Raw genomic sequence first — 110,266 nt, 5'->3', positions numbered from 1 at the left:
ACGAGAGCGTTTCCTTTTGTGTTCCAGACCCCGGCCCTCGCGGGATCGACCTCGAGCGCCCGCGTGTAGCATGTGACGGCCTCGCCGTACCGCCCGAGGATGAAGAGTGCAAGACCTTTGTTGTACCAGGCATCCGCATTCCTTGGGTGGATCAGGATTTCCCGATCGTAACAGACAAGCGCCCTGTCATAGTACGAAAGAACGGAGAGGACGCTTGCTTTGTTCTTCCAGACCCGGGTGTTCTCCGGGTCGATCTCAAGCGCCCGTTCGTAGCAGACGAGTGCCTCCTCGTAGCGCTCGAGTTGATAGAGTGCGTTGCCGTAGTTGTTCCAGGCGACGGCGTTTTCGGGCGCCGCCCGGACAACGGCCTGGTAGCAGGGGACCGCCGCCCCGTAGTTCGCGAGTGCATAGTAACTCTCGCCCCGGTAGTAACATGCATCCGTATGGTCGGGCCGGAGCCTGAGTGCCTGGTCAAAGCACTCGATAGCCCCCGCGTAGCGTTTCAGGGTGAAGAGGAGGAGCCCCTTCTGGTGCCAGGTCTCCGTATCGGCGGTGTTCTCCCTGAGGGCCCGGTCGAAGCAGGCAAGTGCCTGGTCGTAACGCTTCAGCCTCTTATGCACCGTGCCCTTGTGGAACCATATCCCGGTCTGCTCCGGCCTGATCCGGTACGCCCGGTCGAAGCAGGCGAGCGCCTCCTCGTAGCGCTCCAGGCTCTGCAGTGCCCGGCCCCGGTTGTACCAGGCACCGTCGTCGTCGGGACGGAGGACGAGAGCCCGGTCGAAGCACCCGATAGCCTCTTCGTAGCGCTGAAGCGCCGCGAACGTGCATCCCCGGGTGTACCAGGCGCCGGCGTGGTCCGGGTCGATGGCCAGGGCCCGGTCATAGGAGGCGAGCGCGTCGCCGTACCGGGAGAGCAGGATCTGGATCGTCCCCCGGGCATACCAGGCGTCGGCGTTCCGGGGGTCGAGCGCGATGACCCGGTCGTAACTGTCGAGCGCCGCGTCGTACCGGCGCTCGGCGGCAAGCACCGTTCCGCGGGCGAACCACGCCTCGACCCGGCCCGGGTCGATGGCGATGGCCCGGTCGTAGCAGTCGATCGCCTCAGAGGCTCGCCCCATGCTCTTGAAAGCATGTCCCCGGGTGAGCCAGGCGTCCGCGCAGTCCGGTGCGAGTTCCACCGCCCGGCCGCAGTACTCAGCGGCCTCCCGGTACTGTTTCAGGCCGTAAAACGCCCGTCCCCCGGCGTACCAGAATCGGGCAGAGGTCGGGTCGAGCCTGATGGCCTGGTCGAAACACCCGATCGCCGGCTGGTAGCGCCCGGAGGAGGTCAGGGCACGCCCCTTGTGATACCAGATGTCTGCGCCGGCGTCGAGATCGATGGCCCGGTCGTAACACTCGATGGCCCGGTCGTACTGCCCCTGTTCACAGAATGCCTGTCCTTTTCCGCACCAGGCGTCGGCGCTCTTCCAGGGGAGTTCCACTTCGTGAGAGATAGCGGTCCCCAAACAAAAGCGTTTCGGTAGAGCGCCCGGGAGGGCGACTCTCCCGGGTAATGTCTCCTCCAGGTGTTCGGGATCGATTGAAAACGTATACATGCTCCTGGATCAAAATCGAGGATAGGGTACCCCGATCAGGACGGATGGGCATGAAAAAGATGCGTGATATCCCGAACCGCGATCGTCCGCGTGAGAAACTGGCGACACGTGGGCCGGAGGCGCTCACCGATACTGAACTGATAGCCCTCCTCCTCGGCCGGGGCACGAAAGGGCGGGATGTCTCGCAGGTTGCGGGCGAGGTCAAAGCCTACCTGGATAAGGTCAAGGAGGATAAAGACAGCCCGTCATACGACGCGCTCCTTGAGATCGGTGGAGTCGGTTCGGCAAAAGCCTGCGAGATCATGGCGTGCTTCGAGATCGGGCGGCGATATCTCGGGGATAACGACGTCTCGGGATGCCGGATCACCTGTCCCGGGGACGTGCTCCCGCTTGTTGCGAAATGGCGGGACAAGAAACAGGAGTATTTTTTCTGTATCACCCTCAACGGCGCCGGTGAGGTGATCGAGCGCCGGACCGTCACCGTCGGGATCCTGAACCAGAGCCTTGTCCACCCCCGGGAGGTCTTTGCCGAGGCGATCACCGACCGCGCCGCTTCGGTCATCCTGGTCCACAACCACCCCTCGGGCACCCTGGAACCCTCCACCCAGGATATCGGCATCACCCGGCAACTCGTCGAGGCCGGATCGATCCTCGGCATTCGGGTCCTCGACCACGTCATCGTCACGAAGAAGGGGTACGTGAGCTTAAAAGAGATCGGGCACCTCTAACGGGAGCCCGGCACCCCCCGTTTTCCAGCTGTCAATTCGGAGATCTTCGAGTTTTTGAAGATATGCGAACGTATCAGATAAGCCTCCCAACAAACTTTATCTCTTCTCATAGGTCAGAAGTACACAGGTACACACATGGAAACAGGACTTCTCCGGGTATTGCTCAACCCCGGACGCTTCTTTGAAGGGCGTATGCAGGGCGAGCCGAGCCTGAAGATACCGGCTCTGATCGCGCTCGTCATCGGGCTCATCGGTGCGGTCTCGGCCGTACTGATAGTGAATATAACCATTGCCATGCTCCCTGCAGATATGCAGGCCTTCGGGATGATCGGGGCGGTGTTTGCTGCGGCCTTCGGCGTCATCGGGGGGTTCCTGAACTGGTTCGTCTTCGGCATCGTCTTCTATCTTATCTCAATGGTCTTCAAGGGCCAGGGATCGCTCACACGGACGCTGGAGTTTGTGGGCTACGGGTTCCTGCCCCAGGTCTTCGGGGGTATCATCGGGGCCGTCTTCTCCTACCAGCTCCTCTCGAACCTGACCATCCCCGCCGCAACAACTCCCGAGCAGATTGTGGAGTTCTCCGAGAGCCTCGCGAGCACTCTGGCGACCGATCCCCTCGCGCAGATTGCCGGAATCGTGACCATTCTCTTCATGGTCTGGAGCGCGAACATATGGATCTTCGGCATGAAGTACGCGCGGAACCTCTCCACGCGGGACGCGGCCCTCACCGTCGGGATACCCGTGGGCCTCTATATCCTCTACCTCCTCATCACACTCACCGGGTGGCTGTAATATGAAACCGCTTTATCTTGTTATCCTATCACTCCTCTGCGCTGTTATGGCGCTCGCCGGCCCGGCCAGCGCCGGTCCGGCGGACATCACCGTGACCGCTTTCTCGCTTGACCCCCCGGTCCTTATGAAGGGCGATACCGGGACGCTCACGGTGTCGGTCGCGAACCACGGTGCCGTGCCTGTCGCCGTCAGGAGCGCCCGGCTCTACAGCAGCGGGGTCGTGGCCCTGAATGACCCCTACCTCTCGGTCGGAGATATCGGTGCCGGCACCAACCGGACGTTCACCTTCACCGTCCGTGCGGACGGAGGGGAGGGAACCTTCTTCCCCCCGTTCGTCCTTGACTTCCGTGACGGCGCCGGCAGCCTCCGCTACCCGATCCCGATCCGGGTCGAAGATACCCCGCTCAGCGCGTCGGTGATCAGTAAGCCGGATGCCTTCTCCGAAGGACGGACGGCCGATATCACCGTCCGGGTCGGCAACCCCCGCCCGAACGCTGCCTCCGGCGTCCAGGTCGTCCCGCAGGGGACCGGTTTTACCGCCACCCCGACCGGCGGGTTTATCGGCGCTCTCGCCCCCGACGCCTCCGGGACCGTCACCTTCAACCTGACCCCCGCCGCGGAGACGGACGTCACGTTCCAGGTGGTCTGGCATAACGGGATCAACACCCGCACCACCGATCTCGTTCTGCCGATCGCCTTCGGCGAGGACAAACGGCAGGCAGACCCCGTCATCACCAACGTCGAAGTCATGCCCGAGGCCGGGCGGTACCGGATCGTGGGCGACGTCATGAACGTGGGCCTCGAGTCCGCGCGGTCGGTGCTGGTCACCCCCGGTGCACCTGCAACGCCCACCGATCCCTTCCGGGTCTACGTCATCGGGACCCTCGATCCCGACGACGTCTCCTCGTTTGAGGTGACGTTTAAGGCCGATGCAGGCGTGACGGAGGTCCCGATCATCGTCGAGTACCGGGACGACAACGGCAACCGCTACACAGCGACGAGGATGGTCGAGGTCGGCGGTGCGGCGATGCCCCTCGAAGAGCAGGAAGGCGGCATACCGGTCGTCGGCGTGATCGTCGCCGTGCTTCTTGCGCTCGGGATAGCCGGGACCATCTACTACTCCTGGAGACGGACGTAACAACGATGCCGGTCATCAGTTTTGATGCGGTCACGAAAGTCTACCCCCTCCCGGCCGGCGACGTCGTAGCGCTCGCCGGGGTCGATATTGCCATCGAGAAAGGCGAGTTCGTCCTGATCATGGGACCGTCGGGGTCGGGGAAGTCGACGCTCTTGAACATCATGGGCTCGCTCGACGTCCCGACCTCAGGAGAGGTCACCATCGCCGGCAAGAGGATCAGCGGGATGGACGACGACGATCTGACCCTCATGCGGCGCGACCACATCGGGTTCGTCTTCCAGCAATTCAACCTCATCCCGCTCCTCTCGATCGTCGAGAACGTTGAGTATCCCCTGATCCTGAAAGGCCGGCAGAAGGGGTCCCGGGAACGGGCAGAAGACGTCCTCCGGGCGGTCGGGATCGCCGACACGCACCTCACCCACAAGCCCGGCGAGCTCTCCGGCGGGCAGCAGCAGCGCGTGGCGATCGCCCGGGCGCTCGTGAACGACCCCGACTTCCTCCTCTGCGACGAGCCGACCGGGAACCTGGACTCGAAGACCGGGACCGCGATCATGGATCTCCTCGACCGGATGAACCGCGAGGAGGGCAAGACCGTCGTCATGGTCACCCATGACCCCCGGATGACCGACTACGCCGACCGGACGATCCGGCTTGTCGACGGGAGGGTAGTAAATGACCTTCTTTGACCTTGCCCGCCGGAATGTCAGCCGCCACTGGCTCCGGTCGTCCCTCGCAGTCATCGGGATCGTCATCGGCGTGATCGCGATCGCGTCTCTGGGCATCATGGGCAACAGCATCAGCCTCATGTTCGGCGACATGGTCACCGATGTCGGCGACACCATCATCGTCTCCCCGGCGACGGGCGTCGGCGGCGGGAAACTCACCGAGCGGCAGATGAACGATATCACCCGCGCCGTCGGCTCAAATGTGGCGATACCCTTCTCGACCAACGCCGATAAGATAACTGTGGGCGATAAGGAGAGCGGCGCGATGATCTACGCGATCCCGGCAGGGGATATAGTCTCTCTGCTCGAGGTGGAGTCCGGCGCCTACCCGAAGGGCACCGGCACCGGATGCCTGATCGGGAGCCAGCTTGCCGCGAACAGCAGGGAAAACGGCCTGAAACTCGGCGCCCGGGTCAGGATCGGCGACGAGACCCTCCGGGTGGTGGGCGTGCTCAAGGAGCGCGGGATGGGGTTCGATATCAATCCCGACTACGCTATCGTCGTCCCCTATGCCTGGTACTCGAACCACTACGACGAGGACGAGTATGACCAGGTGATCGTGAAGGTCCGGGACGTCAACGACATCGACGCGGTCAAGGAGTCGATCGAGCAGAAGATGAACCGGCGAGAGGATACCGTCAACGTCATGGACACCCGCGGGATCCTGGAGAGCATCTTTGCGGCCGCAGATTCGATCACGGTCTTCCTCTCCGGCATCGGGGCGATATCCCTCATCGTCGCCGGGGTCTCGATCCTGAACGTGATGCTGATGTCGGTGACCGAGCGGATCAAGGAGATCGGCGTCCTGCGGTCCATCGGCACGCGCCGGAGCGAGGTGATGCGGATGTTCATCTACGAGGCGCTGATCCTCGGCCTTGCGGGCGCCGCCATCGGCGGAGTGCTCAGTTTCGTCGCCGGGTACGCGGTGACGGCGGTCTTCGTCGGGAACCCCGACTACCTCTTCAACCCGACGAGCCTCCTCTACATCGTCTTCGGGATGGCCTTCGGTGTCCTGACGAGCGTGGCCTCCGGCCTCTACCCGGCCTGGAAGGCGGCGCAGTTAAACCCGATCCAGGCGTTGCGCCACGAGTGACGGGCCTACCCCGTACACTTCTTTTTTTCCCGCTCGATATCGGCGCGGAGCTTCTCGATCGTCTCCCCGGTTTTCAGCGGCGCACCCGGGAGGAGGGTGAGGAACTCGCCCTCTCCTTCGGTGACGAGGAGCGCAACCGGTGTCAGGCTGACCGTGGCGGTTCCCCCTCCGTACACCGCAAACGCCCTGATGATGGGGATGATGCATCGGCCGCCGATCCTGCGGCCGCCGCCGACGACGAGGTCGGGCTCGCCGCTCCCCTTCTCCTCAGGCACCCGGAGCACCTCTTCCCGATACCTGCCGGAGCCGCTGCCGGACAGGTTTCTGCCAGAGAGCCCTTGCGACCGCGACCAGGATCAGGAGCGGCCGGCGGATCTGCATCTTGAGCGTGAAGGTGCCCGCAAAGACTCTCTCGTTAAAGACCGGGGTCATCACGAAGTCGGTCGCCTCCACCGGCCAGAGGGCGTAGCGGGCCGCCGTGCAGTAGCCGTAGACGACGCCGGTGTCGGCGGGGCTATCGAGGCCGAGGGTGACGCTGCCCCGGAGCGTCTCAAGGTAGAGGGACCGGTAGACAGCCTCCAGGATCCTCTTGATATGGGGCCAGAGGTCGCCGGCGGCATCAATGTAGTCCCCCACCGGAAGAGCCGGCCCCGGTTCTTCGGCCTTCTTCTCCTTCGCCGGTTCTGCTGCCGCCACCTCCCGGAGGTCCCGGGTCACGACCGGCCGGCCGGCGAGGAGGACCTCGAGCACCCCCACACCGTCTCCGACGCGGACCCGCCCCCCCACGATGCCCCAGGCTACGGTTGCCACCGCCCGGGCACTCTCCCGCCTGCAGTCGGCTACCGTCGAGACGGTCACCGGGACCAGGTAGAGGGCAAGCAGGAGAGCGAGGATGATGACGACGACGGCGAGCAGGATCAAGAAAAGAACGGTCGCAGCCATGGGATGGAGGGTAAGAGAACCTTACGCCTCTTCTTCACCGCCGATTGGGATCTCCTTTCCTTCCTCCGAGGCCCAGGGCATCTTATTCTTGCGCTGCTGCATCATCTCAGAGCCCTTCTCGAGTACCTTCTCGACATGCGGGCCGACCGTCTCCCCGAGCGTCGAGATCACCTCGGCCATCTGACTCTTCTTCTTCAGCGAGATCACCTGGATACCCTCAGGGCCGGGGACGCCTCTGGTGATGATGATCAGGGCGACGGCCGATATTCCGCCTCCACCACCGGTCCCGACCCCACCGTGCTGCATGCCTTCCTTACGCCCTCCCGTGCCTTCGCCGCCGCCGAATGCGAACCCGAACTCAGCGACCGGTATGATTACCCTCTCACCGGCCTCGATCGGGGCACCGAGGACCGCACTCGCGCAGAGAGTTCGTGCAAGCTGATCCACGGTTAGCTGGAGCATTGATTCACCAGTCATACTGTTCACCACAGATATTCCACTCTTCGGCCACGTATATAATGGTTGGGGTTTTTCAATGGTCGCAGGTCGCTTTCCGGGAATCGTATGGGTAACTACTTACCCCGGGAGGGCGACCGACAGGCGGATGAAGGATCAACTCGTCCCGGACTGGAACAAGATATGGAAGCGAAGGCTCACCCTGAACCGGTCGACCCCGGAGTTCCGGGAAGGAGCCGATCTCTGGGGCGGACGGGAACAGGCCCGGCGGTACGCCACCCGGTCGGAGCCCGGCCGAAACGCCCGGGTCGCCGAGGCCCTGCAGGACCTCAACGTCGCTCCCGGCGATCGGGTGCTGGATATCGGGTCGGGACCCGGGACCCTCGCCCTGCCGCTTGCCCGGGCCGGTGCCGCGGTGACGGCGGTCGATCCGGCTGAGGGGATGCTCGCCGAACTCCGGGCGGCGGCGGAGCAAGAGGGGATCACCGGCATCACCACCGTGCAGGGCCTCTGGGAGGAGATCGACCCGGCCCGTGATCTCGCGCCGCCTTACGATCGGGTGGTCGCCTCGTTCTCACTCTCGATGCCGGAGATCCGGTCGGCCCTCGCCGTGATGGATGCGGTCGCCTCCGGTTCGGTCTACCTCTACTGGTTCGCCGACGAACCACTCTGGGAGCAGCTTTATCTCACACTCTGGGATGACCTGCACGGGGCGCCGTATTATCCGAGGCCGAAGGCCGACTGTCTCTTCAACATCCTCTACGGCATGGGGATCTACGCAAACGTCCTGATGCGTCCGCTCGAGGGCACGACGCTCTTTGCGACCGTGGAGGATGCGGTCGAGCATTTCGCACCGCGGATGAGCGTAACGACCCCGCGGCAGCGGGCGGTTCTCCGGGACTACTTCCGTGAGCATCTCGTCCGACAGGCCGACGGGCTTGCCCTCGCCGGGTCCTCGACCTACGCCTCGATCTGGTGGCAAAAGCCGGGGTGAGACCCTCAGAGCAGACACAACCCACCCACGGCCAGCGCGACGACGACAGTGAGGCCGATGGCGGCGAAGAAGATCTGGAGGGTGGAGAACTCCTCGAGCCGGGTGAGGAGCGTTCTGAGTTCCTGCCGGTAAAGGACAACAAACAGCCCGACGATCAGGAAGAAGAGGAGCCACTCGCTCGGTTGGGCGAGTTCTCGCAGGATGGCGTCCCAGAAGAAGCCTCCCGGATAGTCGTAGCGCGGGAGTGGCCCGAGGAGGGGCCAGAACCACTCGATGGGGTGCCGCCACATGCCGTCGAGGAACTGGTGGCTCGCCATGCCGGCGGCGATGGCGAGGAGGCCGATCCGCCGGCGGTAGTGGTAGAGGAGGAGGCCGGCGATGAGGATGAGGAAGAAGACGGTGAGGCCGTGAAAGTAAATTCTTCCGTAGTTGACCGTCCCGGCGAGGATGATGTGCCCGAGGGGTTTGTCGATCAGGTCGGGGAGCACGGCGCCGAGCGCGCCGAGCGCGACAACCCGTCGGTCGCCGGCGATCGCCGCAAGCACCATACCGATGAGGATGCCGGCCATGGCATGGGCGAGGAGATACATCGCTATCCAGTGGTGGGGCAATCATATACCCTTTTTCCCGGAGACACGCTCCTGACCCGTCACCCGCCGGGGCTTCGTCTCTGCCGCCCCAAGGTGGTCAACATAGTTCAAATTTGTAGCGTAATGTATATATTTGTACAGTGAGTACCATACTGTATGCAGACGAAGATCCTCCTTGACGAGGGGGAGATGCCGAAGCGGTGGTATAACATCCAGGCGGATCTCCCGAGACCCATGGACCCGCCTCTTCATCCGGCTACCGCAAAACCGGCGGTCCCCGACGACCTCCGCCACATCTTCCCGATGGAACTGATCCGGCAGGAGATGAGCACGGAGCGTTACATCGATATCCCGGGCGAGGTCCGCGATATCCTCACCCTCTGGAGGCCGAGCCCTCTCTACCGGGCGCGGCGGCTCGAGGCGGCCTTAAAGACCCCGGCGAAGATCTACTACAAGTGGGAGGGTGTGAGCCCGCCGGGCTCGCATAAGCCCAACTCTGCCGTCCCCCAGGCCTACTACAACCGTGAGGCGGGGATCGAGCGGCTGGCGACCGAGACCGGGGCGGGGCAGTGGGGTTCGTCACTTGCGTTTGCAACGGGTCTCTTCGATATGGAATGCACCGTCTACATGGTCCGGAGTTCCTACGAGCAGAAACCCTACCGGAAAAGCATGATGCAGGTCTACGGCGCCGAGTGCATCCCGAGCCCGTCGCCAAAAACCCGTTCGGGCCGGGCGGTGCTCGCCCGCGACCCGGAGACGTCGGGCTCCCTCGGCATCGCCATATCGGAGGCGGTTGAGGACGCGGCGAGTCACGATAACACCAACTACGCGCTCGGCTCCGTCCTCAACCACGTCTGCCTCCACCAGACGATCATCGGCCAGGAGGCGCGGGAGCAGTTCGCGGTTGCGGAGGCCTACCCGGATGTGGTGATCGGGTGCGTCGGCGGGGGTACCAACTTTGCCGGGCTTTCCTTCCCGTTTGCGGGCGATAAGATGACCGGGAAGCACCCCGAGACGGATATCGTTGCGGTGGAGCCGTTCGCCTGCCCGACCCTGACCAAGGGGCTCTATGCCTACGACTTCGGGGACGTTGCGGGGCTGACCCCGATGCTGCGGATGTTCACCCTCGGTCACGACTTCGTCCCGCCGGCGATCCACGCCGGAGGGCTCCGCTACCATGGCATGTCGCCGCTTGTCTCCCGCCTCGCCCACGAGGGGGTGATCCGGCCGGTCGCCTACCACCAGAACGAGGTCTTTGCGGCCGCCGTGATGTTCGCCCGGACGGAGGGAATCGTCGTCGCGCCCGAGGCCGCCCACGCGGTGAAGGCCGCGATCGACGAGGCGCTCCGGTGCCGGGAGACCGGCGAAGAGAAGGTGATCCTCTTTAACAACTCCGGCCACGGCAACTTCGACTTCTCTTCCTATGAAGCCTACTTTGCGGGATCGCTCGTCGACTACGAGTACCCGGCGGAGTTGATCAAGGAGTCGCTCGCCCGGCTGCCGGTGACGGGGTGATGCCGGTGGACTGGACTGCGCTCCAAGAGAGCTGAACACAACCCCGGGATACGAGGAGGCCGTTGCCGCGGCGGACGCGGCCGGTCGGCCTCTCATCGTCCCGGTATTTACGGAGCTTCCGCTCCCCGCGTCTTCACCGGCCGACCTCTACGCCTCTCTCCGCGAAGGGTCCGGGTTCCTGCTGGAGTCGCTCGAGGGGAGCGAGAAGACCGCCTGTTACTCGTTCATCTGCACCGCCCCGGCCGCGACCGTTGCCGTTGCCCCTGACGGCACGCTGACGGTCTCCGGCAACGCCCGTATCCGCGAGGTTGCCGCCGGCATCGAGGCGGCCGATCCCCTCGACGCCGTCCGTTCGTTCATGAGCCGGTTCAGGGTCGCTCCCTCGCGGCTCGAGAGGTTTTCCGGCGGGCTTGCCGGCTACTTTTCCTATGATCTCGTCTCTTCTCTCTACCCGATGCCACGGGTGGAGACGGCGGAGGACCGCGAGGAACCCGTCGCCCGGTTCATGCTGGCGCGAGACTGCCTCGCCCTCGACCACAAAAGAGAGCGGCTCGCGGTCATCGCAAACATGCTTGTTGCCGACGGGACCGATGCAGAGGAGGAATACTCCCGGGCCCGGGCGGCGATCGCCGAACAGATAGGCCGGATTCGTGTTTTCTTCGCATCGTCTCCGGGCGAGCCGTGCAGGGCCGGCGCCCCGGCGTCGTCCTGCACCCCGGACGAGTTTTCGGACGCGGTTCTCCGGATAAAAGAGCATATCGCGGCGGGAGATATCTTCCAGGCCGTCCTCTCCCGGAGGCTCGCCTGCCGTATCGAGGGCGACCCGTTTGCCGTCTACCGGCGGCTCCGGGCAACAAACCCGAGCCCCTACATGTACTACCTGGACTTCGACGACCTGGCGGTCGCCGGGAGCAGCCCCGAGATGCTCGTCCGGGTGGAGGACGGCCGGGTGACGACCGTCCCGATCGCCGGCACCCGGCCGCGGGGGCGAACCCCGGCGGAGGATGACCAGCTCGCGGCCGAACTCCTCAGCGACGAAAAAGAGCGGGCCGAGCACGTCATGCTCGTCGACCTTGCAAGAAACGACGTCGGGGCGGTCTCGGCCTACGGGAGCGTCTCGGTGACGGACTTCATGACCGTCGAGCGGTTCTCGCACGTCCAGCACATCGTCTCGACGGTCTCGGGGAGGCTCCGGGAGGGGTGCGACCGGTTCGACGCCCTCCGCTCCTGTTTCCCCGCGGGAACCGTCTCGGGCGCCCCGAAGGTCCGTGCGATGCAGATCATCGGCGAGGCGGAGGGGCTCCGGCGCGGGATCTACGCCGGGGCCGTCGGCTACATCGGTTTTTCCAGCACGATGGATCTCGCGATCGCCATCCGGACGGTCATCGTGCAGGACGGCGTCGCTTCCGTCCAGGTGGGGGCCGGGATCGTGGCCGACTCCGACCCCGGCCGGGAGTGGATCGAGACCGAGAACAAAGGGCGGGCGATGCTTGCGGCGCTCGGTGCGGAGGTGGAGTGATGCGGGTGCTCGTCATCGACAGTTACGACAGTTTCACCTTCAACCTCTGCCAGCAGATCGGGGTGCTCGGGGCGGAACCGGTCGTGGTGAAGAGCGATACGCCGTTTGAGCGGATCCGATCCGAATCGTTCGATCGCGTCGTTCTCTCGCCCGGGCCGGGGCATCCCCGGGACTCCGCTCTTTACCGGGAGGTTCTCGACTCGATCAGCCGGACCGTCCCGACGCTCGGGGTCTGCCTCGGCCACCAGGCGATCGGCCTTGCTTTCGGCGCTAGAATTGCCCGGGCGGATCGGCTGATGCACGGGAAACGGTCGCTCGTCCGGCACGACGGCGCGGGGATCTACGCGAGGGTGCCCGATCCCCTCGTCGCGACCCGCTACCACTCGCTCGTCATCGACCCGGCATCCGTCCCGGACTGCCTCGCGGTGACGGCCGAGAGCGACGACGGGGCGATCATGGGTGTCCGGCACCGGGAGTTCCCGATCGAGGGGGTGCAGTTCCACCCGGAGAGCATCCTCACCCCCGAGGGAACCCGATTGGTGGCGAACTTCCTCTTCGGCCCGGGAGGTGCGGCATGATTCGCGAGGCGATCGTCCGGGTCTCCTCAGGCACGAACCTCACCTCGGCCGAGGCGGGAGGGGTGATGGAGGAGATCATGCGGGGCGCGGCGACACCCGCCCAGATCGGCGGATTTCTGACGGCACTCCGGATGAAGGGGGAGACAGTTGCAGAGATCGCGGCGTTCGCCCGGGCGATGCGGGCCGCCGCCGTCCCGGTCTCTCTTCCCGCTCAGGAGGCGCGGGTGGATACCTGCGGGACCGGAGGCGACGGTGCGGAGACGTTCAACATCAGCACCGCTGCGGCCCTCGTCACGGCCGGAGCGGGCGTCCCGGTCGTGAAGCACGGGAACCGCGGGGTTTCGAGCAGGTGCGGTTCGGCCGACGTCCTCGAGGCGCTCGGGGTCACTGTCGCGATCCCGCCCGAACGGGTGGCGGGCGTCCTCGCGGCCGCCGGGATTGCGTTCCTCTTCGCCCCGGCCTACCACCCGGCGATGCAGTACGCCCGGCTCGCCCGGCAGGAGATCGGGATACGGACGGTCTTCAACCTCCTCGGCCCCCTGACGAACCCGGCAGGCGCGGGATCCCACCTGCTCGGCGTCTACGACCCCCGCCTGACCCTTCCGGTCGCCCGGGTGCTCGGCGACCTCGGGGCGGAGCGGGCGATGGTCGTCCACGGCGCAGGCCTCGACGAGATCGCGACGGCCGGGCCGACGACGGTCGCGGAGCTCCGAAACGGCGAGGTAACGACGTATACACTCGACTGCACGGAGTTCGGGATCGCGTGCTCGCCCGTCGCCGCTCTCCGGGGAGGCGGGCCCGAGGAGAACGCCGCGACCCTCCTTGCTGTCCTATCGGGCGACAACGGTCCCGCCCGGGACATCGTCCTCCTCAATGCGGGGGCGGCGATCTACCTCGGCGGGAAGGCCGACGGCATCGCCGGGGGCATCGCCCGTGCCGAAGTGTCGATAGACTCGGGGGCGGCGCTCGACCGGCTCCGCCGCCTTATTGAGGCGACCGGAGGCGCAACATGATCCTCGACGAGATCGTCCGATCGACCCGCGAGCGCCTCCGGCACCTCGATCAACCGGTCGGCGATCCCGATCCCCTGCCCCGCCGGAGCCTCGGAGCGTCCATCCGTACCTGCGGGGAGAGACATGCAATCATCGCTGAAGTGAAGTTCGCCTCCCCGTCGCACGGGAGGATCCACGACAGCTGCACCCCCGAGGCGATTGCCCGGGAGTTCGTCGTCGCCGGGGCCGCCGGGCTCTCGGTGCTGACCGAGCCCACCTACTTTGGGGGGAGCCCCGAGTTCCTCGTCCGGGTGCGGCGTGCGGTCTGTGTCCCCATCCTCAGGAAGGACTTCATCGTCGACGTCCGCCAGCTCGGCGAGACCCGGGCGCTCGGTGCCGATGCTGTCCTCCTGATCGCCAGGGTGCTCGGTGATCATCTCTCCACGTTCGTCGACGGGGCGCTCGCGCTCGGGCTCGAGCCGCTCGTCGAGGTCCACGACCGAAGCGAGATGGAGCGTGCTCTCGCGACGAATGCGACCCTCATCGGGATCAACAACCGCAACCTCGAGACGATGATGATCGATCTCTCGACAACTGTCCGCCTCGCGGGGGCGGCACGCGACGCGGGGAGGATCGTGGTCTCGGAGAGCGGCATCACGTGGCCCTACGACGTTCGGAGCCTCTCCCGGCACTGCGACGCGTTCCTGATCGGGTCCGCCCTGATGTCGGCGCGAGACCGGCGCAAACGACTGGAGGGGTTCGTATTCGCGTGAAGATCTGCGGGATGACCAGCGTTCGCGACGCACTCCTGGCCGTGGCGGCCGGAGCCGACGCGATCGGCGTGGTGCTCGCGAGCCCCTCGCCGCGTTCGGTGACCCCTGAAGTGGCCCGTGAGATATTCGCGGCGGTCCCGCCGTTCGTGACCACGGTCGCGGTCACCTCGACCACCCGGCCCGAAGATCTGCCGGGAATCCTCGCCCTGCGCCCGGACGCGGTGCAGGTGGCAGGCGGTCTCGCCGTGCCGCGCGACGCGGGGGTGCGGGTCATCCGGATGCTTGCGCCTGGCGAACCCCTGCGGGACGACTGCGACGCGGTGATCGTCGATAACAGCCACGGGACCGGGCGGGCGTTCGACCCGGAGTATGCCCGGGAGTGCGTGGCCTCCTCACCGGTGCCGGTCATCCTCGCGGGAGGGCTCGCCCCCGGCAACGTCGCCGCGGCAATCCGGGCAGTCCGGCCGTATGCCGTCGACGTCTGTTCAGGCGTCGAGGCGGCGCCGGGAGTCAAGGACCAGCGCCTCATGAGGGCGTTCGTGAAGATATGCAGGATGATGAACGATCTATGAAACCAGGACGATACGGTATATACGGCGGGCAGTACGTGCCCGAGACCCTGATGAGCGCGCTGATCGAGGTTGAGGGGACCTACGCCCGGGTTCGTGAGGATCCGGAGTTCTCCCGCCGGCTCTCCTGGTACCTCCACGAATACGCCGGTCGGGAGACCCCGCTCACCTACTGCGGGAACCTCTCCCGCGACCTCGGCTGCCGGGTTTACCTGAAGCGAGAGGACCTCCTCCACGGCGGTGCGCACAAACTGAACAACACCCTCGGCCAGGCGCTGATGGCGAAGTTCATGGGCAAGCGCCGGCTCATTGCCGAGACCGGAGCCGGGCAGCACGGCGTCGCGACGGCGATCGCGGGCGCGGCCCTCGGTCTCCCGGTCGAGGTCTACATGGGCGAGGTGGATACCCGGCGCCAGGCGCTCAACGTCTTCCGGATGGAACTCCTCGGCGCCCGGGTCGTCCCGGTCGTCTCCGGGACGCGGACCCTCAAAGACGCCATCAACGCGGCGATGCGCGATTGGGTGGCGAACCTCCGGGAGACCCACTACCTGCTCGGCTCCTGCGTCGGCCCGCACCCCTTCCCCCGGATCGTCCGGGACTTCCAGTCGGTCATCGGCGAAGAGGCGCGGCGGCAGATCCTCGAGCGGGAGGGGAGACTCCCCGACACCGTCGTCGCCTGCGTCGGCGGGGGTTCGAACGCGATCGGGATCTTCTCCCCGTTCTCAAACGACGACGTGCGGCTCGTCGGCGTCGAGGCCGGGGGCGAGGGGCTTGAGTCCGGCCATCACGGGGCTTCGCTCTCGGCCGGTTCGGTCGGGGTCTTCCAGGGTGCTCTCTCCTATCTTCTCCAGGACGCCGACGGCCAGGCGTGCGAGACGCACTCGATCGCTGCCGGCCTCGATCACCCCTCGGTCGGGCCCGAGCATGCCATGCTGAAGGACTCCGGGAGGGTCCGCTACGAGGCGGTCACGGACGCCGAAGCACTCCGGGCTTTCCGCTATCTCTCCCGGACCGAGGGGATCATCCCGGCGCTTGAGTCCGCCCACGCGGTCGCCTACGCTCTCCGGGCGGCGGGGGACCTTGACCGTGACGGTATTATCGTCATCAACCTCTCCGGGAGAGGCGACAAAGACGTCGCCGACGTTGCAATGATCCACGGGGGTGCGGCATGAGCCGGATTGAGGCGCTCTTTGCCCGGAAGAATCCGGTCTTTATCGGGTTTACCGTCGCCGGGGACCCGGATGGAGAAAGATCGTTCGGGGTAGCCGCAACGATGGTCGATGCGGGCGTCGACCTCCTCGAGATCGCCGTTCCCTATTCCGACCCGGTGGCGGACGGCCCCGTGATCGAGCGGGCGCATGTCCGCGCTCTCCGGGCGGGCACGACCCTGGACGACGTCTTCGCACTCGTCCGGCGGGTCAGGAAGCACGCACCGGATCTTCCCATCGTCCTCTTCACTTACTACAACGTCGTCCACCGCCGGGGACCCGAACGGTTCTTTTCGGAGGCCGCCGCCGATGCGGACGGGGTCCTCATCGTCGACCTCCCCGTCGAGGAGTCGGACGAGGTTGCGCCGCATGCCGTCCGATACGGCATCGACCGGATTGCCCTCATCGCCCCGACGACCTCGCCGGAGCGGCAGCACGCGATCCTCCGGGAGGCCTCCGGGTTTGTCTACCTGATCTCGCTCGAGGGGGTTACCGGCGAACGCGACCGGCTCCCGCCCGGTATCGCCTGCCTCGTCGGCGCGGTGCGGGAGAAGACGAACCTCCCACTCGCCGTCGGATTCGGGGTCTCGTGCCCGGAACACGTTCGGATCGTCGTCGAAGCCGGTGCAAACGGTGTCATCGTGGGGAGCGCCCTTGTCCGGATCATCGAGGAGCACTCAAGCGACGAGGCCGCGATGGACGAAGCGCTCGCGACGGCGATCAGGTCGCTACGCGGCGGTCTCGTCCCCGACCCCGAACCTGATATACCCCGGCACAAAAGAGTAGAGGGATGAAAAAGACCATCGGTCTCCTGGTCAACCCCCTCGCCGGGCTGGGCGGCGCCGTTGGGCTGAAGGGGACGGACGGGCAGGCGGAGGAAGCCCTCCGCCGGGGCGCGGTTCCGCGTGCCGGCGATCGTGCGATGCAGGCCCTCTCTCTCCTCCGCGACGATGATATCACATGGTACGCCGCTGCAGCGCCGATGGGGGAGGACGTTCTCGTGACGGCGGGGATCGAACGCTTCACCGTTCTCTACCAGCCCGGCACGCCGACCGGCGCCGCCGACACAAAGGCCGCGTGCCGGGCGTTCCTTGATGCCGGGGTCGATCTGATCGTCTTCTGCGGCGGGGACGGGACGGCCCGGGATGTCTTTGACGCCGTAGGCCGGTCGGTCCCCATTCTCGGTATTCCCGCCGGGGTGAAGATGTACTCGGCGGTCTTTGCGGTCAATCCCTCGGCGGCGGCCGACCTCATCCGGCAGGCCGGGCGGATCGCCTGCCGGGACTCCGAGGTGATGGACGTCGACGAGGAGGCTTACCGCTCCGGACGCCTTGCGGCCCGGCTCTACGGCTACGCGTGCGTCCCCTACATTCCGGAGCGGACGCAAGGAGGGAAGCAGGTCTTCGAGCAGCAGGACGAGGAGCGGGCGAAGGATGATATTGCCGCGTTTATCACCGAAATCATGCTCCCGGAGACCCTCTTTATCGTCGGCGCCGGGAGCACGACGGCCCGGGTCATGGAGCGGCTCGGGCTTGCCCCGACCCTCCTCGGGGTCGATGCCGTCAGGAACGGAGAGACCCTCGCCCGCGACGCCGACGAACGGACGCTGCTCGCTCTCCTTGAGCGATACCCGCGGGCGAAGATCGTCGTGAGCCCTATCGGCGCCCAGGGGTTCATCCTCGGGAGGGGGAACCAGCAGGTAAGCCCCGCAGTGCTCCGGAAAGCGGGGCTATCGAACCTGATCGTGGTCGCCACGCCGGGGAAGCTCGCCGGGACCCCCCTGCTGTACGTCGATTCCGGGGATGCGGCGCTCGACCGGGAAGTCGGGGACTCTCTTCTGGTCGTCTCCGGCTACCGGATGGCGCAGAGGAAGCGGGTCATCCACCCGGAGTGACGTTGCCTCGACCGCCTTCTCGCGCGAATACTGCTCGGCGAGTTTGCGAAGGTCCCGCACCTTGGCGTTCGCTGCTTCGATGATGGAGAGGACCTCGAGGTAGCGGCTGTTCCCGAAGTCGCCCTCCTTCTTGAGACTGACGAGCTGTTCGCGGTAATGCTCGTTGATGACACGCTGGAGTTCGATGTCCCGGGCGCGGAGTTCCGCGACGGTCGTATCCCGGATCCGGGGGAAGAGGAGCCCGAGCCCGACGATGTTCCCATCAAGGATCCGGTAGACACTCTCGGTCTTTTTCACCCGGCCGGCAGAGACACCGTTCCCGTCTCGCGACACTCTGCGGAAAAACTCTCCGAGATCCGCCCCAAGGTAACCGAGCCGCCCGATCTCGTTTGACATCCGGACAAGGAAGACTACCTCGGTCGCTTCCGCGTCGGAGAGTTGCCGTGCCGAGATCTGCCGGAGGGCCTGTTCGATCCTCCGGTCCAGGTAGTTGTTCAGGCTCTTGAGTTTCTCAAGCATCTGGTAGTCCGATTCCTTTGAGGTGGCGAGGTAGGTCATCGCCGCCCGGAAGAGGTCGAGCGTGACCTCGTGGGCGTGCTTGAGCTCCTGCTGGATCAGGTCGAATCCCTGGTGCGTATCGTCGGGGAGGCCGCCCTCGAGGTGACGTGTCCGCATCAGGATCTCGGGCTCGCTCCCGGGCACCACCCGTTCGACGATCCGTCCGAACTGCCTGATGAGGAGGAGGAAGACGCCTGCCGTGATCAGGTTGAAGAGGAGGTGGGCGTTCGCCACCATCTGCGCCTCGGTCCCGCCGATCGTCGTCACGATATCGGTGAACGGCACGAGGAACGGGAAGATCAGGAGCACACCGCCGAGGTTGAAGGTGAAGTGAGCGACCGCCGCCCGCCGGGAGTGGAGGCCCATCCGGGCCGAGGCGATCAGGGTCGTCGTGGTCGATCCGATATTCGCGCCAAGCAGGAGCGGTATCGCCTGCGGGAGGGTAAGCAGGCCCTGCTGGGCGAGGACGACGGCAAGCCCGGTCGTGACGGCGCTCGACTGTATCATGGTCGTCACGAGAAACCCGATCAGGATGGCGAGCGGGAGTGCCGAGTAATCCGTGATAAGTCCGATGAGTTCGGGATCGTTCTGGAACGGCGCGAGCGCCGTGGAGATGAGGTTTAAGCTGAAGAAGACCAGGCCGAAGTAGAAGAGGGGTTTCCCCAGGAACCGGTAGCGCCGCCCGAAGATCCCGACGAGGAACCCGACCGGGATCAGCACCTGCCCGAAGGCCGTCATCTTGAAGGCGACGAGCTGGGCGGTGACGGTCGTCCCGATGTTTGAGCCGATGATGATCCCGAGGCTCTGGAGGAATGAGAGCGTCCCGGTGTTAACGAGGTTGACGGTGATGATCGTCGTCGCCGCGCTCGACTGGACGAGAGCGGTGACGACGGCGCCGAGGAGCGCAGCGAGGATGGGCCGCGCCGTCACCCTGCCGAGGACAGCGGCGAAGCTGCCCTTCGCGACCGCGAGAATCTCCCGGGAGAAGTTCTCTATCCCGTAGAAGAAGAGGATCAGGCCAGGAACGACGGCGAATACGAGCTCCCACGGGACCATTGCTGTTCGAGGAGTATGGAGCCTCTGCTCTGAAATACCTCTCTAAATGTATCTCCGTGCCGGAGAGTGCGGAACCGTAGGTATATTTTCGTTCCCGATCCAACCTCTCTTCGTGGCCTCCTTCGACCCCTCGGTCCTCGGCGTCTTCGTTTTCGGCCTCGTCGCCGGGATCTGCCCCTGCAACAGCGTCCTCTGTCTCGGGCTAATAGGCTACCTGACGAGCGGCAAGACGAACCTCACGCTCGCCGGGATCCTCAAATTGACTGTGGCGTTCTCGCTCGGCACGGTCCTCGTCCTTCTGCCGCTCGGGGGGGTCGCGGGATACGTCGGCGAGTACCTGCTTTTCTTGAGTGACACCGTCGCGTGGGGGATCGGCGGGGTGCTGATGATCCTGATGGGGCTGCAGCTCCTCCATGTCTACAAACCGCCGATACGGAGCATCTTCAACCTCTTTCGGGCGCCCGTATCTTACTCCGTTACGGGAGCGTTCCTCCTCGGGCTCTCGTTCGGGGCGATCACCGTGGGGCGCGGAGCGCCGATGCTCCTCGTCGTCCTGACCTACATCGCGCTCTACCAGACGGCTATCGAGGGGCTCTTCACGATCTTTGTGTACGCCGTGGGGCTCGCGATCCCCCTCATCGTGATCAGCTCGCTCGGCGGCGCGGTCGGGAAGAGGATCAAGGAGAAGGCGAGGGTGAGCGGGGAGGCCTTCGACCGGATCGTTGGCGTCGCGATCGTCGTGATCGGGGTTTATTTCCTATATCTGGCGTTTTGGTAAGGGATACAGAGCCCCCTCCTCTCACGAGCGGTCACCGGATATCCATCCGCATGAACCTCGTGTACGCGACGGCGAAGAAAGCGACGGGGTAGATGGTCAGGGCCGCAACACTCGACCATATCCCGCCGAGCGTATCTTCAAGGGTTGCCCCTGATGTCGGGGCGTTGGCGATCCCCTGGATGAGGGCATTGGTTGCCATCTGCGGTGATGCGAGGTTTCCGATGCTCTGGATAAGGTCAAACTGACCGTAATACGCCGTGATTGCTGCCTGGTAACCTTCCGACGAGATATCCCCACCATATGCCGCCGGATCGGGCTCCTCCATCATGAGCGCCATCCCGATATGCGTGGTGGCGTAGGGGAACAGGAAGACGAGGAGGATGAAGACGACCACGGAGAGGAGCAGGGCGCTGCCGCTCTCCCGGCAGAGGGTGGAGATGGCTAGCGCGATGGAGAAGAACGTCACGAGGAAGAGGAGGATGACGCCGGCGTAGGTCAGGATCATCCACAGATCGCCGGAAGAGGGCACGATCGAGAAGACGAGGAGGAGCGCGGTGGATATTGCGAGCACACTCCCGACGACGAGGGCGAGCAGCGCAACGCCCCCGAGCGCCTTGCCGTTGATGATCTCGTCGCGATAGACCGGGTGGGAGAGGAGGCTTTTGAGCGACCGGGACTCCTTCTCCCCGGAGACCAGGCTGAACCCGACGGCGATGGCAAGGAGCCCCCCGTAGGAGACCAGCGTCCGGAACATCGAGGAGTAGATGCCCTCGACCGGGGGTTTTGCGGGCATCATCCCGGCCGGTCCGTCGAACCGGTCTTCCATCGCCGCCAGTTGCTGGGCATACCTATCCAGTTCTCTCTCGTAGCTCCCGACCCCGCTGTAGGTTCCCACCAGGGCGATGACGAGGAACAGGGCGAGGATCACCAGGAACCGCCAGCCCGTGATCTGGTCGGTGAACTCTTTTTGGGCCACGGTGAAGACCCGTTCCGCCGTCATGTGTTATCACCGGTCAGTGTACATATATCTATCTTCATGCTCGTTCTCCGTCCGTGGTCGCAAGAGTGCCGCAGGCCCGCGACAATACGCGGCATCGCCCCTTAAGTGACAATCGAGGTTTTTCCGCCGCCCGGAACGGGCAAGGATTACTCAGATGCACTTCCACGGGTGTTGCCGTCTTGAGACTGGATCGTTACTCCATATACCTTTTCTCTCACATTCCTCTACACGTCGGGGCGTGAGAGGAGTGGATCCGACCAGTGGCCGCGGTACACCGACGATACTCTGCACCGGTCACATTTCGGAAACTTCAAGCCCGGCCGGTCCCATACTGACTTTAACCACGCCGGTTCCATCGGCCCGGAACTACCATGAGACGACCGATCCTTGCCGTCACCGTCGGAGTAATAACTGTCTACGCCTGCATGCACTTCTTCATCTTACCGGAGGCTCCGGACGTCACCCGTATCGAGAATATCACCCATCTTGAGTCCCCGGCGTACAACCCGGCCATCCTGGACCTCTGGGAGATCGCCGTCGATAGCACCGGCGTCGAGAACGAGTCGGCGAGACTGCTGCGACTGGAGACCAACATCGCCGGGGACGGCGCGATTCGGGTGATATGGCTCTACTTCTACGGCGATAAGAACGGCGAACAGCACGGCTACGAGGCGTATGTGGGGCCGGGCGGAACAGTATCGGCCAAATCGCAGAAGTTCAATTTTTCCGTGCAGGGGGTGCACCCCCTTGAACTCTTGCGGGAGGTCGACGCTATCGCCCTGGAGGATATTCCCTCCCGGGACCGGGGTATGAGGCTTCTTGTGAGCGTGAACGCGTACGGGGACCACTACAACGAGACCCGGGGAAGGCTCTACGAGGTCTTGGATGGAATATTCCGCCCGGTGAAAGAAGTGATGTTCGGCCCGGACGCGCGCTGGTACACCATCACGATCACTCCCCACCGGAGCCCGGGATCTCCACCATCTCCAGAAGAGGTTCTTATTGCGTTCACCCGGCAGGATCTCGCGGCAGCCGAGTCCGTAGTCTACGGGTAGGTGAGCGTCGAGAACCGGGACTCATTCATCGCCTCCAGCCCAACTGCCCCCAGGTGACCTAACCGGTTGCGTCTGCGCCCCTATTCGCCCGGAATACGATACCCCGCCGGGGGAAATAGCGCACCAGCCTTCCGTCCTTCTCGCTCCGTACGGCACCGTCCCGGATGAGCAGCGACATATGCCAGGTCACCGATGCACCGGAGATCCCGAGCGCGGATGCGACATCTTTTCGCGCTATCCCTGGATTCCGCGTGATGAGATCGAGGATCTCTCTCCGCGTCCCACTGAGAGAATAACTCTCTCCCTCATGCCCCCTCTTGCCGTTCGCATAATACCGCACCTGCCCGTGGTCGTGCTCCGCGAGAATCTTTCCCGTCTCGCGGAGGATTGCAAGGTGGTACCGGAGGGTTCCTGCGTTAACGCCCAGCCTGCAGGAGAGGAAGGCGTAGTTGATCCCGGGGTTCTCCCGGATGCAGAGGTACGCCGCACGGCGGGTGTCGTGTTCGAGAACGTTCTTTCTGGAGATCCTCCTCTGGCCGAGAATGAGCCATACGGTTACCGATATGAGGAATTGGACCGGGAGGAAGAGCAGGGGGGCGGTCATGAAGACGAAGTCGAGCAGGATCAGTTTGAGCGGCACGTTCCAGATGTACTCAGGGACCGGATCGCCCGGTATCGTTTCCGGATACTCCCATTCGCTCGGCTCTGTGCCGGCAGCGCTCCCCGGGGTGATGAGCAGCATGAGGACGATGAGGAGCAGCGCAGTCCTCGCGAGGGGGAGTTGATGCGACATTAAAGAGATCAGGTTGCCGTGAGTATAAAAACGGTGCTATTTTGTTATTCCCCCATCGCACGCCTCTACGTGTCTTCCGGTAGCCGGTCACCTCCGCAGTCCGGGTTCGGTATCGACCGGCGCAGCGAACGTCCCTGATGGACTGCGGCGAATTCTCCGGAACAAAACCAACGGATCCGGCTCGACGTGTAGAGGATCGTGACAGAAATCGTTTATAGGGGAACGTTGACTTCTCATGCATCGATCCGGAAGGCGGCCCCACCCGGCCGGGCGATGGTGAGGAGATGGACGAAAAATATACCAATACCAAAAAAACTCTGCTGAACCTGCTGATAGCGGTTACCATCCTCGCTGCGGTGGTCCTCCTGCTCTTTCTTGCTGTCGGGTTCGTCGAGACGACCATGCCGAACGATTCCTACGAGATCAGGATCACCGGTCTCTCCGATCTTGCCGTAAACGGCACCGCCACGGTCATGATCCCGGTTCCGGCGAACGCGAAGGGCGAGCTGGTGATCTTCGAGTCGTCCAGCGTTCTCCAGCCCGCCGGGTGGCGGACGGCGATCCGGGAGACGCAGTACGGGAAGATGATCGCGTTCACGACGACGGAAGACTACGCGCAGGATATCTTCAGACCGACCGGCGAGTTCGAGACGAAAGAAGAGCCGCGGCTGCTCGTGCCGGTCCTCGGGACCCCTGAGAACGCGAGCGTCGCCGAGTTCACCCGGGGATCGGGGGGCACCTACACCACGGTCGTCTTCCTCGACGGCTTCGTCCCGCCGTCGGAGGATGCAGCGGTGGTCTCGTTCGACCTCAGTTACCGGGGCGGCGGGGGCATGAAACACCTGATAAAGGAGGATACCTGGACGACAACGGTGCATGCGACCGTCCCCGGAACAACGTCCGGATTTGTCCTGGTTCCGGCCGAATACCATGTTATTGCCGGGGGTATCGCGTTTTGATGGGCAGCTCTGGAAGAGAACATCTCGATCGAAACGTATGTATATTGATAGTTAAACTCAGAAAGCCCGTAACAGGGCGATCTCTCTTGCTCTTTTCTCTCTCATCATCCTCACTGCCGTGTTGGGATGCCTCTCAAGCGACACTGTCGCCGACTGCCATAATCTCACCGTCACCCGAACCGATGCTGCCGGTATCGAGGTCCGGCACACTGTCTTTGATGAAGGGAGCGACGAATACGGCACCATTCTTTTGCCGGTTTCGGATGGCGGCCTGTCTGTCGGGGGGTCAGTCAAACAATCTCCGGAAAGCGACGAGCAGGCTCTGCTGCTCAAGATCGCGGAGGATGGTCGCATTGAGTGGAACCGGTTCTACTCGACGCAGCGTACCATTCAGGCAATCACCGCCCGGATATTCAACCACGGGAACTGAGCGATGAGGGGCCTGCAGATCGGTACACTTGTCTGTCTCACCGTGGCGATCGCGGCCGGCTGCATACTGGTTCTCGGTTCGGCGAATGCGGGTGGAGGTCAGTATGCTCTCGTTGCCGGGTTCCCGGAGGTTCCTGACTCCTGTACGCTCTACCGGGTCGTCCCCATCACCGTCACCGGGGAAGAAGTCCGTGAGATCGCGGGCCGGTTCGGGCTCTCCGGGGAGTTGAGCGAGAGATCCGGGGAGTTTTGCCTCGTCGACACTAAAAAGGACCCTGAGGCGTGGCTCTCGGTGTATGCGCATTCCGGTGGGGTGGTTTACCGCATCCCCGACCGTGAGCTGCCGGCCGAGGTGACCCGGCAGCCGGACCTCCCGACGGATGCGGAGGCGGAGGAGATTGTTCTTGCATTCCTGGAGAAGACCGGGATGCATTCGCCGGACGCCCGGGTCGTGGAGATCGGGGTGAACCAGAGGCACGAGGTCTGGAGTTCAGGTGACGGTGAACCTGAGGCATCGTACGATGTGACAATCGCCGCCCGGTTCGGCCGGTCGCTCGACGGGCTGCCGGTCTACGGCGACGAGTTCGCGGTCATCCTGGGCGACGGCGGCGATGTCGTCGGGCTCGTGAAGACCTGGCGGGAGGTGGAGCCGGCCGGAGATATCGCTTTAAGGTTGCCGGAGGAGGCGTATGCGGACCTCCTCGCATCACGGATCGTCCGCCCTTCGGCAAGTGCGGCCTACGACCGCGTCACGATCGAGAACGTCTCGCTCGGCTACTGGATGGAGCCTCGCGGTGTCGTGCAGGATACGGTCCGGCCGGTCTACGCGTTCTCTGGGACCGCAGTCCGGGACGGCGCTCCGGAGCCGTACGTCGCGTACGTCGCCGCCGCGAGGGATGGGTTGGAAGGAGGGGCATGAAAGAATTGACCCGATCGGTGGCAATCCTTCTCCTCTTCGCGCTGCTCCTCGCGACAATCCCGGTAGCAAGCGCAGGTATCGATCAGCACACGATCCCGGCACCGAGGGTGAACGAGACGATCGTCATCACCATCACCTCCCCGATCGAGGGTGCGGAGGGCTGGATCGACGTCGTGCCGCCGCACGTCGCCGTCGTCGGGGAGGTCCACGCCCCTGCAGGTCTGCACAACGTGGTTGTGCGGAGCGGAACAGAGGAGGTCTCGTGCGGAAACGGGACTGAGTTCGCCTGTTCTGTGCCGGTCCTGGCCGGGAAGAACGCGATCACCGTCGTGGCAACGGACAACTACGGGCGCCGGGCCGAGAAGACCGTGAACCTGACCGTCTGCATCGGCATCCCGCCGTCGCCGTTGATCACCGTCTCGGGCAGGGTGACGGACACCGGCGGCAATCTGATCCCCGGTGCATCGGTGCGGTTCGAGTCGGTGCTTACGCTCGACGACGAACCCCTCGCGGCGACGGCCACGACCGGTGAGGACGGCGCCTACCTGGTAGACACCCCCGGCTACCGGCAGACTGTCACGGTCGAGAAGGAGGGCTACGTCCCCCTCCGACAGGGGATCACCTTCGAGAACCCAACAAACACGCTCGACCTGGAACTGGAGCCACTGCCCCGGACGGTGCCGGGGTTCGGTCCCGCGGCCGGGCTCCTTGGGACTCTCGGGGCAGTATGGATTTTTTGGCGTGCAAAGAAGTAGGGCTGCAGGGGTGCTCCATGCTACCCGATAATATGACCCGGAGAGGGGGGATTTCCACAGAACCCTAAACCCTCTTTGCTATCGTCTCGATCGCTTCAATAATCGTCTGCTGTTGCGGCTTGATGATCGCCACCGGGCAGTCGACGATCTTCTCCACGATCGACGCGAGGATGGGGGCGCAGACGATCCCGAGCGCTCCCTCCTTCTCCGCCCGTGCCGCGGCGGCGATGCACTCCTCGAGCGAGTCCGCCGGGTAGCCCCGGATATGGTATTTCTTTTCACCGATGGGCAGATCCCGGTTATCGATATCGTCGAGCAGGAACCGGGCCGCGATCACCGCGATGAAACTCTTCTCCCGCGGCTCGAGGACGTTGACGATCCGCCGGACGGTCGAGAGGCGCGGGTCCGCCCTCCCCGACGTGAGTTTGTAGAGGGTTGCGGGCGGAATCCCGGCCCGCTCCGCGAGTTCGCGGATGCTCATGTCCTGGCGGGCGAGCTCCTCCTGGAGCGCCTCGGCAAACTCGGTCTCAAAGATTCTTCGTGAGAGCATTACTCTACTGTAGTAGGATTCTCAAGATAACTTTTTCCTCATATGGTCAAGAGATCTGCTATAGTGGCCAACCGCGGATCTCCTGATAATCCCGGTCAACCGGGTGGGGAACCTCGCGGGACAGAGGGTTTAAGGACGTTGAGGCCTATTACACCGCCTGTTTGACGGAGTTGCCTGGTAATGCAGGGCGAGCTCCGGCGTGACAGGGCCCGGTGCATGCAGGTGGAGGAATAAGATTATTATGAAGACACTGGCAGAGATCGACGAGAGAATCCGGAACGGCACCGCGGTTGTCTACACCGCAGCGGAGTTCAAGCACCTCATCCGCGAGGGTGCGGAGATCACGGCAGCAGACGTGGACGTGGTCACCACGGGGACATGCGGGGTGATGTCGGGGACCGCGGCGATCCTCTCGGTCCCGGTAGCGGCGCCGGGGACGTTCGAGCGGGCGGAGCGGGCCTGGCTGAACGGTGTCCCCTGCATGCCCGGCCCCTGCCCGAACGAGCGGTTGGGGCTGCTTGACCTGATCGTCTCCGGGACCGCCCACGCCGGGGCGGGCTACGGGGGCGGCCATCTCTTTCGCGATATCGTCGAGGGCCGCGAGATCGAGGTGCTGGTGGAGGCCGCCGACCGCTCGATCGAGGCGCGGGTGACCCTCGACGACTTCGCCTACGCCCGGCTCTTCACCACCCGGAGCGCCTTCAAGAATTACACCGCCTACGTCAACACCCGGCCGACCCGGGTGACGACGATCTTCTCGGTCACGGGGCTGGAGGGGCCCTGCCGGGAGGCATCGGTCAGCGGGTGCGGCGAGATCAACCCCCTCCAGAACGACCCGGCGAGGCTCACGATCCGGGACGGAACCCCGGTCTTCCTGAACGGCTCGGCCGGGATCGTGACCGGGGAGGGGACCCGGAGCACCCCGGCGCGGCCGAACCTCACGGTCATCGCCGATATGACGGGGATGCAGCCCCGCTATATGGGGGGCTTTAAGACCTCTGCCGGGCCCGAGTGCATCACGAGCCTCGGCGTCGCGATCCCGGTCCTCGACGACCGGCAGGTCGCTGCCCTCCGCGTCCTCGACGAGGATATCCCGCTTCCGGTCGCCGACATCAACACCCGGACCGTCCTCGACGAGGCGACCTACGCCGACGTCTGGCAGCAGCCCGACCGGGAGGTGACCTACCACCCCGAATGGTGCGAGGGGTGCTCGGCCTGTGCTGCGGCCGCGATCTGCCCGACGGGCGCGTTTAACCGCGAGACCGGGATCGACCGCGACCGCTGCCTCGCCTGCACCGCCTGTCTTGCCGCCTGCCAAAACGACGCGCTTGAGGCCGGGGAAGGGTCGCTCCGGGTCCGGGGCCGGAAGGTCCCGATCACGCTCCGCCAGTCCGGCCGGACGCTCGCGGAAGACCTCTGCCGGGACATAAAAGAGATGATCCTCGACGGTCGGTTCACCTTCACCGGGGGCGGGTGGCGGTGAGGGAGAAGTACCTCCTCCAGTGCCCGGGGTGCGGCAGGCCGTTTCCCGACCGCTACACCCTCGACTGCCCGTCGGGGTGCGACGCTCTCCTCCGGACGGTCTACGCGGAGCGCCGGCTCGTCCTTCGTGACCTCCCCGGGATCTTCCGTTACATCGAGTGGCTCCCGGTCGAGGGCCACCTCCGGATCGATGCCGGCCCGGTCTCCTACGGTAGCGTCGCCCTCGCCCGGGAACTCGGCCTCTCCCACCTCACCGTCACCTTCTCCGGCTACTGGCCCGAGCGGGGCGGGCGGATGGAGACCTGTTCGTTCAAGGAACTCGAGGCGCAACCGACGCTCCTCCGTCTCCGGGAGAAGGGAGCCGGGGTCATCCAGGTCTCGTCGGCGGGGAACACCGGGCGGGCGTTCTGCCAGGCCTCGGCCCTGACCGGGGCCCCGGTCGTGGTGGTGGTCCCGGCATCCGCCGCCGGCCGGCTCTGGACGACGGTTCCATCCCCGAACGTCTGCCTCATCACGGTGGACGGGGACTACTCGGATTCCATCGCGTTCGGGCGGGAGGTCTGCTCGCTCCCGGGGATCGTCCCGGAGGGCGGGGCAAAGAACGTCGCCCGACGGGACGGGATGGGGACGGTGATGCTCGATGGGGCTCTCGCCGCCGGGAGGCTCCCGGACTACTACTTCCAGGCGGTCGGGAGCGGGACCGGGGGGATCGCCGCGTGGGAAGCGGCGGAGCGGCTCATCGCCGACGGCCGGTTCGGTTCCCGCCTCCCGGAACTCCACCTCTCCCAGAACCTCCCCTTCGTCCCGATGGTCCGGGCCTGGGGGGCGGGGAGGCGGGAGATTGTTCCTGCAGAGGATATGCCTGACGCCGAATCCTCGATCGCCCGGGTCTCCGCCAGTGTGCTCACGAACCGCCACCCGCCCTGGGGAATCCGCGGCGGGGTCTACGACGCCCTCGCGGCCTCCGGCGGGAGGATGTATGCGGTCGCAAACGACGAAGCCCAGAGTGCCAGGCGGCTCTTTGCCGATACCGAGGGGATCGACCTCGACCCGGCCGCCGCCGTCGCGGTCGCCTCACTCGTCCGGGCGGTGGAGGAGGGGCTCGTCGGCCCGGATGACCACATCCTCCTGAACGTGACCGGCGGGGGTTACGAGCGTGCAGCAGAAGAACTCGACCGCTACCCGGTCGAGCCGTACCTCCGGGTCCGGGCCGGGGAGGCATTCGAGGGGGATGTCCGGGATGCCGTCAGAGCCTGGTTCGCGGAGCAGGGGGTGGCAATCCGTGCGTGAGGGCTGTGTCCTCGACCGGCTCGCCGCCCTCGGGGTCGATACCGTGGCGTCGCTTCCCTGCGACCGGACGCAGGAGTTCTGCGCCCTGATCCCGGAGCGGTTCCGGGCGGTCAACCTGACCCGGGAGGAGGACGGCATCGGGATCTGCGCCGGGCTCGCGATGGCCGGGGGGCGGCCGGTGCTCCATATGCAGAGTTCGGGGCTCGGGAACTCCTTAAACGCCATCATGTCGCTCACCGTCACCTTCGGCCTCCCCCTCCCGATCCTCGCGAGCTGGCGTGGGGTCTACCGGGAGGCGATCCCGGCCCAGGTGCCGTTCAACCGGGCGGTCCCGGAGGTGCTCCGTGCGCTTGGGATTCCGTATACCGTCATCCGCAGTCCCGGGGATGAGGAGTTGATCGATGAGGTCGTCCGGGACGCCTACGATTCTATGCGGCCGCATGTGGGCCTGATCCTCCCCTCGTTCTGGGAAGGGGCAGAGGAGGCCTGCCCGGCGGAGCAGGTCGTCCCGGCCCGGGCCAGGGAGTCGGCGGTGGACTACCGGCGGACGTTCCGCGACCCGGCGATGACCCGGAACGACGCGATCCGGGCTATCGCCAATATCCTCGACGGGGAGGCGGTCGTCGCGAACATCGGTGTCCCATCAAAGGAGCTCTACGCGGCTCGCGACCGGGACCTGAACTTCTACATGCTTGGGAGCTACACCCAGGCGACGCCGATCGGCCTCGGGCTCTCGCTTGCGACGGATAGAGACGTCGTGGTCCTCGACGGCGACGGGAGCCTGCTCGGGACCGCCGTCCTCCCGGTGGTGGCGGCGGAGGCACCGGAGAACCTCACGATCGTCTGCCTGGACAACGGGGCCTTCGGGAGCACGGGGAACCAGCCCACCCCGGCCTCTGGGCTGGTCGACATGGAATTCCTCGCCCGTGCCGCCGGGATCCGGCAGACGTGCAAGGTGCAGGACGAAGAAGAACTCGCGGAGGCATGGGAAGACCGGGGGCGGGGGCCGAACTTTATTCATGTGGTGTTAAGACCCGGGAACGCACCGGTCCCGAATATCCCGCTCGCCCCGGCCGAGATCCGGGAGCGGTTTGTGCGGGTGATTGGGAGGTAGGTGTTCGGTTCGTCTCTGTGGCGGAGCGAGTAAACCCTCTTTTTCCCGCTACCCGATATGACCCGCGGAACTTCTCCCAGTGTCCTGTCCCTCATCGCATCTCTTGAAGGTGCCGGACGGAAATGGTTGCACACATCATCGCGAGAAAAATGATTTCCTGTGCTTTTAACCCAAGAGGGGAGTTTTTTTTCGGCAGTTCCGATAACGGCTCCCGGACGTGTAAAGAAATCGGACAGAATTTATAAATAAACTCATACCCATGTCATTGTGTGGGCGCCTTGATGATGCGTCCGCAAAAGTTCGTGGGGCCCCTCCATCCACGGTTGACGCCCCGGATGATAGAGCCCCGCAAGCCCGGAGGCTATTTGGATGTATGCTCTTTCGGTACTTGAAAGTATGCCACTCCTGCCTCCGGGAAAAGGAACTGGAGGAAAAACGCATGAACGGAAAAATTGGAATGAGGGCGCTTTCCGTGCTCCTGGCAGTTATGCTGGTGGGCGTGATGATGGCGATGGCAATGGCAATGCCGATAGTACCTGCGGCGAGTACAGAAGAACAAACTAGAACTAATCCTTTGCTTCAAAATCAGGAGACTGAAAAGAACATCTATACCATGTTGGGGATAGAGCAACCTTCCAGAGACGAGGGTCCTCAATGGCAGAGATATAACGAAGCGAGAGGCCGGGTGGATGACCTGATCCGCGGATCAGAATCGAGAGAAAGCATCAGAGAAATCATTGGATATCTGGAGGGACAAAGAGAAAGAGTCGTCCTCTACTATGGAATGGATGGGAATATTTATGGTTTACTCGATAGCCAGGGTAAGGTATCCAAGAGCAGGGTGGACCCGGTAGTCATCGGTTCAAAGACAGAATATTTCGAAGACAGTTGCAAAGATTGCTCGGTAGGTAATCAGAGTAGCAATTATTCCGTCAGCTATGAATTGAGTCGAATCGATCTCTCGGCTCTGGGGTCAGAAGAGTTCGGCGCGAGATCAATTTATGAAGCCCAAGTTACAAGAACGGACAGCTGGATATATCTATCCATAACCCAGGCAACTCTTTACACTAAAGGGACATTCACTTATGACTATGGCAACAGAATTCTAGGCATATCGGACAATACTTATACGTCTCAGGGGATTAACTTTGATCGTTGTGAATTCGGACATTCAGTACGGGAAACCGGGTATACGGGATACGTTGAATCTAATGTTATCTGGGCATATCTTACGTTGAGTCCACCCAAACACTCTGTTGATGCTTGGATCAGTTGTGATATCTATGGTTCAACTGATGGAAGTTCTAGTACCTCGGACTGGGTGTCTATAGGAGTCGGATGTCAATCAGTTCCATAACTTTCAGAGGTAGTGTCATGTCGGTAAGATCCCCATTAAAAACTGTCTTAACCAGTCTCCGGCAATTTTTTCAGCAACTAAACAAAAAACCACTGGGAGGTGATCTTCAACTCTTTTTTGTGACAGTTATGACTATGTCAATCTTATTCACGTTAGCATCTTTCTTTACAGGGTTGTATCCTGGAAACGAATCCGGACCTGACGGATTGTACTTGATTGGGATCCTAGTATTGGGCATCTTCATCAACCTGATACAGGGTCTGATAGTCGGAGTCGTCGCACTCCTCGGAGTCAGCCTCGTTGAACATTTCTTCCTGCTTTTTGTCAATGTACGTTATGGATTTGAAAAAACGATGAAATCGGTGATCTATGCCCTGTTTCCCTGCATCCTGTTTTTTTGGGCGGTTGTGATCGTAGAGGTCCCATTGGCAGGCCTGTTGCTTCTCTTTGTTTTTGGTTTGATAACCTATTTGAGTGTACAGATATTTCATGAGATGTCAAAGGATCGGGCCATATTTGTCTCTCTTGCAACCAGTATCGTTCTCGCGATTCTTTTCTACAGATGGATCTTTGGTTCTGGATTGTTATTGTGATCTTTCTTTTCGATAGAATTCTGGAGCGAGGTGTTTAAATCATAAAAGAACGGTAGGGGACATGTTTTATGATGCTGACAGCAGGATTAACTTTCTGATAGATGGGTTATGGTTGGTCCGGGCGCATGGTCTTGATGTTTATTGGGGTTTTTCATGAATGATCTTATCTCGCGGATCGATGACGTCCAGAACCATCTTGGGGATGAGGTACCTTGAAAAATGGATACAGAAGAAAGAGCACTCGCATTGGAGCAATAGCAGCATGTATCTTCCTCTTGGCTGGAATGATTTCCTATGCGGGCGCAGCTCCTATCCCTATAGAGTATTATTACCTGGACGGCTGCACCGCCTGTGATCAGGTTAAACCTTTGATCGCAGAGGTTGAGAGCGATCTCGGCGATTCCATCTCTCTCGAATACGTCGATGTGGGTACAACTGAGGGTTTGGACCGGTGGCAGCAGCATGGATTTCACGAGATCCCAGCCGTGGTCGTGAACAGCACCATCAAGATCCCCGGAGGTGAGATAACCGAAGAGAATGTCAGGGCGGCGATCGAACAGTCTCGTGCTGGCGCTGAGCCGCAGGAGAATCCGCCACCGATCAACTGGAATATTCCACTTGCTTATTCTCTGGGCCTTTTCTCTGGTTTCTCGCCCTGCTTGATGGCGGTGCTGGGCTTTATTCTGGCGTATGTCACGGGATCGGGCGGAGGCCTCCGGAGTGGTCTCCTGAACTCACTGATCTTCGGCCTGGGACTGGTTTTCGCATATATCGTCATGGGGTGTTGCGTCCTGCTGGCGGGGCTCTCGTTCGGCGGGCTCGGCCCGTACCTCGCCGTCGCGGCGGGATTGATCACGATCTTCACCGGCGTGAGCTTGCTTGGGGTGGTAAAGCTCCCGGATGCCACAAACGGGTTTCTTCAGTCCTCTCTGCGGAAGTATTCGACCACGCTGGCCGGGTTATTCTTCCTGGGCATGCTGTTCTCGATCGTCAAGGCGCCGTGCGCCGCCCCGATGATTCTCATCCTGCTGAGCAGAATCCTGATCGACGGCACGGTGCAGGATCTCTCGCTCCTCCTGGTCTTTGGGGCCGGGGTGCTCACACCGTTTCTCGGCGTCGGGACCCTTGGGGGCTACGGTTCGTCGAGCAGGATCCGGGAATATCGGGATCTCATCCGGGGCATCAGCGGGATCATCCTGATCGGGTTCGGAGCCTGTCTGCTCCTCTGAATGTTGAGAGGGTTTGGGACGAATGAGGAAACGTGTGATTTCGGCTGATCGGGCTACCTCATCGTGGGAGTGAGTATTTGCCTTAATGGGGAGTTGAACGGAGTATTCACTCAGGGTTTACTTTGAATGGAAGGCAATGTGTGAATGTTTTACGGTAGGGGGCCCAGTGATTACCTCCTGTGGTCTTGTTCTCGCGATACTCCCTATATTCTGTTTCATTGGCCCGGTTTTTCTGGTCGTCCGGCGCTTATATCACCGTTTGTACCGTTGTTAGTCTATTATTCGCTCGGGGGCTGGCTACCCTCCCGTGTGTAGAGAAGATGTAGGTCAAACGGGGATACATGTGATCCTGGTTGGTCCGGAAACTTCCTCGTTGACGCAGGTATGCGCCTCGAAGAGATAAGATCGAACGTGGTATCCGTCCAGAGTTTCCTTGTGTGGGGGTGTAAGAATGCCTCGCAACTGGACATTTGATGTTCATCTGGTTGCCTCGGGCTCCATTCTCTGGGATTTAGCAGATATCTCCTGATTTCTACTGGACAAACGGATGTCCTCCTTCTCTTGCCGGAAGTTGACAGGTTGCCTGTATATAAAACGTGTAAAGAAATAGGACAGAATATTTATGCAGAGTGTCTTCGAAGTCTCTACCGGTGGATTTTGATGAAATTCAACCGTTTTATCGGACTCCTGGTCGTCTTCGTTATTGTCATACCGATAGTTTCGGCCAGCAGCATCGGAAGTGGGAATAGTGAGACCGTGTTGGACCTCCCGCAGGCAGACGGGTCTGCAACTCGTGCAGCGTACACGATCACATCGGGAGAGACGCACTATCATGGATTTTACGTGTCACCTGGTACGTCCTCGATACCTATCGATCTGAACTGGTTTACAGGTGCTTATTCCCTGAAATTAGGTATTATCAGGCCAGATGGGAGCCTATACGGTTATTACCACGATGATGATGGCGATGATAACCTGAAGGGGCGGATCTATCTTACGATAAACAACCCTACATCCGGGTCCTGGACATTTACTGTTTATGGTGAGGACGTTACTGGAACTTGGCCATATGATTTTAGCGTGGGCTAAAGAAAAGGAAACATTTTTATTTTCACTGGGCATATGAAACGCTATGGCGTCATGGTCGTTGACTGCCAGAATTGCTCTGTTTGTCTTCTGTCTCCTGCTGTTACCATCTGTTGGGTGCGCGATCTCTGTCCAGCCGACATCGGGAATACATCCGGAGCGGATTTTTTTAGATCCGACTCCATTATACGTCTGGAACGTTCCCCTGAACACCGTTATCCTCGGTCTTCTAGCCATAACCGTTCCGACCACGCTTTTCGTTCTGATACAAATCTTGTTCTCGCTGTCTGCGTGGCTTCAGCTTGGCCATAAAAGGGTCACAGATGGGAATATCCTGGACAACGAAACTCGAAATGCAGTGTATACGTGTATCTGGAAGAATCCGGGAACTAGCATGCGGAACCTCTCCCAAATGCTGGGAATGAATATCGGGACCCTCCGGTATCATGTGGGGGTACTGTACAGGATGGGAAAGGTCACTGCTGAGCAGAACAGCGGGGGAATGAGGTACTACGTCGGTGTGGGCACCTGTTCCGACCTGGAGAAGATATTGGCCGGATGCCTCAACGTGCATCCGAAGATCCGAATAATAAATCTTGTTCTGCAGCACCCGGGAATTGTGAGGAAAGATATCGCGTCCAGGCTCATCTTGTCGGGCCCGAACGTCACCTGGCATATGAGATCGTTAACCCGGGAAGGCATCGTCAAAAGCGAGAAGGATGGGCGGAATGTGCGGTACTATCTCCGCCCGGATGTGAAGGAGTATATAAAGGCACACAAGTCGTGGCATCTCGTGAGCGGTGGGAAAGGTGTTTCAGGTACTGGGACCTGATGCCGGCTTGAGACTCTGATTTCATCCTCCAGCATTTTTTCCGGTTTATCCTGCGGGCGTACCCATATATGCGTCTGCGATCAGGCAGTATCTCCGCATCACGCATAGACAACAGTATCGGCAAGGGCAATATCTTGTTCCGTGAAGAGAATGAGACAGTCCGGCACGCCTCCCGCGGCTGAACTTCCTTCCGGTTGCAGAACTTCCGGGGCGATCTCGATCGCGTACCAGCAGGCACCGTCCGGGAACGTTGCCTCCTTCAAGGGACGGAGCGAGCCTTCCGAGAGGATGTAAAGGTCGCCGTGGGTTTCGTTATATTCCCTCTTGATCTCGTACTTGAGCGTTTGAAGCGTTATATTGCGATCCCCCCGGGTGAGGTCGGCAAAATCGATCAGGGTCGCTTCACGGAAGATGGCGAGGGGGTGCGCTCCCTGCAGGGGGAACTCGAGTACCTGGTCTTTGTAGAGGACGTTGCCACCTGGATAAACATATACCTTGTAAAAATGCTGCTCTCCGTCCACGTCCCCGGTGTAGTACGTCTGAGTGCACTGTACCACCCCGTCCTTATCGACGAACTGGTTCAGCTGAATGAGTATGGCCGACTCGTTCGCGAACCCATGTTCACGTACCAGGGCATCCCAGAGGTGCACGAGATCGGGCTGACGCTCCCCGGGGTCGATTCTCATCTCTCTCGTAGTAATCACGGGCATTTCAGGCGTGTAGAAGTAGTGCACGAAGACGAGGCAGATGAGGATTATCCAGACGATGAGCGGGATCTTTTTCATTCTTGGGCTCCCGGACCAGGATGCGCAGTCTCGATGGTTAATGGTACCGTCGTCACGGATGATAGGGCTTATGTAATTGTCTCTTAGTCTTCTGTAGTGTGAACGATCCCTTAATTTTGATAATACTTTCCGGACGCGTAAAGGGATATGACAGAAGGCATATATCTCCAGCCGGCCACGTCGTTACATGGAACGCAACCACATCGCCGTGTTGCTCGTCGGCATCGCGGCCGGCCTGTACGCAGCCCTCACCTACCAGTGGGTTCTGGGGTTCATCATCGTTGCACTGGTGGCGCTGATCCTGGTCGCGAGCGACGTCGCAGGGCGGACCGGGGCGTAGCCTGCGGTGACCGCCACCGGCATGGAAGATTTATCCCCCTCGCCCCCCTCCCCCGCCCATGCGCATCACCCGGGCGGCCCTCCTTCTTGCCGCTCTCGTCCTCTTCCTCGCCGCCTGTCTGGTGGTCCGGTTCGACGATCCGGCGGTCCCGCCCGCCGTCCCGGTCGTCTTCCTGGTCGCCCTCGCCCTCCCCTCCTACATCGCCCTCGTCCGCTGGCTCGGCCCCGCCCGCGGCATCGCCCTCCTCCTCCTCCTCCTGAGCATCCTCCCGCTCGCCGTCGAGGCGTATGCCGTCGCGACCGGCGTCCCGTATGGCAGGTTCACCTATTCGGCCGACCTTGGCTACCGGGTCTTCGGCCTCGTCCCCTGGACGGTCGCGTTTGCTTATCTCCCGATGCTCCTCGGCGCCGTCACCCTCGCCGCAGCCGCCGCCGGGACTGCGTGGTGGCGGCTGGTCCCGGCCGGGGTTCTCGTCCTCCTCTTCGTCGACCTCGTCGTCGACCCGGCGGCCGTCCACGCCGGCCTCTGGGTCTGGACCGGCGGCGGCGCCTACTACGGCGTGCCGGTCTCGAACTTCGTGGGCTGGGCCCTGACCGGAGCGGTCTATATTGCCCTCTTCCGGCTCATCGCGGGCGCTCGATCGATCCCCGGCACGGTGGCGGCGAGTCTCCTTCTCATCCTCGCGTTCTGGACCGGCTACCTCACGCGGAACGGTCTTGTGATACCGGCCCTCCTCGGGGCGGCGCTTGCCCTTGCAACACTTCCGATCATCGTTGAAGACGACACTTCACGGTGAGCGCCGCATCGGCGGTGCGCCTTCCCCGATACCAAAGTTTATATTCGATATGACTCTTCCTGCACCAGTTTTCTGTTCCGGTGGGGGAGGTTATGCGGGCTGTCATCGTTGGAGCAGGGTTCGGAGGTCTCTCCGTCGCGGCTCTTCTTGCAAAAGGCGGCTTTGACGTCGCGGTGATCGAGAAGAACGAGCAGTCCGGGGGCCGTGCGAGCGTTCACCGCGACGGAGGGTTTACGTTCGATATGGGGCCGTCGTGGTATCTGATGCCCGACGTCTACGACCGGTTCTTCGCGGAGTTCGGGAGAAGCCCGAAAGACTACTTCCCACTCGCGAGACTCGACCCCTCCTACCGGGTCTTCTTCGCTGACGATCAAGTCGCGGACATCTCGGCCGACCTCGAGAAAAACTACGCTCTCTTCGAGTCGTTTGAGCCGGACGGGGCCGAGAAACTCCGGAGTTACCTCGCCGGCTCGGAGGAGACCTACGAGATCACCATGAGCGACCTCCTCTACCGGGACTACCGGAGCATCTTCGACTTCTTCGACCGGCGGCTCCTTGCCGGGGGGAGGAAACTCCATCCCTTCGAGAACCTGGAGTCCTTCGTAAAAAAACGCTTCTCAAGCGACGAGGCCCGAAAAGTCGTGCAGTACTCCATCGGCTTCCTCGGCGGCTCGCCGCGAAACACCCCCTCGTTCTACCACATCATGACGCATATCGACATGAACATGGGGGTGTGGTACCCGGAAGGGGGCATGCGGGCGGTCGTCGAGGCCCTCGTCTCGCTCGGGCGGGAGTTCGGGGTCGAGTACCGCTACAACGAACCGGCGACCGCCATCGACGTCGAGGGCGGGACCGCCCGCCGGGTCGTCACCCCCCTCGGGGCGCACGAGACCGATGTCGTCGTCGTCAACGCGGACTACCCGTTTGCCGAGATGCACCTCCTCCCCGACGGCTCGCGGTCGTACCCAGCCTCCTACTGGGCAAAAAAGGTTCTCGCCCCGTCCACGTTCGTCGCCTATCTCGGCGTCGACCGGGTGGTCGAGGGGCTTGCCCACCACAACATCTTCCTCGAGCGGGACTGGGAGGAGGGGTTTGAGACGATCTTCGATCCTAAAAAAGCCGCCTGGCCGACAGGCCCCTCGTTCTACGTCAACGTCCCCTCGCGGACCGATCCGACCGCCGCCCCGGAGGGCTGTGATACCCTCTTCGTCCTCGCACCCCTCGCCCCCGGCATCGAGGATACCCCGGAACTCCGCGAGCGGTTCTATGACCACCTCATGAGCCGGATGGAGGAGATCCTCGGCGAGAGTATCCGTGACTCGGTCGTGACCCGGCGGATCTTCGCGCTCTCGGACTTCTCGAACCGCTACAACGCCTACCGGGGCACGGCGCTCGGCCTCTCCCACACCCTCCGCCAGACGGCGCTCTGGCGGCCGGCGCACCGGAGCCGCCGGGTTCCGAACCTCTACTACGCCGGCCAGTACACCCACCCGGGGATCGGGGTGCCGATGACCCTGATATCCTCCCAGATCGTCGCCCGTGAGTTGATTGACCGTTGCCGGCGGTGAGGTGCGCCCCGTGATCGACGAGACCATCTACGATATCTTCAGGCGGGGGAGCAAGACCTACTTCTACTCGACCCTCTTCTTCCCGCCGCGGGTGCGAAAGGACGTCTTCTCGCTCTACAGTTTCGTCCGTGTCGCCGACGATTACGTGGACGCGGTGCCGCAGGAGGTCGATGAGTTCTACGCCTTCACCGGCCGCTACGCCGCTGCCGCGGCCGGGGAGGCGACGGGGGACGTGGTGATCGACTCGTTCGTCGAACTTGCGGGGCGGAAAGACTTTGATCCGGCGTGGACGGTGGCGTTCCTCTCCTCGATGGAGAGCGACATCACCGTCACCTCCTACCGGACGATCCGGGACCTCGAGGGTTACCTCTACGGCTCGTCCGAGGTGGTCGGGCTGATGATGGCCCGGCTCCTCGATCTCCCCCCGGAGTCATACGTTGCAGCCCAGAACCTCGGCCGGGCGATGCAGTACGTCAACTTCATCCGCGACATCGCGGAAGACCTCGCCCTCGGCCGGACCTACTTTCCCGCCGAAGAGATCGAGGCGTTCGGGCTCGACGACCTCTCGGCGGCAACCGCCGCCCGGCACCCCCGGGGGTTTGCGGCGTTTCTCCGGTTCCAGCTTCGGCGGTACCGGGAGTGGCAGGAGCAGGCGGAGACCGGGTTCCGGTACATCCCCCGGCGCTACCGGATCCCGATCCGGACGGCGTCGGACATGTACCGCTGGACGGCCCAAACGATAGAACACGATCCGGCCGTCGTCTACCGGGGGAAGGTGAAGCCCTCGGTGGGACGGATCGTCTCCAGGGCCGCCGCAAACACCTTAAAGGCGTGACCCCCCGTGGCTCCCCGGCTCCTCTCGCTTGCCTGGCGGGTCTCCCGGTTCCGGTTCTGGATCTACACCGGTGGGACCTACGTGGTGGGCTACGCCCTCGGGATGAACTCCTGGACGGCCTTCTTTGACCCCGCCTACGCCCTCTTCCTCGTCTACTTCTTCTTACCGGCAAACCTCTTCATCTACGGGGTGAACGACTGGTGGGACCAGGATACCGACCGGTTCAATCCCAAGAAGGATGTGAAGGAGTACCGCATCAGCGATGCGGACGGCCGCGACCTGCTCCTCCTCATCGGCCTTGCGGCTGCCGTCAGCCTCGCGCTCATCTTTGCGCTCGACACCGTCGGGCAGGCGCTTCTCTTCTTGTTCCTCCTCCTCTCCTACTTCTACAGCGCCCCGCCGCTCCGGTTCAAGGAGGTCCCGGTCCTCGACTTCTCCTCGAACATGCTCTACGTGGTCCCGGGGATCCTCGGCTACTACCTCGCGGGCGGCGCCCTCCCGCCGCCGGCTCTCGTCATCGCCGGCTACCTCCACATCGCCGCGATGCACCTCTTCTCCGCGATCCCCGATATCGGATGGGATGCGGCCGCGGGAATGACGACGACGGCCGTCGTCCTCGGGAGACGGCGCTCACTCCTCCTCTGCCTCGTCTTCTGGTCGGGGCTTGCCGCCCTCGTCATCTGGCTTGCCGGTCTTCACCCCTTAAGCCTGCTCGTCCTGATTTACCCGGCCGTCCCCCTCGCCCTCCTCCTCCGGGAAGGCCTCTCGATCGACCGGGTCTACTGGTACCTCCCATATGTCAACACCGGCCTCGGGGGGCTGGTCTTTCTTCTTGCGACCCTGCGGACGGTGGTGTGATAGGGAGGATGGCCTTTCGCACTATTCCCGGCTCCGGCTTGCAGACACCACAATGACGCCTGGAATCGATAAGGGATGCTTGATGCGTAGACGCGCGCCACAGAAAAGGTTTATAACCGAACGTCGATATCTCACCCGTAGGTACCGGTATCCGGGCATGCACGGTCCATCCCTGGGTTCGACTCCCGAAGCGAGGCCTGTATGAAGGTTGACTTTGTTTTCAAGGCGTTCACTGCCATTTTTGCTATGATTGTCGTGCTGTTCCTCCTTTCCGCGTTTACCGAGACCGTTCTGCCGGGCAACTTCTACCGGATCTCGATCACCAATCTACCCGATCCTGCCACGAACGGCACCGCCACGATCATGGTCCCTATCCCGGCGAACGCAACGGGTGAACCGGTGATCCCGGAGGAGACGTTCTCCGGCGCTCGGGTTACCGCGTGGCAGGCGGCGGTTCGGGAGACACCCTACGGGAAGATGCTCGCGTTCACGGCGACGGGAGAGTGCGCGCCTGATATATCCGTATCGTGTGAGGTGATGCAGACTGAAGACGAACTGCAACGCTTGCCCCGGCACCAGCGGCCTACCAACCTGACCGCATGGGAGATGAAGAGAGAACCGCGGCTGCTCGTGCCCGTGCTCGAAACCCCCGGTGATGTCGGCGTCGCTGAGTTCATCCGGGTTTCGAGCGGGACCTACACCACGGTCGTATTCCTCGACGGCTTCGTTCCGCCGCCGGAGGAAGCAGCCCCGGTCACGTTCAGCCTCGAGTACCGGGGAGTGGGGGGCACGAAACGCTTGATGAGAGAGAATACCTGGATGACAACGGTGGGTACGGCCGTTATGAGCACAGAGTCGGGCTTCATTCCGGTTCCGGCCGACTACCTGGTTATCGCAGGGGGTATTGACTTCCCATGAGAATCGGCGCTATAAACCTCTACGGGATTACGGTGACGGCTCTTGCCGCTGTTGGGGGGTTCTTGACGACCTGTTACGGACACCCGTTGCCGTGTTCGTCTGCAGGGAAGAGAAGATCTCTGATACAGGGTAAGCGTGGTCTATGGAGGATGATTCGACGAAGAGAAGATCGGTAACATGGCTCTTCCTCTCTCTTTCGGCAGCGCTGCTCGCGGCCCTGCTCCTCCTCCACGCACCGGGTGCGGGCGCTGTGCATGACCCGGTAGAGATGCCCGCCCCGACAAAAGAGCCCGGGAGGGCCGGGAACCTGACCATCATCCTGGTGACCAGGGATTCGAAACTTCCGCAGGCCGTCCCGATCCCCTCGTCGTGGAGGGATATCGAACCGGAGAAATGTGAACCGAGCGAGGAGGATTGGGCTTTTATCAGGGATGCCGCCACGAATCTCTCAGAGGAAGAGAAGACCCGGTTTGTTACGGAGGTCAGAGAGATCTACGCCGGAGTGTCAACGCTTTCGCAAGGAGAGCAGGACGACCTGGAGAGGAGACTCGGGTACTACCTGATTAAGGCAACCGAGAGAGCCGGGACAGCCCCATAACCGCTGAGGAACCCGGCCTGGCGGGGTCCTGCCGCCCTGGCAGGAAACCCCTTCCATGGGGGTTCACTGGACCCGGGTAACCTTTGTCGGATAGGCCAGTTTATAGTCGACCTCCCGATCGTCGATATATGTTCTCTGGTTGATGTAGCCCTTGACGTAGGGCCTGACCCTGGCATCGAACCTGATCACGTCCCCTTCCTGCAGATCCCCGAGGCTCTCGAACCCCTTCGTGTAGTTGAACCAGAGGTGGTCGGTGATCGGATTTCCATCGATGTCCTGGACATCGACAAGCAGCACCGTCACGTCGTACGCGACCCACTCATTCCCGACCTTCTTTGGCCTATAACGGTCCTTCTTCCCGAATCGTGCAAACGCCCCGGTGAATGTCCTTCGTTTTCCATCGATCTGCTGTAGTCCCGGCCTCATGCCTCACCACTCCCGGTCAGACCCCATAGTCGGCGACGATTATGTCGTTACATGCTCAATCAGAGCGGCCTAACATAACGTTTGCGGAGGCGGGGTGAAAGTGTGTTCTCTTGTGTCCCTATCATAGCCAGGGCCGCTAATAGTTTCACGTACCCCGGGTTACCCCACGCAAAAGTGGACGAAGACCGGGTGACCGGCGATTCGCCTTGCGCACCAAAGCACACTCTTAAAGATGCCCCGACACCACCCTACAGCAGCACCGTCGTCATCAGCGGAATCGTAACAAGCGACCCGATCGTTGAGACGAAGACGATCTGCGACGCGAGTCGGGCGTCGGCGCCGTACTGCTCCGCGAAGATGGCGGTGTTTGCGGCGGCGGGCATCGCGGCCATCGTGATCATGACGCCGTTGACGAGGGGGTCAGAGAAGACCGGGGAGAAGAGGTAGCAGTAGGCCACCGGGACCGCGAGGAGGAGGACGGCGCTCGTCGCCCAGATCCGCCAGTCCCCGACCATCTCCCGCGCCGGGAACGTCGCGAGCATCGCCCCGACGATGATCATCGCAAGCGGCGTCGTCACCCCCCCGAGGAGGTCGATCGAGTCGATGAAGGGGGAGGGGATCTCCACCGAGCCGAGGAAGAGGGCGAGCCCGACGACGGAGGCCGCGATACCGGGGTTTAAGAGCAGTTTTGGATCGAACCCCTTCCCCCTCCCTTCGGTCAGCATCGCGATCCCGACCGAGAAGACCAGGACGTTGAAGACGAGGTTGAAGATCGCGACGTAGAAGAGCGACTCCTCTCCGAAGAGCGTCAGGGCGACCGGGAACCCCATGAACCCGACGTTCCCGAAGACGATCGCGAACTGGAGCACCCCCTCCTCCGCGGCCGGGACCCGCATGGCCTTCGAGACTGCCCAGGCGAGGGCGAACGAAAAGACGTAGAGCATCCCGGTCGCGAGGATCAGGGTCTCTGCGCCGACGAGGCGCTCAGGGGTGAAGGGGACCTGCATCGAGGCGACGATCAGCGCCGGGATGGTGATGTTGATGAGGAGCCCCGAGAGCCCCCGGGTGGCCCGGGGGTCGACGATCTTTGTCGAAACAGCGACGTAGCCCGCGGCGATCAGGAGGACCAGGATGAAGATCTGGTCCGCGACTATCAGGAAATCCGTGACCATACCGTTCATGAATGGGGCGCTCCCTCGTGACCCACCAGTGTGGGCTCTGATTACTCTTTACGGTTCTGCCGTGGGGGAGGTATTTCTGTCGGTAGGGATCTATCTTGTCGTATGCCGGAAAAACCGTTCTATCTCGCCGTCTCGGCGCTCATCCGGGATAGCGCTGGGAGGGTCCTCCTCCTGAAGCGTGCCACCGACGACCCCATCAACCCGGGGAAGTGGGACCTCCCCGGAGGGACGCTCGACCCCGGGGAGACCTTCGACCGTGCCCTCCGGCGGGAGGCCCGGGAAGAGACCGGGATGCGGGTCACCCTCCGGCACGTCGCGGGCGCCGGGGAACTCGACCTCCCGACGAAGAGGATCGCCTACCTGGTCATGGCCTGCGATGCCGACAGGACCGAGGTCAGCCTCAGCCCGGAGCACGAGGACTACACCTGGGTCGAGCCTGAGGAGGCGGCGGCAATGGACCTTGCGGAACAGTTTCGGGGGTTGTTTGGTGGCGGCGGGTGAGCGGGGGGAAACCCGGCAGTTACCCCCGGCATGGGAAGCTATCCCTCCGGCACCGCACCGCAAGGTACCAGAGCGCGATCGTCACGCCAAGGAGCGCCTCGCCCGCGTAGAGGAGGAGGGGTTCCCGGACGGCGCTTCCCCCCTGGACGGCGAAACCGCGGAGGAACGAGGCGACGAGAAGCGCCCCGGCTGTCATGGCAACGAGGGACGTGCCGAGGAGGAAGATGATCCGGTGGTCCTTTCCGGGATGAAGGACCCGTCGGGCTCTCTTCGTCAGGGTGTAGTCCCGCCATTTCCGGGCGTTCTCGTGCGTCACCAGGTCCGCGTCGGCGAGAACGGCAAGGTGCTCATGGATGGTCGACCTGGCAAGATCGAGCCCATCGGCGAGCTCACTCACCGTCATGGGCCGGGAATCAAGCGCTTTGAGGATGGCGACCCGGGTGTCGGAGGCGAGAGCGGTGATGTCGTCCCGGTCGAGCGTGACGTCTTCCATAGTCTGACCTGAAACAATCAGGTACTCTTCTGCCGGGAGAGAAAAGCGTTCCGGAACCGCCCCGGGTTTCGGAAAAGGGGTGTGCCGCATCTCCCTCAGCTCGCCCGGAAGGTCGGCGGCGGGACTGGTTCCGGTGCATCTCTCCCCGCTACGACGAACGATGCCGGTGCACGGGGAAGGCGGGTCCTGTTGTAGCCGGGGTCGATCCCGCCCTCGCCGGCGGGGATGGGACCGGACTCGACGACGCTCACCCGCCGGAGGTCGAAGGTGACCGGCGTGCCGTTCGGGGTCGTGATGGTGCAGGGGGCGGCGAGATCGACCGTCAGAATAAGGCTCTCCTCCTGCCCGGGTCTTGGAAGGTCCGCCGTCACCCGCACCTCCCGCCACTCGCCGGCGGCGAGGTTATCGATGGGCAGCGTCGTCGCGATGCCGGGGAGGATATCCCCCGTCGGGAACCCGGTGGTGGCGTTCAGGCCCGTGATCTCCGTCGCCACGGCAAGGTCGGCACGGGCGCAGTCTTCGCCCGCAAGGTTCCGTATGAAGAAGTCGAGGCTGATTTTGTCGCCCTCGATTGCGATATCAGGGGTGTACCGGATATCCTCCGGGCGGGTCGGATCAAGGCTGTAGCGTTCGCCGAGGTTGATTGCCCGGTTGTAGGCAGTAACGTTCCGCAGGTGCCAGGTCTCGTTCGCTCCGTCGTAGACGATGACCGGGCTTTCGTAGGAGCCGGGGTACTCGAACCCCGGCCCGAACGGCAGTATCCAGTTCACCCGCTTGAGCGGTTCCTGCACGTGTCCCTGCTCCGGGGGAAAGGCCGCAAGTATGGCGAGGTTCGCCGCGGCAAGAACGAGAACGGCGCAAAGGCCAATCCATACCCACATCCTCGAGTGCATTGTTACCACTTAGGAAAAGAAGTGATTTAGAGGTATGGGCTTACCATCAGCACTTCTCCTGCTCGTGCATCGATGACGACGAGCCCTCCCTGGAGGACGTCACCCTCCGGCTCGCCTTTCATCGTCACCACCCACGTCAGCGTCTGTGCGTCCGGCCGGGTGTACTCGACGGAGAGGTCGGCCGTCGCACCGGTCACCCGGATTCCCGGGAACTCCCCGGCCGCGACCTTCAGCGCCTCGTCCCGGGAGAGTGCCGGCTCAAGCGGGCATTTGATCTCCCGCCGGATCCCGATGTACGAGACGATCTCGCCGGTACCGGGGTTGACGTTTACGACAACCGTGTTCGGCGTGAGGACACCGTTCTTCTCTTCCCTCCAGATGTACAAATATTCGCTGCCTGCATCGCCGTGAGAGACCAGGTTCGACTCGATAAGCCGCATACTCTTCTCCGCAAAACCGCTGTACTTCTCTTCAGCGTAGGCCCTTGCCGCCGCTTCGGCTGCGGCCTGATCCAGCCGGATCTCGTGGGAATCCTTCCGTGCAGAGTCAAACGTGGCGCGCTCAACAGCCCCGGTATGGGCGTTGACGTAAACCTGTCCGCCTCCGATGCCAAAGACGTAGTACTCTCCCTGATTCAGGCGCTCGGTCTTCTGGTACTGGACGGTTGCATCGGGTGCATTAAGAAAGTCCTGTGCTTTTTCTTTCGCAGTATCCACTCCGATCGGAGCGTTGATGCCAGCCGCTGCCGCGACCGAGACCGCAATGACGATGCATATGATTGCAGTAATAGGTATCCATTTCATAATCGGATCACTCCATTAATAGATTCCGTAGCGGGCGGGAGTGAGATAACTGTTGTAACTGCCGGAGATCTCGTAGGTGTCCACTCCCCAGTAGCCGATTGGCCAGTGCCAGTAGCAGTCGTCCTTTGCGTTGCTTGCGGCGCTTGCAACGGTCTCCCCGTTTCGCACCCGATCCCAGAAGTTCCCTGACCAGCACTTTCCGTTTTCGACCTCGACCTCGCCGTCGAACCCCAGGCAGATGTCTGCTCCTTTGTTCATGGTCTGCTGGAGGAGATCCCCGTTGTACTGGTTGTCGTGCGACGAATAGCAGGCGAGGTAAACCGCGAGCAGGACATCCCTGATATCGGTCCCGTAATCAGCGATGTAATACTGGTCGTTTCCCGGGTAGTGACCGTCGGTGTCGGCCAGTATCCAGGATTCCGAGGAGAACTTTATTCCACCGCCTTTATGCGAGTCGTCGTAGTAGAGGCCGTGGCCATTGAAGAAGAATATAGCATCCGACCTGAACGTACTGTAGGCCGTCGATGCGTGTGCATTCATGGACGACGAGCTGGAGTAGCCCATCGCAGCCTGATCCACCTGTGCGTCGTAGGCCGTCGGCGTCGTATCCGAACAGTCATAGTTGTGCGCAGGTGGTGCGGCGCTGACGGCAGCAGGCAGAGCCGCGAGCAGGAAGAGTGCTGCCAGCATGCATAACCATCGTTTCATGAGTACCCCCGAAGGTGCGCCCGGGCATTCTCGCACCCGGAACTAAACCCGAATTCGAGGGGGAATCTTATAAAACCCGATGTCGTCATTCGGTTCTGACCGAACAAACCTTAAACCTTACGATCCGGTTCCGGATGGTGAGGGCGATCTGATCCCGTGGCGGTGGTGCTGCCGGCGGCGTGCGGCACGGCTCACGGAAAGCCTGGTTTTGCAAATAACTCCCATACGAACCGGTATCGCCCGGAATACACCCCGTTGGGCGAGCAGCCAATCTGCTGATGGTCATCTGCTGATGGTCATCCTATAGAAACATTTTTGTATTGTTCGGAAAAATCCGACGGATTGTTGCGGGTTTTATATGTTCTCATGACGCAGATCCGAATGAGGTGCCGCGTGTGGTGCCCGCCCATCCCTGGAGGTAACAGAATGTATGCATTCCGTGTACTCAAAACGTGTGCCTCTCCTACCTCAGGTGAATGAAAACGGAGGAAAGACACATGAAAGGAAAAATCGGAATGCGGGCATTCTCCATGCTTCTCGCCGTCTGCTGGTGAGCATGGTTGTTGTGGCTGTGGTGAGCGCTCAGGATCCTTCCAGCAGGATCGGATATTAAAGGAGGTCACATGAAATCGAAACATGACAGACGTTTGATCATCGTGGGGGTTCTGGTGTTCATCGGCGTCGTCCTCCTCGTCGCGACGGTTGTGCTCACGTGCACCGCCCTCTTCACCTGGCTCGAAGCAAGCGGTGGATCCCCGAGATTGAACGTCTGGGAGATCAGGGGCGAACTGCCGCCGGAAAATGCATCGATCATCCACCTGACCGAGAAAGACTTCGAGCAGCACCCGGCGCTCGACTCCGCAATCCGGGGCGACAACCGGGGTCCCGGTGCCTGGTATTCGGGAGACACACCGTACGGTGTCCTCGACGAGCGAACGATTGGGAGCGCTCCGGTGACATACCTGGAACGGGAAGTACTTATCGAGTCGTTTGGTCCCAATGTCGAGGCGAGAAACCAGCCGTACATCGAATACGAGGGTGCGTATTACTACTTTCTCATCCTGATCCCCTAGGGTCGGGTCAAAAAAGGTGGCTATCGGAATGGAAGAAGATAAGAATCCGAAATCAAGGAACCAGCTCAAAACGGCAGGAATCGTTCTCGCCTGCGGTCTTGCCGTCGCCGTCGCCGTCGTCCTCGGCTTCATGCTCGCCGACGCCCTCATCGTCTATGCTTACGAGAGTTCAGGCGGGCAGCCGATGCTCTACGTCATGGAGAGAGCGGAGCCGGGAGAGAGCATGGTCGTTCCTCTGACCGGGCAGGACTTTGCCGATCATCCGGCGCTCGATGCGGTCATCCGGGGCGAGGAACGGAACCCGTCGGCATGGGAGTGGGGCTACCGGGACCAGCGCGTCATCGGGGGAACTAAGGTCTCGTACCGGGAGAGCAAGGCGCTCCACGATGCCTACGGTCCCCAGGGGGAGAGGGGGCTGTACCCGCTCATGGAGTACGAGGGTGCGTATTACGTGGTCCTGACGACGTGGCCCTGAAGGGGAGTCCCCGTCGCCCGTCCTCGATATGCATCGCTTCTTTCCACGGGGAAGGCAAGTCGGAGGAAGTGAACTGAACCACAACATCAGTCTGGGCGTCACCGCCTGGCCTCGGGCCACCCTATCCAGCTATTATCCAGCCTTAGAGGCCGACTGCGGGAAAATCCCGGGAGGTATCATCCTCCCCCTCAGCGAAGAAAAGGTTTGGGTTTTTCTGTTCCGAACCGGTTCTCCAGAGATCGGGTGAGTGCATCCTTTCGGGCATATCACCCGGCGGGGAAGGCGGCACACTGCCGTGCGATCGCCCCACAATGAGAAGGTTTAAGATGAATTCGGAAAAAAAACGGACGATGGCTGCTGATTTTATATGTTCTAACGACCCAGAATCGGATTGGATGCCGCGTGCGGTGCCCGCTCGTGTGCGGGGCCGCCCACCCCCGGGTCTGACGCCCGGATGACGCACCCCGCAAGCCCGGAGGCAAAGGAAACGTAGGCGTTCTGTGCACTTAAATGTGTGATTCTTCAATGGATTCAAGCGACGATGCCCGGATGACGTTTGATAAGGTAAAGAGCGAGGTGGATGCACAGAGGCCTTTTGTTCTCAGCCTGTGGGGCGGCGGCATGCCTATAGGAGGAGATAGGCCTTATGGTGATCACAGCGTTGCCTGTGTAGGTTATCACGACTATACGGAGGACTGGGTGTCCATACATGACACATGGGATACTCAGATCCATAACGTAGTCTATGGTAACTGGTGGGGTGCCATGGCGACCTGGGTGAGGCCCTGACCCCTCTTTATGGTGGTAGATCCAGATGAAATCCCTGAAAACCGACAGAACCAGCAAATTCGCATTCATTCTCCTCCTGATCGCTATCGGTGCTTTCGGTATCCTCCTGCTCATTGACCTCCTCGCCATCGGTCCCGGGTATCCTCCCCCTGAGGCCCTGCAGAAATGGTATATCCCGCAGCCCCGGTATGAGTATGCGGAGAACGGCTCTGTCGCCGTAAATAGAACGATCGATGGGAATGTTGTCCTGCTCGGCGATATCGAAGACGGGTGCCCATCCTTGTTCCCGGTCCTCTCACGGCACTGCAGCTATGCAATGTATGTCGACACCGTGTCGGGTGATCGGTATCTGGTCGTCAACTGGTACTTCGATGACAAGGCAGACCTCTTACAGGCTGAGATGGTCCTCTGCAGCCACCTCCGAGCATCTGGGAATGTCTCTTCCGCTGAGCTATTCCTCTCCAAAGAACCTGATTTATCACAGGGGGAACCGATCTTTAGTCCCGTTGCCGTAACAAAATTCGATAACGAAACGTCTCTTGGTTATTTCACCGTTGTTGAGAAGCCGCTGTCCCCGGAACACGACGATTACTTCGTTGTTTACTATGGGGTGGTCGGGCCGGCCATTCTCCCTGATCACACTGCTACCCTGGAGTATCTTATGCTCCGGAGTTATTCGCTTCATGGTGCAAGGCCGCTCGCACCCTGCTCGGCACAGGAAGCGGCAACAGGGTCTACGCATTCCGTGTGCAAAGGCACGCCCCTCCCGCCCCGGGCAGCGGAATCTCCCGGGATAGTAAATAGATGGTCTTAAAATGTCACTAAAGATTGGTGTACTCGTCTGTCTCGCTCTCGCGATCATAGCCGGGTGCGTATGGGTTCTTGGTCCGGGCCAGGTCCCGGAAAGCTCTCTTCCCGCCGGGGTGGGCGCAGGCGAAACTATGTTCTCTCTCACCGCTGAGTTTCCGGAGGTGCGGGACTCGTATACACTCTACCGGGTAGTCCCTGCCGCCGTCACGGAAGAGCAGGTCCGGGAGGTTGCAGGAAGGTTCGGGCTCTCGGGGGAACCAGGGGCAATGAACAAAAGGACCGGCGAGTTCCTTCTCATCGACGCCTCGAAGGATCCGGAGGAGCAGGTATCGGTGTATGCACATTCCGGCGCCGTGGCCTACCACATCCCTGACCTGGAACTGCCGACCGAAGTGACCGACCAGCCTGACCTTCCCTCGGACGCGGAGGCGGAGAAGATTGCTCTCGCATTCCTGGAGAAGACCGGCATGCAGTCGCCGGACGCCCGGGTCGTGAAGATCGAGGTGAACCAGATGCAGGAGATCTGGGAAGCAGGTGCCACCGAACCGAAGGTGTCGTACGACGTCACCAAGGCAGTCAGGTTCGGTCGGTCGCTCGACGGGTTGCCGGTCTATGGTGACGAATTTGCGGTGATTCTGGGCGACGGCGGGGGGGTCGCCGGGCTCGTGAAGACCTGGCGAGAGGTGGAGCCGGACGGGAACGTCAGCCTCCGATCCCCCGAGGAGGCGTATGAGGACCTTCGTGCAACACGGACTGTCCGCCCTCACACGGGGCAAGAGTACGACCAGATCACGATCGAGAATGTTGCGATTGGTTACTGGATGGAGCCGAGGGGCTTTGTGCAGGACCTTATTCGGCCGGTTTATGCGTTTTCCGGAACTGCGCTCCGGGACGGCGTTCCGGAACCGTATGTCGAATATGTCTTTGCTGATGAGGGGAAGCAGTGAGATCTACCCTTCTTCCCCGGTTTTTGGATGCCCATAGGAGAGATCTGCCCGCAGATGCGCCCTCCGGAGCACCGGCATGACCGAATTCGGCTTTGCTCAGGCGGTTCTCATGACCCTGGAGACTGTAGTTTCCCTGGGTCCGGTCTATCTCTTCCTTCTCGGCACGTTTGCCGTTGTTTTCTTTCTCTGGTACACTTGGCCCCGCCTCACCGGCCGGGACCGGGGGCAGGTCACGACAAAGGAGTATATCCTGATCGCCTTCAGTACCGTTCTCCTCTCCATGGCGATCCTGCTCCGCTGGCTCAGCCTCTCCCTGTGGGGGATCTCTACCCTTGCGGCCCTCTTTATCGCCGCTCTCCTCGTCTGGTTCTTTCGCCCGTTCTTCGCCCGGGGAAACATCCCGGTGCGGGAATATGCCTGGCTCGCCGTGGTCGTCTTCTGCCTGCCGCTACTGATTCTATTCTGGTTCGGCACCGTCTCCCTCGTTCTGCTCCAGGTGCATGGCTCGTTCTTCCCGACTATCGAGGCCTGGGCGTATGTGCTCGGGCTCGACGCCCTACTCCCGGTCCTCGGGATTCTCGTTCCACTCCGGCAGATCGGAGGTGCTCGAAAGCGGCGGCAGGGTGCGTGACGATCCGTCCCGGCATATCGTTGATGGGTCACCACGGGAGATCCCTGCAGACAAAGCGGTGTTCTTTCTGGATCTCGAGGATGATCGTCTGGAGACCATGATCATCGCGCGACTGGGAGACAATAGTGGAGTCTGAGAACTACGTGTGACCGTGACGAACTCCGGGATCTGGCCGGCCTATTCCTGGCTGACCCGGCCGCTCCCCGATAAATGCAGGTGATCCCCGGTGCAGCTCATGTCTCGAGGCCGTAAGGGCTCTTTCCGGGTGTAGATTCGATTGGACGGATCCGACATCTGTGCGTCACAGAAAAGGTCTATAGAATGAACGTTGACATGTGTACCTCTCCTGTCTCCGGGAAATTCTTGGAGGAACATGAAATGAACAGAAGAGCTGGAGTACTGGGTGATCGCACCCTCGGGCGCCGGGGGCTGGGTCTTGGCCAAAGGTAGTTTGATTGCAAAGATGGACGATAAAGGCACCATCGCGTGGCGAAAGTCGGCCGGAGAAGTGGATCCGGGTACGATCCCGATCATCGTCCCGGATCCGGCAGGAGGGCTCCTCGTCGCCGGAGAGATTGCAGGGGCGCCCGGGACCGTCACAACGGTCAGGTTCGATGATCAGGGCGCACCGGTCTGGAACACGACGGTCGGGGGCAGTTCCGGAGAGCCGTACCTCCTCTCGGCGGCGCGACAGGATCCAACCAGCGGCTACCATCTCCTTGCCGGGGTCACGGGCTCCAGATCGACGGAGGATCTGGAGGTCTCGCTTGGGGAGGATGGGAGCATCTTCCGGCAGGAAACGGCCAACGCCTCCGCTCCGGTGACCTGGGTCCCTGACGGCGGATACCTCTCGGCGGCCCTTGCTGAGAATGACTACGGTGGTACCCTCCTCCGGGTGGAGAGGTTCGATGAGAACAGTGCTGCGCGGTGGACGTCGACACAGCAGCTGGACGAGTACAGCAGCATCGTGGCCCTCATCCCGACGATCGATGGCGGTTCGGCGGTGCTCGGGATGTACATGAAATACTGATGTGGACCACGGCATCGGTGATCGCCGGGAGGTGAGCGGGGTGGTGCCCCCGTATCCTTCTCCCCGCAACGCCCCCATCAGGTGCTTCCTTAGGGGCCCGGTGGTCTTCTCGCTCATCCTGCTGATCGTCGCCGCCGGCCCCGGGCCTCAAGGATAGTACTCTCCGCTTCTCTCATGGGGAGGTCCAGTTTGAGCAGGCGCACTGGACCTTATCAGAAGGTTCGATCGCATGTAATCGTGCCGTCTGGGTGTCGGAAAAGGTTGCACAGGAGATCGTCTTATGTACCTGTTCACACCATACAAACCTTCATTGAGTATACCTGAGTATACCTCAGTATGACAAGCGTCACCATCAAGATCGATGTAGAGCTCAAGAGTCGGCTCAACACCCTGAAAATCCATCCCCGGGAGTCATACAATGAGGTGATCGAGCGCTTGGTGGATATGGCGGTCGATGAGGAACCCCTCAGCGAAGAAGCGATCCGGGACCTCGAACGATCGCTTGAGGACCTCAGGGCAGGGAGGGTCTATACCTTGGAAGAGGTCATGGCGGAGCTGAGAGGTGAATGACCTATCGCGTGGTCATCACCGCGGCAGCCCGCCATAACCTTAGAAGTATTCCCCGGCCTGTAGCGATTCGGATAGGCGAGGAACTTGCGTCGCTTGCTGGCGAGCCTGATCCGAAAAAACACCTCAAAAAACTGAAGGGTCCGGATAATCCTCCGTTCTACTCGCTCCGTATCGGGGACTATCGGGCGATCCTCTCGATCGTAGATAACCTTCTGGTGATTAATGTTATCGCCGTCGGACACCGGAGCAGAAGTTATCGAAGGTTCTGACCGGAGCATCACCGCAGGAGAGCCCGCCTGTAACCTGACTTATACATCTGGTGCGCACCTGGACGAGGATCAACCGCCCTCAGTCCCGTGGCCACCCTGCCCACCAAAACGGCTGCTCTCCGGTCCCGGAAGCCCTCACACCCCTTCCCGGCGGGTAGATACTCCCGCGTCGGATGTAAATCATAGCAGCGCCCCTGGAGGCCTGGGTATTCGTCGGCCGGACGATGCCTCTCTGGGGCGGAAGAAAGGCCGCCCGGCCACGCCATGCCGTCTTTTTTCTCTCCTCAACATTTCAGCCGGGCATTCTCCCGGGGTTTCACTGTACTTCGGGATTGTCCGGTGCCGGAGACTGTACCGGATCAATACCCCGGGCCGGCTCACTGAAGAATGAGGCTCCCCACCTCCGTAGCCTTTTCATCGCCCTCGCTGCAGGAGATAATCCAACGGTAGGTGCCCGGCCCATCAGGCTCCAGCCAGAACCCGATCTCACGTTTCCGGGTGTCGTTGAGGCCCGGCACGTCAAAGAAGCGGCATTCAGACCTCCGGCCGCCGGGACTATCTACTCGGAACTCCGCCGCCCGCAGGAACGCATCCGCAGTGTCCCGGTAGTCGCACCCCACCACGATACGGTAGCGCTCGCCGGGGGTGTAGGTGCGGGTGTAGGTTTGAGCCGATGCCAGGCAGGTTGCCCCGCCGGTCTCATCGACCTGCAGGATTCCCCCGTCGAGTTCGACCATCCTATAACTCGATATAGAGAAGTCGGCCCGGTCGACCCCGAGGACCGCACCGTCCGGTCCGTATGCCACGACCGTGAAGGAGTGCGGCCCCGGGACCGGGATGACCGCCTGACCGTCCTCAAGATCCCGGATCAATATCCCGTCCAGGTAGCCGTCGACCCGGACGACCACTTCCGGCCGGTCGAGGCGGTAGGAGAGCGGAATGGTCGCAAAGGTGAAATCGCCTCGATGAGCGTCGTCCTGTCCGGTTTTGTCCCCCCAGGGGATGATGACGACGCTCCCGGATACCACCGGCGGCACGATTTTCACCCCCTCCCCCGTGGCCGTCGCAATCGCTTTCGTTCCGGTAGGGCCGTAGGTGGCCGCCTGCACGACGTGGACCCCTCCCGGGAGGGTGACCGACCCGGACGGGAGCATCCCGAGGCTGGTGCCGTCGACGATCACCTCGACCGGCGCGTCGGCCGGGGTTCTGAAGGTGACCGTCCCGTTCTCGACCAAGAGATCGATCTCCGGCGCGTCATCGGCCGCGTCAATCCCCACAATCGTCCCGGCGACGATCGCGGCACACTCCGCGGCAAGGGTGTAGTTGAGCCTCTCAGGCTGGTCGTCGGGGGTATGGATGATCGCATAACTGTCGCGCTCGTAGAGCCGGAGCGCCGGTATCCCCGCGGCACGGAAGGCGTGTTCGTCCCCCCGTGCAGCGTCAAGCAGCCGCTCCGGCGTCTCCTCGATGCACGACGGGAGCAGATCAAGGATCCACCGGTGCTGAGGGAGCGCTGTTGCGAGCAGCCGGTCCCCGGAGGCGACGCAGTCGAGGTTTATCGCCGCGATGATCCGGTTGTGGAGGTCCGGGTTGTCGGCGAGCCACCGTGTGCTCCCCTCAAGCCCGGTCTCCTCGCCGCCGAAGGCGATGAAGTAGACGGTATGGTTCAGGGGGGTGTCGTTGAGGATCCTGGCGGCCTCGAGCATCGTTGCGACGCCCGCGGCGTTGTCGTCGGCACCGGGGGTCTCCGGGATGGCGGTATCATAGTGCGCGGAGATAACGACGATCCTGTCGGTCGATCCCTCCCTGACACCGATGATGTTTGAGGAGAGGGCAAGCGGCGGGTCGAAGTAGCAGTTGCTGTACGAAAACCTCCCGGTGCTGACCGAGAGCCCGCGCTCCTCCATCGCGGTGGCGATATAGGTAGCCGCTGCAGTCCGCTCCTTTGACCCCAGCGCCCGCTCGAACGTGCAGAGGTCATACGTCATCTCCTCGATCCCTACAGGATCGGCCGCGAGGTCGTCGAGGGCGGCCGCCGGCGCGATCCCGGCGAGCACCACCAGGAGCACGGCAGCGACCCTTAGTATTAATGGTTGTCTCATGGTTCTCTCTCGTTATAGGCGGTCCCCCTCACCCTTCCTCCCGTAACGCCTCCGCCAGGCGTCCCCTCAGAATCCCGATGGTCTTCTCGTTCATCGCCCCGACGATGTTCCTGCACTTCACCAGAAACCGGGGAGCGGCCCGGACCAGTTGGTCGCAGAAGAGGTCGGGAATCTCTCGCGAGACGTAATACTGGGCGTCGACCCGCGCTCCCCTTGCCTTTTCCACGAGTGTCGCCTCCTCCGGAGTGAAGTAGTCGGAGAGAAGCCGTTTCATGAGCAGGATGGTGCAGGAATGGTTTTCGCACCGTATTCCAATCCGCGTGAGGACCGCGTAGAGGGAGAAGTGGGAGAAGTACATCGCGTAATACGCGGTCGTTATCCTCCAGTCGTGAGTGGTGATCGTCTGCATCGTCTCAAGGGCCTCTTCGGCCTTCCCCAGGTATGCCGACGCTAGGGTCTCGTTCGGGGCGGTAAGGGAGATCCCGTTCTTGATCCGGCCGCACCATAGAAGCTGGTCCATCATCCCACCGCCTTCTCGACGAAGTGTTCGGTGCCTTTGATCAAGATATGGTTCCGGAGCACTTCCTGGAGAAAGGGGTCTGTGTGGAGACCACGATCAAAGATCTCCAGCGGGTAGACGGTGAGGTGAATTTTGATGCCGTAGGTCTTCCCGACTCTCTCGATCTCCCCCACCCGGCATTCTCCGGCAACGAACAGGTCGAGGTCGGACTCCTCGTCCGCGGTCCCCTCGGCGTGGCTCCCGAAGACAGCACCGCATCCCTCGATAAGGGGGATGACCCGGCTGAGAACTCCGGCGACGAAGGGTTCCTCTTCCCCAAAGCAGATCCTCCGGTAGACCTCGGCAAGGGTGCAGAAGTCCCGCGCGTGATCGCCCCGGCGCAGGGAGAATAACCGCGTCCTGCCTCTGGTAGCAGAACGGAGGATCTGCTTTGCCTCAAGGTATTCCAGGGCCGTCTGGGCCGTTCCGTGGCTGATGGAAAGGTGTCTGGCAACCTCCCGGATGTACATCTCGCGATCGTAGCCCCGGGTGAAGAGGGAGAGGATCCTGAGGTGGTCCTCTCGAATGTCCAATACTTTAGACATATGTCCAGAATATTGGACAGTCCCCGGCATCAGGGTTCCGGTCGGCTGGTGGCTACCGGGATGAAGGGTCCCTCCCCGGCTCAACCCGGGTTCCGGCCTGTTGCGTTCGTTCTGCGCTCGGAATCGATCGGATGGACTCGATGTGTAGACGCGCGGCACAGAAAGGGTTTATAGGAGAGCGTCGACGTCTCCATCGTGAATACCGGGATCGGTATGCCGGGACACACCGGCAGGTGAAGATCGATGAACAAAAGACGATTCATAAACGGTACCGGTCGGGGAGGGCTGATCTGCATCGCCCTGCTGCTCTTCATCCTGGCCGGCAATGGTATTGCACATGCAGCCACGGGTCCGGGTGAAGGCGTGCAGGTCGACCCGACAAGTGGTGAGGCATCGGCAGCCGATCTGGAGAATACCCGGCAGACCGGGCTTGCGGAGCCCGCAGATACGACGACGTATCACGGCGCCGAAAGTGTGTTCAGCATCTTCTACAACCCCGTGCACCTCGCGTGCGCTCTCGGGGCCGTGATCGTGCTCCTGGTGGGCTACTTCCTCATCCGGAGGTCCCGCGGGAAGGACGCACCGTGAGTCTGCTCTTCTTTCCGGCCATCGCCTTCGTCCTCGCATGGCCTTTCGCTCTTATAGCTCTGGTCGGGAAGCTGGGACGGGGAAAACGGCGCCCGGTGGTTTCGCTCGGGATAGGAATCATGGCAGCGGCGTCCGGCACCATCGCCACGATCTACGCAGGCACTCCCGCCAGCAGTGGCCTGATGAAACAATCAATACTCGTCGTTCTCGTGTCAGCTCTCCTGCCGTCCGGTCTGCCTCCTGCACATGGCTGACGTTTTCCGGCTATGGAACCATCCGGAAGCCCCGACGCGTAGACGCGCGACACAGAAATCGTTTATAGAAGAATGTCGAGACCTCTCTCAACCAATGAAGTGACCGGGTATGCGGGTAATTAAAATACTCCTGATATTGGCGTTCCTCCTTCCGGCGGGTTCCGCCGCGGCTCCGGCGCCCTCCACCGGGGGCACCACGAACTGGCTCGATACCTTCGACGAGTGGGTCACGCCCAGGGACATGTCGATGTACAATCCGGTCATTGAAACCCCGCAGAGGGTTCCGATCACTGAGGAGATTGCACGGCAGCACCCCGGTCTGATCCTGCTCGATGAGAACGTGACGTTCCCCGATATTGCATCTGCGACGGCGCCGGGCCTGCCGTCCGGCCCTGCGGTTGGCGTGGTCATGACCGATCCTGCGTATTTCAGCCCGGTCCCGCCGACCGGCGAGGTGAACCTCACGAGCCTTCCACCCCTCCGGAACTACGACCTCGTGACCGCCGATCCGGGAGCGTTCGTCGCCGCCGCGGGTTCGGGGAGCCCGGTGACGCTCAGGCTCCCCGGTGGTGAGTTCGTGCTCGACCTCGAACAGGTGCCGGGTCCCGTCGCCGAAGGTGCCCGGGCCTTCGTCAAGAACGAGTCGGGCACGTTTGAAACCGCCCCACCCCCGATCTGGTTCTTCGAGGGAACGGTCGCCGGGGATCTGGAGAGTTTCGCCTCGTTCACGGTCGGCGGCGATATGATCCTCGGGACGATCCGGACAAGCACGACATCGTTCGTCATCGGCCAGGCCGGGACCGTCGATATCGACGGAGAGCAGAAGGTCGTACACGTCGTCCACGACGAGCGGGACATCATACCGGAGGTCTGGTCCCCGGCACGGGGACTGGGCCGGCTTGCGAACCTCGTAATGGGTCTGATCGACGCCGTGCGGTTGTGATACCGGTCCGGTCCTCCCGGCGCCCGTACATCTCCAGCGTACTGGACGGCCCGGCGGCTCTACAAGCCTGAAAATAGTCGGGCGAAACGGGGCCTCTATTCCCCTGTTTTCGCGTCCTTCTTCCGGTAGCCCTCGAGCAGCACCGTCACCAGGTTCTTCACCGGCACGTCTGTACAATCCGCGATATGGAACTCGCAGAACGGGCAGACCGTCACCACCACGTCGGCCCCGGTCGCCTTCACAGCCTCGTCGCGCTTTGCGCCGAGGGCCTTCGCCTCTTCCGGTATCCCCGACCGGACGCCGCCGCCGGCGCCGCAGCACTGCGAGGGCATCTCGACGAACTCCCGGACGGCGTTGCAGAGCAGCGCCCGCGGCTGGTCGCGGATACCCTGGCCCCGGAGGAGGTGGCAGGGGTCGTGGTAGGTCGCCCGGACGTCGAGCTTCGCCGGGGGCTCGATCCCGTACTCCGTCAGGACCTCCGTGACGTCTTTGATCGTAAACGGCGTCTCGTAATCGTTCTTCAGCGTCGCCCCGCACCCGGCGCAGATCGTCATCACGGTTGTGATCCCCCTCCGGGCGAAGGCCTCGATGTTCTTTCGCTTCAGGTCCTCGACATCCGTCGTCTGCCCCGTCCGGATCAGCGGCGAGCCGCAGCAGACCTGGTCGTGGGGGACGAGCACCCGGATCCCGTTGCGCTTCATGACCTCCATCGCGTCAAGCGCCGTCTGCGGCACCCGGCCGTTGAACATACACCCGACGAAGAACCCGACCTCCCCGCGAACCGGGCCGTCGGGCTCGATCACCTCGGGCACCTGCTCAAGGAACGTCGGTTGTGTCCGCTCGACGCTCCGGCCCGTCTCCCGGACCAGCTGCGCCACCTCCCGGTGGCGGGGGAGGGTCAGCCCGCGGCGGTTCGCGACCTCGCGGAGCTTCTCGATGGCTTTGCCCGGGATATCGATCTCTTTGGGGCAGACCTCCGTGCACCGCTTGCAGGTCGTGCAGTAGAAGAGCCCTTTTGCGATGGCATCCGTGATCCGGTCCCCGGAGTCGCGGGGATCGAGGGCGAGGCGCATCTCCTGCCGGAGGACTGTCGGACCGGCGAAGTCGGTCACCTGGAGCGCCGGGCAGGCCGAGACGCACGAGAGGCACTCGATGCAGTCCCGGAGCGGCTTGATCGCCGCGATCTCCTCCTTTGCCGGGAGCCCCGCGTCGGGCGAGGGACAGATCCGGGCGATCTTTGCGATCACCGGCTCCATATCCACCGTGAGGTCTTTCACGACCGGGAGGTCGAGCGGCTCGACCGTCATCCCGTCGCGGGCCTCGGCCATGCAGGCGAGGGCGGGCGTCCCGTCCACCCTGACGGCGCAGCTCCCGCACTGCCCCGACCCGCAGCAGTAGCGGTAGGTGAGCGTCGGGTCGTGCTCGTCGCGGATCGCGTGGAGGGCGTGGAGGACCCGGGCGCCTTCGTTCACCCGGACCGTATACTCTTCAAGGTGCGGCTCCGCGTCGACGGCCGGGTCGAACCGCGAGACCGCGAGGGTGATCGTCTTCATCCCGCGACCTCCCGCCGCTCGATCCCTTCGCGGGCGAGGGAGACGTAGGTGTGGCAGAACGGCGACATGGCAGGCTCCGTGATAACCGTCGCGTCCCGCCGGACGTGGGCGCCCCGGTTCTCCGGTCGCAGGAGAGCGCACCGGACGATCAGGGACGCCGTGGTGCACATGTTCCGAACCGTGCAGCATTCGAGCAGGTTCGCCGTCGAGGCGGCGCAGAGCCGCTGGTCGGCGAGCCGCCGGATGTGGCCGAGCGCCGTCCGGAGGTCGGGGGCGGTCCGGAAGATCCCGGCCTGGTTCCACATCGTGAGTTTCAGGTCCTTCCGGACAGCGGCGGGGCTCGCAGCCCCCTCGAAGAAGCCGTCGAGCATCCGGAGCACCCCGTCGACCCGGGTCTGGTCGACCCGGCCGCCCCGCGCTGGCGCCTTCCCGGCAGACTCCCCGGCACGTTTCCCGAAGACCTGTGTCTCCGCGAGAGCATTGCCGCCGAGGCGGTTTGCGCCGTGTACCCCGCCGGAGACCTCCCCACAGGCGAAGAGACCGGAAAGCGTCGTCCGGCACTCCGGGGTGATCCGGAGACCGCCCATGATGTGGTGGGCGGTCGGGGCGACCTCCATCGGCTCCCGCCGGATATCCACGCCGAACGCGAGGAACTGCTCGAGCATCACCGGGAGCCGGGTCTCGATTGTCTCCGCGGGGAGGTGGGTTACGTCGAGGTAGACCCCACCGCGGTTCGTTCCCCGGCCCTCCAGCACCTCGGTCGCGATCGCCCGGGCCACCACGTCGCGGGTCGAGAGTTCCATCCGGGCGGGGTCGTAGTGCTCCATGAACCGCTCCCGCCGTGCGTTTAAGAGGATCCCGCCCTCGCCCCGGACCGCCTCCGTCACCAGGCGGCCGCGGGCGTCGTAGGGATAGACCGCCCCGGTGGGGTGGAACTGGACCATCTCCATATCGATCAACTCCGCCCCCGCCCGGTAGCCCATGGCGAATCCGTCCCCTGTCCCGGCGGCGGAGTTCGTGGATATATCGTAGACCTGGGTCCCCCCGCCGGTTGCAAGCACCGTGGCGTCGGCCGAAAAGAGGACGGGGCTCCCGTCCCGGTCGAGAGCGATCGCACCGGCGATTGCCCCGTTCTCGTCCGGTACGAGGTCGACGACCGAGACCTCCTGGTAGAGCTGCGCATCCGTCGCGTCCAGGCGGTCGAGGAGGGTCATGATCAGCTCGTGGCCCGTCCGGTCCCCGGCGTAGCAGGTCCGGGGGAACCGCTGCCCCCCGAACGGCCGCTGCGCCACCTGGCGATCCTCGGTGACGTCGAAGACCGCACCCCACCGGACGAGGTCGTTCATTCGTTCCGGCGCTTCATGGACCAGCGCGTCCACGAGTGCCGGGTCGTTGAGGTACGCCCCGCCCTTCAGCGTGTCCTCATGGTGGACGTCGATCGAGTCCGCCTCACGGAGGACGGCGTTGAAGCCGCCCTCTGCCATCGTCGTGCACCCGCCCTTGCCGGCAATGGTCTTGGAGACCAGGACAACGCCGCCGTACCGGGAGGCCTCGATCGCAGCCCGCACCCCGGCGCCGCCGCTTCCGATAACCAGCACGTGCGCGTCCACACTCTCGTCTACAAGCATCTTATTAGTCGGTGAGTTGTATAATACCATAAAGCAATTGCAGGGGACGCGTGAGCCAGAATGAGGCTTTTAATGAAATTTGGCGGCACCTCCGTTGGAGAGGCGGACTGTATCCGGCGGGTCGCAGACATTGTAGAATCACATCGGCGAGCAGGTGACGAGGTCGCGATTGTCGTGTCGGCATGCTCGAAGGTCACCGACCAGATCATCGCGGTGACCGACGAGGTCGTAACGAGTAAGGAGCAGCCCCTGATCGGGGATCTCCTCCGGACGATGCGGACCCGGCACACCCGGCTCCTCGAGGAGGCGGCCCCCGACTACGTAGACGAGGCGACCGCGGTCATCGACGACCGGTTTGTCCGGCTGCAGAACATCCTCAGCGCGGTGCATACCTTAAAGGAGCTGACGCCCCGGTCCCGCGACTACATCATCTCCTTCGGGGAGCGGCTTTCCGCCCCGATCGTCTCGGCCGCCCTCCGGCAGCGCGGTATCCCCTCGGTCGCCCTCGACGGTGCCGAGGCCGGGATCGTCACGACCGCGAACCACGGGGACGCCCGCGCTCTCCCGGCGAGTGAAGCGAAGATCCGGAGCCGGGTAACCCCGCTCCTTGCGGACTCCGTCCCGGTGATCATGGGGTTCATGGGGGCGACCGAGCAGGGCGTCGTCACTACCCTCGGGCGGAGCGGCTCCGACTACTCGGCTGCCGTCCTCGGCGCCGGGATCGATGCCGACGAGATCTGGATCTGGACCGACGTCGACGGGGTGATGACGTCTGATCCCCGGATCATCAGAGACGCCCGGGTTCTCGACGACATCTCCTATCTTGAGGTGATGGAGCTCTCGTTCTTCGGCGCAAAGGTCCTCCACCCGCGGTCGGTCGAGCCCGCGATGCAGAAGGATATCCCGATCCGGGTCAAGAACTCCTTCCGGCCTGAAGTCCCCGGGACCCTCATCCTCCGGGATAAGCACCAGGAGAAGCGGGTGGTCAAGGCCGTCGCCCTGATCGAGAAGGTGGCCCTGGTCAACGTCAACGGTGCGCAGATGATCGGCCGTCCCGGGGTTGCAAAGACGATCTTCTCCGCGCTCGCGGAGCGGGAGGTGAACGTCATGATGATCTCGCAGGGCTCCTCTGAAGCCAACATCTCCCTCATCATCGACGAGTCCCACCTTGAGGCCGCGATGGCCGCGCTCGATCCGATCGTGCAGCAAGGTGTCGTGCGCGAGGCCACCTACGATCGCGACGTCGCTGCGGTCGCCGTCGTGGGTGCGGGGATGGCCGGGACCCCCGGGACGGGAGGCCGGATCTTCTCCGCGCTCGGCCGGGCCTCTATCAACACCATGATGATCTCGCAGGGCTCAAGCGAAGTGAACGTTTCGTTCGTCGTGAAGGGTGGAGACGGCAAGCGGGCCCTGCAGGTGTTGCACGACGAATTCCGTCTCTCGGAGAACTCAGATGACTGAAGAACATACCTACCGTGAAGCAGGGGTCGATATCGACCTCGAGGCCCGTTCGGTGCGGGCGCTGATCGACTCGCTTACCTACCGGAGGACCGGTGCGTTCGGAATGCTCGGGAAGGTCGGGCACTTCGCCGGGATGATCGACTGCGGCCCCTATGTCCTCGCGCTCGCGGTTGACGGCGTCGGGACGAAGATGCTCGTCGCGGACGAGCTCGGTGACTGGAGCACCGTCGGGATCGACTGCATCGCGATGAACGTCAACGACCTTTACGTGATGAACCTCGAACCGGTGGCGTTCGTCGACTATATCGCGACCGATGCCCTCTTGCCGGAGAAGATGGCCCAGATCGGCCGGGGCTTGAACGAGGGTGCGAGACTCGCGAACATGAACATCGTCGGCGGCGAGACCGCGACCCTGAAAGGGCTCGTGAACGGCCTCGACCTTGCGGGGACGTGCCTTGGGGTCCAGAAGAAAGAGAAGGTCGTCACGGGTGAAGCGATCGTCCCCGGCGACGTCATCGTCGGCGTCCCCTCAAGCGGCATCCACAGCAACGGCTTAACCCTCGCCCGGAAAGTCGTCGAGGACTGCGCCTCCTACGAGACAAGGCTTGCGAACGACAGGACCCTCGGGCAGGAACTCCTGACCCCGACCCGGATCTACGCCGAGGTGCTCCGGGTGACGGAAGCCTGCGCAATCCACGGGATGTGCCACGTCACCGGCGGCGGGCTCCTGAACTTTACGCGGCTCACGGGCTACGGGTTCTCCGTCACCGATCCCCTCGCGGTCCCGGCAATCTTTGCCTGGCTGCAGGAGGCCGGCGGCATAAGCGACGTCGAGATGTACCGCACCTTCAACATGGGCATGGGCTACGCCTTCGTCGCCCCGGAGAAGAGCGTCGCCGCCATCCGGGCGATCATCCCCGACGCCCGGGTGGTCGGCACGGTGACACGGGAGCCCGGCGTCCGGCTGAAGGGCGTCGAGATTAAGTGAGGGATCTCCCCTCGCCCCTCACACCTGTCCGATATTCGCGTCTACGCCCCGCCGCCGTGCTCCTCAAAGTAGTGGAGCGCATCGGGGACGTGCTCCCGGACTTGCTTCAGGAAATGCTCGGTGAGGTCGGGATCGGCCACCATGAGCGAGTGCTGCATCGCCCGCTCCGTCTCCTTGGATAGCCCCCCTTCCCGGTCCATCTCTGCCTTTATATCATGGACGGCGTTCTCGACCTCTGTTTTGCTCTCCCACTTCAGCACCGATATTGTTCGTGCCATTCTGTTCACCTCAGGGTGTCGCGTATGGGAAGAGGTCCTACTTTATCTTGTGGGGGTGAAGGGGGCGGAGCGGGAAGACCCCACCCTTCAGGGTGGGGATGAAAGCGAAGCCGCCCTTCGTCACCCTCTCGGAGAGATTACCGGAAACTACATTTTATTATAAGGCCCAATATTATTCGTATGCTCCAGGCCTACAAGTATCGGATGTACCCTTCTCGGGGGCAAGTACCTCTCCTCATGCAGCACATCCATGCCTGTCGGTTTGTGTACAACCATTCTCTGGAGCAGAAGATCCGAGCATACGAACAGGATGGTCAGAAACTATCCTGTTTTGACCTGAATAACCGCCTTCCCGCACTCAAGGAAGAACACCCGTGGCTCAAAGAGGTCAACTCACAGTCACTCCAGATTGCAAACAAGAATCTTGATAACGCTTTCACCCGGTTCTTCCGGGAGAAGAAAGGATTTCCCCTGTTCAAGTCTAAGAAAAATCCGGTACAATCCTTTCAGGTGCCTCAGCATTACGCTGTGAATTTCGGGCGACATCAGATCAAACTCCCGAAGATCGGCGAGATCAGAACCATCTTCCACAGGATGTTCTCCGGGAAGATGAAATCGGCAACCGTATCGGTCACTTCGACCGGGACATGGTTTGTCTCGATTCTCGTCGACGACGGGAACCCCGCGCCCGCGCCCGCGCCGTTCTCATCCAAAACTACGCTCGGTATCGATGTAGGTCTGACCGACTTCGCTACACTATCGACGGGAGAGAAGGTGGGGAACCCGAGGAACCTGCGTAAGTCTCTCGGGAGGCTGAAGTGCCTCCAGCGCAGACTATCCCGGAAGAAGAAGGGATCGAAGAATCGCCAGAAGGCCATCAGGAAACTTGCCCGGTGTCACGAGAAGGTAGCAAACCAGAGAAACGATTTCCTGCACAACCTCTCTTTCCGAGTTGTGAGCGAGAACCAAGCAATCGCAGTAGAATCGTTGAACGTCTCCGGAATGCAGAAGAATCATAACCTCGCACTGAGCATTGGAGATGCATCGTGGAGCACGTTCTTCACGATGCTGGAATATAAGTGCCGAAAATACGGGAAGACCCTTCTCGCGATCGGGAGGTTTGATCCCTCCTCAAAGATTTGTCATCAGTGTGGGCATCTCAAGCGGGATCTCACACTTTCAGACCGGGAATGGGTCTGTCCCGACTGCGGCACTCACCACGACCGTGACATCAACGCGGCAATCAATATCAAGAAATTTGCCCTGCAAGAACAGAACCTTGTCGGAGTAGCAGGTGCGGAACGCGCCATAGAGCCTGTGGACTTGCCTCAGTAGAGGAAGGATGAAGCAGGAAGCCCCGTCCTTCAGGGCGGGGTAGTTCACAGTAACCCGGTGGGGCAAAAAGAAAAATATCAGGTCTCGCCCTGATCGAGGAGCATCTTTTCGGCTTTCTCGCTGACGAGCATGCTGTTTCCGGCGGGGTCCTCGAGGATGACCGTGAACGGGACGGCCACCTCCCGCGCTGCGGCGAGCGTATCAAGCATCTGGAGTGCGGCTGCCCGCTCCTCGTCGCTCTCCGGGTTCGCGAGGACTGTCTCCACCGCCTGCTCGAAGCGGGACAGAACCCCCTCGATGTTGGTGACGAACCCTTCACAGGCGGTCCCGGGCTCGACCGCGAGGCCGAGTTCCGGGATCTCGATCGTTCCCGTCGTGCTCCGGGCCACCCGGATGGCGAGGTCCCCGGGCTCCTCGACCCGCACCGTCCACCTGACCGGGTTGCCCTCCCCGAGGATGATGGTGTCGGTGTGCCGGTAGCCGCAGGCGCCGCAGGAGATCACGACGAGCAGGAGATCAGGGAAGTGGGGGATCTCGAGGCGGTGGTGGACCATCTGGATATCACCCCCGCACGCGGGACAGGTTCCGGGATAGGATTCCCGCACTAGACGCCACCGCCGATCTTCTCGCGGGAGACCTTGACGGACATCGGCGTGATGACGACGTACTTCTGCTCACCAAGACCGACGATATCCCCGTTCACGTCTTTTGCCACGTCGCGGAGGTCCTTTAAGACCCGCTCGAACGTCACCTTGTCCATCTTCAGCCGCCCGATATCGACGATGACGATGTTGCCGTTGTAGACCTCGTCTTTGACGCGGGGGGTATCTTTGAGGTCGGCGATGGTGGCGATCTTGATGTACATGGCTGCTGGTTCTTCGGTGCTCGACCCTTCATATGAGGCGAGATCGAGCTCCATGTATTCATCTTCGTTTTTAACGGGACTTTTACCGAGGATGCTGTCAAAGAGCTTCTTAACCATAAGAAAAGTGAGGGAAGAATTTTATTTAATAGTATCTTTTAAAATCGGTTCAGATCTCGAGATTCCAGATGTCGTCTCCGACAAAGTGGATGCTCTTGACCGACTTACCCTTCTCCTGCTGCTCCATATCGGCGGCATCAAAGAGCGCGATACCGACGGCGAGCGGTTTGCCGTAGCGCTCTTCGACGACCTGCACCGGGTGCCCCTCCCTGACATCGGGCGAGATCGAGACGATCCCGGGGCGCATGGCATCCGCGCCGTTTGCGACGAACCTGATCGCGCCCGCATCCACGACCACCCGCCGCTCGGGGATCGGGTGCTCGACGAGGCCGCGGAGGGTGGGGAAGGCCCAGTCCCCGGAGGCTATCAGGAGCGGTTTTTTATCCACCAGGTAGATCTCGATGGGGGCATCCGTCTCCACCCGCTCGATCCGGTCGGACCGGAAGAGTTCGGCCGACGCTCCGATCTCGTTGGTGAGCCGGTCCAGGAGCCCGGTTATCTGCGACTTTCGGATGACGTGACGTTTCTTTACGGTGATCTTCGGCATGGAATCGAGACCTCAAGGACCTATCATGCGATGCAGAGCAACGCGGTTATATTTAAGTAGCTTCCTCACTCAAATATATTACTCCAGAAAGGACGGCACAGGGTAATCATATGACGCCAAGACCGTTGGATATTTTAGATCAGGTACTGAATCGTCAGCCCGTCATCATCAGCCTTAAAGGTGGAAGGGAGATCCGGGGAATCCTCCAGGGATACGACGTTCACATGAATCTGGTATTGGATAAGGCAGAAGAAGAAGTGGACGGCACGGCGCAGAAACTCGGCACGTTGATCGTCCGCGGTGACAATGTGATCTACATTACCCCTTCAGTTGAATGAGTAGGTGAGAGATAATGTCAAAAGGCACACCCTCGATGGGCAAGCGGCAGAAACGCACCCACATCGCCTGCAGGCGATGTGGCAAAATCTCGTTCCACGCACAGCACAAGGTCTGTGCGGCCTGCGGGTTCGGCAGAAGCCGGAGAATCCGCAGTTACCGCTGGACGGAGAAGAAGGCAAAGGTACCGACGCATTAGAGCTGTATCATGTGTGGTATCGTTGGCATCGTCGATGCTGGCGGTGTCTCTTTTCCGCTGTACTATGCCCTGTACGCTCTCCAGCACAGGGGGCAGGAGAGCGCGGGGATCTCCACTTTTGAAGGCACGACCCTCTACACCCACAAGGCCCAGGGGCTCGTTGCCGAGGTCTTCAACAGCCATACCCTGCAGGATCTGCGGGGCAACGCCGGAATCGGACACGTACGCTACCCGACGACAGGGTCAAAAGTTCCTGAGAACGTTCAGCCGTTCAACTTTCGGTATCAGGGGCTCGACCTCTCGATCGCCCACAACGGCAACCTGGTGAACACGATCGAACTCCGGGAGGAATACGAGCGCCGGGGTCAGATCTTCTGCACCACGACCGATACCGAGATCATCGGGAGCATCATCGCCGATGCCCTCCGGACCTCAAAGAGCATGGAGGATGCGGTCCGGCTCTGCATGCGGCGCCTGCGGGGTTCTTATGCCGCCGTCGCGCTGTTAAACGAGACCGTTTACGCCTTCCGCGACCCGCTCGGCATCAAACCGCTCTGTATCGGCAAGATCGACGGCGGTTACATCGTCGCTTCGGAGAGCGTGGCGATCGATGCGCTGGACGGCACATTCATCCGGGACGTGCGCCCGGGAGAACTGGTCAGGATCGATGAGACCGGGCTCTCCTCCATCCAGATAGCGACCGCGAACCGGACGGCGTACTGCATCTTCGAGTATATCTACTTCGCCCGCGCCGACTCGGTCATCGACGGGACGCTGGTCTACGACGTCCGGCGCCGGATCGGGCAGAAACTCCATGATGCTGCCCCGGTCGAGGCGGATACGGTCTGCCCGGTCCCGGACTCCGGCATCGCGTATGCCGCGGGCTACGCTGAACGGTCCGGGATCCCGTTCGTCGAGGGACTGATGAAGAACCGTTACATGGGCCGGACGTTCATCATGCCGACCCAGCAGCAGCGGGAGCGGGCGGTCAGGATCAAACTCAACACCGTCCGGGGGAACCTGAAGGACAAACGGGTGGTCCTCGTCGACGACAGCATCGTCCGGGGGACGACATCCCGCCGAATCGTGAACATGATCCGGGACGCGGGGGCAGAAGAGATCCACCTCCGGGTCGGCTCTCCGCCGATCATCGCCCCCTGCTACCTCGGGGTGGATATGCCCACCCGCACGGAGCTCATCGCGAGCGGTCGGGAGGTCGAGGCAGTGCGGGCGAGTATCGGGGCAACCTCGCTCACCTACATCCCGCTTGAGGACCTGGTGGAGGCGATCGGGTGCGGTGATCGGAACCTCTGCACCGGGTGCCTGACCGGGTGCTACCCGGTGGATATCAACGGGGAGAAGAGCTGTCACTGCGTCGTCGACTACGTGGCCGGCACCCACCAGTCCGACCTCTCGGCCTTCAGGGCCGGGAAGGAACGGACCTGAGAAATCTTCACCGGATTACCTCGGGTTGAGGCAATCCCCTATTTTTGGTGCTCGGGGATTCTGTAAACGTCTTATCCACATGCTGATCGGTTCGCCCTGCTTGCGCGCGTCGTTTCGACCCCGTTTAGGGTCCATCGAGTGCGAGCGCGTCGGCTTTCCGGAAAGAAGAATCGTTGAAAGACGACCGGATGTGGCTGTGTACAAAAGCGCTGAAGAACCGGACATAGCGAGGGATGGATTTGAACCATCGGTCTACGGGTTATGAGCCCGCCGGGATTTCCTGACTACCCCACCTCGCTTCCCATCTGTGAGGTAGTAAACATTGTACTTCCGGGGTTATATATTTATCCGCGGACCCGGCAGCCATCTTCGGTGCTCGCGCTCACTGCCTCCAGCCACAGTCGCCCTTCGGGACGTCATTTTCCCTAACTTTAATACGGGCGTGAAGCATACTTCCGCTACATGGAAGAGAAAGGACCGGTGGACGACGACCTGCAGCGTCTCCGGGAGGAGCGCCTCCGGGAACTCGAGGCCAGAGTCATGGGCACCTCGGGCGGTGTCATCGAGATCGTCGACAATACGTTCGGGGAGACCATAGGGAACCATCCGTCCCTGGTCATCGACGTCTGGGCGGAATGGTGTGGCCCCTGCCGGATGGTGGCTCCGGTGATCGAGGACCTTGCGCGCGAGTTTGCGGGCCGGGTGACCTTCGGCAAGTGCAACGTCGACGAAAACCCGCGGCTTGCGGCACAGTTCAGCATAACGGCGATTCCGACGCTCCTCTTCTTTGCAAACGGCATGCACGTCGACCGGGTGGTCGGCGCGCTCCCGAAAGAGGCGATCAAAGCCCGGGTCATGCGGGCGTTCGGCTAGAGGGTCCCGGCCTGCCGGGACCGGAGCCGGTCGGAGAGCCGCGCGGCCATGATGAAGTCGTTTTTGGAGAGCCCGCCGATGGCGTAGGTGTACCACGCCACGTCCACCATCCGGTTCTCGTGGATTCCGATATCGGGGAGATGGCCCTCCCGCATGGCGAACGCGGCGATCTCGTGGACGAGCCGGGCGGCGTCGGCGAACTCCCTGCAGGCGAACCGGGCGGAGAGGCGCCCGCCCACGAGCGACCAGTCCGGGACCTCCGGGAGGAGGCCGGCGATCTCCCGCCGGGTCAGCGGTGCCGTATCTGCGATGCCCGGATGAATCGGCTCGGACGACAGATCCATTGCTTGATCCCTCTCCGGGCAGATGGAAAAAGGTTCTTCTCCGGTCTCCTACCGCAGCTTCTTGATCAGGAACGCCACGTTCTCGGCGAACCGCCGGACCGTCCGCATCCCCTCCTCGTCGCCTGCAGCCTCGCCTGGCGCGTGCCCAAAGACTATATTCCAGTAGGTCGAGCCCGGCACGATCATATCGTTGATGAGGTAGAACATCAGCAGCTCCTGGAGGGTCGTGGTATGCCCGCCCCGGCGCGCCACGGCGATCGGGCCGCCCACCTTCCGCGAGAGGAAGGAGTCCGAGGCCATCGAGACCATCCCTATCCGCTGGAGCGCCGCCGTGACGTCTCCCCGCGCCGTCCCGAAGTAGACCGGGGTGCCGACGATGAAACCGTCAGCCTCCCGGGTCTTTTCGATGATCTCGTTTAAACCGTCGTCGAGAGCGCACTCCCCGGCGCTGCAGAGGCCGCAGGCCGTGCAGGAGAGTATCCGCGTCTGTCCAAGCAGCACGGTCTCGGTTTCAAGCCCCTCGCCCTCGAGGGTCTTTGCGCATTCCCTGAGCACCAGTGCGGTGTTCCCCTCAAGGCGGGGGCTCCCGCAGAGGAGCAGCACGTTTCCGTTCGTCATCTCTTACACCTCGATCAGCCGGTAATCGGCCTCCCCAAGTCCGATAGAGGCCGCGTAATCGATCTGGTACTCGCCGTCCGTGTAGTCCCAGACCCCCTTAAATTTGTCTTCCCCCGGCGCGAAGTTCGCTGCAAGGTGTGTCCGGGCAAACCCCCGCTCGCTGTTGACCAGGTCAAAGCTCGCGTGGTCGATCGCGACCGGGTCGGTCGAGGCAAGGATCCCGATATCGGGGACAATTGCCGCATCGCTCCACGGGACGCAGTCGCAGTCCGGGGTGATGTTGAGAAGGAAATTGATGTAGCCCACCCGCCTGGGTTTGCCGCGGACAGCGCCGAGGGCGTACTCGCAGAGCCGCTCGATGAACGGCCGGATCTCCGTCGTCCAGTCGAAGTCGATCGCCCCTTCAGGGCAGGAGCGCACGCAGTCGCCGCACCCGACGCAGTGCTCAGGGTTGAATTTTGCCCGCCCGTCGACGACCGTCATCGCCGCCTGCGGGCAGACCATGGTGCACATGCCGCACCCTATGCAGTTCCCGCTCTCCAGGCATGGCCGGGCAGCATGCTGCTCCGCCTTCCCCCGGGGCGGGGCGCAGCCCATCGCCAGATTCTTGATAGCGCCGCCGAACCCGGCGGTGTCGTGGCCCTTGACGTGCGAGAGGACGATCATGCTGTCGGCGGCGAGGATATTCCCTGCAATCTTAACGCTCTGGAAGCGTTTCCCCTCGACGGGAATCTCCCCCCAGTAGCCGCCGGCAAGGCCGTCGGCGACGATCACCGGGGCGCCGACGACCGCGTAGTCGAACCCGTGCTCGATGGCGGTGACGGTGTGCCTGACGGCGTCGGCCCTGCTCCCTGCATAGAGGGTGCCGGTATCGGTGATGAACGGGTGGGCCCCCCTCTCCTTCGCCTTATCGACCACCTGCCGGACAAAGACCGGGTGCAGGTAGGTGTCGCACCCCCGCTCCCCGACGTGCAGTTTGACCGCCGTAAGGTCCCCCTGCCGGACCGCCTCGCCGAACCCGGCCGCATCGAAGAGACGGCGGATCTTCTGGACTTTGCTCTCGTGGTGGCTCCTCGCCCGGAGATTCGCGAAATAGACGTCTGCCATTCTTTATCGGCTCCCGTGCGAGTAATCTCTGGTCGACAGGAGATAAGGGTTGCGGGGTCTGCTCACAACCCTGCTCTGCGACGCATCGGCCGGACCTCCGCGCCCTCCATATTCCCCGCCGCCCAGGTGTAGCGCTCCCGGATGGCGGGAGGGAGGTCGCGCTCCGGTATCGAGATGAACCTGAACTCCGCGTAAAACCCCGCGAGGCTCTCGACCGCGTACATGTAGAGATCGTCGTTGTGGCAGGCCACGACGAGAGCGCTCACTGCCATGCGGGCATACCCCCTCCCGCGGCAGGCCTCGGGCGTGAAGACGCCGTCGACCTCCATGCTGCCGTCGGGGTGCCTCCTGCACCGGGCGAGGGAGACGATCCGTCCGGCGAGGAAGACTGCAAAGATCCTGTCCCTGCCCGGATCACCGGTCATACCGTGGTAGTCGCGCCAGACCTCGTCGGCGAGCGGGAACTCTGCGCTTCTGAGCTCACGGACCATCTCAGACAATGCGGTACCCCCCTGACGGCACCAGGAGCTCGAACTTCGCCCCCTCGCCGGGTGTTCCCGTCTCGCGGATCGTGATCCCGGTGATGGCGAGGATCTCGTGAGCGAGGAAGAGTCCGTGCCCGTATCCCTCCGCCTTCTGGACGAAGAGCCCCTCCTTCTCTGCGTCGGGGATCCCGGTCCCGTCATCCTCGACGATGATTGCACAACCTTCCGGGCGCAGGTGGTAGGTGACGACGATCCGGGTCGCCCCCGTTGCCGGAGCGAGCGAGTTCTCAAAGAGGTGGGAGAAGACCGTGCCGAGATGGGGGTCGGCGAAGGCCTCGAGCCGCTCCGTCCACACTTCGAGGGAGACAGTCCCGAAGGTGAGACCGGCGGCAGCTTGCCTGACGGTCTCCTGCACGGGCACCCATGCCGGCGGCGACGTCCCGATATCCCGGAACTCGCGGGAGATCTCGATCTGCCGCCGGATACCGTTCGCAGCGTTGTTCAGGTCGCCGATGAACGACAGGATCTCCGGGTCGTCGAACTTCATCACGCCCACCGAGAGGTGCCCGTACAGGACGGCGAGGCGGTTGGAGAGATCGGTGCGCAGGATCCCCGAGAGGGTGTTGAGCTGGCGGCTGGCGTTCTGGAGCGCGGCCTCCATCATCACCTGATCGCTCACGTCCCGGATGGACTCGATGGCTCCGGCGACATTGCCGTTTGCGTCGATGAGCGCGGTCGCCGCGGATCTGAGGTGCGCTCCCTTCCCGTCGCGGAGACGCGGGATGGTATTCTCCGAGACGAGAACCTGCGGCTGCTCCCCCTGGCTCTGGAGGACCCGGTCTGCGAGGAGTGGCCGCCGCTCCCCGCAGAAGGGTATGGCGTACTCGTGGTCCCCCCGGTTGAGGATGGCCTCCTCCTTCACCCCGGTCATCTCCTCGATCGCGCGGTTCCAGGCGATGACCCTCCCCTCGCGGTCGATGGCAAACGTCGCGTCAGGCAGGAACTCGATGATCTGGTTCATCTGCTGCTCGGACTCCCGGAGCCTCGACGAGAGGAGCGCGACCACCCCGCCGATGAGGATGAGGAAGACCGCACGGGGGAGAATGGTGAGCGGGAGCAGCGGATCAGGCGGAGAGAGGAGGAGGACCGTGACGGCGTAGGCGGCCGCGAGGCATACGGAGAAGAGGAGACCGCGCCGGGGGTACCAGTAACTCGCGAGGATGATCGGGATGCTGAGCGGGAGGGCCGGGAGGGGGAGGAGCCCTTCCGGTGCGCCGAGGAGCAGGCCGAGCAGGTTTCCACCGAGGGTGAGCGCCGTCAGCACGGCGATGGCCGCGATCCGGTTCCGTGTGCCGGAGAAGGAGACGGCGAGGGGGTTTCCGGCGTTCATGAGGGGGCCTGCCGGTGTATGAATAGACCGGATCGGCACCGGGAGTCCCGGCGCCACGCTCCGCACCCGTCAGGCGCCCCGGCCGTCGACACGGATCACCTCCGCCGGACAACGGATCTCGAACCGTGCTCCCTTCCCCGGCACTCCCGTCTCTTTGATTGCGATCCCCGTGATGGCGAGGATCTCCCGGGCGAGGAAGAGGCCGAGGCCGGTGTTCATGCCGTGCGCATAGGTAAAGATCTTTTCCTTCTCGTCGCGAGCGACCCCTACCCCGTCGTCCTCGCAGATGATGGTGAACGCATCCCCCTCCTGCCTGAGGCTGAAGGTGATCGTGGTGATCGTCCCCCCGTAGCGCAGCGCGTTCTCGATGAGGTTTGAGAAGACTTTCTCGATGAGCGGGTCAGCGTAGATCGCCACCCCCACCGGAACGGCGTTCTCGAGGGTTATCGTCCCCATCGTGAGGTACTTCTCCGCTCGCTCCACGAGCGATCGGACCTCCTGCCAGACGGGGGACGCGGCTCCCACATCCTGATACTCGGCAGTAAACCGGAGGGTATTGCTGATCCGATCGACGATCCCCCTGGCGCTCTCGACATGACGCCACGCGTTCGCCGGCTCCCGCTCGTGCAGCGTGAGAGCCAGGTCCAGGTATCCCCAGAGTGCCGAGAGTTGGTTCAAGAGATCGTGGCGGGTGATACTCGCCATGAGCTGGAGCTTTCTGTTCGCATCCGCGAGAGCCTTCTCCACACGTCTCCGCTCCTGGTTCTCCGCCACAAGGCTCTCGTTGCTGCGCGAGAGATCCCCGACGGCCTCCTGGAGTTGATCGTTTAAGGAGTGCAGCTGTTCCTGCACCTCCTGGAGCTCGGTGTTCTTCGTCACCGCGATAGAATACGTTGAGAGGAGGGTGTTGAGGATCTTGAGCCTTCCGGCGGAGATGGTATACACGCTGCCGGAGAAGGGAACCTCCAGTCCTGCCGGAGAACCGTCCGGGTCGGGCATCTCCGCCGTCCGCAGGACAGCCTCGATCTGGGTGCGGACGTGCCCGGGGGTGACGGGCTTGACGATGAAACTGTCGGCCCCGGATTCGAGCCCCTTCATCACGTCGGCAGGGTCGAAGAGGCTGGTGACCATGATAACCGGGATCTCCGCATTCATCTGCTTGATCCGGCGGCAGAGTTCGTACCCGTCCATCCCGGGCATCAGGACGTCGGTCAGAACGATGTCGGGTGGTGCGGCCTCAATCCGCCGTAGCGTCGTGGCGCCGTCTGCAGCCAGGGTGACGTCGTATCCTTCCGTCTCAAGAATGTGGCGAAGATATTCTGCCTGCGTCCGGCTATCTTCCACCACCAGAATGCTCATTGGCGTTCTTTCTCCTCGTTCTTTCATAGTAATTGCTCCCTCTCTGTCAGCGGCGATGCATCAGGCGACGGATTGTCTCAAGAAAGCCTTTCGTCTCAAAACTGCTCTTGACAATATAGGCATCTACCCCGACTGCCTTCCCCTGCTCCCGGTCTTCGGGTGAGTCGAGAGAAGTGACGACTACCACCCGGAGATCGGCAGTCTGTCGGGCTTCGGCACGAATCTTCTCGATGAGCGAAAAACCGTTCATCCGGGGCATATCCACATCTGAAACGAGCATATCAAACTCATGCTGCTTAAATCTTGCGAGTGCGTCGACACCGTCGGCGGCAGTCTCTACACGGTACCCTGCTCTCTCAAGGACCGTCTGAAGCAGGACTCGCGAGGTGATCGAGTCCTCCACGACGAGGATCCGCTGCCCCGTCTCTCCCGGGAGTCGAGGTGCCGGCGCCGGCCGATCTGCCTGCATTGCGTCCTGAATCAGTTCAAGCGGGTCGAGGACGAGTGCCACGCTCCCATCCCCGAGGATCACGGCTCCTTCGATCCTCCGGACGGAGCGGAGCTGGCTCCCGAGCGGCCGGACGACGATCTCCTGCACCCGGATCACTTCATCAACCATGCACGCGATCTGTCCCGCCCCGTATGCGATGATGACCAGGGGTGTCGGACGCCCCTTTTCCGGTGCCGGACCGGCCGCGGGGACCCCCAGGGCGTCGGTGAGCCGGATGACCTCGATCGTCTCCCCCGATACCCGGATCGTCGGCCGGCTCCTGGAGATGGCGAGAGAGTCGGGGCGCACCCGGAGCACCTGCTTCACCTGCTGTATCGGGAGGACATACACCTGCCTCTCCGAGCGCACGAGCAGCCCGCGGAGGGTGGTCATCCTCACCGGGACGAAGAAGGTGATGGTAGTTCCTCTCCCTGGAGTCGAGGAGACCGTCACCTCCCCACCGAGGCGGGATACGGCATCCTCCACGATCGCAAGGCCGAGTCCTCTCCCGGAGAGGTCGGTGACGATCCGGCTTGTCGTCATCCCCGACTTGAAGATGAGCCAGATCGCCTCGCTGTCCGTGAGGGCCGCGTCCTCGTCCATCGTGATCACCCCGTTCTCAAGAGCGGTCCTCCGGATAGCACTGCTGTCGATGCCGGCACCGTCATCGGCCACCTCGATACCGACCCTGCTGCCGGAGCGGGGAAAGACCCGGATCCGGACCGTTCCGCTGGCCGGCTTCTTCCGGGCCAGCCGGGTCTCCGGGTCCTCGATCCCGTGGTCGATGCTGTTCCTGATGAGGTGCGTGACGGGCTCCTTCAACGCGTCGAGGATACGCCGGTCGACCTCGATCTCACCCCCCTCGATCGTGAGGTCGACAGATTTCCCCGAGGTTCGGGAGAACTCTCTCACGAACGCAGAGAACGGCGCGAGCATGCTCGAAGCCGGCAACAGTGCGGCATCGTGAACCAGGTCGGAGATCTCGGAGATGCTCGCTTTGAGCGCCGTCTGGTCCATCTCCATCGCCCGGAGGTGCATGGCGAGATCGTGCTGCAGATTGGCCACAAACTCCCGGTTGTACTCCTGGAACTCGACCGCTCGCTGGAGCGGCAGGATAAGGTCGGGAGGGATCGCCGCCCTTTCTTCACCGAACGCCCTTCTGCGGATCAGGTGCAGGTCGTTGAACGCCTGGGAGTGGTTCCACTGCCAGAGGGTGAACCGGGTCATCATCTCCTCGAGATCGCGTATCCGTTGCGTGATGAAGAGCTGTGTCGTGAGGAGGCTGTCGGCCCCGGCGGTGAGCCGGTCGAGTTTATGGGCCGCAACCCTCACGGTGCCGCCGTCCGACCCCGGCAGGGTCGTTTCGCCGCCGTTGCGGCTTTCAGCCGTCCCGGGAGCGCGGTTCTCCCCCGGGGCCGGACCCGGTTCGTCTCGCCGGCCGTCCCCGACAGGTTTCTCGTCGCCGGCCGACTTCTTGCCTTCGGGAAGGGCCCGGAGCGCCCCGATGATCTCCGCCGGTGAGGCATCGGGTCGCTCTCCCCGGAGAAGCGCCTTCACGACCGCGAGCGTCCGGTGGAAGAGGTCGAAGTCGTCCTCCCCGGGAGTGTACTCGCCTCGTTTCACCAGAGAGGAGACGGTCTCGAGGTTCTGGCAGACCGACTCGATCTCCCGGAGATTGACCGCACGCGCTGCTCCCTTCAGGCTGTGGATCCTGCGGTAGACCGACTCAACCAGTTCGGGCTCGAGCCCCCCCTTCTCGAGTTCGAGCAGTCCGCCGGTGATCGCCTCAAGATACTCGTCCGCCTCCTCGCGGAACGTCTCGAGGAGGCGGGCGCGAAATGCTTCGTCCGATCCCGTCATGGCAGCCGTGTTAGACCCGGTACTGCTGGGTGATCCTCTTCAAGCGGCCACCGAGCTCGTGCAGGTCCCCTGCGGTCTTCTCCGCCTTGTGGGTGGTCTCGAGATTCTTCTGTGCCGCGTCGCGGATGTTCTCCATCGCGCGGGAGATCTGGTCTATCCCTGACGCCTGCGTCTGGATCGAGGCCGCGATCTCGATCACCTCCTGCGAAGTGTCCGCGATCGACCGGGCGAGCACCTCGATCGCCTCCTGCGCGTTGCTCGTCAACCGGGCTGCGTCCGCCACGGACCGGATCCCCTGCTCGGTCGAGACCGCCGTCGAGGAGACTCCCTGCTGGATGTCGGTGAGGATGACCCGGATGTTCGAGGTTGCCTTCTTCGACTGCTCGGCAAGGTTATGAATCTCGTTTGCGACGACCGCAAACCCTTTCCCGAACTCCCCGGCCTTTGCAGCCTCGATAGAGGCGTTCACCGCGAGCAGGTTGGACTGTTCGGAGATATCGGTCACCGTTGCAATGATCTCGCCGACCGCCTGGCTCTGTTCCGAGAGCCGGATAACGTTCATCCGGACGATATCCATCTGCCGCTGGATCTGGTTCATACCCTCGAGGATCTCGCGTACGGACTTCTGGCCGTCCTTTGAGACGTCGAGCGCCCGCATCGCCTTCTCGGAGACACCTTTTGTCTTCTGGTTCACAAGTTCGGTCTTCTTCCTGACGCTCTCGACCGAGTCCGAGGTCTCGTTCACCGTTGCGGCGGTCTGCGAACTGGCCGCGGAGAGCTGGGTCGTGACCGCCAGGATCTCGTTCGATGCCAGGGAGAGGACCGAGACGCCCTCGTAGAGTTCCTCGCTGATCAGTTTCATCAGCCGCGAGAGCTCGATCCCGATGGTGTTGAGGGCGTCGCGGTAAGCGACGAACTCCCCGGCGACCGGGATCTTCTCGTCGAACCGGGCGGTAAAGTCACCGGAAGCGTAGTACCTGGCAAGCCGCATCGCCTCGTTCACCGGTTCCGTGATCGACTCGAGGGTCTTGTTGAACCCGGCGATGATCATCCGGTAGCCGCCGCGGAATGCCGTCTCGTCGCCACGGATGGAGAGGTCGCCCGCGCGTGCAGCATCCGTGAGTTTGATCGTCTCTTTATGGAGGTGGTCGAGCGACTGGACCATCAGCGCGAGCGCAGGCCGGATCTCGTCGCCTTCGTCGGTGACCGGGAACTCCTTGACGTACTCGCCGAGGGCGATCTTTTTGAGGTTCCCGACGACGTTTGTCTGGAGGTCGCCGGCGAATTCGTCCATCGTTTTAGCCATGACCCCGATCTCGTCCTGCCGCTTGATGTTGAGCCGGGCGGAGAGGTGGCCGTTGCGGAGCTCTTTGAGCATCAACACCACCTGCTGCAGCGGCTCAGAGATCGAGCGGCCGAAGAGGATGGCAATCACGACGCCGATCGCGATCGAGGCAAGGAGGACGACGATGATCGTGTTCCGGATGGTATCGATCGGTCCGGTGAAGTCGGAGAGTTCGGCGCGCGAGACGATGTACCAGTCGAGCGGTTCGTAGTAGGTGTAGGCATCGATGATGTCGGTGCCGTCGATCTGGTGGCGGATGACCCCGACCTTGTTCTGGATCATCTCGCGGACGAAGCCTTCGTCCGACCAGTTCTCTCCCTCGAGGGACGGGTGCACGAGGACCTCTCCCGTGCTGTCGATGACGAACATGTAACCGTTGCTGCCGATGACCGTGTCTCTGAGGCTCGCCCTGACGACGTCGAGCGTCTCCCCCTCCTCCGTCCCGACGAAGAGGACCCCGACGATCTTGCCGCTGCTGTCTTTTATCGGCTCGTATGCCGTGACGTAACGTTTACCGAAGAGGTCCCTGCTCCCGTAATAGGTCTCCCCCTGGCTCACCACGACGTCGTAGACGTTCTGAGTCAGCTCGGTCCCGACCGCCCGGCTGCCGTCGGTCCCGATGACGTTTGTGGAGATCCGGACGGCGTTGTTGTCGTTCACCTGAAAGACCGTCGCCGCCCCGCCGACCAGAGACTGGACCTGATCGACGATCTCGAAGTTATCGTTGATGGTATACGGATCGCCGTTGGCGCCCACCAACGTCAGTTTCCCGTCGATGATCTCGGGAGTGCCCCGGGCATAGAAGTTCTCCCGGAGGACGTTGAGGTCGCTGTTCACTTTGTTGCGCGTGAGTTTGTAGACATCGTTGGTCCATCCCTTCGCATCGTGCACCTGTGTCTCAAGCAACGTCTCAATCTGGTCGTTTATCACACCGCTCGAACTGGTATACGCTACCACGCCGAGCATAAGCGCCGGAATGATCGCTAGAAATAGGCAGATGACGAGAATCTTCGTTCCGACCTTCATGTCAGAAAAAAATGTGAACATGGTATATCCGCTCCGCTTGTTCCTCTACGGCTCAATTAAGTGATGAACACGCGGGATTAAATAATGTTCCTTTGGAAAATAAGCGGTTTCGCGTGGATTTTTTCAATAACGATCGTTATGCGGTCTCAGTTTCCGTTTTCGTCCACCACCATCACGGGATCGGCGAGGATCGCCCCCGCGTCGAGGACGATCGTCGATCCGTCTGCGGTCCCCAGGAGATACCGCTGCTTGATCGGTGTCGTGCCGGGAACTATGGGAGCGAACCGGTCGGTCGGCCTGGTACCGATATCCGTGATATAATCCGCAAGGATTCCGAAGGTTATCGTCCCGTTAGTGAGAACGATGACCCGGTTGAGGTCCGTCAGCCCGTGTTTCGGGATCGCGAAGAGCGTGCGGAGATCGACGACGGAGATGATCTCCCCTCTGACGGCACATATCCCGGCAATGAAAGCGGGCGTCCCGGGAACCGGGGTGATCTCGCGGATGATAAAGACTTCCCGGATGTACTGCGTCTCGATGGCGTACTCCCGACCTTCGAGCCGGAACGTGAGGATCTCCGAGAACCGGGTCTCACGCGGCTCCTCGTTCGGCCGGGCGATCGCTTGCGCCCGGCTGGTGAGGATACCTCCGGCTCTCCCGGGATCATCGGCCGACTCCTTTTCACCGGCCTCGACCCCGCCCGGAAGATGGGGGAACTGTCCGCTCTCGTCTGCCGCAAGGAATGCCGGAAGATCGTGGATGAGGACTGTTTCGTCTTCCGCGACCAGCACGCCGGGGAGAGGGGGCGTGTCCCCGGGTAGGAGGGGTTTTGCGCTCATCCGCACCCCCCGAACCCCATCAACCCAGAGGGCCACACAGTCTTTGCCGGGGTGAGCAATGATGAGGACGTCGGTGGAGAGAGGAGGACGTTCCGGGAGACCGAGGAGTCTCCGGATCGAGTAGACCGGGACGATCCTGCCGTGCAGGTTCATGGTCCCGGCGACTCCCCTGCGCCCGCCGGTCTCCGGCTGCAGGGCCACCATGCCGACGACCTGCCGGGTATCGGCAAGCGGGAGTGCACAGGATATCCCCTCTACGGTGAAGTAGAGGAGGTGCGGGCGGTTCATGGATGTTCGAAGGTTGGTCACGTACGGGTAAAAGGTTACGGGGTTCAGAGCCCCGAAAGATCGATATTCCCATTCGAGGTGGTGACGGCGATCGTCGCCCCTCCGTCGCCGAGCGTGCCCGCTATCCGGGTACCCGACGACTCGCTCGCCAGGAGCGGGAGGTCGCCAGCCGCGATTCGACCGTTCGATGTGGTGGCGACGATCCTGGCGTCGAGGTCCTCCGCGAGCCGGAGTGCTACCCGGCCGTTGCTTGTGGTGATCGCCACATCACCCCGGACGGCAGGGATCTCGGCCGCGATCGGGCCGTTCGAGGTCTGCAGTTCTGCAACTCCCGTGGACCCCTCCACCGTGATCCCGCCGTTGCTGGTCCTTGCGGTGACGTAGCCTTCGGCGCCCCGCACCTCGATCGGTCCGTTCGAGGTGGCCGCCGTGATGTCACCGCCGGGAGCGCCGCGAACCCGCACGGGACCGTTTGATGTCCGGAGTTCTGTCGCGTTCACCCGCACCCCTGCAAGGTCGATCGGGCCGTTCGAACTCTCCACCATCTGCAGGACGAGCGTGGGGGGCACCTCTATCGTAAAGTCGACGCTCACCCGCGGGTTTACTGTTCCGGTATACACCGTCTCGATCCGGAGAGGATCGCCCTCCGTCACCTGTATCCGGACCATATCAAGTTCGCCCTGGCCGTAGACGGACCGTTTGACCGCACTGACGACGACAGTCTCCCCTTCCCGGACGTTCACGGTCACGCCGCCGTTCCGGTTGATCACGACGAGATCGCTATCCGGCTCCACCGTGACCGTCTGGTTGAATCCTTCCGTCGTCTCAAGGCCCGGCACCCCGACGCAGCCGGCGACGACGGCGAGGACCAGCAATACCAGCATTGCATACCTGGTTCCCTGCATGTTCACCCTTCTCTTGGTTGTTCTTATGTTACTACCGCTTTCTCAAACGTCCGGCGGGCGAGGAGATACATCACCGCCGCAAAGACCGCGAGGTAACCGAACGATACGAGGACGTCGGTCGTGGTGTAGGAGTAGCGCGCGCCGACGGCGAAGAAGTCGTTCCCGAGGGCGAAGTAGCGGACCCCACTGACCAGGTGGGTGAGCGGGTTGTAGATCGAGAGAGCCTGTAAGAGCGGCGGGAACGCCTGGATGGGGTAGAGGGCGTTCGAGACGAAGAAGAGTGGCAGGGTGAGGAGCGTGATGATCCCCTGCAGCCCCTCCGGGCTCTCGAGGCGCATTGAGATGGTTGAGGAGAAGAGGAGGAACCCGAGCGAGAAGACGCCGACGAAGACGAATATGCCGAGGACCGAGAGGGCGATCTGCGTGGCCGAAAACCCGGGGAAGAACTCTACCCCGAGGAGGAGCCCGAACGCCATGATAATGGCCACCTGGATGAACGACTTCGTCATCCCCGAGAGGCTGACCCCCAGCATGATGTGGGTCCGGGGCATGGGGCTCGCGAGCATCTCCCGCATCAGCCCCCAGTTCTTATCGAAGAGAAGACTGATCCCCCCGAAGAGGCTCGTAAAGAGGGTTGTCATCGCGATCACCCCGGCGGCCATGAAGGTGAGGTAGTCGACCGGGACGATGCCAGCCGGGGCCGGAATGGCGGAGGTGAACCGGTTGAAGTTCGAGGACATCGCGACGCCGAAAAACGCCATCCAGAGCGCCGGCTGCAGGAGCGATGAGAGGAGCTGCGTCCTGAACCGGACAAATCGGATCATCTCGCGCCAGTAGACGGTGAGGAACTCCCATGCCATGGCAGTCATGCCCCTTCATCCCGCAGTTCCCTGCCGGTGTAGTAGACAAACACGTCGTCCATCGTCGGTTTCTTGAGGTTCACGCTCGAGATCCCGATCCCGGCGCCACGCACCGCATCGACGATCCGCGGGAGGCAGTGGCTCCCGTCAGCCGAGATCGTGATCGAGAGGCCGCGGGGTGACTCGGTGATAGATTGAATCTCCCCGACCCCCCGGAGGCTCTCCCGGGCCTTCATGTCGTCTGCCGTCTCCAGGTAGACGACGTCCTCGCCGAGGGTGTTCTTCAGTTCTCCCGGGGTGCCGGAGACAACGATCTTGCCGTGGTCGATGATGCTGATCCGATCCGAGAGCATATCAGCCTCATCCATATAATGTGTCGTCAAAAAGATCGTCGTCCCGGCACCGTTCACCTGCCGGATATACTCCCACATCCGCATCCGTGTCTGGGGGTCGAGCCCCTGCGTTGGCTCGTCCAGGAAGAGGACCTCCGGCCGGGTCATCAGCCCCCGGGCGATCTGGAGCCGCCGTTTCATGCCGCCGGAGAGGTTCTTCGTCCGTTCGTCCCGTTTTGAGCCGAGTTCCACGACCCGGAGCAGGTCGTCGATCCGTCGGCGCCGCTCGTCGCGGGGAATGGCGTAGAGCCGTCCGTGGAACTCCATCGTCTCCCGGACCGTGAGGTCGCGGTCGAGCACATCGTCCTGGAAGACGATGCCGATGGACTCCCGGACTCTCCCGGGTTCCCGTGCGACGTCGTAGCCGGCCACCCGCACCGTACCCTTCTGAAGGGGGAGGAGCGTTGTCAGGATGTTGATGGTGGTGCTCTTTCCTGCGCCGTTGGGGCCGAGGAACGAGAAGATCTCGCCTCTCCTGACGGTGAAACTGATGCCGCGCACCGCAGCAAAACCGTTGAACGTATGTTCGAGGTCCCGCACCTCGATGATATTATCCTCTTCCACAGGTCACCATCTGCCCGGGTACAGAGATTGTCCGCGCTTCTTAACTCTCCATACACGGTGCCGCCATATCTCCTTTTCCCCGCCCGGATGCGCCCTTCCACGCGGGGTCCGCGCGATCTCGGCCCCGGTCGCCCTGCCTGCACCCCGGGGTGCGGTCCCGGGCGGCAAACCCGTTCCGGCCCCCCTCCCCCGTGGGGCGCGGATAGATATTCTGAAATACCTGAACTTCCTCACTCCTCCTCAGAGACGGCATGTACGGCTGCTATTCGCTCGCCCGCAGGGGCAACCAGGGGACTCTATCCGGGTGTAGCATCACTCCCGGCACCGGCGCACCGGAAGGCGGGGAGCGGACGGAGGGGTTGCGGTGATCCCGGCTCTCCGGGTGGTTCTCGCCCTCCTGGCAGTGCTGACGCTTGTGGCGGGGACGGGCGGGCTCGTGGTCGATAACGCCGATATGACCCCGGAAGAGGTGAACCTCCTCTTTGCGATGCGGGAGTATACCCTGACCTACAACGAGTATGCCGGTCGGCTGCCGGGGTGGGTGACCGGGCCGTTCGAAGCCGAGAAGGTCAACCTTCACGTCGTCTCTCCCGACGGCGTTCTGGTCATCGGAATCACCTTTCACGACCGGAAGATCGTGCAGTTCGACGCAAAGGGCTGCCCGGACCCGCTCGTCACGGTGACCGCCGACTCCACAGTGGTGGAGGACGTCATGGCGTCAAACCAACCGTTTGATACGTTCCGGGCGGCGATGCGAAACGGCACCGTCACAATCGAAGGCGAAACCCTCCTCGGGGCGCTACGGTCGGGGATGGTCCTGTTCGGGCTCCGGGTGATGGATCTCATCGGGTTATGACGGGCCCAAAAAAGGCGGTGTTGATGGCGGTCTCACAGCCCTGCAAGGCGGATGCAGACCCCGAGCGTCAGCCCGGACATGGCCGATGTCGCCGAGAGAGCGGCGAGCACGGCGGCGTTCACCACCGGCCCGGTCCTGAGCGGGGTGTAGGTCGGGTTGCGCTGCAGCCGCCGCACTATCCTGAACGGTTTTGCGGTCGTTGAGATGGGAGACTTATAACGTCTGATCTTCAAGGTGAACACCTCCGGGGTTGTGGATAGTATCTCTTGTGAGTCGGTTGTTCCCCCGAATAATAATTATTGCGGTTTCAGACCCCGGGGATGGCTCTGCCCGCCTCCCCGGGAGGCGATGGACAGCGTTGAGAGCGTAGTTTCTTGTTTTGACGGTGATAACTCGCCTGAATCTCCGGTCCCGGTCCGCGGCAGGTTTATCCGTTCACCGGCAAGAGGACTCATACGATGCATCGGTATGCAAGAACCCTCCTCTACGGCATTCTCGTGTTTGCCATCTATTCCGGCATCAGTTTTGCTCTCAGCGGGCGGGTGAACTGGATCCTCGCGGCAGCAACGGCTGCCGGGGTGATGATCGCGTACTTCTTCATTGCTCCCCGGCATGGAGGATGAAGAGTATGATAACGGGCGTGCGGGCGGAGTGGGAGCCGCTCCGGACGGTTGCTGTTCACCGGCCGGGGGTCGAGATGTTCTTCGGGTTGCTCGAGCCGTATACAGCGCTCTACGAGCGGGCGTTCAGCCGGTACGAGGCGCGCCGGGAGCACGATGCGCTCACCCGCACCCTCCGCGAGGAGTTCGGCGTCCGGGTGCTGCACCTCAAGGAGACGGTCCTTGAATCCGCCGACCGCGACCCGGCGGTGCGGCGGCGGCTCGTCGATTGGGCGTACGAGACCGTCACCATCCGGGGGGACGTGAAAGAGGTGGCGGCGGCGCGCCGGAGCATGGAGCAGAACGCCGACGGACTGGACTCGCTGCACTTCTTCACTCTCCTCCTCTTGAACCCGGTCCTCGAGGTGGGACGGGGGCACCCCCGGGGCGGGGTGGACGTCCGGATACCGGGGCAGGAGCCGCTTGCAAACCTCTACTTCATGCGGGACCAGCAGGCAGTGACCGACTGCGGCCTCGTCGTCGCGCGGCCGGCAAAACAGCAGCGAGCCCGGGAACCGGAGATTACCCGATTCCTCTGGGAGATCCTCGGCATCCCGGTCGCCGGGACGGTCGAGGAGCCCGGGACCTTCGAGGGCGGGGACTTCATGCCGATGGGGGAGTTCGCCCTCGTCGGCACCGGAGACCGGACAAACCATGCCGGGGTATGCCAGTTCCTCGACTGCACCCCCAGCTACGACGAGATCGGCGTCGTCCACCAGCCGGGCCACCCGCTCATCCCGAGCGACCGGCCCGACCCGATGGTCGATATGCATCTGGACACCTACTTCAACGTCGCGGGAAGCGGGGTGGTGATCGGCTCTGAGGTCCTCCTTCGACGGGCGCAGGTCGACGTCTATTCCCGGGCGGGCAGGGAGTACGAGCCCGCGGGCGAGACCGTGAGCCTCTACGATTATGTCAGGTCGAAGGGGTTTTCGGTGATCGACCTCTCGATCCTGGAGCAGCTCTCCTACGCCGCGAACATCCTCTGCATCCGCGACGGGTGCATCCTTGCGGTGGAGGGGGAGCGGGTGATGCGGATGGTTCTCCAGAACCTGGAACGGAAGGCCACGCGCGATCCGGAACGCTACGGGCGGCTCCTCCGCGCGGCGGAGGAGGACTACCGCCGGATCAGGAACACCGGACGGTTCTTCCCGCACAAGGAGGAGTTCTCCCGGCACGGTATCGAGGTCCGTCCACTCCGCCTTGAGAACCTGACGGGGGGTTACGGCGGCCCCCACTGCATGACCTGCACGCTGGAGCGGGGGTAGTGGGATGGCGGGAAAGGCCGTGGTAGTTGCGCTCGGCGGGAACGCCATCCTGCGTCACCGGGAGACAGGGACGGCCGAAGAGCAGTTCGCAAATGTCCGCTGCGCTGCGCGGCATATCGCAGAGATAGCAGGCGACGGCTACGCCGTCGTCATCACGCACGGGAACGGGCCCCAGGTGGGGGATATTCTCCTCCGAAACGAACTGACAAAGGATATCCTCCCGCCGATGCCGCTTGATGTCTGTGGGGCGGAAAGTCAGGGGATGATCGGCTACATGCTCGCGCAGTCGATGCAGGAAGCGCTTCTTGCGGCGGGGGTCGACTGCCCGATCGCGACGGTGCTCACCCGGACCCTGGTCGCGGCTGCCGACCCGGCGTTCGAGATTCCGGAGAAACCTATCGGGCCGATTTACACGGCGATGCAGGCAAAACGGCTCGAAACCGAGAAGGGCTGGCGGATGGTGCAGATGCCGGGGCAGGGCTACCGGCGGGTGGTCCCCTCGCCGCGCCCGATCGCCCTCGTGGAGGGAGAGGCGATACGCCGGCTCTCCTCGGCCGGGGTGGTCGTGATCGCCGCGGGCGGCGGCGGCGTCCCGGTAATCAAGGGTCCCGGGGGCACCCTCCGGGGCGTCGAGGCGGTGGTGGACAAAGACTACACCGCGGCGCTTCTCGCCCGGCTCGTCGGCGCCGGCGACCTCCTGATCCTGACCGATGTCGAGCGCGTTGCCCTGAACTATGGGCGGCCGGACCAGCAGGATCTCTCCGAGATGACGGTCGCCGAGGCGAGACGGCACCTTCTCGCGGGGCAGTTCCCTGCCGGGAGCATGGGGCCGAAGATCGAGGCTGCCGTCGGGTTCCTCGATGCCGGGGGGGACCGGGTGACCATCGGATCACTAGGTTCAGCCACCGCAGCCCTTGCCGGGCGGGCCGGGACCCGGATACGCCGTTGACCGGCGCCCGACCCCTAAACTTATATACTACATCTCCGAATTCCCGGCGGTGATGGAACGATATGGCTGATAACTTCTGGACTGGTGTCATCGTTGGGTGGCTTGTGGGGCTTATTCTCGGCTTTCTGCTGCCGGTCATCGGGCCGCTCGTCGGCGGGTTCGTCGCCGGCTGGATGTCGGGACGCGGGATATCGAACGGCGCAAAGGCCGGGCTTCTTGCCGGCATCCTCGGTGCCATCGTCATCGCGGTACTGCTCCTTGTCGGCGGCACGGTCCTGCTCGGGGCGTTCGGGTTCATCGCGGGCCTCGGCACATCGCTCGTCATTATCGTGGCGGCGTTCGTCTACCAGGGGCTTCTCTCCCTGATTGGCGGCGTCATCGCGGGAGCGATCCGGCGATAGGACGGTAACACGGGGTGATCACCGGGGGGCGATCCTCCCCGGCTCTTCTCAACCGGGAGGTGGGTAGTGGCAGAGGACGGCGGTTCGTACTGGGTTTCCACGCTGGTGGGACTCATCTTCATGCTCGTTGTAAGCCCCTTCTTCCCGGTAGGGGGCCCGATCGTCGGGGGGATCATCGGCGGCTACCTCGGGCCCCCGGGAGCGGTCAGGGGCGCTCTCGGTGGGCTCATGGGCGGACTCATCGTCGCCGCAATCTTCTCGATCATCGCCGTCATCGGGGGGACGGCATTCCTCGGCCCCATCGGCACCCTCATCGGCCTCGGGATCGCCGTCCTCCTCTTCGCCCTGGCCCTTTACTTCGGGTTCTTCGGCGCTCTCGGCGGCGCAATCGGGGGGGCGCTCAAGGCATGGACGGAATCGCGCCGCAAGGTTACGAGATGAGGTCACCGATCCCCTCCTGGAACCTCACCGCGATGCGCGAGCGATACATCCAGATGTAGGCGATCAGCGCCGCAGCCTCGACGATGACGACGTACGCGACGATATGCCCGATCGATACGTCGTAGAGGACGCCCATTACGGCACTTCCCACGAACCACGCTGTCCCGAAGACCGCACTCATGGTGCCGTAGACCTGTCCTCTCTGTGCCGCCGTCGTGGACTCTGCAATCGATGCCCGGAGTGATGTCTCGAAGATCCCGACCCCGGCCCCCCAGACGAGCGCTCCCGCGAGCGCTGCACCCGGGATGGGCGAGAAGACGAGCAGGACCGTCGCAGTGCTGAGGGCCGGGATGGCGAGGAGGAGATGGGTGCCGATGTGCTCAAAGGACCGCCCGATGAGCAGCGCCACGACGACTGAGGCCATCATCGCCGAGGCATAAAAGAGGGGGATGGCGGCATCGGGGACGAGCGATAGGGCTTTTAAGTGGAACGAGATGAGCGGGAAGCTGGTGAATCCGGCCATGCTGAGGAAGATGAACGCGGCGTATGGCGTGATCCCGGGCAGACCGCCCCCCTCCTCCATGGTCCCTCCGTTCATCTCCAGGCGTCCCGGCCTCGGCACCACCGACCGGGCGAAGAGGAGCATTATCACAACACCGGCGAGAGGGATCCCGAGGAGGAGAAACCCCGCGGTGTAGCCGCCGGTGAGGACGAGGGCCGCGACCATCACCAGCGGGCCGATGACCGCACCGACCTGATCGAGCGCCTTATGAACCCCGAAACCCCATCCCCTCCCGATGGCCGTCGTCGCGTGGGAGAGGATCGTGTCCCGTGCAGGCGTCCGAACAGCCTTTCCTATCCGTTCGGCGATGATGAGGAAGGCCGCAGCCTCCCATCGTCCGGTGAAGGCGAGGAGGGGGATGGCGGCGAGCAGGCCGTAGCCGGCCATCGCCACCACCCAGTAGCGGTGATTCCGGTCGATGTAGACGCCGCTGACGGATCGCAACGCGTAGCCTATGAACTCGCCGAATCCGGCGACCAGACCAACGACGGCCGCGCTCCCCCCGAGGAGGAGGATGTAGGGGCCGGTGACGCTCCGGGCGCCGTTCGAGATCAGGCTCCCCAGAAGGCTCACCATGCCGAGCAGCAGGATGAGCCGGATCGAGAGGTCGCGGACCTCCTGCCGGGTCTCCGGGGGTGGTTGAGGCATCCCGGGGATGTTGGGGAGGTATTCTCATTAAAAGATACTGCAGGGATCTAAACGGGCAGCAGCAGTGTCCTTATTTGCGTTTGCCGCAAATACCTAGTCATACACTCCCGGCAGGGGGTATGGGCGATGGCAATGAAGCAGGAAGACGAAAAACCCTACTCGCGAAGATTCATCCTCTTGCTGGTCACCGTCGTCACGTTCCTCAACCCGTTCACGGGCTCCGCGATCAACCTCGCCCTCCCTGCTATCGGCGGTGAGTTCTCTGCCGACGCCGCCGCGCTCGCCTGGATCTCCAGCACCTACCTCCTCGCGTCGGTCATCTTCCTCCTCCCGGCAGGGAGGCTCGGCGACTCACGGGGGAAGGTCACCGTCTTCCTGCTCGGGGTCGTCGTCTACACCGCCGGCTCCCTCCTCACCATCTTCACGCCCACGCTCGAACTGCTCCTCGTCTTCCGCTTCCTGCAGGGGACCGGCGGCGCCATGATCTACGCAAACAGCGTGGCCCTGATCACCCACCTCTACCCGCCCGGCGAACGTGGCACCGCTATCGGGCTGAACGTCACCGCCGTCTACGCCGGGCTCTCGCTCGGGCCGTTCCTCGGGGGTGTCCTGACCCAGTTCTTCGGCTGGCGAAGCATCTTCATCATGACCGCGCTCCTCGCCGTCCCGGCTCTCTTCTACGCGAAAAAGTTCCCGGCGTTCTTGAACGAGCAGCAGCAGGAGCACTTCGACACTCCCGGGATGGTCCTCTCCTCCGCCCTGATCCTCTGCCTTTTCCTGGGCCTGGCCTCTGCGACCACCCCGGTCGGTCTGGCGCTCCTCGCGGCAGCCGTCGTCCTTGGGGTGGTCTTCTTCCGGGTGGAGCGGCGGCAGCCCTGCCCCCTCCTCCCGGTATCGCTCATCGAGAAGAACCGGGTCTTTGCCGCCTCGAACGGTGCCGCCCTGATTAACTACAGCGCCACGTATGCGGTCGGGTTCCTCCTCTCCCTCTACCTTCAGTACGTCCGGGGCTACGCACCCGTCGCCGCGGGCACCCTGCTCCTGGTCCAGCCGGTGATCCAGGTCTTCGTCGCCCCGGTCTCGGGCCGCCTCGCCGACCGGATACAGCCCGGGGTCGTCGCCTCGGTGGGGATCGCGCTCTCGGCCGTGGCCCTCTTCGGCTTCTCCCTCCTCTCTCCGACGACGCCGGTCGCCGCGATTGTCGCTCTTCTGGTCCTGCTGGGTGTGGGGGTCGGGCTCTTTTCATCCCCGAACACCACCGCCATCATGGGCTCTGTCACGAAGCGGGATTACGGGTGCGCATCCGCGATGACGGCAATGGTGCGGTCGCTCGGCATGATGCTGAGCATGGGAGCGGTGCTCGTGGTTTTTGCGGTCATCATGGGGGCGACCGTCGTTACGCCGGCGGTATTCCCGGAGTTTCTGCTGAGCCTCCGGCTGGTCTTCCTCGCGTTCGCGGTCCTCTCGGCCTTCGGCGTTCTCCTCTCGCTCCGAAGAAACAACGTCTGATAACGGGTGACGTATATTGCAAACGTGGCCCTCTGGTTCCAAAAGAAACCGTTAAAACTCCCGACATCCTGTGATCTCTTGATCGGATGGAACTCGCAATCGGCAGGGCCGGTGAACGGGAGATTGCCGTCGATGCCCAGGAACTGGTCACGGGAAGGACCTGTATCATCGCGCAGTCGGGTGCCGGGAAGAGCTGGGGCATCGCGGTCCTCTGTGAGCGGCTCCTGCAGGCACGGGTCGGGTTCTGCCTCATCGACACGGAGGGGGAGTACTCCTCGCTCAGGGACCGGTTCCCTCTCCTCTGGATCGGTTCAGGGAACGACTGCGACGTGGATATCGGGCGGGCGAACCTCCGGGAACTGATGCAGAGCGCGATCTGCTCCCGGTCGGCGGTGATCTTCGACGTCTCGGAGACCAATATGCAGGAACAGGTGGTCCTCCTCGCCGATGTTCTCTACGACCTGGAGAGCGAGTTAAAGAAGCCCTTCCTGCTGATCGTGGAGGAGGCGGATAAGTTCATTCCCCAGTCGGGGACCTCTATCAAGAAGATCGAGGAGATCTCCCGCCGGGGGCGCAAGCGCGGGCTCGGCCTCTTAGTCGCGACCCAGCGGCCGTCGCTCGTGACGAAGAATGTCCTCTCACAGTGCAACAGCCAGATCATCGGGAAACTCTCGATCGAGAACGACTTAAAAGCGGTCAGCCTCTTCTTTTCGTCCCGCAAAGAGGTCGAAGAACTCGCGGATCTCGAGCCCGGGGAGTTCTTCGTCATGGGCGGGCTCTCCCGGGAGAAAGTGAAGATGCGCTTCGGGCAGCGGCTGTGCGAGCACCGGGGGCTGACACCCCGCCTCACGCCCGCTCCTCCGGTCATGCCGGCGGCCCTGCCCGAGACCCGTACTCCCCCAAAGAGCGATCCACCGCGTGAGAGCGATCCGCCCCCGAAGAGTGATCCGGTGGACGTGAAGCCGCCCGCCTCCGGTGAGGCGGTGGTCCCGGTGCTCCTCCGCGAGGAGGCACTTGATATTGCCATGGCGAGACGGAAACGCCGATTTTTTCTCCTCGAGCCTGAAGAGCGGATCGTCTCGGGTGTTCTGGTCTACCGGCCGCTTCACCGGGTTGAGGTCCGCTACATCGGCGGATTGATCCGGAAGGCGACAAGGACGGCATCGTTCGTCATCGACGGCGAGACCGGCAGCGTCGTTGAGGTGGACCGGGGGCTGACGGTCAGGCCGGGGTTCTCGGAACTCCTGGGGCTTGACGAGGCCGCGGTGAAGGTTGTCACCGGGCTCGCGAATGGCGGATCGACACAGATCGAGATCGAGGCCGAGACCCGTCTTGCGCCCGACGTGGTGAAGAAAGCCCTAAAAAGCCTGACGAAGGCGAAACTCATCACGGAGATGAAGACGATGGGCGATGCGGTGGTCTACGTGCCCCTGCTTGCTGAAGAGATCCCGGCGCTCTCCGCCCTCCGGCGGGGGGCGGACCTCCCGATGGAGCCGTTCCGGGGTACCCGCCCCGGGGCGAAGGTTACGGAGGCCTCGTTCCGGACCGTCTTGAAGGGGCTTGAGCCGACGGCGGAGATCGTCGACTTTCAGACGATCTACTACCCGGTCTACGCGATCCGGTTTGTGTCGGAGCACGGGGAGCGCTCGATCGTCCTCGACGGCTGCACCGGAAAGGAACTCTACTTCCCGGCCCCCTGACCGGAGCGCTTATCCTCTCAGGGGTCGACGATCAGTCTGTGCCCCCGCCGGCCGCGAGCCGGGAGGGGAAGAAGGTGAATGCTCGATGGATTCCTACCGGTGCAATCTCTGCGGCTACGTCTATAACCCTGCGATTGGCGACTCCGCCCATGGCGTCGCGGCGAATACGGCCTTCGAAGACCTTCCGGACACCTGGCGGTGCCCCCGGTGCGGTGCGCCGAAGAGCCGATTCTCGAAGCTCTGATCCACAGATACAAAATTCTTGATCACTGTTCAGGCCTCCCTGTGAGGGAACGGTTTCCCTCACCTGAACTGGAAGCCCGGAGTTCCCCCCGCAGATATCCCGACCGGCGGGGCGCTCTGCCGGCTGCCTCATCGGGCGGAATTCTGCTGCACGGCCCCGAAATCCGGTGGAACCGGTGTCCTTTGTCCTCAATGGTCTTGCCGGCAGGAGACGTCGTCTCCGTTCTCCTGACCGGAGTACTTATCCCTCCGGGGTACATGGGTGCCGTGCCCCCGTCGACGTTGCGACCGGTCGGGGCGATGAGGTGAAGAGATGATGGATTCATCTCGAACGGGCAAGGAGACCCCCTGCGCAAGCGGGGGGAGGAATTGCCCGCAGCGACCCCCTCCGCGGCGTAGCTCCAGTCGCCTCCGTAGCGGAGCGAGAAGAGAAGGGGGACAAGCGCGTCGGCGTGTATCCCGAGCACCGGGCGGCGAGGGCGGCTTCCCGGGCGACAAAGACGAGTTCTTCCCGGATATCGTCGGCATTCATCGATTCGCCCCTGCGGCCGGGAGCCGGATAAATGCTGTGCCGGTCAGCAGAACCGGTCGTCCGACCGCACGGTGCGGGGGTCATCGCCGGTGGTGGCCAGCCACCCGGACCGTTCGTCAGGGTAGGCGTCGAACGCCGGGACGTAGGGCTTGATGTCGAGGACCGGGGTGCCGTCCAGGATATCCACGTCCTCGACGGTGAGCGTCGTGCCGTCAACGGCGACCAGTCTGAGAATCGAGAGCCCGATGGCGTTGGGGCGGCGGGGCGCCCGGGTCGCAAAGACGCCGTGCGGTGTTTTATCGAGGAACGGGACCACCTCGAGCGCGTACCCCTCCGAGCGGTGGAAGTGGTAGAGGAGGATGATCCGCGAGAATCCGGCGAGATCTCTTAGTCCGGCGGCATACACCGGGTCGAGTTCGATGGTGCCCCGGACCCCCCGGGCGCCAAGGGGCTGGATGGGCATATTGCGGGGGTCGTGGAACGGGGAGCGGACGGTGCCGACGGGGGTGAAGGTGATCCCGGTCATGGGGTACCTCTCTTGCCGGCGAGGCGAAGAGGGTTTGCATCCGGGTTGACATGGGAAACGGTTATTATCGTCCCATGCGTTCACATGCTCTCTATGGAAGACCTGTTAGCGGTTCTCTCCGATATCGAGAAGCGAGCCTGGAAGGCTGCTGACACCCGGGACGTAGAGTTCTACCGTGATTATCTCGCGCCGGAAGCCCTCGTCGTCAGCCCCTGGGGCATCCTGGACAGGGAAGGGATCCTCCGTGATCTCGTGGAGAATCCCAACGAATTTCCGAAGTATGCCGTCATGAACCCGAGAGTCGTGCCCGTCGGGGAGGGGTGTGCCGTCCTCGCCTATACCGTCTCCTTCGGCGCGCAGATGCTCTACGTATCGACCGTATACGCCCGGAGCGGCGGCCGATGGCGGGCGGTCTTCCACCAGAGGACCCCGGCGCTCCGGAAGCCGGAGTCAGAGGGTTAACGCCTTTTCGCCTTTGCGGCGGCGATCCGGGCCCGGAGGTCCCGTGCGGCAGCGGTGACGTCGTCCTTGCCGACGACCGCCGAGATCACCGCGACCCCGTCCGCCCCCACGGCGATGACGTCGGCGATGTTTGCCACGGTGATCCCCCCGATCGCGACGAGGGGAAGGGGGACCGCGGCCCGGACCGCCGCGAGCATGGCGAGCCCGTGGCCCGGGCCCGCGTCGTCTTTCGAGTTGGTCGCAAACGTCGGGCTGAGCGCCACGTAATCGGCCCCCTCCGCCGCGGCCCGGGCCGCTGTGGCGGTGGACCCCACCGAGGCCCCGATGATGAACCCCGGCGGGGCGATCCGTCGGGCCCGCCCAATGGGGAGGTCGCCTGCGCCGAGGTGGACCCCATCGGCACCAGCCGCGAGGGCCACGTCCAGGCGGTCGTTCACGATGAAGAGGGCGCCGGCGTCAGAGGTAATCTCCCGGATGGCGAGGGCTGCCGCGAAGAGGTCCCGCCCGGAGAGGTTCTTGTCACGGAGCTGGACCGCGTCCGCTCCCCCCGCGACGGCCTGCCGGGCAAGCTCCGCGTGGGATCGGCCGCGGCCGATCTTCTCGTCGGTGACTACGTAGAGGTCGTATCCCATCACCGCTCCTCGATCCGGGCGTGCCGGGCGAGGTCGTCGGGCGTGAGCCCGGCAAGCTCGTCAAAGAGTCCTGTCCTGAACGAGTAGGGGCCGCGGGCCCCGGCAACGGCCCGCTCTCCTGCCCGCCCGAAAGCCGCGAGCGCCGCGGCCGACGCGACCGCGTAATCGTCCGCGACCGCGACGAACGCCGCTGTAACCGAGGAGGCCATGCACCCGGTGCCCGAGAGGCGGTCCATCATCGGGTTGCCGTTCCTGACGAGGTAGACCCGGCTCCCGTCGGTGACGACGTCGACCGCTCCCGTCATCGATACGACGGTCCCGGTCAGGCGGGCGCACGCCCGCGCCGTTGCGACGGGGTCGCCCGAGATTCCGCCGGAGTCGACCCCACGGACGCTCCCGCCGGTCCCGGCGAGGACGCCGATCTCCCCGGCGTTCCCCTTCAGGACGGCGACATCGAGAGCATCGAGGAGCTTTTGCACTGTTTCGGTCCGGAACGGCGTCGCCCCCGCACCGACCGGGTCGAGGACGACCGGGATGCCGAGGTCGTTTGCCCGGCGCCCGGCAGCGAGCATCGCCTCGACCTGCGCCGCCGAGAGCGTCCCGATGTTCAGGACGAGGGCGCCTGCGGCGGCGACCATATCGGCAACCTCCTCGGGCGCCTCGGCCATCACCGGGGCGGCCCCGGTAGAGATCGTGATGTTCGCGCAGTCGTTGATCGTGACGCTGTTCGTGATGTGGTGGATAAGCGGCCGCTGCTCCCGCACGGCGGCGAAGAGGCCGGCGGGGATAGCGCCGTCCATCATGCGTGCCGATGAGCCTTCTGTCGTGTTGCCCGGCATAACTACCCTAATTGTTTCTATGGCAACTGCATAAAACCGGTCGCCGGGCAGCGGCGGGCCGCACCTATTTATACCATCCCTGGACAGGGTCGCGCACCTGCCTCCCGGAAAACGCGGGGGCCGGGGCCGGCCGGGCTGGCGGGTCACTCCAGATCGTGCCGCCGGAGAAACTCGCGGACCTTTCGGGACTCCACCCATCCCCGGTCCAGCTGCCGGATATAGTCGTTGATACGCTCGACCTGTTCGCGGATGACCCCCGCTGTCACCTCGTCGTCAAGCAGCTCCGCCCTTCCCAGGGTCACCTGCAGGGGCTGGCGAATGTGGTCGCCGAGGACGGCGAACTGCTCGATGTTCCGCTCAATCTGGTAGAAGGCCTGCTGGCGAAGCAGTTCGTTCTGTTTCCGCTCCGTGACGTCCCGCCCGACCGTCTGGACGCCGACGACCTTCCCGTGCTCCAGGATCGCCGACTCGTTCAGCTCGACGAACGCCGCCGACCCGTCTTTGCGGCGGAACTCGACCTCGAGCCCCTCCACCGGCTCGCCCCGGGCCACCCTTTTCTGCCCCTCCTCCCACGCGGGAAGCGACAGCGGGTTGACGTAGTTGCGGCACTCGCGGCCAATGAGTTCTTCGGGGGTGTAGCCGAGGATACGGGCCACGGCCGGGGAGATGTAGGTGATCCCGGAATCGTAGTAGCAGGTGTAGATCATATCGAAGCTCCGCTGTGCGATCTCGCGGAACTTCTCCTCGCTCGCGAGGAGCGCCGTCCTCGACGGTGACGACGTGGCCGGGGATCTCAACTTCTCCTCGCTCGCGAGGAGCGCCTCTTCCGCCGCCCGACGCTCGATCCCCTGCGCCAGAACGTTTGCCGCCGCCTGGACGAAGTTGATGTCGTCCCGGGTGAACCTGCGGTATGTCCGGGTGTGGGCCCCGAGCACCCCGTAGGGCCCCCGGTCCCCCTGGATGATGACGCTGATCCCGCTCACGATCCCCTCGTCCCGGAGGAGGGCCGGGCCGCGGAACCGTGCCTCGGTTCTGAGATCTTCGACGATCACCGGCTCGCAGGAGAGGAGCGTATACCCGGCCTGGGAATCGGTTCCGCCTTCCACACAGGCCGTGCCGACCCGGGTTCCGTCGAACCCCACCGCCGCTTCGAGCAGGAATGCATCCTGGCCGGGAAGGTATCGGAGCACCTTGGCGTACTCGACCCCGAGGTGCCCGGCCACCGCCCGGACCGCTGCATCCATCTGTTCCCGGGGGCCGGCGCCTGCAAGGGCGAACTGGCCGAGGGCCGCTATGGCAGCCTGTTGTGCCGCCCGAACGGCGGTGAGATGTTCTGCCTCTCTTCTCGCGGTGATATCGAGGTTGATCCCGGCCCAGAGGGCGATCCGCCCCTCCGCGTCCCGGACGGGTGCTCCCCGGGAGAGGATGGTCCGATACCCGCCGCCGGGGACCGGGATCTTCAGCTCGCGGTTCCACAGGCACCCGGATTCACGGCAGCGTTTCCAGTCGGCGAGGGCTCCGGCGGTATCCTCAAGCGGTATGCAGTTCAGCCACCCGGTATGCCGGCACTCCTCGAACGTCGTTCCTGCAAGTTCGAGGAGCGAGACAGAGACGTAGATCGCAGTACCATCCGGCTCGCAGATCCAGATGCCGTAGGGGATGGTCTCCCCGATGCCGGCATAGATCCGCTCAGGCCTGACCGGTATCCCCGCCTCCAGGGTGTTCTGCACTGCCTCGTCGTGTTCGGGCGTAATGTCCCGGAACCGGATGAGCATCATCCCGGTATACTGGTCGCCGGTCATCGCCCGGCAGGAGAACGAGAACCAGCGCACCTCCCCGGCACGGGTCCGCATCCGGCAGGCGACATGCGAGACCTCCCGCCGGTGCCGGAGGGCGTCGAGCACCCGGCAGGTTCTTTCTTCCTCCGGGATGAACGGCGAGAGGCAGCGGTTGATGAATTCCCCGATCTCCATGCCGTGGGCTGCTTCGCCCTCGATGCCGAACGTCTCCTGGAACGATCTGTTCAGCCGCGCGACGGTGTTGTCCCGGTTCAGGATAACGACAGCATCGTCCAGTTCGTCAAAGCAGTAGTACACAGGGAACCACCATTGGCTGCATGTGCGGGAACTCCGGGTAGCGGCGCCGTATATCACTACTATTGGATCAGGTTCTTAAATATCATCTTTTGGAAGTTTCCCGTGCCCGCAGCGATACCGGTGCTGCAGGTGACAGCCGCGGAGAACGGGTCTCTGCCGGTGCGGCCCGGCCTGTGACGGGACGGTGTTGCAGGATGTGTCGGACCCCGGGTGCGGATCTCTGAGGTGCGCTCCCGGATCTGGATCAAGAAATCGAGGGGAGTATGGCAAAGGAGTTCGATTCTTGCGAAGAATGAGGCTCCTGAGGGGAACTTTGCCCCCCTGGAGCTCGTGGCGGCCGGGATGGACCCCGACGAGACCCGGGGCCGGGAGGCCGGTCTCCTATCATCTATTCATTCTGCCCGGTGCTTGTCGTCGGCAGCGCTCACCCGACCGGGTTGAAGTTTCGCCGGATACTGATCCCCACGAACGGGAACGACAATGCCGGGACCGCCGTCAGGTACGGGGCTTGAGTACCTACGTCTCGGGAGCGTGGCCGAGAAGACAATCCGGCATGCCCGCCCCGTCCTCGTTGTGCGGTCAGACGAGATGATGCTCTATAAGAGACAATTTAAGTACTGAGCGCCCTCCGCACCCGTCCCGGAAGGAAAACACCCTTTCTCCTCCGGCAAGCCCTCTCCCGGGACCGGGATCTTCGGGTGCGTACCTGTCTATCGAATCCATGAGGACGTGAACTCTCAAAACGGACGCCGAGGGGGAGATTTGAACTCCCGAGGTGCCAGGCACCAGTGGCTTTCGAGGCCACCGCCTTCCCGGACTAGACTACCTCGGCACAGAATCAGCCTAGAGTATTTAGGCTCTTCGACTATAATAGTATCGAGGTATGTTCTGTCAATTCACCTTCATACGGAGCGGCAGTCTCCTCGTCCTGCCGGGGGCGGCCGGGCGACACCTACGAGGCCGCTTCCCTCTCCTTTGAGATCAATCCGGATACGGTGCCGGCTGTTCATCACAAACAAGGGCCTCAGCCGGATAAAAAGATCGAGGAAGAGGAGGTCGGCGTCGACCTCCTTGCACGGGCGACTTACTGTGCGCCCGGTCTTCCGGACTGGGTGATCATCATGTCGTCGACGCGAACGAGGAGCATGGCCGTCTCGGTCGCGCTCTTGATCGCCTGGGTCTTCACGCGCTGCGGTTCAATGACGCCCGCCTCGCGCATGTCCACGACCTCACCGGTGTAGACGTTGAGCCCGGCGTACTTCGCGCCGTCGGCGTGGGCCTTCCGGAGAGCGACGACCTTGTCGATCGTGTCGAACCCGGAGTTCTCCGCAAGCGTCCTCGGGATGACCTCGAACGCGTTTGCAAACGCCTCGATGGCGAGCTGGACACGCCCGCCGACAGTTGCGGCGTAGTCGCGGATGCGTATCTGGAGTTCGGTCTCCACCGAGCCGCCGCCGACGACAAATTTCCCGTCCTCAATGGCGTCCTGGACGACACGGGCTGCGTCGTAGACTGCCCGCTCGAGTTCGTCGAGCAGGAGCTGGGAGGTGCCCCGCAGGAGGATGGTGACGGCCTTCGGGTTGTCGCAGCCGGAGATGACCGTCAGGTCGGTATCGGGGATCTCCGCTACCTCTTCCGCGTGGCCGAGCGTCGCCGCAGTGAGCTCCTCGGGCTTGTTGACGATGGTGCCGCAGAGCGCCTTCGCAGCGAACTTCATGTCTTCCTCTTTGACGTCCTCGATGGCATAGACGCCGGCTTTTGCGAGGTAATACTGTACCGCGTCGGCGATCCCCTTCTGGCAGAGGAGGGCGTTTGCGCCGGAGGCGGCGATCTGGTCAGCAAGTCTCCGGAGGGACTCGCGTTCCTGCTCGGTGAACGCCTTCATCTGGTCGGAGGTGGTAATCTTGATCTTCGACTTCACCTGGGTCTTCGTGACCTCGAGCGGCATGGCAATCAGGGCAACCTTCACGTCCGTGACCTTCTGAGGCATCTGCTCGAAGACGCGCTTCTTGTCGATGACGATGCCGCGGACCAGTTCGGCGTCGTTCATTGAGTCGCCGACCTGCGTCTTGATCTTGACGTCGTCTTCGTTCACGACGTAGGTCCCGTCGTCGTTCTCGGTCGCGACCTGCAGCACCGCGTCCACGACAATGTTGGAGATCTTGTCCTTGACCGCTTCGATGGACTTGCCGGTCATGGCGGTGTCGGCGATCTTAAGAAGGCTCTCGCGTTCCCCGAACCCGACGGTGATGGCCAGGTCGTCGAGGATCGAGAGGGCCTTCTCCATGCCGAGCTGGTAGCCGTTTGCGACGATCGTGGGGTGAACCTCCTGGGCGAGCAGGCTCTCCGCCTCTTCCATCAGTGACCCGACGAGCACGGTTGCGGTCGTGGTGCCGTCGCCGACCTCGTCGTCCTGGGTCTCGGCAACCTCGACGACCAGCTTGCCGCCGGGGTGCTGCACGGACATCTCGTGCAGGATGGTTGCCCCGTCGTTCGTGATCACTACGTCACCGGTGGAGCTGACCAGCATCTTGTCCATTCCCCGGGGACCGAGCGTTGTCCTGACGGCGGCCGCAATTGCCTTTGCAGCCATGATATTCGAGCGCTGCGCCTCGAATCCGCGCGTGCGCTCAACGTTGTCCCGTAAAATAATGATGGGCTGTCCAGCAAGCATTGTATAATCCTCCTTTGTTCGTTAGGTTTGTTCAGAAGTTCTATATATAATGGTCGATAGGGGTCGATTGTTTCCGGACACCCGGGCCGATCGGCGGGTCGGGATCACCTATCAGTCGCCGCTACGCGCCCGATACCCCGGGCGGGGCATGAGCCCGCCGATGATCTGCTCCCCCTTGCAATTAGCCATGTGCCCGGGGAAAACAGTGAGACCGGGCCTCTCACCCGAGCCTCGATATCCTGAAGAGCGAGTGGACCGGGACGCCGTCGACCTCCCGGACACCCTGCTTGTCGAAGAGCGACCAGACTGCCATCGGTATCGCTCCGTGCCGCCGGAGGAACGCTATCGTCTCTGCAAGCGTCGTCCCGGTCGTGACCACATCGTCGACGATGATGCATCGCTGAGCGGTGATCGAGGAGAACGTGCCCGAGAGGGATCCGGTCGGATTCTCGCTCCGGCTGTGCTTTGCGGGGAGATAGACTGCGAGCCTCAGCCCCTCCTCTGCAGCGATGAGGGTGGCGAGCGGGACACCCGAGAGCGCGATCCCGACGACCGTATCGGGGGCTTCTCCAGCAGGTGCAATTCCCCCCTCCGCCAGGTAGAGGAAGCGCTTGAGCATCATGATTGCCATGTCGGAGAGGAGCATCCCCTGACTTCCAACCTCAGTCCAGTCGATATGAACGTCTTTTGGGGCCTCCATACCCTTCTGCTGGGTGAGCAGCCAGGTGACCGTCTCCATCGAGAGACCGAGTTCGTCGGAAATCTGCCCGGGGGTGTGCCCTTCTGCCTGGAGCCCCTTTGCCTTCGTGATCAACTCTTCAAGGGCGGACATGGAGAAGAGATCGCCAAGTAATCTATTTAAGTTTTCTTTTGATCGGTGCACCGCAGACCTGACAATCCCCCGGCTCCCGCCAGTACCGGCCGCACCCGCTGCACCGGTAACGCCACCGGATCGCCCGGGCAGGCCGTTGCCGGATGCTCCGGATCTCGATGCCGAGGCGGTGCGCGACGTTCTGGATCGCGAAGTCATCGGTAACGAGGACGGCCGCGAGTTCCAGGGCGAGCGCGAGGATGTCCCGGTCGGTCGCGGAGAGCACCCCGGCATCCCCGGTCGCGAGGGCGGCCGCTTCAACCCGGGTGAGGTCCTCCTCACGCGGCTCCCTGACCGTAAGCATCGTGGCGGCAAGCGCCTCAAACCGGCACTTCGCGTGGAGGTCGGCAAGTTCCCCGACCACCGATGGAGTGGTCCATGCGGGGCCAACGACCGGCACCTCCGCGAAGAAGACCGAGGCGTCGAGGACGAGTGTCATGCGGAGAACCCCACAATACCGTTCTCCTGGCACCGGATCTCGTACCCGAACATCTGGAGCAGCCAGCAGGCGGTCTTCGCGTGCATCGAGAGGGTGTGGGTGGTGTACTCCCCGCCGTAGCAGGCGAGGTAGATGAGGAGCTGGTCGGCGAGATGAACGTCGACCGTGCCGGGGCTGCGGCACTCTTCGATCAGTGCCCGGGCGGCCGCCCGGCCCACCTCCTCGGCGGGAAACCCCCTCCGTCCGAGAGCGACGGCGCCCTTTGCCCCGCTCCATACCGTGATGGAACTCCCCGTGCTCGCCCCACCCTCCCGGGGGTCGAGGGTCGCCGTGCAGGAGCAATCGAGGTCGCTCTCGAGGAGGCTCCGGGCGGCTGCCGCCTGGCGCTCCACGACGTGCGCCGGGAGGCCTGCCGAGCAGGAGAGGAGCCCGCACCGATGCTCCTCCCCATCCGGGATCGTGATCGGTCCCGGGCGGGACGGTTCGGCCCGAACCTGCACCCGCCCGCCTCCTTGTGGGTAGTAGCCCCGTTCGAGAACCTCGATCTCGATCGAGGCCCTGGCACGGCGGAGCACCGGCACGAGGACGTGGTTGAGGTAGTCGATGGTCGGGCTCCACACCACCTCGGTCCCGCCTGTAACGGTGATGCTCCCGCCGGCATGGAGGGCGACCGGGAGCCATGCCTGGAGAACTAGGGGGATGCTCCCTGCGGTCCCGGTATCGATATCGAGGTCGGCCCGCCGGGTCCGGCCCGGGGTGAAGGTGATCTCGGTACTCCCGGAGGTAAGCCCCGTACATTCGGCACCGCAGGTCCCGGCGACTGCCCGGACCGCGGCGATGTGCTGGGGCGCGAGCCCGGGCTTCTGCCTGTTCTGCCGTATCCGGGTGACGGTGACCGGTACGCTGCCAATCGCCGAGAGGGCGACAGCCAGACGGAGGACCTGTCCACCCCCTTCGAGATAGGATCCGTCAACAGTGAGCATCTTCCCTGATCGCTGTCGCGATTGCGCTCGCGGCAGATATGAAACTTGAGGCGTTCTCGTAGGTGTCGCTGGAGACGACCGAGGAGACCCCGGCCGCCCGCAGGCGGGTGTAAGCACCGCTCGTGAGCACTCCATGGACGCAGGCCGCATGGATGGACGCTGCCCCCTGCTCCCGGAGCATACAGGCGGCGGTCGCGAGGGTCCCGCCGGTGGATATGATATCGTCCACGATCACGGCGTCCCGGCCGGCGGCGTCGATGGTCTTCGGGGCGATCCGGACCTCCTCACCCGAGAGCCGGGTCTTTTCGAGGTGATCGCAGTCCCACCCCCCGATCGCGGCAACGTCGGTCGCAAACGCGATCGCCCCTTCGTCCGGCGCGAGGACCAGGGGTTTCCTCAGGTGCAGGTCGCCGACGTACCCGCCGATGGCCGGAGCGATGGTAATATCCGTCGCCGGAACGCTGAAAAAGTCCAGCACAGCCGGGTCATGGACATCGACCACGAATGCACGTTCGATGCCGGTCGAGAGGGCTTGTGCGATCGCCCGGGCGCTGATCGGCTCTCCAGAAAAAAAACGCCTGTCCTGCCTTGAGTAGCCGAGGTACGGGACCACCAGCGTGTTTCTTGACCGATCAGCGGCATCGATTGCGAGAAGGGTCTGCACAAACATATCATTATCTACGACGCTGCTGACGATCAGGGTCTCATCGTCCAGTTCTCCGCACCGGAGGTACATCTCTCCGTCGGGAAACCGGGTGAATTTCGTCTCGACCAGTGAGACTCCCAACTTTTCGGCAACGCGGGCTGCGAGGACCTGGGACCGTTCCGTGCTGATTATTCTCATAGGACACCTTTGCTAGAAAGTATTTGAACGAGGATGAATAAATTATATAAGTATCAGTGCAGCAAAGAGGTAAACCCGACGATGGATTCAACGACTCCAGAAGAAATTCCTAAGATTGAGCTCACGAACGATGAACTGGTGGAGACGGACGTCTTCTCGGGTCTCGATCTGAGCGCATCGTCAGATATCGACGTACCTCCGAGTCTCATCGATCAGGTCATCGGTCAGGAGCATGCCGTCGAGGTGATTCGGAAGGCGGCGGTCCAGCGCAGGCATGTGATGATGATCGGCACCCCCGGAACCGGCAAATCGATGCTGGCGAAGGCGATGGCCGAGCTCCTCCCCAAAGAGGAACTGCAGGACATTCTGGTCTACCCGAACGCCGAGGATAACAATAACCCCATCATTAGAACCGTGCCGGCGAGCCGCGGCAAGCAGATCGTCGCCGCCCACAAGGTGGAGGCGAGAAAGAAGATCCAGATGCGGAGCACCCTCATCATGCTCCTCATCTTCGGTATCATCGGCTACGCGATCATCACCTACCAGTGGCTCATGGGCATCATCGCCGCCGCGTTCATCTTCATGGCGCTGAAGTACTCGACGCCCCGCGAAGAGACGATGGTCCCGAAGCTCCTGATCTCCCACGATCCGAACACCCCCGCGCCCTTCGTCGACGCTACCGGCTCGCACGCGGGCGCCCTGCTCGGCGACGTTCGGCACGACCCCTTCCAGAGCGGCGGCCTTGAGACCCCGTCCCACGACCGCGTCGAGGGCGGGGCGATCCACCGGGCGCACGGGGGCGTGCTCTTCATCGATGAGATCAACACCCTCACCCCCCACTCCCAGCAGAACCTGCTGACCGCGCTCCAGGAGGGTACCTTCCCGATCACGGGCCAGAGCGAGCGCTCGAGCGGCGCAATGGTCCGGACGGAGCCGGTCCCCTGCCGCTTCGTCATGATCGCGGCAGGCAACATCGACGCCATCCAGGGGATGCACCCGGCGCTCCGGTCGCGTATCCGGGGCTACGGCTACGAGGTCTACATGAGGGAGACGATGGAGGACACCCCGGAGAACCGGAAGAAGTTCCTCCGGTTCATCGCCCAGGAAGTCAAGAACGACGGGAAGATTCCCCACTTCGACCGCAGCGCCATGCTCGAGGTGCTCCGCGAGGCCCGGCGCCGCTCGAACCGGAAGGGTCACCTGACTTTAAAACTCCGTGACATGGGAGGGCTCATCCGGGTGGCGGGTGACCTCGCCCGGCAGGAAGGTGCGGAGTTTACCACCACAAAGCACGTCCTCGCCGCGAAGTCGGCCTCCCGCTCGATCGAGGACCAGATCTCCGACGAGTACATCCGGCGGAGCCGCGACTACGACATAACCGTCGTAGAGGGCGCCCAGGTCGGACGGGTGAACGGGCTTGCGGTGATGGGCAGCGACTCGGGCTCGGTCCTCCCGGTGATGGCCGAGGTGACCCCGAGCCAGGGAGCGACCGGCTCGGTCATCGCGACCGGTATGTTGAAGGATATCGCTAAAGAATCGATTACGAACGTCAGCGCCCTGATCAAGAAGTTCACCGGCAAGGATATCAGGAACATGGACATCCATGTCCAGTTTATCGGCACCTACGGCGGCGTTGAGGGCGATTCGGCCTCCGTGACCGTGGCAACAGCGGTGATCAGCGCCATCGAGAACATCCCGGTGCGTCAGGACGTTGCGATGACCGGTTCCCTCTCGGTCCGGGGCGACGTCCTCCCCATCGGCGGGGTCACCTACAAGATCGAGGCGGCGGCAAAAGCCGGGATCAAGACGGTGATCATCCCGCGGTCGAATTTAGACGACGTCCTGATCGAGGAGCGCTACCGCGAGATGATCGAGGTGGTGCCGGTCGACCACATTGAGGAGGTCCTCCAGAACGCGCTCGTGCCCGAGAACCGCGAAGGATTCCTCTCGAAGCTCCGGAAGTTGGCGGTCAACCCGACCGCGATCTTCGACCCGAACGTTGGGCGCTCTCCGGTTTGATACCTATGGCTGATGTACGATACTACGACGTCAGGTGCGTACGGGGCGAGATTACCCATGTCGATATCGACAACGGCGTGATCGAGTCCGCAGGCACCTCATTTTTTGATAAAGCTGTGATACGGGTGCTCGGGCCGAAAGGCTGGGGCTTCCTCACCCGCGACCACGTCGATATCGACTCAAAGCGGGAGGTCGACGCCCTGGTGGCGGCGGCGGCACGCCTCGCGGCCGTGACCGCGGACGAGATCGATCTTGCCGACGCCCCGCGGGGTGTGCTTCCCGTCCCGCCCCTCAGGGAGGACCCGCGGGATATCGATCTCGAGGAGAAGACCCGGCTGCTCGCCGGGATCGAGGCCGCGGCACGCATCGAGGGGGTCGCAAACACCCGGGCCCGCTACACCGAAGGGATCGACGCGGTCAGGTATCTCGACTCGAACGGGAACGAGTACTCCTACGAGGCGGTCCGGTCGGGGTTCTCGGTCCTTGCTATCGCGTCCCGAAACGGCGTGATGCAGATGGGAAGCGAGCGCGACCATATCACCACCGGCTTTAACCTCCGCGGCAAGCAGGACCTCGGCAGGAAGGCGGGCGAGGTCGCGGTCTCGCTCCTCGACGCGAAGATTCCGAAGGGCGGAGCGCGGCGGGCCATCCTCGACCCGGAGCTCGCCGGCGTCTTCACCCACGAGGCGGTCGGCCACGCGAGCGAGGGCGACCTCGTCCGCGAGGGCGCATCGGTCCTTGGCGGGAAGATCGGTGAAGCGATCGGCTGTCCTGGGCTCGCCATCGTCGACGACCCCACGCTCCACGAGTTCGGGTTCATGCCCGTCGATGCCGAGGGCGTCGCGGTCGAGCGCACGGAGATCATCCGCGACGGGATCCTCAGATCGTACATCCACAACCGCGAGACCCTTGCGGCGGTGGGCAACGGGATTGCCGGCCACGCCCGCGCCGAGCACGGGGCGCCGCCGATCGTCCGGATGAGCAACACCTTCATCGAGAACGGCGACGCGGGCTACGACGAGATCCTTGCTGAGTGCCGGGACGGCATCCTCCTGATCGGCTCGCGGGGCGGCCAGGTCGACCCGGGGAGAGGCGTCTTCCAGTTCAACGCGGAGTACGGCTACCTGATCGAGGGCGGCGAGACGACCGATATGGTCCGGGACGTCTCGCTCTCGGGCGAGATTCTCTCGACACTCCACAACATCGCGCTCATCGGGAACGACCGGAAGATGAGCCCGGGCTACTGCGGGAAGGGCGGGCAGAGCGTGCCGGTGAGCGACGGCGCGCCGCACCTCCTGCTCGAGAACGCAACCATCGGGGGGCGGGGCGAATGAACGGCGAAGACCTGATCGAGCAGGTCCTCCGGGAGGGTGAACGCCAGGCCGACGAGGTCGAGGTCTTTTACTACCGGGGGGAGAGCATCGCTACCGAGATCAAGAAGGGGATCCTCGGCACCGCCGAGGAGTCCGAGGCCTGGAGCATGGCCATCCGGACCGTCAATGACGGGCGGATCGGCTTTTCGTCCACGGGCGATCCCGACCGGTGGAAGGAGTGCCTGGACGCCGCGCTCGCGAGCGGCCGCCTTGCCACCCCGCAGCAGTGGGGCGGGTTCCCGAAACCCGCCGAGCTCGCGGGCACCGCCTCCTCGGCGGACCGGGACCTCGTCGTCGCGGTCGAGGACGCGGCGGGGATGGTCGAGGACCTCCTTGCCGGTGCCGCGGAGCACCCGGTGGAGGTCGTCGGCGGGGGCGCGAGCCTTGCCAGGGCCTACATGATGGTCGCGAACTCGACCGGCACCCTCTACGGGATGGACCGGACGGCGGCGTCGGTCTCGCTCGAAACGATCCGCGAGCAGTCGACAGGCTACGAGTTCGACGCCTCCCCGTTCCGTGCCGAGCTGGACCCCCGGTCGGTCGGGGAGCAGGCCGCGTTCCTTGCCGCCCGTTCCCTCGGCGGCCGGGACATCGAGACCGGGCGCTACGATATCGTCCTCTCCCCGATTGCGGCCGCAAGCATCATCGGCCAGGTCCTCCTCCCGGCCCTCTCCGGCCGGAACGTGAAGGCCGGCCGCTCGTCCCTCGCCGATAAGGTCGGGGAGCAGGTCCTCGACGAGTCCCTCTCGGTCTACGACGACCCGTTCGCCCCCGGCCTTGGGAGCACGGCCTTCGACGCGGAGGGCGTCCCCACCCGCCGCCTGGTCTTCATCGAGCAGGGGGTGCTCAGGGAGTTCGCCTACGACCTCAAGACCGGCTACCGCTACGGCGAGGCGAGCACGGGGAGCGCCGTCCGTTCCGGGGGCGAGCCGCCCGGCATCGGGTTCCACAACCTCTTCCTCGACGGCCCGCGGACGAACGAGCCCGGCGATGAGCGGGCGGTCTGGATCCACGACGTCGTCGGCGCCCATACCGCAAACCCGTTCTCCGGCGATTTCTCGGTCGAGATCTCGAACCCCTTCTGGATCGAGGGAGGGGACCTCACCGAACCCATCCGTACGGCAATGTTCGCGGGGAACGTCTTTGAGATGCTCGCGGAGATCGGGGGACTCGGAAAAGATGCAAGACGCGTCGGACGGCTGACGATTCCATCAATACGGTTAAATAACCAGCAGATCATTGGTAAATGATGATGGAAGAGATCCTTGCCATCCTTCTTGCCGTAGCGATAGCCGCGGCGCTCTATTACCTCATGAAGAAGGCGATGACGCTCGTCATCAACGCCGTCGCCGGGCTCATCACGCTCTGGCTCCTGAACTATTTCGACGTCCTCAGCTGGTTCGGCGCACCCGATATCCAGATCAATCTGGTGACGCTCATCATCTGCGCCCTCGGCGGGCTCCCCGGCGCCCTGGTCCTGGTCCTGCTGCACCTCGTCGGGATCGCGATCTGAAAGGGTGGTTCCGGGGCCGATACAATGGGCTCACGCGAAAGACGCGAAGCCGCGAAAGGGAGTACCACCCGTCCCCTCAACTTCGCGTTCTTCGCACCTGACGGTGCTCATGCTCCGTCCCTGCGGAACGTCGCACTTCGCGGCTTCGCGTGAGGCTATATCGCTTCTGCACCTGTAAACTCGCGTGGCTTGCGACAGGCCGGGTTGACGTTCCTGAAGGCACACCCGGACGTGGATTTCGAGAGGATTGCACACCCTGGATGCTCTATTCCCAGGATCTCTTCCCTCTTTCTTTGAAGTATCGCGGCCCATACACGGATTCCCACCGGATATCGCGCCAGGGGGTGGGGCTGACGGGGAGTGCGATGGGTGGAACGCCCGGAGCTCGAGCACCCGGAGGGTGCGGAGTGCGAGCGAAGCGAGCTTGAGCACCGTTAGGTGCGAGGGGGCTTGCCCCCCTCCCCTGTTTCCACAATAATGCGAGAGTGTTTCCCCCACCCCTCCC

Annotated in this window: 116 protein-coding genes, 2 tRNA genes and 1 pseudogene (1 of these 119 cut by a window edge); 69 read left to right on the top strand and 50 right to left on the bottom strand. The window is 63.0% G+C overall.

Annotated elements, in window-relative coordinates; all coding sequences use genetic code 11:
• Positions 1 to 1,595 carry the 5' portion of a tetratricopeptide repeat protein gene (locus BRA49_RS03140; RefSeq protein ID WP_292383364.1) on the bottom strand. The gene continues 166 nt to the left of window position 1, outside the view, so 1,595 of the gene's 1,761 nt are visible here — the first part of the coding sequence; it begins with the start codon at positions 1,593 to 1,595; the stop codon falls past the left edge of the window.
• Positions 1,596 to 1,645: 50 nt separating this feature from the next.
• Between BRA49_RS03140 and radC the strand changes: the two genes are divergently transcribed.
• The 5 genes from radC to BRA49_RS03115 all read left to right on the top strand — a co-directional run bounded on the left by radC (position 1,646) and on the right by BRA49_RS03115 (position 6,071).
• Positions 1,646 to 2,323: a RadC family protein gene (gene radC / locus BRA49_RS03135; protein ID WP_292383362.1), complete on the top strand. Its 678-nt coding sequence runs from the start codon at positions 1,646 to 1,648 to the stop codon at positions 2,321 to 2,323.
• A gap of 135 nt (positions 2,324 to 2,458) precedes the next feature.
• The gene (locus BRA49_RS03130) at positions 2,459 to 3,115 is read left to right on the top strand and encodes a Yip1 family protein (protein WP_292383360.1); all 657 of its coding nucleotides are present in this window, start codon (positions 2,459 to 2,461) and stop codon (positions 3,113 to 3,115) included.
• Between the two features lies 1 nt (position 3,116).
• The gene (locus tag BRA49_RS03125; RefSeq protein WP_292383358.1) at positions 3,117 to 4,253 is read left to right on the top strand and encodes a COG1361 S-layer family protein; all 1,137 of its coding nucleotides are present in this window, start codon (positions 3,117 to 3,119) and stop codon (positions 4,251 to 4,253) included.
• Positions 4,254 to 4,258: 5 nt separating this feature from the next.
• Positions 4,259 to 4,939 carry an ABC transporter ATP-binding protein gene (locus BRA49_RS03120; RefSeq protein ID WP_292383356.1) on the top strand — a complete coding sequence of 227 codons (681 nt, stop codon included), beginning with the start codon at positions 4,259 to 4,261 and terminating at the stop codon, positions 4,937 to 4,939.
• On the top strand, positions 4,926 to 6,071 hold the full coding sequence (locus BRA49_RS03115; RefSeq protein WP_292383354.1) for an ABC transporter permease: 1,146 nt from the start codon (positions 4,926 to 4,928) through the stop codon (positions 6,069 to 6,071). Before BRA49_RS03120 ends, BRA49_RS03115 begins: the two co-directional genes overlap by 14 nt.
• Positions 6,072 to 6,076: 5 nt before the next feature.
• On the opposite strand, the gene BRA49_RS03110 is transcribed toward BRA49_RS03115, so the two are convergent.
• Genes BRA49_RS03110 through BRA49_RS03100 form a run of 3 tightly spaced genes read right to left on the bottom strand, consistent with a single transcriptional unit; the run spans position 6,077 to position 7,490 of the window.
• Complete coding sequence (locus tag BRA49_RS03110) at positions 6,077 to 6,346, bottom strand: hypothetical protein (RefSeq protein ID WP_292383352.1); 270 nt, start codon at positions 6,344 to 6,346, stop codon at positions 6,077 to 6,079.
• On the bottom strand, positions 6,339 to 7,013 hold the full coding sequence (locus BRA49_RS03105; protein WP_292383351.1) for a DUF2953 domain-containing protein: 675 nt from the start codon (positions 7,011 to 7,013) through the stop codon (positions 6,339 to 6,341). Before BRA49_RS03105 ends, BRA49_RS03110 begins: the two co-directional genes overlap by 8 nt.
• A 21-nt stretch (positions 7,014 to 7,034) precedes the next feature.
• Positions 7,035 to 7,490 (bottom strand): spore germination protein GerW family protein, encoded by a 456-nt coding sequence (locus BRA49_RS03100; RefSeq protein WP_292383349.1) that lies wholly within the window; start codon positions 7,488 to 7,490, stop codon positions 7,035 to 7,037.
• A gap of 127 nt (positions 7,491 to 7,617) precedes the next feature.
• Between BRA49_RS03100 and BRA49_RS03095 the strand changes: the two genes are divergently transcribed.
• Positions 7,618 to 8,463, top strand: coding sequence for a class I SAM-dependent methyltransferase (locus BRA49_RS03095; protein WP_292383347.1), 846 nt, complete (start codon positions 7,618 to 7,620; stop codon positions 8,461 to 8,463).
• Between the two features lie 5 nt (positions 8,464 to 8,468).
• Here the strand turns inward: BRA49_RS03095 and BRA49_RS03090 are convergent, their stop codons facing one another.
• On the bottom strand, positions 8,469 to 9,074 hold the full coding sequence (locus BRA49_RS03090; RefSeq protein ID WP_292383345.1) for a metal-dependent hydrolase: 606 nt from the start codon (positions 9,072 to 9,074) through the stop codon (positions 8,469 to 8,471).
• A gap of 135 nt (positions 9,075 to 9,209) precedes the next feature.
• Between BRA49_RS03090 and BRA49_RS03085 the strand changes: the two genes are divergently transcribed.
• Genes BRA49_RS03085 through BRA49_RS03045 form a run of 9 tightly spaced genes read left to right on the top strand, consistent with a single transcriptional unit; the run spans position 9,210 to position 18,101 of the window.
• Entirely contained in the window at positions 9,210 to 10,568 is a 1,359-nt protein-coding gene (locus BRA49_RS03085; protein WP_292383343.1) for a TrpB-like pyridoxal phosphate-dependent enzyme, read from the top strand.
• A 10-nt stretch (positions 10,569 to 10,578) separates the two neighbouring features.
• Entirely contained in the window at positions 10,579 to 12,087 is a 1,509-nt protein-coding gene (locus BRA49_RS03080) for an anthranilate synthase component I family protein (RefSeq protein ID WP_348532071.1), read from the top strand.
• On the top strand, positions 12,087 to 12,665 hold the full coding sequence (locus tag BRA49_RS03075) for an anthranilate synthase component II (protein ID WP_292383341.1): 579 nt from the start codon (positions 12,087 to 12,089) through the stop codon (positions 12,663 to 12,665). The genes BRA49_RS03080 and BRA49_RS03075 overlap by 1 nt, the downstream gene beginning before the upstream one ends.
• Positions 12,662 to 13,678, top strand: coding sequence for an anthranilate phosphoribosyltransferase (gene trpD / locus BRA49_RS03070; protein WP_292383339.1), 1,017 nt, complete (start codon positions 12,662 to 12,664; stop codon positions 13,676 to 13,678). The genes BRA49_RS03075 and trpD overlap by 4 nt, the downstream gene beginning before the upstream one ends.
• Complete coding sequence (locus BRA49_RS03065) at positions 13,675 to 14,430, top strand: indole-3-glycerol phosphate synthase TrpC (RefSeq protein ID WP_292383338.1); 756 nt, start codon at positions 13,675 to 13,677, stop codon at positions 14,428 to 14,430. The genes trpD and BRA49_RS03065 overlap by 4 nt, the downstream gene beginning before the upstream one ends.
• Before the next feature lie 11 nt (positions 14,431 to 14,441).
• Positions 14,442 to 15,002 carry a phosphoribosylanthranilate isomerase gene (locus tag BRA49_RS03060; RefSeq protein ID WP_292383336.1) on the top strand — a complete coding sequence of 187 codons (561 nt, stop codon included), beginning with the start codon at positions 14,442 to 14,444 and terminating at the stop codon, positions 15,000 to 15,002.
• Positions 14,999 to 16,171 (top strand): tryptophan synthase subunit beta, encoded by a 1,173-nt coding sequence (gene trpB, locus BRA49_RS03055; RefSeq protein ID WP_292383334.1) that lies wholly within the window; start codon positions 14,999 to 15,001, stop codon positions 16,169 to 16,171. Before BRA49_RS03060 ends, trpB begins: the two co-directional genes overlap by 4 nt.
• Positions 16,168 to 17,001 carry a tryptophan synthase subunit alpha gene (gene trpA / locus BRA49_RS03050; protein ID WP_292383332.1) on the top strand — a complete coding sequence of 278 codons (834 nt, stop codon included), beginning with the start codon at positions 16,168 to 16,170 and terminating at the stop codon, positions 16,999 to 17,001. The genes trpB and trpA overlap by 4 nt, the downstream gene beginning before the upstream one ends.
• Positions 16,998 to 18,101: an ATP-NAD kinase family protein gene (locus tag BRA49_RS03045; protein WP_292383331.1), complete on the top strand. Its 1,104-nt coding sequence runs from the start codon at positions 16,998 to 17,000 to the stop codon at positions 18,099 to 18,101. Before trpA ends, BRA49_RS03045 begins: the two co-directional genes overlap by 4 nt.
• A gap of 723 nt (positions 18,102 to 18,824) precedes the next feature.
• Here the strand turns inward: BRA49_RS03045 and BRA49_RS03040 are convergent.
• Positions 18,825 to 19,715: pseudogene (locus BRA49_RS03040) on the bottom strand (Na/Pi cotransporter family protein); the annotation flags it as partial.
• 112 nt (positions 19,716 to 19,827) lie between these two features.
• On the opposite strand from BRA49_RS03040, the gene BRA49_RS03035 reads away from it, so the two are divergent.
• The gene (locus tag BRA49_RS03035) at positions 19,828 to 20,493 is read left to right on the top strand and encodes a cytochrome c biogenesis CcdA family protein (RefSeq protein WP_292383329.1); all 666 of its coding nucleotides are present in this window, start codon (positions 19,828 to 19,830) and stop codon (positions 20,491 to 20,493) included.
• A 31-nt stretch (positions 20,494 to 20,524) separates the two neighbouring features.
• Here the strand turns inward: BRA49_RS03035 and BRA49_RS03030 are convergent, their stop codons facing one another.
• Positions 20,525 to 21,493, bottom strand: a complete 969-nt coding sequence (locus BRA49_RS03030; protein ID WP_292383328.1) for an ABC transporter permease — start codon at positions 21,491 to 21,493, stop codon at positions 20,525 to 20,527.
• Between the two features lie 371 nt (positions 21,494 to 21,864).
• Between BRA49_RS03030 and BRA49_RS03025 the strand changes: the two genes are divergently transcribed.
• On the top strand, positions 21,865 to 22,548 hold the full coding sequence (locus BRA49_RS03025) for a hypothetical protein (protein ID WP_292383326.1): 684 nt from the start codon (positions 21,865 to 21,867) through the stop codon (positions 22,546 to 22,548).
• Between the two features lie 58 nt (positions 22,549 to 22,606).
• Here BRA49_RS03025 and BRA49_RS03020 read toward each other — a convergent pair whose 3' ends face one another.
• Entirely contained in the window at positions 22,607 to 23,341 is a 735-nt protein-coding gene (locus BRA49_RS03020) for a winged helix-turn-helix transcriptional regulator (protein ID WP_292383325.1), read from the bottom strand.
• A gap of 284 nt (positions 23,342 to 23,625) precedes the next feature.
• On the opposite strand from BRA49_RS03020, the gene BRA49_RS03015 reads away from it, so the two are divergent.
• From BRA49_RS03015 to BRA49_RS03000, 4 genes are all read left to right on the top strand, one after another.
• On the top strand, positions 23,626 to 24,300 hold the full coding sequence (locus BRA49_RS03015; RefSeq protein ID WP_292383323.1) for a hypothetical protein: 675 nt from the start codon (positions 23,626 to 23,628) through the stop codon (positions 24,298 to 24,300).
• Between the two features lie 118 nt (positions 24,301 to 24,418).
• The gene (locus tag BRA49_RS03010; RefSeq protein WP_292383322.1) at positions 24,419 to 24,730 is read left to right on the top strand and encodes a hypothetical protein; all 312 of its coding nucleotides are present in this window, start codon (positions 24,419 to 24,421) and stop codon (positions 24,728 to 24,730) included.
• 3 nt (positions 24,731 to 24,733) lie between these two features.
• Positions 24,734 to 25,648: a calcium-dependent protein kinase gene (locus BRA49_RS03005; RefSeq protein WP_292383321.1), complete on the top strand. Its 915-nt coding sequence runs from the start codon at positions 24,734 to 24,736 to the stop codon at positions 25,646 to 25,648.
• Positions 25,645 to 26,403: a carboxypeptidase-like regulatory domain-containing protein gene (locus BRA49_RS03000; protein WP_292383319.1), complete on the top strand. Its 759-nt coding sequence runs from the start codon at positions 25,645 to 25,647 to the stop codon at positions 26,401 to 26,403. Before BRA49_RS03005 ends, BRA49_RS03000 begins: the two co-directional genes overlap by 4 nt.
• A gap of 64 nt (positions 26,404 to 26,467) precedes the next feature.
• Here BRA49_RS03000 and BRA49_RS02995 read toward each other — a convergent pair whose 3' ends face one another.
• Positions 26,468 to 26,953 carry a helix-turn-helix domain-containing protein gene (locus BRA49_RS02995; RefSeq protein WP_292383317.1) on the bottom strand — a complete coding sequence of 162 codons (486 nt, stop codon included), beginning with the start codon at positions 26,951 to 26,953 and terminating at the stop codon, positions 26,468 to 26,470.
• A 241-nt stretch (positions 26,954 to 27,194) separates the two neighbouring features.
• Here BRA49_RS02995 and BRA49_RS02990 point away from each other — a divergent pair, with 241 nt between their 5' ends.
• The 8 genes from BRA49_RS02990 (at position 27,195) to BRA49_RS02955 (ending at position 35,936) form a co-directional block, all read left to right on the top strand.
• Positions 27,195 to 28,436: a methanogenesis marker 16 metalloprotein gene (locus tag BRA49_RS02990; protein WP_292383315.1), complete on the top strand. Its 1,242-nt coding sequence runs from the start codon at positions 27,195 to 27,197 to the stop codon at positions 28,434 to 28,436.
• On the top strand, positions 28,433 to 29,725 hold the full coding sequence (locus tag BRA49_RS02985; protein ID WP_292383313.1) for a cysteate synthase: 1,293 nt from the start codon (positions 28,433 to 28,435) through the stop codon (positions 29,723 to 29,725). Before BRA49_RS02990 ends, BRA49_RS02985 begins: the two co-directional genes overlap by 4 nt.
• Positions 29,718 to 30,839: a sulfopyruvate decarboxylase subunit beta gene (gene comE / locus BRA49_RS02980; RefSeq protein ID WP_292383311.1), complete on the top strand. Its 1,122-nt coding sequence runs from the start codon at positions 29,718 to 29,720 to the stop codon at positions 30,837 to 30,839. Before BRA49_RS02985 ends, comE begins: the two co-directional genes overlap by 8 nt.
• Positions 30,840 to 31,278: 439 nt before the next feature.
• Positions 31,279 to 32,196, top strand: a complete 918-nt coding sequence (locus BRA49_RS02975) for a hypothetical protein (RefSeq protein ID WP_292383310.1) — start codon at positions 31,279 to 31,281, stop codon at positions 32,194 to 32,196.
• A complete protein-coding gene (locus tag BRA49_RS02970) occupies positions 32,178 to 32,789 on the top strand; it encodes a YIP1 family protein (RefSeq protein WP_348531982.1) in 612 nt (203 codons plus the stop codon). Before BRA49_RS02975 ends, BRA49_RS02970 begins: the two co-directional genes overlap by 19 nt.
• Before the next feature lie 212 nt (positions 32,790 to 33,001).
• The gene (locus BRA49_RS02965) at positions 33,002 to 34,018 is read left to right on the top strand and encodes a cytochrome c biogenesis protein (RefSeq protein WP_292383306.1); all 1,017 of its coding nucleotides are present in this window, start codon (positions 33,002 to 33,004) and stop codon (positions 34,016 to 34,018) included.
• 660 nt (positions 34,019 to 34,678) lie between these two features.
• Entirely contained in the window at positions 34,679 to 35,107 is a 429-nt protein-coding gene (locus BRA49_RS02960; protein WP_292383305.1) for a hypothetical protein, read from the top strand.
• A 43-nt stretch (positions 35,108 to 35,150) separates the two neighbouring features.
• A complete protein-coding gene (locus BRA49_RS02955) occupies positions 35,151 to 35,936 on the top strand; it encodes a winged helix-turn-helix transcriptional regulator (protein WP_292383303.1) in 786 nt (261 codons plus the stop codon).
• Between the two features lie 98 nt (positions 35,937 to 36,034).
• Here BRA49_RS02955 and BRA49_RS02950 read toward each other — a convergent pair whose 3' ends face one another.
• Positions 36,035 to 36,721, bottom strand: coding sequence for a hypothetical protein (locus tag BRA49_RS02950; RefSeq protein ID WP_292383302.1), 687 nt, complete (start codon positions 36,719 to 36,721; stop codon positions 36,035 to 36,037).
• Between the two features lie 187 nt (positions 36,722 to 36,908).
• On the opposite strand from BRA49_RS02950, the gene BRA49_RS02945 reads away from it, so the two are divergent.
• The 7 genes from BRA49_RS02945 to BRA49_RS02915 all read left to right on the top strand — a co-directional run bounded on the left by BRA49_RS02945 (position 36,909) and on the right by BRA49_RS02915 (position 42,634).
• On the top strand, positions 36,909 to 37,061 hold the full coding sequence (locus BRA49_RS02945; RefSeq protein WP_292383300.1) for a hypothetical protein: 153 nt from the start codon (positions 36,909 to 36,911) through the stop codon (positions 37,059 to 37,061).
• 58 nt (positions 37,062 to 37,119) lie between these two features.
• Positions 37,120 to 37,857 (top strand): carotenoid biosynthesis protein, encoded by a 738-nt coding sequence (locus BRA49_RS02940; protein WP_292383298.1) that lies wholly within the window; start codon positions 37,120 to 37,122, stop codon positions 37,855 to 37,857.
• A 92-nt stretch (positions 37,858 to 37,949) separates the two neighbouring features.
• Positions 37,950 to 39,425 carry a phytoene desaturase family protein gene (locus BRA49_RS02935; protein WP_292383296.1) on the top strand — a complete coding sequence of 492 codons (1,476 nt, stop codon included), beginning with the start codon at positions 37,950 to 37,952 and terminating at the stop codon, positions 39,423 to 39,425.
• Between the two features lie 10 nt (positions 39,426 to 39,435).
• The gene (locus tag BRA49_RS02930; protein ID WP_292383294.1) at positions 39,436 to 40,260 is read left to right on the top strand and encodes a phytoene/squalene synthase family protein; all 825 of its coding nucleotides are present in this window, start codon (positions 39,436 to 39,438) and stop codon (positions 40,258 to 40,260) included.
• 6 nt (positions 40,261 to 40,266) lie between these two features.
• Positions 40,267 to 41,118 (top strand): prenyltransferase, encoded by an 852-nt coding sequence (locus BRA49_RS02925; protein WP_292383293.1) that lies wholly within the window; start codon positions 40,267 to 40,269, stop codon positions 41,116 to 41,118.
• Positions 41,119 to 41,319: 201 nt separating this feature from the next.
• Positions 41,320 to 42,036, top strand: coding sequence for a hypothetical protein (locus tag BRA49_RS02920; protein ID WP_292383291.1), 717 nt, complete (start codon positions 41,320 to 41,322; stop codon positions 42,034 to 42,036).
• A gap of 142 nt (positions 42,037 to 42,178) precedes the next feature.
• On the top strand, positions 42,179 to 42,634 hold the full coding sequence (locus tag BRA49_RS02915) for a hypothetical protein (protein WP_292383289.1): 456 nt from the start codon (positions 42,179 to 42,181) through the stop codon (positions 42,632 to 42,634).
• Between the two features lie 63 nt (positions 42,635 to 42,697).
• On the opposite strand, the gene BRA49_RS02910 is transcribed toward BRA49_RS02915, so the two are convergent.
• Both BRA49_RS02910 and BRA49_RS02905 read right to left on the bottom strand, forming a co-directional pair.
• Complete coding sequence (locus tag BRA49_RS02910; RefSeq protein WP_292383288.1) at positions 42,698 to 43,060, bottom strand: hypothetical protein; 363 nt, start codon at positions 43,058 to 43,060, stop codon at positions 42,698 to 42,700.
• A 248-nt stretch (positions 43,061 to 43,308) separates the two neighbouring features.
• Positions 43,309 to 44,241: an AEC family transporter gene (locus BRA49_RS02905; RefSeq protein ID WP_292383286.1), complete on the bottom strand. Its 933-nt coding sequence runs from the start codon at positions 44,239 to 44,241 to the stop codon at positions 43,309 to 43,311.
• A 102-nt stretch (positions 44,242 to 44,343) separates the two neighbouring features.
• On the opposite strand from BRA49_RS02905, the gene BRA49_RS02900 reads away from it, so the two are divergent.
• Positions 44,344 to 44,742: an NUDIX hydrolase gene (locus BRA49_RS02900; RefSeq protein ID WP_292383284.1), complete on the top strand. Its 399-nt coding sequence runs from the start codon at positions 44,344 to 44,346 to the stop codon at positions 44,740 to 44,742.
• Between the two features lie 19 nt (positions 44,743 to 44,761).
• On the opposite strand, the gene BRA49_RS02895 is transcribed toward BRA49_RS02900, so the two are convergent.
• The 4 genes from BRA49_RS02895 to BRA49_RS02880 all read right to left on the bottom strand — a co-directional run bounded on the left by BRA49_RS02895 (position 44,762) and on the right by BRA49_RS02880 (position 47,639).
• Positions 44,762 to 45,235 (bottom strand): winged helix-turn-helix domain-containing protein, encoded by a 474-nt coding sequence (locus BRA49_RS02895; RefSeq protein ID WP_292383283.1) that lies wholly within the window; start codon positions 45,233 to 45,235, stop codon positions 44,762 to 44,764.
• 95 nt (positions 45,236 to 45,330) lie between these two features.
• On the bottom strand, positions 45,331 to 46,128 hold the full coding sequence (locus BRA49_RS02890; RefSeq protein WP_292383281.1) for a hypothetical protein: 798 nt from the start codon (positions 46,126 to 46,128) through the stop codon (positions 45,331 to 45,333).
• A gap of 26 nt (positions 46,129 to 46,154) precedes the next feature.
• Complete coding sequence (locus BRA49_RS02885) at positions 46,155 to 46,931, bottom strand: PepSY domain-containing protein (protein ID WP_292383279.1); 777 nt, start codon at positions 46,929 to 46,931, stop codon at positions 46,155 to 46,157.
• A gap of 15 nt (positions 46,932 to 46,946) precedes the next feature.
• The gene (locus BRA49_RS02880) at positions 46,947 to 47,639 is read right to left on the bottom strand and encodes a hypothetical protein (RefSeq protein ID WP_292383277.1); all 693 of its coding nucleotides are present in this window, start codon (positions 47,637 to 47,639) and stop codon (positions 46,947 to 46,949) included.
• Between the two features lie 623 nt (positions 47,640 to 48,262).
• On the opposite strand from BRA49_RS02880, the gene BRA49_RS02875 reads away from it, so the two are divergent.
• The 9 genes from BRA49_RS02875 (at position 48,263) to BRA49_RS02835 (ending at position 54,233) form a co-directional block, all read left to right on the top strand.
• On the top strand, positions 48,263 to 48,712 hold the full coding sequence (locus tag BRA49_RS02875) for a hypothetical protein (RefSeq protein WP_292383275.1): 450 nt from the start codon (positions 48,263 to 48,265) through the stop codon (positions 48,710 to 48,712).
• Positions 48,713 to 48,740: 28 nt separating this feature from the next.
• Entirely contained in the window at positions 48,741 to 49,187 is a 447-nt protein-coding gene (locus BRA49_RS02870) for a hypothetical protein (RefSeq protein WP_292383273.1), read from the top strand.
• A 525-nt stretch (positions 49,188 to 49,712) separates the two neighbouring features.
• Positions 49,713 to 49,976 carry a C39 family peptidase gene (locus BRA49_RS02865; protein WP_292383272.1) on the top strand — a complete coding sequence of 88 codons (264 nt, stop codon included), beginning with the start codon at positions 49,713 to 49,715 and terminating at the stop codon, positions 49,974 to 49,976.
• A gap of 25 nt (positions 49,977 to 50,001) precedes the next feature.
• Positions 50,002 to 50,790 carry a hypothetical protein gene (locus tag BRA49_RS02860; protein ID WP_292383270.1) on the top strand — a complete coding sequence of 263 codons (789 nt, stop codon included), beginning with the start codon at positions 50,002 to 50,004 and terminating at the stop codon, positions 50,788 to 50,790.
• A 127-nt stretch (positions 50,791 to 50,917) separates the two neighbouring features.
• Positions 50,918 to 51,733, top strand: a complete 816-nt coding sequence (locus tag BRA49_RS02855; protein ID WP_292383268.1) for a calcium-dependent protein kinase — start codon at positions 50,918 to 50,920, stop codon at positions 51,731 to 51,733.
• Positions 51,734 to 51,809: 76 nt separating this feature from the next.
• Complete coding sequence (locus BRA49_RS02850; protein WP_292383267.1) at positions 51,810 to 52,364, top strand: hypothetical protein; 555 nt, start codon at positions 51,810 to 51,812, stop codon at positions 52,362 to 52,364.
• A 463-nt stretch (positions 52,365 to 52,827) separates the two neighbouring features.
• Positions 52,828 to 53,394 carry a hypothetical protein gene (locus BRA49_RS02845; protein WP_292383265.1) on the top strand — a complete coding sequence of 189 codons (567 nt, stop codon included), beginning with the start codon at positions 52,828 to 52,830 and terminating at the stop codon, positions 53,392 to 53,394.
• Between the two features lie 336 nt (positions 53,395 to 53,730).
• Positions 53,731 to 53,964, top strand: a complete 234-nt coding sequence (locus BRA49_RS02840; RefSeq protein ID WP_292383264.1) for a DUF7557 family protein — start codon at positions 53,731 to 53,733, stop codon at positions 53,962 to 53,964.
• Positions 53,961 to 54,233, top strand: coding sequence for a type II toxin-antitoxin system RelE family toxin (locus tag BRA49_RS02835; RefSeq protein ID WP_292383262.1), 273 nt, complete (start codon positions 53,961 to 53,963; stop codon positions 54,231 to 54,233). The genes BRA49_RS02840 and BRA49_RS02835 overlap by 4 nt, the downstream gene beginning before the upstream one ends.
• A gap of 377 nt (positions 54,234 to 54,610) precedes the next feature.
• Here the strand turns inward: BRA49_RS02835 and BRA49_RS02830 are convergent, their stop codons facing one another.
• The 3 genes from BRA49_RS02830 to BRA49_RS02820 are packed head-to-tail and all read right to left on the bottom strand — an operon-like array spanning position 54,611 to position 57,439.
• The gene (locus BRA49_RS02830; protein ID WP_292383261.1) at positions 54,611 to 56,335 is read right to left on the bottom strand and encodes a M28 family metallopeptidase; all 1,725 of its coding nucleotides are present in this window, start codon (positions 56,333 to 56,335) and stop codon (positions 54,611 to 54,613) included.
• Between the two features lie 28 nt (positions 56,336 to 56,363).
• Entirely contained in the window at positions 56,364 to 56,855 is a 492-nt protein-coding gene (locus BRA49_RS02825; RefSeq protein WP_292383259.1) for a hypothetical protein, read from the bottom strand.
• The gene (locus tag BRA49_RS02820; protein WP_292383258.1) at positions 56,855 to 57,439 is read right to left on the bottom strand and encodes a nucleotidyltransferase domain-containing protein; all 585 of its coding nucleotides are present in this window, start codon (positions 57,437 to 57,439) and stop codon (positions 56,855 to 56,857) included. The genes BRA49_RS02825 and BRA49_RS02820 overlap by 1 nt, the downstream gene beginning before the upstream one ends.
• A gap of 243 nt (positions 57,440 to 57,682) precedes the next feature.
• On the opposite strand from BRA49_RS02820, the gene BRA49_RS02815 reads away from it, so the two are divergent.
• Both BRA49_RS02815 and BRA49_RS02810 read left to right on the top strand, forming a co-directional pair.
• Positions 57,683 to 58,027 carry a hypothetical protein gene (locus BRA49_RS02815; protein WP_292383256.1) on the top strand — a complete coding sequence of 115 codons (345 nt, stop codon included), beginning with the start codon at positions 57,683 to 57,685 and terminating at the stop codon, positions 58,025 to 58,027.
• Between the two features lie 363 nt (positions 58,028 to 58,390).
• The gene (locus BRA49_RS02810; protein ID WP_292383254.1) at positions 58,391 to 59,224 is read left to right on the top strand and encodes a hypothetical protein; all 834 of its coding nucleotides are present in this window, start codon (positions 58,391 to 58,393) and stop codon (positions 59,222 to 59,224) included.
• A gap of 95 nt (positions 59,225 to 59,319) precedes the next feature.
• Here the strand turns inward: BRA49_RS02810 and tfrB are convergent, their stop codons facing one another.
• Both tfrB and tfrA read right to left on the bottom strand, forming a co-directional pair.
• Positions 59,320 to 60,777: a fumarate reductase (CoM/CoB) subunit TfrB gene (gene tfrB / locus BRA49_RS02805; protein ID WP_292383252.1), complete on the bottom strand. Its 1,458-nt coding sequence runs from the start codon at positions 60,775 to 60,777 to the stop codon at positions 59,320 to 59,322.
• Positions 60,774 to 62,405 carry a fumarate reductase (CoM/CoB) subunit TfrA gene (gene tfrA / locus BRA49_RS02800; RefSeq protein ID WP_292383250.1) on the bottom strand — a complete coding sequence of 544 codons (1,632 nt, stop codon included), beginning with the start codon at positions 62,403 to 62,405 and terminating at the stop codon, positions 60,774 to 60,776. Before tfrA ends, tfrB begins: the two co-directional genes overlap by 4 nt.
• A gap of 72 nt (positions 62,406 to 62,477) precedes the next feature.
• Here tfrA and BRA49_RS02795 point away from each other — a divergent pair, with 72 nt between their 5' ends.
• Both BRA49_RS02795 and purM read left to right on the top strand, forming a co-directional pair.
• Positions 62,478 to 63,866, top strand: a complete 1,389-nt coding sequence (locus BRA49_RS02795) for an aspartate kinase (RefSeq protein ID WP_292383248.1) — start codon at positions 62,478 to 62,480, stop codon at positions 63,864 to 63,866.
• A complete protein-coding gene (gene purM / locus BRA49_RS02790) occupies positions 63,859 to 64,854 on the top strand; it encodes a phosphoribosylformylglycinamidine cyclo-ligase (RefSeq protein WP_292383246.1) in 996 nt (331 codons plus the stop codon). The genes BRA49_RS02795 and purM overlap by 8 nt, the downstream gene beginning before the upstream one ends.
• A gap of 41 nt (positions 64,855 to 64,895) precedes the next feature.
• On the opposite strand, the gene BRA49_RS02785 is transcribed toward purM, so the two are convergent.
• Positions 64,896 to 65,132 (bottom strand): hypothetical protein, encoded by a 237-nt coding sequence (locus tag BRA49_RS02785; RefSeq protein WP_292383244.1) that lies wholly within the window; start codon positions 65,130 to 65,132, stop codon positions 64,896 to 64,898.
• A gap of 180 nt (positions 65,133 to 65,312) precedes the next feature.
• On the opposite strand from BRA49_RS02785, the gene tnpB reads away from it, so the two are divergent.
• Positions 65,313 to 66,467 carry an IS200/IS605 family element RNA-guided endonuclease TnpB gene (tnpB, locus tag BRA49_RS02780; protein WP_292383242.1) on the top strand — a complete coding sequence of 385 codons (1,155 nt, stop codon included), beginning with the start codon at positions 65,313 to 65,315 and terminating at the stop codon, positions 66,465 to 66,467.
• A gap of 77 nt (positions 66,468 to 66,544) precedes the next feature.
• Here tnpB and BRA49_RS02775 read toward each other — a convergent pair whose 3' ends face one another.
• Genes BRA49_RS02775 through BRA49_RS02765 form a run of 3 tightly spaced genes read right to left on the bottom strand, consistent with a single transcriptional unit; the run spans position 66,545 to position 67,996 of the window.
• On the bottom strand, positions 66,545 to 67,072 hold the full coding sequence (locus BRA49_RS02775; RefSeq protein ID WP_292383241.1) for a ZPR1 zinc finger domain-containing protein: 528 nt from the start codon (positions 67,070 to 67,072) through the stop codon (positions 66,545 to 66,547).
• Positions 67,072 to 67,449, bottom strand: a complete 378-nt coding sequence (locus BRA49_RS02770; protein ID WP_292383240.1) for a cell division protein SepF — start codon at positions 67,447 to 67,449, stop codon at positions 67,072 to 67,074. Before BRA49_RS02770 ends, BRA49_RS02775 begins: the two co-directional genes overlap by 1 nt.
• A gap of 49 nt (positions 67,450 to 67,498) precedes the next feature.
• Positions 67,499 to 67,996, bottom strand: coding sequence for an RNA-binding protein (locus tag BRA49_RS02765; RefSeq protein ID WP_292383238.1), 498 nt, complete (start codon positions 67,994 to 67,996; stop codon positions 67,499 to 67,501).
• A 110-nt stretch (positions 67,997 to 68,106) separates the two neighbouring features.
• On the opposite strand from BRA49_RS02765, the gene BRA49_RS02760 reads away from it, so the two are divergent.
• Genes BRA49_RS02760 through purF form a run of 3 tightly spaced genes read left to right on the top strand, consistent with a single transcriptional unit; the run spans position 68,107 to position 69,977 of the window.
• Positions 68,107 to 68,334, top strand: coding sequence for an LSM domain-containing protein (locus BRA49_RS02760; RefSeq protein ID WP_292383237.1), 228 nt, complete (start codon positions 68,107 to 68,109; stop codon positions 68,332 to 68,334).
• Positions 68,335 to 68,348: 14 nt separating this feature from the next.
• Positions 68,349 to 68,531: a 50S ribosomal protein L37e gene (locus tag BRA49_RS02755; RefSeq protein WP_082122590.1), complete on the top strand. Its 183-nt coding sequence runs from the start codon at positions 68,349 to 68,351 to the stop codon at positions 68,529 to 68,531.
• Between the two features lie 9 nt (positions 68,532 to 68,540).
• Positions 68,541 to 69,977, top strand: coding sequence for an amidophosphoribosyltransferase (gene purF, locus BRA49_RS02750; protein WP_292383235.1), 1,437 nt, complete (start codon positions 68,541 to 68,543; stop codon positions 69,975 to 69,977).
• Between the two features lie 224 nt (positions 69,978 to 70,201).
• Here purF and BRA49_RS02745 read toward each other — a convergent pair.
• A tRNA-Met gene (locus tag BRA49_RS02745) sits at positions 70,202 to 70,276 on the bottom strand.
• Between the two features lie 163 nt (positions 70,277 to 70,439).
• Between BRA49_RS02745 and trxA the strand changes: the two genes are divergently transcribed.
• Positions 70,440 to 70,850 carry a thioredoxin gene (gene trxA / locus BRA49_RS02740; RefSeq protein ID WP_292383234.1) on the top strand — a complete coding sequence of 137 codons (411 nt, stop codon included), beginning with the start codon at positions 70,440 to 70,442 and terminating at the stop codon, positions 70,848 to 70,850.
• Here trxA and BRA49_RS02735 read toward each other — a convergent pair.
• From BRA49_RS02735 to BRA49_RS02680, 12 genes are all read right to left on the bottom strand, one after another.
• Positions 70,847 to 71,194, bottom strand: coding sequence for a 4a-hydroxytetrahydrobiopterin dehydratase (locus BRA49_RS02735; protein WP_292383232.1), 348 nt, complete (start codon positions 71,192 to 71,194; stop codon positions 70,847 to 70,849). The genes trxA and BRA49_RS02735 overlap by 4 nt on opposite strands.
• 48 nt (positions 71,195 to 71,242) lie before the next feature.
• Positions 71,243 to 71,812 carry a flavodoxin family protein gene (locus tag BRA49_RS02730; RefSeq protein WP_292383230.1) on the bottom strand — a complete coding sequence of 190 codons (570 nt, stop codon included), beginning with the start codon at positions 71,810 to 71,812 and terminating at the stop codon, positions 71,243 to 71,245.
• 3 nt (positions 71,813 to 71,815) lie between these two features.
• Positions 71,816 to 72,919, bottom strand: a complete 1,104-nt coding sequence (locus BRA49_RS02725; RefSeq protein ID WP_292383228.1) for a DUF362 domain-containing protein — start codon at positions 72,917 to 72,919, stop codon at positions 71,816 to 71,818.
• Positions 72,920 to 72,981: 62 nt separating this feature from the next.
• On the bottom strand, positions 72,982 to 73,410 hold the full coding sequence (locus BRA49_RS02720) for a GNAT family N-acetyltransferase (RefSeq protein WP_292383738.1): 429 nt from the start codon (positions 73,408 to 73,410) through the stop codon (positions 72,982 to 72,984).
• A 1-nt stretch (position 73,411) separates the two neighbouring features.
• Positions 73,412 to 74,794, bottom strand: a complete 1,383-nt coding sequence (locus BRA49_RS02715; RefSeq protein WP_292383226.1) for a PAS domain S-box protein — start codon at positions 74,792 to 74,794, stop codon at positions 73,412 to 73,414.
• 69 nt (positions 74,795 to 74,863) lie between these two features.
• Positions 74,864 to 76,153 carry a response regulator gene (locus tag BRA49_RS02710; RefSeq protein WP_292383225.1) on the bottom strand — a complete coding sequence of 430 codons (1,290 nt, stop codon included), beginning with the start codon at positions 76,151 to 76,153 and terminating at the stop codon, positions 74,864 to 74,866.
• 46 nt (positions 76,154 to 76,199) lie between these two features.
• Positions 76,200 to 78,503, bottom strand: coding sequence for a hybrid sensor histidine kinase/response regulator (locus BRA49_RS02705; protein ID WP_292383223.1), 2,304 nt, complete (start codon positions 78,501 to 78,503; stop codon positions 76,200 to 76,202).
• Between the two features lie 10 nt (positions 78,504 to 78,513).
• Entirely contained in the window at positions 78,514 to 80,874 is a 2,361-nt protein-coding gene (locus BRA49_RS02700) for a methyl-accepting chemotaxis protein (protein ID WP_292383222.1), read from the bottom strand.
• Positions 80,875 to 81,020: 146 nt separating this feature from the next.
• Positions 81,021 to 82,001, bottom strand: a complete 981-nt coding sequence (locus BRA49_RS02695; protein ID WP_292383221.1) for a chemotaxis protein CheW — start codon at positions 81,999 to 82,001, stop codon at positions 81,021 to 81,023.
• 44 nt (positions 82,002 to 82,045) lie between these two features.
• Positions 82,046 to 82,906: a DUF4097 family beta strand repeat-containing protein gene (locus BRA49_RS02690; protein WP_292383219.1), complete on the bottom strand. Its 861-nt coding sequence runs from the start codon at positions 82,904 to 82,906 to the stop codon at positions 82,046 to 82,048.
• A gap of 23 nt (positions 82,907 to 82,929) precedes the next feature.
• On the bottom strand, positions 82,930 to 83,766 hold the full coding sequence (locus BRA49_RS02685) for an ABC transporter permease (RefSeq protein ID WP_292383736.1): 837 nt from the start codon (positions 83,764 to 83,766) through the stop codon (positions 82,930 to 82,932).
• A 5-nt stretch (positions 83,767 to 83,771) separates the two neighbouring features.
• Positions 83,772 to 84,722, bottom strand: a complete 951-nt coding sequence (locus BRA49_RS02680; RefSeq protein ID WP_292383217.1) for an ATP-binding cassette domain-containing protein — start codon at positions 84,720 to 84,722, stop codon at positions 83,772 to 83,774.
• Positions 84,723 to 85,086: 364 nt separating this feature from the next.
• Between BRA49_RS02680 and BRA49_RS02675 the strand changes: the two genes are divergently transcribed.
• On the top strand, positions 85,087 to 85,578 hold the full coding sequence (locus tag BRA49_RS02675) for a hypothetical protein (RefSeq protein WP_292383215.1): 492 nt from the start codon (positions 85,087 to 85,089) through the stop codon (positions 85,576 to 85,578).
• A gap of 32 nt (positions 85,579 to 85,610) precedes the next feature.
• Here BRA49_RS02675 and BRA49_RS02670 read toward each other — a convergent pair whose 3' ends face one another.
• Positions 85,611 to 85,811 carry a hypothetical protein gene (locus tag BRA49_RS02670; RefSeq protein WP_292383214.1) on the bottom strand — a complete coding sequence of 67 codons (201 nt, stop codon included), beginning with the start codon at positions 85,809 to 85,811 and terminating at the stop codon, positions 85,611 to 85,613.
• A 225-nt stretch (positions 85,812 to 86,036) separates the two neighbouring features.
• Between BRA49_RS02670 and BRA49_RS02665 the strand changes: the two genes are divergently transcribed.
• From BRA49_RS02665 to BRA49_RS02645, 5 genes are all read left to right on the top strand, one after another.
• Complete coding sequence (locus BRA49_RS02665; protein ID WP_292383212.1) at positions 86,037 to 86,201, top strand: hypothetical protein; 165 nt, start codon at positions 86,037 to 86,039, stop codon at positions 86,199 to 86,201.
• 5 nt (positions 86,202 to 86,206) lie between these two features.
• Positions 86,207 to 87,505 carry an arginine deiminase family protein gene (locus BRA49_RS02660; RefSeq protein WP_292383210.1) on the top strand — a complete coding sequence of 433 codons (1,299 nt, stop codon included), beginning with the start codon at positions 86,207 to 86,209 and terminating at the stop codon, positions 87,503 to 87,505.
• Between the two features lie 4 nt (positions 87,506 to 87,509).
• A complete protein-coding gene (gene arcC, locus BRA49_RS02655; RefSeq protein WP_292383208.1) occupies positions 87,510 to 88,454 on the top strand; it encodes a carbamate kinase in 945 nt (314 codons plus the stop codon).
• 62 nt (positions 88,455 to 88,516) lie between these two features.
• Complete coding sequence (locus BRA49_RS02650) at positions 88,517 to 88,855, top strand: DUF5518 domain-containing protein (RefSeq protein WP_292383207.1); 339 nt, start codon at positions 88,517 to 88,519, stop codon at positions 88,853 to 88,855.
• Between the two features lie 66 nt (positions 88,856 to 88,921).
• Positions 88,922 to 89,296, top strand: coding sequence for a DUF5518 domain-containing protein (locus BRA49_RS02645; RefSeq protein ID WP_292383205.1), 375 nt, complete (start codon positions 88,922 to 88,924; stop codon positions 89,294 to 89,296).
• Here BRA49_RS02645 and BRA49_RS02640 read toward each other — a convergent pair.
• On the bottom strand, positions 89,286 to 90,506 hold the full coding sequence (locus tag BRA49_RS02640) for an MFS transporter (protein WP_292383203.1): 1,221 nt from the start codon (positions 90,504 to 90,506) through the stop codon (positions 89,286 to 89,288). The two genes, BRA49_RS02645 and BRA49_RS02640, sit on opposite strands and share 11 nt — an antisense overlap.
• 126 nt (positions 90,507 to 90,632) lie before the next feature.
• Here BRA49_RS02640 and BRA49_RS02635 point away from each other — a divergent pair, with 126 nt between their 5' ends.
• The 3 genes from BRA49_RS02635 to BRA49_RS02625 all read left to right on the top strand — a co-directional run bounded on the left by BRA49_RS02635 (position 90,633) and on the right by BRA49_RS02625 (position 93,959).
• Positions 90,633 to 92,015: an MFS transporter gene (locus tag BRA49_RS02635; protein ID WP_292383201.1), complete on the top strand. Its 1,383-nt coding sequence runs from the start codon at positions 90,633 to 90,635 to the stop codon at positions 92,013 to 92,015.
• Between the two features lie 86 nt (positions 92,016 to 92,101).
• Positions 92,102 to 93,715: an ATP-binding protein gene (locus BRA49_RS02630; RefSeq protein WP_292383199.1), complete on the top strand. Its 1,614-nt coding sequence runs from the start codon at positions 92,102 to 92,104 to the stop codon at positions 93,713 to 93,715.
• Positions 93,716 to 93,800: 85 nt separating this feature from the next.
• Positions 93,801 to 93,959 carry a rubredoxin gene (locus BRA49_RS02625; protein ID WP_292383198.1) on the top strand — a complete coding sequence of 53 codons (159 nt, stop codon included), beginning with the start codon at positions 93,801 to 93,803 and terminating at the stop codon, positions 93,957 to 93,959.
• 574 nt (positions 93,960 to 94,533) lie between these two features.
• On the opposite strand, the gene tsaA is transcribed toward BRA49_RS02625, so the two are convergent.
• The gene (gene tsaA / locus BRA49_RS02620; protein WP_292383197.1) at positions 94,534 to 95,016 is read right to left on the bottom strand and encodes a tRNA (N6-threonylcarbamoyladenosine(37)-N6)-methyltransferase TrmO; all 483 of its coding nucleotides are present in this window, start codon (positions 95,014 to 95,016) and stop codon (positions 94,534 to 94,536) included.
• Between the two features lie 93 nt (positions 95,017 to 95,109).
• On the opposite strand from tsaA, the gene BRA49_RS02615 reads away from it, so the two are divergent.
• Positions 95,110 to 95,478 (top strand): nuclear transport factor 2 family protein, encoded by a 369-nt coding sequence (locus tag BRA49_RS02615; protein ID WP_292383195.1) that lies wholly within the window; start codon positions 95,110 to 95,112, stop codon positions 95,476 to 95,478.
• Here the strand turns inward: BRA49_RS02615 and thiE are convergent.
• From thiE to BRA49_RS02570, 9 genes are all read right to left on the bottom strand, one after another.
• Positions 95,475 to 96,110, bottom strand: a complete 636-nt coding sequence (thiE, locus tag BRA49_RS02610) for a thiamine phosphate synthase (protein WP_292383193.1) — start codon at positions 96,108 to 96,110, stop codon at positions 95,475 to 95,477. The genes BRA49_RS02615 and thiE overlap by 4 nt on opposite strands.
• Positions 96,110 to 96,949: a hydroxyethylthiazole kinase gene (gene thiM / locus BRA49_RS02605; protein ID WP_292383191.1), complete on the bottom strand. Its 840-nt coding sequence runs from the start codon at positions 96,947 to 96,949 to the stop codon at positions 96,110 to 96,112. The genes thiE and thiM overlap by 1 nt, the downstream gene beginning before the upstream one ends.
• Before the next feature lie 143 nt (positions 96,950 to 97,092).
• Positions 97,093 to 99,045, bottom strand: a complete 1,953-nt coding sequence (locus BRA49_RS02600) for a PAS domain S-box protein (protein WP_292383189.1) — start codon at positions 99,043 to 99,045, stop codon at positions 97,093 to 97,095.
• Positions 99,046 to 99,792: 747 nt separating this feature from the next.
• Positions 99,793 to 99,877 (bottom strand) — tRNA-Ser (locus tag BRA49_RS02595).
• 252 nt (positions 99,878 to 100,129) lie between these two features.
• Positions 100,130 to 101,719: a thermosome subunit alpha gene (gene thsA / locus BRA49_RS02590; RefSeq protein WP_292383188.1), complete on the bottom strand. Its 1,590-nt coding sequence runs from the start codon at positions 101,717 to 101,719 to the stop codon at positions 100,130 to 100,132.
• A 220-nt stretch (positions 101,720 to 101,939) separates the two neighbouring features.
• Positions 101,940 to 102,551, bottom strand: a complete 612-nt coding sequence (locus BRA49_RS02585; protein WP_292383186.1) for an orotate phosphoribosyltransferase-like protein — start codon at positions 102,549 to 102,551, stop codon at positions 101,940 to 101,942.
• 22 nt (positions 102,552 to 102,573) lie between these two features.
• Positions 102,574 to 103,029 (bottom strand): NOB1 family endonuclease, encoded by a 456-nt coding sequence (locus BRA49_RS02580; protein ID WP_292383185.1) that lies wholly within the window; start codon positions 103,027 to 103,029, stop codon positions 102,574 to 102,576.
• On the bottom strand, positions 103,026 to 104,012 hold the full coding sequence (gene rtcA, locus BRA49_RS02575; RefSeq protein WP_292383183.1) for an RNA 3'-terminal phosphate cyclase: 987 nt from the start codon (positions 104,010 to 104,012) through the stop codon (positions 103,026 to 103,028). Before rtcA ends, BRA49_RS02580 begins: the two co-directional genes overlap by 4 nt.
• Entirely contained in the window at positions 103,999 to 104,856 is an 858-nt protein-coding gene (locus BRA49_RS02570; RefSeq protein WP_292383181.1) for a ribose-phosphate diphosphokinase, read from the bottom strand. Before BRA49_RS02570 ends, rtcA begins: the two co-directional genes overlap by 14 nt.
• A gap of 81 nt (positions 104,857 to 104,937) precedes the next feature.
• On the opposite strand from BRA49_RS02570, the gene lonB reads away from it, so the two are divergent.
• Genes lonB through BRA49_RS02550 form a run of 4 tightly spaced genes read left to right on the top strand, consistent with a single transcriptional unit; the run spans position 104,938 to position 109,761 of the window.
• Positions 104,938 to 106,875 carry an ATP-dependent protease LonB gene (gene lonB / locus BRA49_RS02565; RefSeq protein ID WP_292383180.1) on the top strand — a complete coding sequence of 646 codons (1,938 nt, stop codon included), beginning with the start codon at positions 104,938 to 104,940 and terminating at the stop codon, positions 106,873 to 106,875.
• 5 nt (positions 106,876 to 106,880) lie between these two features.
• On the top strand, positions 106,881 to 108,209 hold the full coding sequence (locus tag BRA49_RS02560; protein ID WP_292383179.1) for a TldD/PmbA family protein: 1,329 nt from the start codon (positions 106,881 to 106,883) through the stop codon (positions 108,207 to 108,209).
• Complete coding sequence (locus BRA49_RS02555; protein WP_292383177.1) at positions 108,206 to 109,498, top strand: TldD/PmbA family protein; 1,293 nt, start codon at positions 108,206 to 108,208, stop codon at positions 109,496 to 109,498. The genes BRA49_RS02560 and BRA49_RS02555 overlap by 4 nt, the downstream gene beginning before the upstream one ends.
• Positions 109,498 to 109,761: a pro-sigmaK processing inhibitor BofA family protein gene (locus tag BRA49_RS02550; protein WP_292383176.1), complete on the top strand. Its 264-nt coding sequence runs from the start codon at positions 109,498 to 109,500 to the stop codon at positions 109,759 to 109,761. The genes BRA49_RS02555 and BRA49_RS02550 overlap by 1 nt, the downstream gene beginning before the upstream one ends.
• Positions 109,762 to 110,266: the final 505 nt, after the last annotated feature.

Origin of the sequence: Methanoculleus sp. UBA430 (assembly GCF_002506585.1) — an archaeon.
Classification (GTDB): Archaea; Halobacteriota; Methanomicrobia; order Methanomicrobiales; family Methanoculleaceae; genus Methanoculleus.
Note: the sequence above shows the minus strand (reverse complement) of the source record. Positions and strands in the feature narration are given on the sequence as shown.

Bases quoted from the DNA above. Each gene is read 5' to 3' on its own strand.
- radC (WP_292383362.1), top strand. From the start codon at position 1,646: ATGAAAAAGATGCGTGATATCCCGAACCGCGATCGTCCGCGTGAGAAA.
- BRA49_RS03130 (WP_292383360.1), top strand. From the start codon at position 2,459: ATGGAAACAGGACTTCTCCGGGTATTGCTCAACCCCGGACGCTTCTTT.
- BRA49_RS03125 (WP_292383358.1), top strand. From the start codon at position 3,117: ATGAAACCGCTTTATCTTGTTATCCTATCACTCCTCTGCGCTGTTATG.
- BRA49_RS03120 (WP_292383356.1), top strand. From the start codon at position 4,259: ATGCCGGTCATCAGTTTTGATGCGGTCACGAAAGTCTACCCCCTCCCG.
- BRA49_RS03115 (WP_292383354.1), top strand. From the start codon at position 4,926: ATGACCTTCTTTGACCTTGCCCGCCGGAATGTCAGCCGCCACTGGCTC.
- BRA49_RS03105 (WP_292383351.1), bottom strand. From the start codon at position 7,013: ATGGCTGCGACCGTTCTTTTCTTGATCCTGCTCGCCGTCGTCGTCATC.
- BRA49_RS03100 (WP_292383349.1), bottom strand. From the start codon at position 7,490: ATGACTGGTGAATCAATGCTCCAGCTAACCGTGGATCAGCTTGCACGA.
- BRA49_RS03095 (WP_292383347.1), top strand. From the start codon at position 7,618: ATGAAGGATCAACTCGTCCCGGACTGGAACAAGATATGGAAGCGAAGG.
- BRA49_RS03085 (WP_292383343.1), top strand. From the start codon at position 9,210: ATGCAGACGAAGATCCTCCTTGACGAGGGGGAGATGCCGAAGCGGTGG.
- BRA49_RS03075 (WP_292383341.1), top strand. From the start codon at position 12,087: ATGCGGGTGCTCGTCATCGACAGTTACGACAGTTTCACCTTCAACCTC.
- trpD (WP_292383339.1), top strand. From the start codon at position 12,662: ATGATTCGCGAGGCGATCGTCCGGGTCTCCTCAGGCACGAACCTCACC.
- BRA49_RS03065 (WP_292383338.1), top strand. From the start codon at position 13,675: ATGATCCTCGACGAGATCGTCCGATCGACCCGCGAGCGCCTCCGGCAC.
- BRA49_RS03060 (WP_292383336.1), top strand. From the start codon at position 14,442: ATGACCAGCGTTCGCGACGCACTCCTGGCCGTGGCGGCCGGAGCCGAC.
- trpB (WP_292383334.1), top strand. From the start codon at position 14,999: ATGAAACCAGGACGATACGGTATATACGGCGGGCAGTACGTGCCCGAG.
- trpA (WP_292383332.1), top strand. From the start codon at position 16,168: ATGAGCCGGATTGAGGCGCTCTTTGCCCGGAAGAATCCGGTCTTTATC.
- BRA49_RS03045 (WP_292383331.1), top strand. From the start codon at position 16,998: ATGAAAAAGACCATCGGTCTCCTGGTCAACCCCCTCGCCGGGCTGGGC.
- BRA49_RS03030 (WP_292383328.1), bottom strand. From the start codon at position 21,493: ATGACGGCGGAACGGGTCTTCACCGTGGCCCAAAAAGAGTTCACCGAC.
- BRA49_RS03025 (WP_292383326.1), top strand. From the start codon at position 21,865: ATGAGACGACCGATCCTTGCCGTCACCGTCGGAGTAATAACTGTCTAC.
- BRA49_RS03020 (WP_292383325.1), bottom strand. From the start codon at position 23,341: ATGTCGCATCAACTCCCCCTCGCGAGGACTGCGCTGCTCCTCATCGTC.
- BRA49_RS03015 (WP_292383323.1), top strand. From the start codon at position 23,626: ATGGACGAAAAATATACCAATACCAAAAAAACTCTGCTGAACCTGCTG.
- BRA49_RS03005 (WP_292383321.1), top strand. From the start codon at position 24,734: ATGAGGGGCCTGCAGATCGGTACACTTGTCTGTCTCACCGTGGCGATC.
- BRA49_RS03000 (WP_292383319.1), top strand. From the start codon at position 25,645: ATGAAAGAATTGACCCGATCGGTGGCAATCCTTCTCCTCTTCGCGCTG.
- BRA49_RS02995 (WP_292383317.1), bottom strand. From the start codon at position 26,953: ATGCTCTCACGAAGAATCTTTGAGACCGAGTTTGCCGAGGCGCTCCAG.
- BRA49_RS02990 (WP_292383315.1), top strand. From the start codon at position 27,195: ATGAAGACACTGGCAGAGATCGACGAGAGAATCCGGAACGGCACCGCG.
- BRA49_RS02975 (WP_292383310.1), top strand. From the start codon at position 31,279: ATGAACGGAAAAATTGGAATGAGGGCGCTTTCCGTGCTCCTGGCAGTT.
- BRA49_RS02970 (WP_348531982.1), top strand. From the start codon at position 32,178: ATGTCAATCAGTTCCATAACTTTCAGAGGTAGTGTCATGTCGGTAAGA.
- BRA49_RS02960 (WP_292383305.1), top strand. From the start codon at position 34,679: ATGAAATTCAACCGTTTTATCGGACTCCTGGTCGTCTTCGTTATTGTC.
- BRA49_RS02955 (WP_292383303.1), top strand. From the start codon at position 35,151: ATGGCGTCATGGTCGTTGACTGCCAGAATTGCTCTGTTTGTCTTCTGT.
- BRA49_RS02950 (WP_292383302.1), bottom strand. From the start codon at position 36,721: ATGAAAAAGATCCCGCTCATCGTCTGGATAATCCTCATCTGCCTCGTC.
- BRA49_RS02945 (WP_292383300.1), top strand. From the start codon at position 36,909: ATGGAACGCAACCACATCGCCGTGTTGCTCGTCGGCATCGCGGCCGGC.
- BRA49_RS02940 (WP_292383298.1), top strand. From the start codon at position 37,120: ATGCGCATCACCCGGGCGGCCCTCCTTCTTGCCGCTCTCGTCCTCTTC.
- BRA49_RS02935 (WP_292383296.1), top strand. From the start codon at position 37,950: ATGCGGGCTGTCATCGTTGGAGCAGGGTTCGGAGGTCTCTCCGTCGCG.
- BRA49_RS02920 (WP_292383291.1), top strand. From the start codon at position 41,320: ATGAAGGTTGACTTTGTTTTCAAGGCGTTCACTGCCATTTTTGCTATG.
- BRA49_RS02915 (WP_292383289.1), top strand. From the start codon at position 42,179: ATGGAGGATGATTCGACGAAGAGAAGATCGGTAACATGGCTCTTCCTC.
- BRA49_RS02910 (WP_292383288.1), bottom strand. From the start codon at position 43,060: ATGAGGCCGGGACTACAGCAGATCGATGGAAAACGAAGGACATTCACC.
- BRA49_RS02905 (WP_292383286.1), bottom strand. From the start codon at position 44,241: ATGAACGGTATGGTCACGGATTTCCTGATAGTCGCGGACCAGATCTTC.
- BRA49_RS02900 (WP_292383284.1), top strand. From the start codon at position 44,344: ATGCCGGAAAAACCGTTCTATCTCGCCGTCTCGGCGCTCATCCGGGAT.
- BRA49_RS02895 (WP_292383283.1), bottom strand. From the start codon at position 45,235: ATGGAAGACGTCACGCTCGACCGGGACGACATCACCGCTCTCGCCTCC.
- BRA49_RS02890 (WP_292383281.1), bottom strand. From the start codon at position 46,128: ATGCACTCGAGGATGTGGGTATGGATTGGCCTTTGCGCCGTTCTCGTT.
- BRA49_RS02885 (WP_292383279.1), bottom strand. From the start codon at position 46,931: ATGAAATGGATACCTATTACTGCAATCATATGCATCGTCATTGCGGTC.
- BRA49_RS02880 (WP_292383277.1), bottom strand. From the start codon at position 47,639: ATGAAACGATGGTTATGCATGCTGGCAGCACTCTTCCTGCTCGCGGCT.
- BRA49_RS02875 (WP_292383275.1), top strand. From the start codon at position 48,263: ATGAAATCGAAACATGACAGACGTTTGATCATCGTGGGGGTTCTGGTG.
- BRA49_RS02870 (WP_292383273.1), top strand. From the start codon at position 48,741: ATGGAAGAAGATAAGAATCCGAAATCAAGGAACCAGCTCAAAACGGCA.
- BRA49_RS02865 (WP_292383272.1), top strand. From the start codon at position 49,713: ATGGATTCAAGCGACGATGCCCGGATGACGTTTGATAAGGTAAAGAGC.
- BRA49_RS02860 (WP_292383270.1), top strand. From the start codon at position 50,002: ATGAAATCCCTGAAAACCGACAGAACCAGCAAATTCGCATTCATTCTC.
- BRA49_RS02855 (WP_292383268.1), top strand. From the start codon at position 50,918: ATGTTCTCTCTCACCGCTGAGTTTCCGGAGGTGCGGGACTCGTATACA.
- BRA49_RS02850 (WP_292383267.1), top strand. From the start codon at position 51,810: ATGACCGAATTCGGCTTTGCTCAGGCGGTTCTCATGACCCTGGAGACT.
- BRA49_RS02845 (WP_292383265.1), top strand. From the start codon at position 52,828: ATGGACGATAAAGGCACCATCGCGTGGCGAAAGTCGGCCGGAGAAGTG.
- BRA49_RS02840 (WP_292383264.1), top strand. From the start codon at position 53,731: ATGACAAGCGTCACCATCAAGATCGATGTAGAGCTCAAGAGTCGGCTC.
- BRA49_RS02835 (WP_292383262.1), top strand. From the start codon at position 53,961: ATGACCTATCGCGTGGTCATCACCGCGGCAGCCCGCCATAACCTTAGA.
- BRA49_RS02830 (WP_292383261.1), bottom strand. From the start codon at position 56,335: ATGAGACAACCATTAATACTAAGGGTCGCTGCCGTGCTCCTGGTGGTG.
- BRA49_RS02825 (WP_292383259.1), bottom strand. From the start codon at position 56,855: ATGGACCAGCTTCTATGGTGCGGCCGGATCAAGAACGGGATCTCCCTT.
- BRA49_RS02820 (WP_292383258.1), bottom strand. From the start codon at position 57,439: ATGTCTAAAGTATTGGACATTCGAGAGGACCACCTCAGGATCCTCTCC.
- BRA49_RS02815 (WP_292383256.1), top strand. From the start codon at position 57,683: ATGAACAAAAGACGATTCATAAACGGTACCGGTCGGGGAGGGCTGATC.
- BRA49_RS02810 (WP_292383254.1), top strand. From the start codon at position 58,391: ATGCGGGTAATTAAAATACTCCTGATATTGGCGTTCCTCCTTCCGGCG.
- tfrB (WP_292383252.1), bottom strand. From the start codon at position 60,777: ATGAAGACGATCACCCTCGCGGTCTCGCGGTTCGACCCGGCCGTCGAC.
- tfrA (WP_292383250.1), bottom strand. From the start codon at position 62,405: ATGCTTGTAGACGAGAGTGTGGACGCGCACGTGCTGGTTATCGGAAGC.
- BRA49_RS02795 (WP_292383248.1), top strand. From the start codon at position 62,478: ATGAAATTTGGCGGCACCTCCGTTGGAGAGGCGGACTGTATCCGGCGG.
- purM (WP_292383246.1), top strand. From the start codon at position 63,859: ATGACTGAAGAACATACCTACCGTGAAGCAGGGGTCGATATCGACCTC.
- BRA49_RS02785 (WP_292383244.1), bottom strand. From the start codon at position 65,132: ATGGCACGAACAATATCGGTGCTGAAGTGGGAGAGCAAAACAGAGGTC.
- tnpB (WP_292383242.1), top strand. From the start codon at position 65,313: ATGCTCCAGGCCTACAAGTATCGGATGTACCCTTCTCGGGGGCAAGTA.
- BRA49_RS02770 (WP_292383240.1), bottom strand. From the start codon at position 67,449: ATGGTTAAGAAGCTCTTTGACAGCATCCTCGGTAAAAGTCCCGTTAAA.
- BRA49_RS02765 (WP_292383238.1), bottom strand. From the start codon at position 67,996: ATGCCGAAGATCACCGTAAAGAAACGTCACGTCATCCGAAAGTCGCAG.
- BRA49_RS02760 (WP_292383237.1), top strand. From the start codon at position 68,107: ATGACGCCAAGACCGTTGGATATTTTAGATCAGGTACTGAATCGTCAG.
- BRA49_RS02755 (WP_082122590.1), top strand. From the start codon at position 68,349: ATGTCAAAAGGCACACCCTCGATGGGCAAGCGGCAGAAACGCACCCAC.
- purF (WP_292383235.1), top strand. From the start codon at position 68,541: ATGTGTGGTATCGTTGGCATCGTCGATGCTGGCGGTGTCTCTTTTCCG.
- trxA (WP_292383234.1), top strand. From the start codon at position 70,440: ATGGAAGAGAAAGGACCGGTGGACGACGACCTGCAGCGTCTCCGGGAG.
- BRA49_RS02735 (WP_292383232.1), bottom strand. From the start codon at position 71,194: ATGGATCTGTCGTCCGAGCCGATTCATCCGGGCATCGCAGATACGGCA.
- BRA49_RS02730 (WP_292383230.1), bottom strand. From the start codon at position 71,812: ATGACGAACGGAAACGTGCTGCTCCTCTGCGGGAGCCCCCGCCTTGAG.
- BRA49_RS02725 (WP_292383228.1), bottom strand. From the start codon at position 72,919: ATGGCAGACGTCTATTTCGCGAATCTCCGGGCGAGGAGCCACCACGAG.
- BRA49_RS02720 (WP_292383738.1), bottom strand. From the start codon at position 73,410: ATGGTCCGTGAGCTCAGAAGCGCAGAGTTCCCGCTCGCCGACGAGGTC.
- BRA49_RS02715 (WP_292383226.1), bottom strand. From the start codon at position 74,794: ATGAACGCCGGAAACCCCCTCGCCGTCTCCTTCTCCGGCACACGGAAC.
- BRA49_RS02710 (WP_292383225.1), bottom strand. From the start codon at position 76,153: ATGAGCATTCTGGTGGTGGAAGATAGCCGGACGCAGGCAGAATATCTT.
- BRA49_RS02705 (WP_292383223.1), bottom strand. From the start codon at position 78,503: ATGACGGGATCGGACGAAGCATTTCGCGCCCGCCTCCTCGAGACGTTC.
- BRA49_RS02700 (WP_292383222.1), bottom strand. From the start codon at position 80,874: ATGAAGGTCGGAACGAAGATTCTCGTCATCTGCCTATTTCTAGCGATC.
- BRA49_RS02695 (WP_292383221.1), bottom strand. From the start codon at position 82,001: ATGAACCGCCCGCACCTCCTCTACTTCACCGTAGAGGGGATATCCTGT.
- BRA49_RS02690 (WP_292383219.1), bottom strand. From the start codon at position 82,906: ATGCAGGGAACCAGGTATGCAATGCTGGTATTGCTGGTCCTCGCCGTC.
- BRA49_RS02685 (WP_292383736.1), bottom strand. From the start codon at position 83,766: ATGGCATGGGAGTTCCTCACCGTCTACTGGCGCGAGATGATCCGATTT.
- BRA49_RS02665 (WP_292383212.1), top strand. From the start codon at position 86,037: ATGCATCGGTATGCAAGAACCCTCCTCTACGGCATTCTCGTGTTTGCC.
- BRA49_RS02660 (WP_292383210.1), top strand. From the start codon at position 86,207: ATGATAACGGGCGTGCGGGCGGAGTGGGAGCCGCTCCGGACGGTTGCT.
- arcC (WP_292383208.1), top strand. From the start codon at position 87,510: ATGGCGGGAAAGGCCGTGGTAGTTGCGCTCGGCGGGAACGCCATCCTG.
- BRA49_RS02650 (WP_292383207.1), top strand. From the start codon at position 88,517: ATGGCTGATAACTTCTGGACTGGTGTCATCGTTGGGTGGCTTGTGGGG.
- BRA49_RS02640 (WP_292383203.1), bottom strand. From the start codon at position 90,506: ATGCCTCAACCACCCCCGGAGACCCGGCAGGAGGTCCGCGACCTCTCG.
- BRA49_RS02635 (WP_292383201.1), top strand. From the start codon at position 90,633: ATGGCAATGAAGCAGGAAGACGAAAAACCCTACTCGCGAAGATTCATC.
- BRA49_RS02630 (WP_292383199.1), top strand. From the start codon at position 92,102: ATGGAACTCGCAATCGGCAGGGCCGGTGAACGGGAGATTGCCGTCGAT.
- BRA49_RS02625 (WP_292383198.1), top strand. From the start codon at position 93,801: ATGGATTCCTACCGGTGCAATCTCTGCGGCTACGTCTATAACCCTGCG.
- tsaA (WP_292383197.1), bottom strand. From the start codon at position 95,016: ATGACCGGGATCACCTTCACCCCCGTCGGCACCGTCCGCTCCCCGTTC.
- BRA49_RS02615 (WP_292383195.1), top strand. From the start codon at position 95,110: ATGGAAGACCTGTTAGCGGTTCTCTCCGATATCGAGAAGCGAGCCTGG.
- thiE (WP_292383193.1), bottom strand. From the start codon at position 96,110: ATGGGATACGACCTCTACGTAGTCACCGACGAGAAGATCGGCCGCGGC.
- thiM (WP_292383191.1), bottom strand. From the start codon at position 96,949: ATGCCGGGCAACACGACAGAAGGCTCATCGGCACGCATGATGGACGGC.
- thsA (WP_292383188.1), bottom strand. From the start codon at position 101,719: ATGCTTGCTGGACAGCCCATCATTATTTTACGGGACAACGTTGAGCGC.
- BRA49_RS02585 (WP_292383186.1), bottom strand. From the start codon at position 102,551: ATGTCCGCCCTTGAAGAGTTGATCACGAAGGCAAAGGGGCTCCAGGCA.
- BRA49_RS02580 (WP_292383185.1), bottom strand. From the start codon at position 103,029: ATGACACTCGTCCTCGACGCCTCGGTCTTCTTCGCGGAGGTGCCGGTC.
- rtcA (WP_292383183.1), bottom strand. From the start codon at position 104,012: ATGCTCACTGTTGACGGATCCTATCTCGAAGGGGGTGGACAGGTCCTC.
- BRA49_RS02570 (WP_292383181.1), bottom strand. From the start codon at position 104,856: ATGAGAATAATCAGCACGGAACGGTCCCAGGTCCTCGCAGCCCGCGTT.
- lonB (WP_292383180.1), top strand. From the start codon at position 104,938: ATGGATTCAACGACTCCAGAAGAAATTCCTAAGATTGAGCTCACGAAC.
- BRA49_RS02560 (WP_292383179.1), top strand. From the start codon at position 106,881: ATGGCTGATGTACGATACTACGACGTCAGGTGCGTACGGGGCGAGATT.
- BRA49_RS02555 (WP_292383177.1), top strand. From the start codon at position 108,206: ATGAACGGCGAAGACCTGATCGAGCAGGTCCTCCGGGAGGGTGAACGC.
- BRA49_RS02550 (WP_292383176.1), top strand. From the start codon at position 109,498: ATGATGGAAGAGATCCTTGCCATCCTTCTTGCCGTAGCGATAGCCGCG.